The sequence below is a fragment of the Pseudomonas sp. AAC genome (assembly GCF_000725445.1).
GTDB classification, from domain to species: domain Bacteria; phylum Pseudomonadota; class Gammaproteobacteria; order Pseudomonadales; family Pseudomonadaceae; genus Pseudomonas; species Pseudomonas citronellolis.
This window is the reverse complement of record NZ_KL647098.1, coordinates 576,660-668,659: the sequence shown is the minus strand read 5'-3', so window position 1 is coordinate 668,659 and position 92,000 is coordinate 576,660. Positions and strand designations below refer to the sequence as shown.

Here is a 92,000-nt window from a genome sequence, read left to right as displayed (position 1 = left end):
GGGCGCCACCGGCCTGTTCGAAGCGCTCCGCTGAGTCTGGCGGCCGTCCCCACGCAGGAGGGCCGATAGCGAAGCCCCGGCAGCGATGCCGGGGCTTTTTTCATGCCCGGCGCCGCCGGCGAGATCGAAGGTGTAGCGATAGGCCCGTAGGATGGTGTTGAGCGAAGCGATACCCATCACCAAGGTCCGATGGGTATCGCAAGCTCAACCCATCCTACGAGAACAACCTGCCCCCGGAAGACCCCCAAAGAAAAACCCCGGCACCAGCCGTAATGCTGTTCACTTAAGAAAGGATGTCGTTTCTCTGCCTGGGGGAAACGGTATTTTTCATTTGGGGTTATGGCTTGGCTCGCGAAGCTTGCCCCACTCCGGCCTTAACCTCGTCATTGCCGCGAACAATACTAATAACCCAGTTGCCTCGGCTTGGGTGTTTCTGCGCCGCACCGAGTCTGCCCGACCGTCTTGTTTCGCCCCCTCGGGCGAGTCCCTTTTGTCAATCGCCACAAAAGGAACCAAAAAGGCTTGCCCCGCATACGGGCCCGATGGAGCCGGGCTACCCTCGCGAATTCCCCCGCCACGGAGGCTCGCCCCGAGGGGACGTCCCTGTAGCCCATCGGGGCTCTCGCGACATCCATGTCGCATGACCTCCTGAGCGCCGGTTTCGCTCGGCCTTCTGAAGGGGCGTTTCGGAGTGCGCGGAGGTTTCTCTGGAAGTCCCAAGAGCAAAAGCCAGAGCAGAGCCGCTTTTGCTTTTCGTAGGAGCGAGCTTGCTCGCGAACGAGAGTTTCCCGAGGACGCTGGTACGTTGGGTTGACTCCGCTCCCTCTCCCCAGCCCTCGGCTGCGCGCCCCGCCCTGAAGGGAGAGGGGGCTTGTCCGTGCCGAGAGAAGATTTGGCGTCAGTCGGAAACTTTGCGGTAGCCGGCTAACGCCGAAATACCCGAGCACACCGAACGGTCCCCTCTCCCTTCAGGGAGAGGGTTAGGGAGAGGGGACGGCGTCAACGCTTGCACCGTAGCCGCCGGGTAACTCCGTTCGCGAGCAAGAGCTAGGCGCCCCCCTCGCTCCTACGAAAACAACCTGCCCCCGGAAGACCCCCAAAGAAAAACCCCGGCACCTGGCCGGGGTTCATGACTCACCTAAAACCCAGACAACACCTACTGCGCCACCCGCGCATACAGCCCGGCGGCCTGCTGCATCCGGCTGATGTACTGCATCACCTCGCGTTCCGCATCGAAGCGGGTGAAGAACGGCCCTTCCAGCGTGCCTTCGCGGGTCGAGAAGAAATACTGGCCATTGACCGCGCTGATCCGGTCGCTCCGATAGTGGGTGCCCGGCTCGCCGTCAGTCACTCGTTTACCGAACATGAAGATACCTCCCACACCTTGCGGGTTAATGATTTCAGTGTAGTCAGGCCGGGCGGCGGCGGGGCGCAGGCGACGAATGGACGGCGGCGGGGGCCTTGGCGGCTATGCTCAATGGCCAGTGGCGCGAGGCCAGGTGACTGCATGTCTTTTTGGTTATAAGAAAATCAAAATATATTCTTTTTAATGCAATCCGGCCTTGTGCATAGTGAACCCCACACGAACCAGGAGCCCAACCCATGAGTCTGCGTCTCGGCGACATCGCCCCCGACTTCGAACAGGAATCCAGCGAAGGCCGCATCCGTTTCCACGAATGGCTCGGCGACAGCTGGGGCATTCTCTTCTCCCACCCGGCGGACTTCACCCCGGTGTGCACCACCGAGCTGGGCCTGACCGCCAAGCTCAAGGACGACTTCGCCCAGCGCGGCGTCAAGGTGATCGCGCTGTCGGTGGACCCGGTGGAGTCCCACGTGAAGTGGATCGACGACATCAACGAAACCCAGAACACCGTAGTCAACTTCCCGATCATCGCCGACGCCGACCGCAAGGTCTCCGAGCTGTACGACCTGATCCACCCGAACGCCAACGACACCCTGACCGTGCGTTCGCTGTTCGTCATCGACCCGAACAAGAAGGTGCGCCTGACCATCACCTACCCGGCCAGCACCGGGCGCAACTTCAACGAGATCCTGCGGGTGGTGGACTCGCTGCAACTGACCGACAACCACAAGGTCGCCACGCCCGGCAACTGGCAGGACGGCGACGAGGTGGTCATCGTGCCCTCGCTGAAAGACGAGGACGAGATTCGCCGGCGTTTCCCCAAAGGCTACCGCGCGGTCAAGCCGTACCTGCGCCTGACCCCGCAGCCCAACCGCTGATTTTCCCGCGGCTGCCCCGCGCAGCCGCGCCTGTTCCAAACCACGAGTAGGGTATTCGGCCGGTTCGTCCGGCCGCCTTTTTTTCCGTTCCCGCCCGGCCCCGCGCCGCGCTTTGTTTTCCCGCTCTGACTTGCCCGCCACACGGGGAGAAGACGTCAGCCACGCCGCCAAGGAGATCGACCATGGGTCCGTCCACCTGGCGCCGCAGCCTGACCGCCGCTCTCCTGGCGTGTCTGCCGTTCGGCGCCTTCACTGCCACCGCTTCCGCACAAACGCCAAGGGAAGTCCGCCTGGACTACGCCTACTACGCGCCCACCAGCCTGGTGCTCAGGCACTTCGGCTGGCTGGAAGACGCGCTCAAGCCCCAGGGCACCGAGGTGCGCTGGGTGTTCAGCCAGGGCAGCAACCGCTCGCTGGAATACCTCAACGCCGGCAGCACCGACTTCGCTTCCACCGCGGGGCTGGCCGCGGTGCTCAGCCGCGCCAACGGCAGCCCGCTGAAGACCGTGTACATCGCCTCGCGCCCGGAATGGACCGCGCTGGTGGTGCCCAAGGACTCGCCGCTGAAATCCCTGGCCGACCTCAAGGGCCACAAGGTGGCCGCCACCAAGGGCACCGACCCCTACCTGTTCCTGTTGCGCAGCCTGCAGAGCGTCGGCCTGGGCAAGGGCGACGTGGAGATCGTCCACCTGCAGCACCCCGACGGCCGCACCGCGCTGGAGCGCGGCCAGGTGGACGCCTGGGCCGGGCTCGACCCGCACATGGCGGCCAGCGAGCTGCAGGCCGGCTCGCGGCTGCTGTACCGCAACGTCGATTTCAACAGCTACGGCGTGCTCAGCGTCACCGAGCGTTTCGCCAACGAGCAGCCGCAATTGATCAGGCAGGTCATCGGCGCCTACGAGCGGGCCCGCCACTGGGCCATCGAGCATCCGGAGGAGACCGCCAGGCTGCTGGCCGAGGAGGCCAAGCTGCCGCTGGAAGTGGCCAGGCTGCAGCTCTCGCGCACCGACTTCAGCCAGCCGCTGCCCGGCGCCGAGCAGGTTGCCGCGCTCAAGGCCGCCGCGCCCATCCTGGTGGACGAGCAACTGGTGCGCCCCGGCACCGACGTGGCCAAGGTGGTGGACCAGTTGATCGACCCGCAACTGGCCGGCGAAGTCATCGGCAAGCAGCCCCTGGCCAGGGCGGAATGAACCATGGGCGTGCCGAGCCGGCCCCTCGACCTGGGCCGTAGCCGCCGCCTGGCCCTGTCGTTGCGGCCGCGCCCGCTGCGCTGGCGGGCCTGGGTGCTGCCGCTGCTGCTGGGCGCCGCGCTGGAGCTCGCGGTGCGCGCCGGCTGGCTGGCGGAGAACCAGATGCCGGCGCCCAGCAGCGTCGCGCTCACCCTCTGGCAACTGGGCCATGGCGAGCTGTGGCAGCACATCGGCGCCAGCCTGGCGCGGGTGGCCAGCGGCTTCGCCATCGGCTCCTTCGCCGCCTTGGTGATCGGCACCTGGGTGGGCCTCAGCCAGCGCGCCGAGGCCTACCTGGAGCCGAGCTTCCAGGCGCTGCGGGCCATCCCCAGCCTGGCCTGGGTGCCCTTGCTGCTGCTCTGGCTGGGCATCGACGAGACGCCCAAGGTGGTGCTCATTGCCCTCGGCGCCTTCTTCCCGGTGTACCTGGCGCTGGTCGCCGGCGTGCGCGGGGTGGACCGCAAGTGGGTGGAACTGGGTCGGTTGTACCACCTGTCGACCTTCACCCTGGCGCGGCGCATCCTCCTGCCGGCGGCGCTGCCGAGCCTGTTCACCGGGCTGCGCGGCGCCCTCAGCCTGAGCTGGATGTTCCTCGTCGCCGCCGAGCTGATCGCCGCCACCCGTGGCCTGGGCTACCTGCTCAGCGACGGCCGCGAGACCTCGCGGCCGGACATCGTCATCGCCGCCATCCTGGTCCTGGCCGTGCTCGGCAAGCTCAGCGACGGCCTTCTCAAGGCCGTGGAACGCCGCGCCCTGGCCTGGCGCGACAGCTTCGAAGGCCTGGAGGGCAAGGCATGAGCGCGCTGCTGGAACTCAACAACATCCGCAAGAGCTTCGACGGCCTGCGCGTGCTCGACGACGTCAGCCTGGCGCTGGCGCCGGGGGAGGTGGTCAGCCTGCTGGGCCCCAGCGGCTGCGGCAAGAGCACCCTGCTGCGCATCGCCGCCGGCCTGGACGCCGACTTCGCCGGGCAGCTGCAGCGCAACCCGCTGCTGGGCTTCGGCCCGGACGGCGAGAGCGGCCGCGGCGGCGGCATCGGCGTGGTGTTCCAGGAGCCGCGCCTGCTGCCCTGGCTGACGGTGGCGCAGAACGTCGGCTTCGCCGACGGCTGGCTGGCCGACGACCAGCGCATCGCCCGGCTGCTGCGCGACGTCGGCCTGGAAGGCAAGGGCGGCCTGCTGCCCAAGCAGCTCTCCGGCGGCATGGCCCAGCGCGCGGCCATCGCCCGCGGGCTCTACGGCCGCCCGCAGGTGCTGCTGCTGGACGAGCCCTTCAGCGCGGTGGACGCCTTCACCCGCCTGCGCCTGCAGGACCTGATCCAGCAACTGGCCCTGGAATACGACATCAGCATCCTGCTGGTCACCCACGACCTCGACGAGGCCTTCTACCTGGGCGACCGCGTGCTGCTCCTGGGCGGCGCCCCGAGCCGCCTGCGCCGCGAGTTCCCGGTGCCCCTGCAACGCCCCCGCGACCGCCGTGCGGTGGAGCTGGCGTACCTGCGGGGAGAGGCGCTGACGGAGTTGCAGCATTCCCATGTGATCTAGATGCCGCGCTGTTCGTAGGAGCGAACTTGCTCGCGAATTGGCGTTTGCTGGTGGCGTAGGTGCTGGGTTCAAGAGCGCCCTCTCCCCAGCCCTCGGCTGCGCGCCCCGCCCTGAAGGGAGAGGGGGCTTGTCCGTGCCAGCGGGAAGGTCAGATTCAGCCGGATAGCCGAGATTGCCGGCTGACTCAGGAATACCAAAGCACTCCGAACGGTCCCCTCTCCCTTCAGGGAGAGGGTTAGGGAGAGGGAGCGGAATCTCCCCAGAACACCGCTGCCACAAGTAACTCCCGTTCGCGAACAAGCTCGCTCCTACACTCTTTATTCAAGTTATAAGCAAATGAATAAATAACATTTATTGGAATATCAAAACCCCTGTTAAGGTCTATGCACGTTGGTTAGCGAGCCGGCTTCAAGTCGGCTCTTTCAGTTATAAGGAAGCGTGCAATGTATGTGGTGACCCTCGCCGGCAGTCCGAGCCAGCGCTCCCGTTCCGCGGTCCTGCTGGACGTTGCCCGCCGGTGGCTGCATGAGCGTGGGGTGGAGGTGCGTTCCTACCAGGTGCGCGACTTCGCCGCCGAGGACCTGCTGCATGCCCGCTTCGACAGCCCCCAGGTGCTGGAGCTGCTGGAGCAGGTGGCGCGGGCCGACGGCCTGGTGATCGCCACCCCGGTGTACAAGGCCTCCATCGCCGGCGCCCTCAAGGTGCTGCTGGACCTGCTGCCCGAGCGCGCCCTGAGCCATAAGGTGGTGCTGCCCCTGGCCACCGGCGGCAGCAGCGCCCACATGCTCGCCGTGGACTACGCGCTCAAGCCGGTGCTGGCGGCGCTGAAGGCCCAGGAGATGCTGCACGGGGTATTCGCCGAGGATTCGCAGATCGCCTACGCCACGGCCGATGCGCCGGCGCAGCTGGAGCCGGCCCTGGAGCGGCGCCTGCTGGAGTCCCTGGAACAGTTCCACGGCGCCCTGGCGCGGCGGCCCCGGCCGATCGACCCGAACCTGCTTAGCGAGCGGTTGCTCAAGGCGCGCTGGAGTATTTGAGAGAGGCGGCTGCAGGCTGCAAGCGGCAAGCTGCAAGAAAAAGCGTGGAGCGCTACCGAGCCTCGAATAGGCAGGTGCGTGACTGCCAGACGACAAGAAACCAGGTCCTCAGCATCCCGCCAACGGGAGCGCAGGTCCGGCGAGCACACAACGACAAAGGAGCATGCAATGCGCAACCTCACTTTGCGTGGTGGACTGGCGGCCCTGCTGATCGCGGCCCTGGCCCACGGCGCCCAAGCCGAAGAACGACCCGGTACCCTGCGTATCGGCTACCAGAAATACGGCACCCTGGTGCTGCTCAAGGCCCGCGGCACGCTGGAGAAGCGCCTGGCCGAGCAGGGCATCAAGGTGCAGTGGACGGAATTCCCCGGCGGCCCGCAGCTGCTGGAAGGGCTGAACGTCGGCAGCATCGACTTCGGCGTCACCGGCGAGACGCCGCCGGTGTTCGCCCAGGCCGCCGGCGCCGACCTGGTCTACGTCGCCAACGAGCCGCCGGCGCCCACCAGCGAGGCCATCCTGCTGCCCAAGGACTCGCCGATCAAATCCGTAGCCGAGCTCAAGGGCAGGAAGGTCGCCCTGAACAAGGGCTCCAACGTGCACTACCTGCTGGTGCGCGCCCTGGAGGAGAACGGCCTGAAGTACAGCGACATCCAGCCGGTGTACCTGCCGCCGGCCGACGCCCGCGCCGCCTTCGAGCGCGGCGCCGTCGACGCCTGGGTGATCTGGGACCCGTACCAGGCCGCCGCCGAGAAGCAGCTGCACGCCCGCACCCTGGTCGACGCCCGCGGCCTGGCCGACAACCACCAGTTCTACCTGGCCACTCGCACCTACGCCAAGGAGCACCCGCAGGTGCTGACCACCCTGGTGGAAGAAGTGCGCTCGGTGGGCGAGTGGTCGCAGAAGAACCCCGAGCAGGTCACCGAACAGGTGGCCCCGCTGCTCGGCCTGCCCGCCGACATCACCCTCACCGCGGTCAAGCGCCAGGGCTACGGCGCGCAGTTCATCACCCCCGAGGTGGTGGCCAAGCAGCAGAAGATCGCCGACGCCTTCACCCAGCTGAAGCTGATTCCCAAGGCGCTGAGCATCAAGGACGTGGTCTGGACGCCGCCGGCGGACAGCAAGGCCAAGGTGGCCCAGGCGCAGTAAGCGTTCATTGGGTTCCCGCGTTCGCGGGAACCCAGCGACTTCACCCGATTCCGACACCCCATCATCGCGCGGCTACGCCACGCCGGCGCGCTCAATCTGGAGTTATAGCGATGAGCCTCAACATCTTCTGGTTCCTTCCCACCCACGGCGACGGCCATTACCTTGGCACCGCCGAGGGCGCCCGCGCGGTCGACCACGGCTACCTGCAGCAGGTGGCCCAGGCCGCCGACCGCCTCGGCTTCGGCGGCGTGCTGATCCCCACCGGGCGCTCCTGCGAGGACTCCTGGCTGGTCGCCGCCTCGCTGATCCCGGTGACCCAGCGCCTGAAGTTCCTGGTGGCGCTGCGCCCGGGGATCATTTCGCCGACTGTGGCCGCGCGCCAGGCAGCGACCCTCGACCGCCTGTCCAACGGCCGCGCGCTGTTCAACCTGGTCACCGGCGGCGACCCGGACGAGCTGGCTGGCGACGGCCTGCACCTGAACCACGAGGAGCGCTACGAGGCCTCCGTCGAATTCACCCGTATCTGGCGCCGCGTGCTGGAAGGCGAGACCGTCGACTACGACGGCAAGCACATCCAGGTACAGGGCGCCAAGCTGCTCTACCCGCCGATCCAGCAGCCGCGCCCGCCGCTGTACTTCGGCGGCTCCTCGGAAGCCGCCCAGGACCTCGCCGCCGAGCAGGTCGAACTGTACCTGACCTGGGGCGAGCCGCCGGCCGCGGTGGCCGAGAAGATCGCCCAGGTCCGCGAGAAGGCCGCCAAACTGGGCCGCAGCGTGCGCTTCGGCATCCGCCTGCACGTGATCGTGCGGGAAACCAACGAGGAAGCCTGGAAGGCCGCCGACCGCCTGATCAGCCACCTCGACCAGGACACCATCGACCGCGCCCAGGCCTCGCTCGCCCGCTTCGACTCGGTGGGCCAGCAGCGCATGGCCGCCCTGCACGGCGGCAGCAAGGACAACCTGGAAGTCTCGCCCAACCTCTGGGCCGGCGTCGGCCTGGTGCGCGGCGGCGCCGGCACCGCGCTGGTCGGCGACGGCCCGACCGTGGCCGCGCGGGTGAAGGAATACGCCGAGCTGGGCATCGACACCTTCATCTTCTCCGGCTACCCGCACCTGGAAGAGTCCTACCGCGTCGCCGAACTGCTGTTCCCGCACCTGGACCTCGCCCGCCCGCAGCAGCCCGAAGCCCGCGGCTACGTCAGCCCCTTCGGCGAGATGGTGGCCAACGACATCCTGCCCAAGCAGCAGGCCGCGCAGAGCTGAAGTCGACCTCGTAGGAGCGAGCTTGCTCGCGCACCCCGCGAGCAACCCGGAGAAGCACAAGACATGAAGACAAATACTCTCAACCAAGTGGCCCAGCGCCTGGCGCCCTGGGCCTTGCCGGTGGCCCTGGTGCTGGTCTGGCAGGTGGCGGTGGAGGGCGGTTTCCTCTCCAGCCGCATCCTGCCGGCGCCCAGCGCGGTGGTCGAGGCCGGCTACCAGCTGGTGAAGAGCGGCGAGCTCTGGCAGCACCTGGCGATCAGCACCTGGCGCGCCGCCATCGGCTTCGTCATCGGCGGCTCCATCGGCCTGGCCCTGGGCCTGGTCACCGGCCTGTCGAAGTGGGGCGAGCGCTTCCTCGACAGCTCGGTGCAGATGATCCGCAACGTGCCGCACCTGGCGCTGATCCCGCTGGTGATCCTGTGGTTCGGCATCGACGAGTCGGCGAAGATCTTCCTGGTCGCCCTCGGCACCCTGTTCCCCATCTACCTGAACACCTACCACGGCATCCGCAACATCGATCCGGGGCTGCTGGAGATGGCGCGCAGCTACGGCCTGTCCGGCTTCGCCCTGTTCCGCCAGGTGATCCTGCCCGGCGCGCTGCCGTCGATCCTGGTGGGCGTGCGCTTCGCCCTGGGCTTCATGTGGCTGACGCTGATCGTCGCCGAGACCATCTCCGCCAGCTCCGGCATCGGCTACCTGGCGATGAACGCCCGGGAGTTCCTGCAGACCGACGTGGTGGTCCTGGCGATCCTGCTCTACGCCGTGCTCGGCAAGCTGGCCGACCTCGCCGCCCGCGGCCTGGAGCGCGTCTGGCTGCGCTGGCACCCGGCCTACCAGGCCAAGGGAGGTGCGGCATGAACGCCCTCAGCACTCCGCAGAACCTCAAGCAGGGCATCCCGCTCGCGCTGAACGGCGTGGCCAAGCGTTTCGGCGAGCGCGAGGTGCTCAAGGGCATCGACCTGCGCATCCCGGCCGGCCAGTTCGTCGCCATCGTCGGCCGCAGCGGCTGCGGCAAGAGCACCCTGCTGCGCCTGCTGGCCGGCCTCGACGCCCCCAGCGAAGGTGAGTTGCTGGCCGGCTCCGCGCCCCTGGAAGAGGCCCGCGAAGGCACCCGTCTGATGTTCCAGGACGCCCGCCTGCTGCCGTGGAAGCGGGTGATCGACAACGTCGGCCTGGGCCTGTCCGGCGACTGGCGCAAGCAGGCCCTGGAAGCCCTGGAGGCGGTGGGCCTGGCCGACCGCGCCCGGGAGTGGCCGGCCAGCCTGTCCGGCGGCCAGAAGCAGCGCGTGGCCCTGGCCCGCGCGCTGATCCACCGGCCGCGCCTGCTGCTGCTGGACGAGCCGCTGGGCGCGCTGGATGCGCTGACCCGCATCGAGATGCAGCGGCTGATCGAGAACCTCTGGCAGCGCCACGGCTTCACCGTGCTGCTGGTCACCCACGACGTCAGCGAGGCGGTGGCCGTCGCCGACCGGGTGATCCTCATCGAGGAAGGCGAGATCGGCCTGGACCTGAACGTCGACCTGGCCCGCCCGCGCTCCCGCGGCTCGGCGCGCCTGGCCGCGCTGGAAGCCGAGGTGCTCGACCGCGTGCTGGCGTTGCCGCCGCTGCCGCCCGAGCCGGAACCCGTATCCCCACTGCCCACGCAACTGCGCTGGGCGCTCTGATCCACCGTTCATCCGTGCACTACCGACATTCCCCATAGGAGAAACGCCATGACCATCAAAGCCATCAACGTCCGCAACCAGTTCAAGGGCACCGTGAAGGAAATCCTCGAAGGCCCGGTGCTCTCGGAAATCGACGTGCAGACCGCCGCCGGCATCGTCACCTCGGTGATCACCACCCGCTCCGTGAAGGAACTGGAACTGGCCGTGGGCAGCGAAGTGATCGCCTTCGTGAAATCCACCGAGGTGTCCATCGCCAAGCTGTGAGGCGGGGAGGGCGGCGTTTGCGCTGCCCTGGGTGCGAAAAAAAGGCGGACGCCCCTGTGGAGCGTCCGCCTTTTTCCTTGCCGGCGCGCTCTACATCAGCGCCTGGCGCCGCGCCGCCATGTGCGCGAGGTAGTCGATCAGCTGGTCCAGCTCGGTGTCGTCGAGGGTTTCCGGGGCGAAGCCGGGCATTTTCGCCTGGGGCCAGCGGCGCAGGCTCTGCGGGTCGCGGATGTAGGCGTGGAGGAAGTCCCTGGCGAAGTACTCGGTGGGGCTGTAGGGCTGGTTCAGGTCCGGGCCGAACTGGGCGTCGCCGGCGCCGTTCAGGCGGTGGCAGGCCAGGCAGTGCTTCTGGAACAGGGCGAAGCCGGCCTGCACGTCGGGGCTGGCGTCCTTGACCGGGACCAGGGCCGGGAAGCGGATTTCCACCGAATCCAGCACGCGCAGGCTGCTGACCTGGAAGGGCCATTGCTCCGGGCCGATGGCCGAGGCCTGCGGGTCGGTCCAGACCAGGTAGAAGGGCCCGGCCGAAGGCTTGTCCTGGCCCAGCGGCGGCCAGGGCTTCTTTTCGTCTTCGATGGCCAGCCAGGCCCGCGCGCCGTCCTTCTGCAGCAGCGGCGCGGCGGGCAGCTCGGCGGCGAAGCCGTCCAGCGCCACGGCCTGCACGTGGGCGCGGCCGTCCACGCCCTCCAGCAGCGCCGCCAGCGGCACCGCGCGGTAGTGCATGGTGCGCTTGTAGGCCACGTCGTCCTTGATCTCGATGTTGCGCGCCTGGGCGTTGCCCAGCAGCTCGGCGCTGCTCAGCGTGCGCGTGCCGGCGGGCAGCTCCAGGGTCAGTTCGGCGGCGAATACGGTGGGGCAAAGCAGGATCAGCAGCGACAGGATGAAGCGCATGGGCGGGCTCCAGCGATGGGCTGCGCAAACATAGCAGAGGATGCCGACGAACGGCACTGCCACCTGCGCTGCGAGGGCGCGGCCCCTCGGGCTACGCCGGCTTCGCAGCGGCAGGCGGACGGTTGGCTAGCCGACCAGGCGACTGAGGTTGGGGATGATGAGCACCACTGCGGTAACGAAGACGATCAGGCTGGCCTGCCGCCATTTCTTCGGTTGTTGATCCATCATGATGTTCCCGCCTTTCTTGTTGTTGGCCCGCTCCCGCGCGCTCATACGGCCCGGCGCCGGGTGGCTGCGACCTTGGCTTTGCATACCGGCCGCCCCGGCAAGACCCGGCAGCGACGTCCCATAGGTACTGCGAAATTTCAGTCTAAGCCCCGGCTGGCGCGGGCTTAGACGATCTGGCAGCAAATCCTATGGTTCCAGGCATATTCCATCTATATGACAACGCGGTGACGGCTCTGGCTCGCGGCCCGACCGCTCATCCGACCGCCCGTCGGGGCGCCGCCCAGAGCGGTGCGCCAGGCGACCGCCGGTCGGCGCGGCTGAGCGCGGGGGTCAATCCGCCTGAGCGATCCGGTCATTGCCGGCCGCCACCGCGCGGTTAAGGTAGGCCGACACGCTGCCTGCGTGACCTCCACGCCAAGAGAGCACTCCCAAGAGAGAACGCCATGACCGAAGCATTGATTTACGACGCGGTGCGCACGCCCCGCGGCAAGGGCAAGAAGGACGGCGCGCTGTACAGCGTCAAGCCGGTCGACCTGATGGCCGGCCTGCTGCGCGAAGTGCAGCGGCGCAACCAGCTGGACACCGCGCAGGTCGACGACATCGTCCTGGGCTGCGTGACGCCGGTGGGCGACCAGGGCGCCGACATCGCCAAGACCGCCGCCCTGGTCGCCGACTGGGACGAGCAGGTGGCGGGCGTGCAGATCAACCGCTTCTGCGCCTCGGGCCTGGAGGCGGTCAACCTGGGCGCCATGAAGGTGCGCTCGGGCTTCGAGGACCTGGTGCTGGTGGGCGGCGTGGAATCCATGTCGCGGGTGCCCATGGGCTCGGACGGCGGCGCCTGGGCGCTGGACCCGCAAACCAACCTGCACACCAGCTTCGTGCCCCAGGGCATCGGCGCCGACCTGATCGCCACCCTGGAAGGCTTCAGCCGCAGCGATGTCGACGCCTTCGCCCTGCGCTCCCAGCAGAAGGCCGCCAAGGCCCGCGCCGAGGGGCTGTTCGGCAAGTCCCTGGTGCCGGTCACCGACCAGAACGGCATCGTCATCCTCGACCACGACGAATTCATCCGCGCCGACTCCACCCTGGAAGGTCTCGGCGCGCTCAAGCCGAGCTTCGAGATGATGGGGCAGATGGGCTTCGACGCCACCGCCCTGCGCAAGTACAGCTACGTCGAGCGCATCGAGCACGTGCACACCCCGGGCAACAGCTCGGGCATCGTCGACGGCGCCGCCGCCATGCTCATCGGCTCCGAGGCCAAGGGCCGCGAGCTGGGCCTGAAGGCCCGCGCGCGCATCGTCGCCACCGCGGTCACCAGCACCGACCCGACCATCATGCTCACCGGCCCCGCGCCGGCCACCCGCAAGGCCCTGGCCAAGGCCGGCCTGCGCGTCGACGAGATCGACCTGTTCGAGGTCAACGAAGCCTTCGCCTCGGTGGTGATGAAGTTCATGAAGGACATGGGCGTGCCGGAGAGCAAGGTCAACGTCAACGGCGGCTCCATCGCCATGGGCCACCCCCTGGGCGCCACCGGCTGCATGATCCTCGGCACCCTGCTCGACGAACTGGAGCGGCGCAACCTGCGCTACGGCCTGGCCACCCTCTGCGTGGGCGGCGGCATGGGCATAGCCACCATCATCGAACGCGTTTAAGGATCGATCATGGGCTACTGCGCTCGGCCATGCTGCGTTGGAAATTCTCCGGGAATGCTCATTGGCTGCAGCCAACTCCGCTTGCCGAAGAATTTCCGCCTTGTCTGACCTTCGCTCGTGACGCCCCTGAAGCGATCCCCCACCCTGGGAAGAAGATAAAAATGACCGAAGCCATCCGCTACGAAAAGGGCCAGGACAACATAGTCGTCCTGACCATGGACATGCCCGGCCAGAGCGCCAACACCATGAATGGCGCCTACCGTGAGGCCATGGCCGCCACCGTCGCTCGCCTGGAGGCCGAGAAGGACTCCATCGCCGGCGTCATCCTGACTTCCGCGAAGAAGACCTTCTTCGCCGGCGGCGACCTCAACGAACTGATCAAGGTCACCAAGGCCGACGCCCCGGCCTTCTACGCCGGCATCCTGGTGCTCAAGGGCCAGCTGCGCCGCCTGGAGACTCTCGGCAAGCCGGTGGTGGCCGCCATCAACGGCGCGGCCCTGGGCGGCGGCTGGGAAATCTGCCTGGCCTGCCACCACCGCATCGCTCTCGATGAAAGCCACGTGCAGCTGGGCCTGCCGGAAGTCACCCTGGGCCTGCTGCCCGGCGGCGGCGGGGTAGTGCGCATGGTGCGCCTGCTCGGCCTGGAGAAGGCCCTGCCGTACCTGGCCGAAGGCAAGAAGGTGCGCCCGGAACAGGCGCTCAAGGCCGGGCTGATCCACCAGTTGGCCTCCAGCCGCGAAGACATGCTGGCCAAGGCCCGCGAATGGATCGCCGCCAACCCCAACGCCAAGCAGCCGTGGGACACGGCTGGCTACAAGATCCCCGGCGGCACCCCGTCCAGCCCGAACGTGGCGCAGATGCTGGCCATCGCCCCGAGCGTGCTGCGCGACAAGACCAAGGGCTGCTTCCCGGCGCCGGAGAAGATCATGTGCGCCGCGGTCGAAGGCGCCCAGGTGGACTTCGACACCGCGCAATTGATCGAGGCGCGCTACTTCACCGAGCTGACCACCGGCCAGGTGGCGAAGAACATGATCGGTACCTTCTGGTTCCAGCTCAACGAGATCAACGCCGGCAAGTCGCGCCCGCAAGGCTACCCGCAGCAGCAGACGAAGAAGGTCGGCGTGCTCGGCGCCGGCATGATGGGCGCGGGCATCGCCTACGTCTCGGCCGCCGCCGGCATCGAGGTGGTGCTCAAGGACGTCTCCATCGAAGCGGCGGAGAAGGGCAAGGCCTACTCCGCCGCGCTGCTGGAGAAGAAGGTCGGCAAGGGCCAGATGACCGCCGAGAAGCGTGATGCCTTCCTGGCTCGCATCAAGCCGAGCGCCAGCGAAGCCGACTTCGAGGGCTGCGACCTGATCATCGAGGCGGTGTTCGAGGACCGCGCGCTCAAGGGCAAGGTCACCGCCGCCGCCGAGGCCGCCGCGCTGCCTGATGCGGTGATCGCCTCCAACACCTCGACCCTGCCGATCACCGGCCTGGCCCAGGCCGTGGCGCAACCGCAGAAGTTCATCGGCCTGCACTTCTTCAGCCCGGTGGACAAGATGCCGCTGGTGGAAATCATCCGCGGCGAGAAGACCGACGACGCCACCCTGGCCCGCGCCTTCGACTACGTCCTGCAGATCAGGAAGACGCCGATCGTGGTCAACGACAGCCGCGGCTTCTTCACCTCGCGGGTGTTCGGCACCTTCACCAACGAAGGCCTGGCCATGCTCGGCGAGGGCGTGCCGGCGGCGATGATCGAGAACCAGGCGCGCCAGGCCGGCATGCCGGTGGGCCCGCTGGCGATCAGCGACGAGGTCTCGCTGAGCCTGATGAGCCACATCCGCGAGCAGACCCGCAAGGACCTGGAAGCCGAAGGCAAGGCCCTGCCGCAGCACCCGGCCTTCGCCGTGGTCGACCTGATGCTCAACGAGTACAAGCGCCCGGGCAAGGCGGCCGGCGGCGGCTTCTACGACTACCCCGCCAACGGCAGGAAGCACCTGTGGCCGGAGCTGAAGCAGCGCTTCGAGAAACCCGACGGGATGATCCCGGCCGAGGACGTGCGCGACCGCATCCTCTTCGTCCAGGCCATCGAGACGGTGCGCTGCGTGGAGGAGGGTGTGCTGCTGTCGACCGCCGACGCCAACATCGGCTCGATCTTCGGCATCGGCTTCGCCGCCTGGAGCGGCGGCGCGCTGCAGTTCATCAACCAGTACGGCCTGCAGGACTTCATCGCCCGCGCGCAATACCTGGCCGAGCAGTACGGAGAACGCTTCGAGCCGCCGGCGTTGTTGCTGGACAAGGCGTTGCGCAACGAGACCTTCTGAATGGGTTTGGTGTAGGAGCGAGGGGGACGCCTAGTTCTTGCTCGCGAACGGGAGTTACCTGTGGCAGCGGTGTTCTGGGGGAACTCCGCTCCCTCTCCCTAACCCTCTCCCTGAAGGGAGAGGGGACCGTTCGGTGTGTGCGGATGCTCTTGAGTTAGCCGGACACGCCGGCGGTTTCAGGTTGAGGCCATTCCTTCTCTTGGCACGGACAAGCCCCCTCTCCCTTCAGGGAGAGGGCTGGGGAGAGGGGACGGAGCAACCGGAGACACCATGGCCGCCGGCGAGCACCATTCGCGAGCAAGCTCGCTCCTACGAAAAGCAAAAGCCAAAGCAAGGACGCGCCCCCCGAAACCGCCCCCACCGCCAGTTTTTTCTTCCCCACGACCCCCGTAGGATGGCGTTGAGCGCAGCGAAACCCATCACCCCCCGGGACCCACCATGCCCAACACCCCCGCCCTGATCATCATCGACATGCAAAAAGGCATGGCCAGCACACCGGTCCCCCGCAACAACCCCCACGCCGAAGCCCGCATCGCCGAACTCCTGGCCGCCTGGCGCGCGGCCGGGGCGCCGCTGCTGCACGTCCGGCACATCTCGCGCACGCCGGGCTCGCCGTTCTGGCCGGGGCAGCCGGGGGTGGAGTTCCAGGACGCGCTGGCGCCGCTGGAGCACGAGCAGGTGCTGGAGAAGAACGTCCCCGACGCCTTCGCCAACAGCGGCCTGGAGCGCTGGCTGCGGGTGCGCGGCATCGACACCCTGGTGATTGCCGGCGTCAGCACCAACAACTCGGTGGAAAGCACCGCGCGCAGCGCCGGCAACCTGGGCTTTCGCACCTTCGTGGTGGCCGATGCCTGCTTCGCCTTCGAACAGCGCGACTACCACGGCACCCTGCGCAGCGCCGAAGAGGTCCATGCCATGGCCCTGGGCAACCTGCAGGGCGAGTACGCCTGGGTGCTGGAGACCGCGCAGGCGCTGGGGATGGCGCGGGACGGCTGAGCAGCCGGTCGCCATCGTTCCCGCCGGCATTGATGCGCGGCGGTTTTTCGGGTATTTCCCCTGAAATTCCGATGCAAGGAATGGCTTTGTCATCTTGTGTCGTGAAAAAACAGTGTGTAGTTTTCACGGGGCGTGCAGTTTGTTAAGAAAGCGCGCGTTCGTGCCCGCTCAACCTCAGGAACCCACCACTACATGACGCTGCAAATCTGCATTCTGGAAACCGATATCCTGCGTCCCGAGCTGATCGACCAGTACACCGGCTACGGCTGGATGTTCCAGCAGCTGTTCGCCAAGCAACCGGTGCCCGCCGAGTTCAAGGTGTACAACGTGGTGGAGGGCCATTACCCGCCCGACAGCGAGCACTACGACGCCTACCTGGTGACCGGCAGCAAGTACGACTCCTTCGGCGACGAACCCTGGATCCGCAAGCTCAAGGACTACCTGCTGAGCCGCTACGAGCGCGGCGACAAGCTGCTGGGCGTGTGTTTCGGCCACCAGCTGCTGGCCCTGCTGCTCGGTGGCAAGACCGAGCGCGCCGACCAGGGCTGGGGCGTGGGCATCCATGACTACCGCATCGAAGAGCAGCCGCAGTGGATGCAGCCGCAACTGGACGACCTGACCCTGCTGGTCAGCCACCAGGACCAGGTCACCCAGCTGCCCGAAGGCGCCCGGCGCATCGCCAGTAGCGACTTCTGCCCGAACGCCGCCTACGCCATCGGCGACCAGGTGCTGTGCTTCCAGGGCCACCCGGAGTTCGTCGCCGACTACTCCCAGGCGATCCTCGACCTGCGCCGGGAGATCTTCAGCGAACCGGTCTACCAGAAGGGCATCGACAGCCTCGACCGCGAGCACCAGGGCGCCACCGTGGCCGAATGGATGATGCGCTTCGTCCAACTGGGCCGGAAAAAGGACGAGCAGAACGCCGCCTGAGCCCGCTGCGCCCACCAACGCCGCTCCCCGGAGCGGCGTTTTCATTCACGCGCCGAGGCGAACCGCCTTTCGTAGGAGCGAGCTTGCTCGCGAACAGGTTCCGCAGCGGGGTTTGTTCGCGAGCAAGAACTAGGCGTCCCCCTCGATCCGACGAAGAGCATCCCGCGCAGGATGCCTCCGTAGGATGGGTTGAGCTTGCGATACCCATCACCATGGCCCGATGGGTATCGCTTCGCTCAACCCATCCTACGCAAGCGCTTTGGCGCGGTCGGCAGGTCAGAGCCAATCCGCCTGCTTGAAGCTGACGTACAGCCCGATGCAGCCGATCACCAGCAGGCCCATCACCAGGAAGTAGCCGTAGTGCCAGTGCAGCTCCGGGATGTACTCGAAGTTCATCCCGTAGATGCCGGCCACCGCCGTGGGCAAGCCGAGGATCGCCGCCCAGGCGGCGAACTTGCGCTGCACCACGCTCTGCCGCGAGGACTCCAGCAACAGGCCGACCTCGATGGTCTGGCTGGCGATGTCGCGCAGCGAGTTGAGGTCTTCCAGCAGGCGGTTGACGTGGATGGCCACGTCGCGGAAGTAGGGGCGCATCTGCTTGTCGATGAAGGGGAAGTCCAGGCGCTGCAGCTCCTGGCAGATCTCCACCATGGGCGCCGCGTAGTGGCGCAGCTTGAGCACCTCGCGGCGCAGGCCGTAGATGCGCTCGATCTCCTCCTGGCTCAGCGAGGTGCGCAGGGCGCGCTGTTCCAGCACCTCGATCTCGCCGCGGATCTCTTCCACCACCGGCTCGTAGTTGCCGACCACGAAGTCGAGCAGGGCGTAGAGCACGAAGTCGGTGCCGTGGGCCAGCAGCAGCGGGCGCGCCTCGCAGCGCTGGCGCACCTGCGAGTACGACTGCGAGAAGCCATGGCGGGCGCTGATGATGTAGCCGATGCCGGCGAACAGGTGGGTTTCCACGAACATCAGCCGGCTGTCCGCGCGCACCGGCGAGTAGATCACCATGAACAGCGCGTCGCCGAAGGTTTCCAGCTTCGGCCGGCTGTGCTTCTCCAGGGCGTCGGCGATCGCCAGCTCGTGCAGGTTGAACTGCTTCTGCAGGTTCATCAGCTCTTCCGGCGTGGGTTCCTGCAGGCCGGTCCAGACGAAGTGGTCGGGCTGGCAGGCCCAGCGATAGCCCGCCTCCAGCGGGATATCGGCGACCTTCTTGCCCTTGCAGTAGACGGCGGATGCGACGACTCGACCCATGGCGCGTTCTCCCGGCAGGCGGAGGCGGGCGGTACCGGCGGGCGCCGGCGGCGATCTGCAAAGTATGGGCAAGCTGGCGCAGGCCGCCAGCGCGGGTTCAGGAGTGCGGGCGCAGGCTCTGCTGCAGCACCGCCAGGGTGTTGGGCAGCACTTCGTTGAAACGCTGGAACAGCGCGCTCTTGTCCACGCCGTCCGGCTGGATGTTGCGGGTGAGCTGGAAGCCGCCGCTCAGGGCCAGCGCCACCAGGACCACGATGCTGTACAGGCCGATGCTGGCGAGGGCGCCGTTGCGCAGGGTGCGGGCGGTGGAGCGGTGCATGGCGAGGGCTGCCGGAAGTGGGAGTGGGGCCAGTTTCCCAGCAGTCTGGTCGATGGGATAACGAAGTTCGTTGCTTTCAACTATCGGTGGAATTGATGGTTTGCCGACCGCCGCGAGGGGGATGCGGCCTTGATGCGGGTCAAGGTTCGCGGTGCGGCCAGGCGTAACGTGGAAGTTGACGGGAGCGCAAGGCAAGGCTTCCGAGGTACTCCACCGAGCAAGGAAAGATTCATGATTCGAGAAGTTGAAGGCGACATTCTGCTGAGCAAGGCCCAGGTCATCGCCCATGGCATCGCGCCCCAGGACCCGTTCGACAGCGGCCTGGCCCTGGCCCTGCGCGAGCGCTGGCCGTCGCTGGTCCGCGACTACCGTCATGCGGCCCATGCCTCGGCGCCCGCGCCGGGCTCCATCTGGGCCTGGTCGGGGGTGGACGCCGACGGTTCGACCCGCGGCATCGTCAACCTGCTCACCCAGGACATGCAGGGCAGCGGGCGTAGCGCCAAGCCGGCCAAGGCCAGTCTGGAGAACGTCGGGCACTGCCTGCGGGAGCTGGCGAAGTACGTCGAGGGGGAGGGCGTCCGCAGCCTGGCGCTGCCGTGCCTGGCCACCGGTGTCGGCGGGCTGGACTGGAAGGATGTGCGACCGTTGCTGGACAGGTATCTCGGCCATCTGGACATCCCCGTAGTGGTCTATGCGGTCTATCGCAAGGGAGTCGCCGCCGACGAGAAGCTCGGCTGAGGCGTGGCCGGCGGCCTGGCGCGTCCCGGAGCCGGGGCGCGTGGGGCCGTCGGAATGCCGGCGAGCGCCGGTCAGCCCTGGTGGGCGGGGGTAGCGTCGTGCTGCTGGCTGGCGGTCCGCTCGGCCTGATGCTGCAGCGCGGCCTGGTTCAGGTTGACCATGCGGTTCTGCATCAGCGGCGATTCTTCGGCGAAGCCGGACTGGGCACCGAGCAGAGTGGCGCTGGCGAGGAGGGCAGTGGCGATCAGTTGGAGTTTCATGATGAACACCTCGTTGGTTGCTTTTCCTGTGGGTTCATCAATAGGTTAACGCGCAATAATTTTTGAAAAAGACTGAACGGGCTTAATCAGTTTTGCCTTTTTCGTAACTATTCGAGGCGCCCCGTAGGAGCAACTGTCTTGCGCCTAGGTGCTCTTCGTAGGATGGGTTGAGCTTGCGAAACCCATGCGGTTGCGCTGATGGGTATCGCTTCGCTCAACGCCATCCTACGAGAAGCCGTGCTTCCTGGAACCGTAGGGCCCTGCCCGCGAAATCGCGTGCAGGGCGCGCTCCTACAGGGGAATGGCATCGGCGCTCGGGCTTTCCCCTCACCCCAGCCCTCTCCCGGAGGGAGAGGGGGCTAGTCCGTGCCGAGAGAAGGCCTGGTTTCAGCCGGCAACCCCTGCGCTAGCCGGCTGACGCCGAAACACCAACGCACGCCGAACGGTCCCCTCTCCCTCTGGGAGAGGGTGAGGGGTCGCAGGCCTGCTCGCTCGATTCCGTGCCTCTATGCGCTTCGTGAGGCACGGCATTTCCCCCGCACCTGTAAGCGGGCCCTGCCCGCGAAATCGCGCGCAGGGCGCGCTCCTACAGGGGAATGGCATCGGCGCTCGGGCTTTCCCCTCACCCCAGCCCTCTCCCGGAGGGAGAGGGGGCTAGTCCGCGCCGAGAGAAGGCCTGGTTTCAGCCGGCAACCCCTGCGCTAGCCGGCTGACGCTGAAACACCAACGCACGCCGAACGGTCCCCTCTCCCTCCGGGAGAGGGTTAGGGTGAGGGGGCCGCAGGCCTGCTCGCTCGATTCCGTGCCCCTATGCGCTTCGTGAGGCACGGCATTTCCCCCGCACCTGTAGGAACAGTGGGGCGGCGTAGGAGCACCTCAGGCCAGGTGCTGCTTGTCCTTCTCGATGGCCTGGTCGAGGGTTTCCAGCAGTTGCCGGCGCACCTTCAGCTTGGTGTTGCGGTGCGCGGTCATGTTCAGTTTCTTCAACTGCTGGGCGGCGGCGCGGGCGGTGTCCAGCAGTTCCTCGGCGCTGACCACCTTGTCGAGGAAGCCGGCGGCCATGGCTTCTTGCGGGGCGAACATCTCGGCGTTGATCACCGAACGGTTGAAGGCCGACTTGCGCAGGCGGTCGCGGGCCAGTTCGATGCCCACGTGGTGCATGGTCATGCCGATGGCCACTTCGTTCAGGCCGATCTGGAAGGGGCCGTCGACGCCGATGCGGTAGTCCGCCGAGAGCAGCAGGAAGGCGCCCTTGGCCACCGCGTGGCCGGGGCAGGCGACGATGATCGGGTAGGGATGGGCCAGCATGCGCCGGGCCAGGGTCGAACCGGCGGCCACCAGGGCCACGGCGTTCTCCGGGCCGGAGGTCATCACCTTGAGGTCGTAGCCGCCGGAAAGGATGCCCGGCTGGCCGGTGAGGATCACCACCGCGCGGTCCTGCTCGGCACGGTCCAGCGCCTGGTTGAAGGCCTCGATCACGGCGGGGGAGATGGCATTCACCTTGCCGTTGGCTAGGGTCAGGGTGGCGACGCCGTCGTCGAGTTGATAGCTGATCAGTTCACTCATGGCAGGACATCCGGAAAAGGGGCGTGGCACAGAACATACTGGCGGCCACGGCGACCGTAAAGCGCTGTGTCCGACCGGCCGGTCACCGCGGTTTTGCGACGGACTTCACTCTCCGATGGGCGAGCCGGTGAATTTCGCGGGGTGTGCGTGGAGGCGCGCAGGCCGTGCTGTTAAGCTGCCAGCACCGCCGTCCGTATCAATCCGCTTACAGGGAAGTCCTTCCGAATGTCGAAACTGCTCAAGTGGGGCCTGCTCGGCATCGTGGCCGTCGCGCTCATCATCAAGGTGTCGCTGTGGCTGTCCGTGCGCAGCATCGTCGACGACGCCGTGGCGCGCCTGTCGCCGATGGTGGAGATCACCTACGGCGGGATTTCCTCTTCCTTCGACGGCCGCGTCGGCCTGAAGAACGTGGAGATCCGCGTGCCGGCCGCCCGCGACAGCCTGAAGGTGGCCCATGCCCAGCTCAGGTTCAACGGCCTGCGCGAGCTGCTGAGCTTCAAGGAGCGCCTGGCCGAGGGCAAGCTGCCCAAGCAGATGGCCATGGAACTCACCGGCGTCGAGCTGCAGGTGCACGGGCCGTTCATGCAGGCGCTGTACCAGCAGCCGGCGGAGAGCAGCGTGTTCACCGCCATGAGCGAGGTGGCCTGCGGCAACATCCGCAACATCGGCTCCGACGAGCTGCTGCAGATGGGCTACCGCACCCTGGAGTCGGACATCGAGTTCTCCTACCTGTTCGAGCCCGGCGCGCAGAAGCTGACCTTCAACCTGCGCTCGGACGCCCGCGGCATGCTCGACACCCGCGTCGGCATGTCCCTGAGCAACGTCTCCGAACGCCCCGGCGACATGCGCGTGAACCCGCCGCGGGTGTCCCAGGTGACCGTCGAGCTGGACGACAACCAGTACCAGCGCAAGGTCCAGGAATTCTGCGCCGCGCGCCTGGGCGTCAAGCGCGAGGAGTACCTCAAGCAGGCCCTGGCGCAGTTCGACAAGGCCATGCGCAGCCAGCGCGTGGCGCTGGACCAGCCGCTGCTCGACGCCTACGCTCGCTACCTGGCCGACCCGCAGTCGCTGCGCCTGGAACTCAACCCCAGCGAGGGCATGACCTGGAGCGGGTTGCAGTTCTTCGAGGCCAAGGACGTGGTCGGCATGCTGCGCCCGGTGGTGCTGGTGAACCAGCAGGCGGTGAACCCGATCGGCTTCGCCTGGGTCGACCCGCTGAAGCACAAGGTCACCGCCGATTCGGCCACGCATAAGATTTCAGCCGAAGAAACGGTTGAGTCGGAGAAGAGAACGCAGCAATATGGCTTCGTCAGTATCGACAGCCTTGCCCAGTACACCGGCAAGCGCCTGCAGTTCATCACCTTCGATGGTGCCTATTATCAGGGTGTACTGCACAAGGTGGAGAACGGACGAGTCTATATCACGGTCCTCATGGGGACGGGCTCGGCCGAGATGAACCTCCGCCTGAACAAGATCAATCAGGTGCGCGTCGAGTTGTGAGACGCGCAAGAGGAGAGTGCAAGTGAGTGAGTCGTTGTCCATCCATCATGATGAGTCCAGCCACCAGTTCGTCACGACGGTGGACGGTCATCGTGCCTACCTGGCCTACATGGATCTGGGCAAGCAGACGCTGGACATCTACCGCACCTTCGTGCCCGACAGCCTGCGCGGCCGCGGCATCGCCGCGGCGCTCACCGAGCACGCGCTGCAGTACGCCGAGCGCAAGGGCTACAGCGTGATTCCCTCGTGCTCCTACGTCGAGCGCTACCTGGAGCGCCATCCGCGCCACGCCGACCGCATGGCCTGAGTCGCCAGCACCCATGAAAACGCCGGGCATTGCCCGGCGTTTTTCGTTGCGTCCGATTCAGCCGCGCTGGCGCTTGGGCAGCACGTCCTTGAGCTTGGCGTGCATGCTGCGCACGGCCTTCTCGGTGGTTTCCCAGTCGATGCAGGCGTCGGTGACGGAGACGCCGTACTGCAGCTGGCAGAGGTCCTTCGGGATCGGCTGGCTGCCCCAGCCCAGGTGGCTTTCCACCATCAGGCCGACGATGGAGTTGTTGCCTTCGACGATCTGGTTGGCGACGTTGTCCATCACCAGCGGCTGCAGGGCCGGGTCCTTGTTTGAGTTGGCGTGGCTGCAGTCGACCATCACGTTCAGCGGCACCTTGGCCTTGTTCAGCTCCTGCTCGCACAGGGCCACGCTCACCGAGTCGTAGTTCGGCTTGCCGTTGCCGCCGCGCAGCACCACGTGGCCGTAGCGGTTGCCCTTGGTGGTGACGATGGAGACGCCGCCTTCCTGGTTGATGCCGAGGAAACGGTGCGGGCTGGAGACCGACTGCAGGGCGTTGATCGCCACGGTCAGGCTGCCGTCGGTGCCGTTCTTGAAGCCGACCGCGGAGGACAGGCCGGAAGCCATCTCGCGGTGGGTCTGGGATTCGGTGGTGCGCGCGCCGATGGCCGACCAGCTGATCAGGTCCTGCAGGTACTGCGGGGAGATCGGGTCGAGCGCCTCGGTGGCGGTGGGCAGGCCCATCTCGGCCAGGTCGCGCAGCAACTGGCGGCCGATGTGCAGGCCGTCCTGGATCTTGAAGGAGTCGTCCAGGTAGGGGTCGTTGATCAGGCCTTTCCAGCCCACGGTGGTGCGCGGTTTCTCGAAGTACACGCGCATTACCAGGAACAGGGTGTCGGCGACTTCGGCGGCCAGGACCTTGAGGCGCTCGGCGTATTCGTGGGCGGCCTTGACGTCGTGGATGGAGCAGGGGCCGATCACCACGAACAGGCGGTGGTCCTTGCCATCGAGGATGTCGCGGACGACCTGGCGGCCATGGGCGACGGTGTTCCGCGCGGCTTCGGTCAGGGGAATTTCGCGCTTGAGCTGCTCCGGCGTGATCAGGGTCTCGTTGGAGGCAACGTTAAGGTCGTCGATCTGTAAATCAGCCATCGTGGTACTCAGTCAGGTCACGGGTGCCGGCCGCCAGGAACCCCCATGCGATGGGGCGCAGGCATGAATCTCGCTAAGGGGAAGTCGAACCTTAACGCGTCGGACGCCGGCTCGACAATGGGCAGGCAGCGGGAAAATGCCCGGATGACGGGGTTCGGCGCCGTTTCAGATGGCGCAGAACAGGGGGAAGTCGGCGGCGTTGCAGGCGATCCACTCCAGGGCGGTGTCTTCCACCGGCTGCGCCTGCCCGCTTTCGCGCTCGCGCTGGCGGCGGAAGTGCTCGATCTGGCAGACCTGTTCGACCATTCGCGCGCGGAACAGGGTGTCCTCGTCGAGGAAGGCCACGCCCACCAGGTAGTCGTCGCTGAGCTTGCGGCTCCAGGCCACCACGCCGGGGTAGCGCGCGGCGTCGCCCAGCAGCGGGATGCGCAGCTCGACCGCGGTGCCGCGGCGGAAACCGCGCGGGGCGTTGCAGGCCACCCCGCCGAGGCTGATATTGTACAGGCGCTGGCGCGGCAGGAAGAGCTGCCTGCGGACCACCAGCTCCACCGGTAGATCACAGGGGTGACGCAGGAACTGTCGCATGACGGAAGGCTCCGACTGCAATCTTTTTGGCGTTGGCATTGGGCAAAGTATAGTGCCGTCGCTGGAACTCACCGACCTGGATGCCGATCACCGGTTGCTCGAGTTGCCAGGCGACTCGCTGCTGGTGTTCAGCGCCGAGGGCTGCGCTTCCTGCCGCTGGGCCCGCGCGCAGTTGCCGGGCATGGGGCTGCCGGTGCGGCGCCTGTGCTGGGTCGATGCCGGGCGCAATGGCGGCCTGGTCGAGCGTTATGAAGTCTTCCACCTGCCGGCGCTGTTCCTGGTGCGCGACGGCGCCTTCCATGGCCGCCTCGACGCGCCCCTGCGCGCCGGCCCACTGGCCCAGGCCCTGCGCGCCGCGGCCTTGCGCATTCCCGAGGAGTTGCCCTGAATGACTGTTTCCCCCGTCCGCATCGGCGTGATCGGCACTGGCGCCATCGGCGGTTTCTACGGCCTGATGCTGGCCCGCGCCGGCTTCGACGTGCATTTCCTGCTGCGCAGCGAATACGCCGCGGTGGCCGAGCACGGCCTGCGCCTGAACAGCCAGGTGCACGGCGCCCTGGGCCTGGCGCCGGTGCAGGCCTACCACGACGTCGCCGAGATGCCGCCGTGCGACTGGTTGCTGGTGGGCGCCAAGACCACCAGCAACGCCGAGCTGGCGCCGCTGATCGCCCGCGCCGCGGCGCCGGGCGCCAAGGTCCTGCTGCTGCAGAACGGCCTGGCGGTGGAGGAGGGCCTGCGCCCGCTGCTGCCGGACGCGCTGCACCTGCTCGGCGGGCTCTGCTACATCTGCGTGCACCGCTCCGCGCCGGGAGTGATCGAACACCAGGCCCTGGGCGCGGTGCACCTGGGCTACCACAGCGGGCCGGCCGCCGCTGCCGCCGGCCAGGCTATCGCCGAGGAGGGCGCGGCGCTGTTCCGCCAGGCCGGGCTGGATTCCGTGGCGATGCCGGCGCTGGAGCATGCGCGCTGGCAGAAGCTGGTATGGAACGTCCCTTACAACGGCCTGTCGGTGCTGCTGGACAGCGGCACCCGGGCGCTGATGGCCAATGCCGACAGCCGCGCGCTGATCGCCGCCATCATGGACGAGGTGATGGCCGGCGCCGCCGCCTGCGGCCATGAGTTGCCGGCCGGCTACCCGGCGGCGATGCTGAGCTCGACCGAACGCATGCCCGACTACCTGCCGAGCATGTACCACGACTTCGCCCAGCGCCGGCCGCTGGAGCTGCAGGCGATCTATGATGCGCCCCTGGCCGCGGCGGCCGCCGCCGGGGTGGCGATGCCACGCATCGAGGCGCTGCAACGGGCGCTACGCTTCATCGACGCGCGCAACCAGGCGCGCTGATCCATCACGGGGGAACGGGCAATGGGCAAGGGGCTGGGCGACAAGCTGGTGGTGGCGATCTCCTCGCGGGCGCTGTTCGACCTGGACGAGAGCCACCGCATCTACGAATCCGAAGGCGTGGAGGCCTACCGGCAGTACCAGATCGCCCACGAGGACGAGGTGCTGCAGCCCGGCGACGCCTTCGCCCTGGTGCAGAAGCTGCTGGGGCTCAACGAGATGCTCGGCCGGCAACTGGTGGAAGTGGTGCTGGTCTCGCGCAACAGCGCCGACACCGGCCTGCGGGTGTTCAACTCCATCCAGCAGCACGGCCTGGGCATCTCCCGCGCGGCCTTCGTCGGCGGGCGCAGCCCATACCCGTACCTGGCGGCGTTCGGCTGCCACCTGTTCCTCTCCACCCACGTCGAGGACGTGCGCAGCGCCCTGGAGAACGGCTTCGCCGCGGCCACCATCCTCTCCGCCGGGGCCCGTCGCGAGACCGCCGGCGAACTGCGCTTCGCCTTCGACGGCGACGCCGTGCTGTTCTCCGACGAGGCCGAGCGGGTGTTCCAGCAGGGCGGCCTGGAGGCCTTCCAGACGCGCGAGCAGGCGTCCGCCCGCGAGCCATTGGGCGGCGGCCCGTTCAAGCCCTTCCTGGCGGCGCTGAACCGCGTGCAGCAGGCCTTCCCCCAGGAGTCCTGCCCGATCCGCACGGCGCTGGTCACCGCGCGCTCGGCGCCGGCCCACGAGCGCGTCATCCGCACCCTGCGCGAATGGGACATCCGCCTGGACGAATCGCTGTTCCTCGGCGGCCTGGACAAGTCGGCGTTCCTCGAGGCCTTCAGCGCCGACGTGTTCTTCGACGACCAGCCCGGGCATTGCGAGCGGGCCCGGGAGGTGGTCGCCACCGGCCACGTGCCCCACGGCGTCAGCAACGAGCCGCAGACGGCCAGCTAGCGCGGCCTCGGCCGCTTGCTGCTACTCTGCTCAGAGGCCCGCCGCCGAGGCAGTAGGAGGCCGCATGATCCGATCGATTCTCTACGCTACCGACCTTGGTCTCTACGCCCCGTACGTCCTCCAGCACGCCATGTCCCTCGCCCGCGCCTACGACGCCGAGATCCACGTGGTGCACGCCGTGGAGCCGATGGGGCTGTTCGCCGACTCCGTGCTGCAGACCTACCTGGATGCCGACACCCTTGCCGAGCTGCGCAGCAGCGGCTTGAGCACCGTGATGGGCAACATCGAGCGGCGGGTGATGGAAGGCTTTCGCGACGAACTCGGCGAACTGCACGAGGAGTCGGACATGATCCGTTCGGTGCGCGTGCTGCAGGGCGACCCGCCGCAGGTGATCCTCGACGAGGCGCAGCGCCTGGCCGTGGACCTGATAGTCGCCGGCAGCCACAGCCATGGCGAGGGCATGAACACGCCTCTGGGGCGTACCGCCGCACGGGTGGTGCAGCTGGCGGAAGTGCCGGTCTACCTGGTGCCCATGCTGCAGCACCGCAGCTGAAGGCGGCTGCGCGACGAACGGATGCGGCGCTCTGCCGCGCACTTTTCCCGGTGTCCGTGGGGTGCCGGGATGTTGCCAGAGGGGACGTAGTAGGCAAGCTCGAAAAAAACGTCTAACTTTATTCCTCAAACCATTAATATGGTTATAAAAGCAGAGCCCGGGTCGCGGGCCGCGACATCCATTTCGAGGAATCTCCATGAAGCTTCAGCAACTGCGCTATATCTGGGAAGTCGCGCACCACGACCTCAACGTTTCCGCCACCGCGCAGAGCCTGTACACGTCGCAGCCGGGCATCAGCAAGCAGATCCGCCTGCTGGAAGACGAACTGGGCGTGGAAGTCTTCGCCCGCAGCGGCAAGCACCTGACCCGCGTCACCCCCGCCGGCGAGCGCATCATCAACACCGCCGGCGAGATCCTGCGCAAGGTCGAGAGCATCAAGCAGATCGCCCAGGAATTCTCCAACGAGAAGAAGGGCACCCTGTCCATCGCCACCACCCACACCCAGGCGCGCTACGCGCTGCCGAGCGTGATCAGCGGCTTCATCAAGCAGTACCCGGACGTCTCCCTGCACATGCACCAGGGCACGCCCATGCAGATCGCCGAGATGGCCGCCGACGGCACCGTCGACTTCGCCATCGCCACCGAGGCTCTGGAGCTGTTCGGCGACCTGATCATGATGCCCTGCTACCGCTGGAACCGCTGCGTGATCGTGCCCCAGGGCCACCCGCTGACCAAGGTGCCGAAGCTGACCCTGGAACTGCTCGCCGAGCAGCCGATCGTCACCTACGTGTTCGGCTTCACCGGCCGCTCCAAGCTGGACGAGGCCTTCAACCAGCGCGGCCTGGTGCCCAAGGTGGTGTTCACCGCCGCCGACGCCGACGTGATCAAGACCTACGTGCGCCTGGGCCTGGGCGTGGGCATCGTGGCGCACATGGCGGTGGACCCGAAGCTGGACAGCGACCTGGTGATGCTCGACGCCAGCCACCTGTTCGAGTCCAGCGTGACCAAGATCGGCTTCCGCCGCGGCACCTTCCTGCGCGGTTTCATGTGCGACTTCATCGAGAAGTTCGCTCCGCACCTGACCCGCGAGTTGCTGGCCAAGGCGGTGCAGTGCCACAACAAGGCTGAGCTGGATGAGCTGTTCGAAGGGATCGAGCTGCCGGTTTATTGAGGTTGGTGTGAAACGGGTGGGGATTGGCGGGGTTTAGGTGGGGTAGGTGTTGGGTTCAAGAGCGCCCTCTCCCCAACCCTCTCCCGCAAGCGGGAGAGGGGGCTATCCTGAGTGGCTTGTTGGTCCGGCGCCATCCTCCACCTTCATCATTCCCGCGAACGCGGGACGCGGCTCCATCGCGAACAGCGCTTGCGCTGGCCCGAAGGGGAATAACCCAGTTGCCTCGGCTTGGGTGTTTCTACGCCGCACCGAGTCTGCCCGACCTTCTTGTTTCGCCCCCTCGGGCGAGTCCCTTTTGTCAGTCGCCACAAAAGGAACCAAAAAGGCTTGCCCCGACATACGGGCCCGATGGAGCCGGGCTACCCTCGCGAATTCCCCCGCCACGGAGGCCCGCCCCGAGGGTACGTCCCTGTAGCCCATCGGGGCTCTCGCGACATCCATGTCGCATGACCTCCTGAGCGCCGGTTTCGCTCGGCCTTCTGAAGGGGCGTTTCGGAGTGCGCGGATGTTTCTCTGGAAGTCTCAAGAGCAGCCAGAGCGAATGCGTTTGGCTTTTCGTAGGAGCGAGCTTGCTCGCGAACCGCCCGTCACTGGGTTCCCTCGTCCGCAGGAATGACGAGGTTAAGGAAGGCGCGAGAGGCCAGGTTCACGACCGAAACCATGCCGCTCGCCAGGCGCATTCAGTGACGCAACCACCCCCGGCTGATTGCCGGCGCCAGAACGCGTCGGTATAGCGTCTCGGCCTGGGCGGTCAACGTGCCGCCGTGGCGCTGCCAGAGCAGCCAGACCAGGCTGTTGCTCACCGCCGCCACGGCCAGCGCGCCGAGCATGTCCAGCGGGGAGTGGATGCCCAGGTAGACCCTCGCGTAGCCCACCGCCAGGCCGACGGCGCCGATCAACGCACCCAGCAGCCAGGCATCGTCGAACAGCAGGCTGAGAGCGCAGCCGGCGAAGAGGGTCAGGTGGTCGCTGGGGAAGGAGGCGTTGGCGGCGTGGGCCAGCCAGGCGTGGCCCAGACCTATGGCGAAGGGGCGCGGGTGCGGCCAGAGCAGGCCGATCAGCAGGCTGAGCCCCAGCGCCAGCGAGGTCACGCCCAGGGCGCGCAGCAGGCGGCCGCGCAGGCCGTGGTCACCCCGGCACCACAGGTACAGCAATGCCAGCGGCAACAGGTAGAGCGGCACGGTGGCGATGAAGCGCGCGGTGTCGATCAGCCAGGCTGGCGTCTGCGCGGTGGCGTTGATGGCGAGGAACGCCTGGCGGTCGAGCGCCTCCAGCAGGCTGGGGCCGGGAGTAGGGAGCAAGGTGGGCATGGTCGATTCTTGTAAGAGGGCACGCAGGACTATAGGCGTCGTAGCCTGAAGACGGCATTAAGCTGGGACGGAAGGGCGGTCAGAGTCGGTCGAGGTCGCTGCGCAGGGCCAGCTCGGCCAGTGCCTCGGGCGAGTCCTGCGGCGCCGGGCCGCGGCCTTCGAGTATCTCGTGGAGGAAGCTCATGAACACGGTGAACACCTGCTCGCGGCCGTCGTCGTGGCGCACCACGAAGAAGGGCGCGCTGTCCACGCCGTACTGGGCGGCGACCATCCAGCCGGCGCTGCCCGGGTTGCGTTCGTCGGCCACCAGCACGCGGTCGATGCGCGGCAGGTAGCCGCCTTTCTCCAGGCGCTGCTGCACGTCCTTGCACTTGCCGCAGTCCTCGCCGTCGGCCAGGACCTTCTTGACCATGGTGATGCGCATGGGGCTTTCCTCTCGCGGTAGGGGCAGGGCCTACCTTAAGCGCTGCGGCGCCGGCGGAAAACCCGCCGGCGACGAGCTCAACCCTTGCTGATCAGGTTGCCGGCGTGCAGGCCGCATTCCTTCTGGGTGGCTTCCTCCCACCACCAGCGGCCTTCGCGCTCGTGCTGGTTGGGCAGCACCGGGCGGGTGCAGGGCTCGCAGCCGATGCTGATGAAGCCGCGCTCGTGCAGGCTGTTGTAGGGAATCTCCAGCATGCGGATGTAGGCCCAGACTTCCTCGCTGCTCATGCTGGCCAGCGGGTTGAACTTGTACAGCGGCTTTTCCGCCGTGGAGAAGGCGCCGTCCAGTTCGACCACCGCCACCTGGCTGCGGGTGCCGGGGCTCTGGTCCTTGCGCTGGCCGGTGGCCCAGGCGCTGACGGTGGCGAGCTTGCGCTTGAGCGGCTCGATCTTGCGGATGCCGCAGCACTCGCCGTGGCCGTCCTTGTAGAAGCTGAACAGGCCCTTTTCCTTGACGAAGGGTTCCAGCAGGCGCGGATCGGGAGTCATGACCTCGATGGCGATGCCGTAGTGCTCGCGCACCTGCTCGATGAAGCGGTAGGTCTCCGGGTGCAGGCGGCCGGTGTCCAGGCTGAACACCTTGACGTTCTTGTTGATCTTCCAGGCCATGTCCAGCAGCACCACGTCCTCGGCGCCGCTGAAGGAGATCCACAGGTCGTCGCCGAAGTGCTCGAAGGCGAACTTGAGGATGTCCTGGGGGGACTTGCTGGCATAGGTCGCGGCGATTTCGGCGACGTCGAACGGATGGCTCATCAGGCGGTTTTCCACTTGTACTTGCGCGGTGCGCTATAAGGCTGCCGATCTTAACAAAGGCAGGGATATGCCCCTAAATAACCATCAGGAAGGTCGACTGTGTGCTTTGAGTATAAGTGCCGCGTTGCGCCGGCCCGGGCGAGCCGCTAGAGTGCCGCCTTCTGTCCAAACCTGCGGGGAATCGTTCGTGGAAATCGCCTGTCTCGACCTGGAAGGGGTACTGGTCCCGGAAATCTGGATCGCCTTCGCTGAAAAAACCGGTATCGAAGCGCTCAAGGCGACTACCCGCGATATCCCCGACTACGACGTGCTGATGCAGCAGCGCCTGCGCATCCTCGACGAGCACGGCCTGAAGCTGGCCGACATCCAGGAAGTGATCGCCACCCTGAAGCCGCTGGAAGGCGCGGTGGAGTTCGTCGACTGGCTGCGCGAGCGCTTCCAGGTGGTGATCCTCTCCGACACCTTCTACGAGTTCTCCCAGCCGCTGATGCGCCAGCTGGGCTTCCCGACCCTGCTGTGCCACAAGCTGGTCACCGACGAGACCGACCGCGTGGTTGGCTACCAGCTACGCCAGAAGGACCCCAAGCGCCAGTCGGTGATCGCCCTGAAGAGCCTGTACTATCGCGTGATCGCCGCCGGCGACTCGTACAACGACACCACCATGCTCAGCGAAGCCCACGCTGGCATCCTGTTCCATGCGCCGGAGAACGTGATCCGCGAGTTCCCGCAGTTCCCGGCGGTGCACACCTACGAGGACCTGAAGCAGGAGTTCCTCAAGGCGTCGAACCGCCAGCTCAGCCTGTAATGCCGGCGGGCCGGTGATGGCCCGGGGTTCGAGAAAGAACGCCGTTTCCCGTCATGGGCAACGGCGTTTTTTGTGGGTTCCAGGAAAACACGGGCGGGCTTGTCGACCTGCGCCGAGGCGCTCTTCGTAGGATGGGTTGAGCTTGCGAAACCCATGCGGCCGCGATGATGGGTATCGCTTCGCTCAACGCCATCCTACGGGTGTGGACCGGGGCATTGGTGTTTCCGGCCAACGGCGCATAACCGCGAACGGTTATGCGCCCTACGCCCCTGCGCCGAGGCGCTCTTCGTAGGATGGGTTGAGCTTGCGAAACCCATGCGGGCGGGGTGATGGGTATCGCTTCGCTCAACGCCATCCTACGGGTGTGGACCGGGGCATTGGTGTTTCCGGCCAACGGCGGACAACCGCGAACGGTTATGCGCCCTACGTCCCTGCGCCGAGGCGCTCTTCGTAGGATGGGTTGAGCTTGCGAACCCCATGCGGGCGGGGTGATGGGGATCGCTTCGCTCAACGCCATCCTACGGGTGTGGTGCGGGGCATTGGTGTTTCCGGCCAACGGCGCATAACCGCGAACGGGTATGCGCCCTACGCCCCTGCGCCGAGGCGCTCTTCGTAGGATGGGGTGAGCTTGCGAAACCCATGCGGCCGTGGTGATGGGTATCGCTTCGCTCAACGCCATCCTACGGGTGTATGGGAGCCCGCCGATCACACCCGGAATTGCCCCATCAGTCCCTGCTGGTGATTCGCCAGGTCGTTCAGCGACTGGCTGATCTGCGCCGACTCCTGGGCCTGGCCGGACAGCGATTCGGTGACGTCGCGGATGCCCGCCACATTGCGGTTGATCTCCTCGGCCACCGCGCTCTGTTCCTCGGCGGCGCTGGCGATCTGCAGGTTCATGTCGTTGATCACCCCCACCGCCTCGCCGATACGCTGCAGCGCGGCGACCGCCTGCTCGACCTGGCTGACGCTGCCCTGGGCCTGCTGGTGGCTGCTGTGCATGGCGGTGACCACTTCGCGGGTGCCGTTCTGCAGGCCTTCGATCACCTGGCGGATTTCCTCCACCGAGTCCTGGGTGCGCTTGGCCAGGTTGCGCACTTCGTCGGCCACCACCGCGAAGCCGCGTCCGGCCTCGCCGGCGCGGGCCGCTTCGATGGCGGCGTTGAGCGCCAGCAGGTTGGTCTGCTCGGCGATGGCGCGGATCACCTCCAGCACCGAGCCGATCTGCTCGCTGCTGGCGGCCAGGCCCTCGACCTGGGTCATGGCCTGGCTCATGTCGCGGGCCAGTTCGTCGATGGCGCGGGTGGTCTGGTCGATCACCGCCAGGCCGTCGCGGGTGGCGCCGTCGGCACCGCGGGCGGCGTCGGCGGCCATGGCCGCGCTGTTGGCCACGTCGTGGGCGGTGGCGCTCATTTCCTGGGAGGCGGTGGCCACCTGCTCGATCTCGCGGAACTGCTGCTGCATGCCGGCGCTGGTCTGGGTCGACAGCGCGGCGGACTGGTCGGCGGTGGCGCGGGCGTCCTGCACCGAGGCCTTCACGTCGCGGATGATCGGCTGCAGCTTGTCGAGGAAGCGGTTGAACCAGCCAGCCAGCTCGCCCAGTTCGTCCTGGCCCTGGTATTTCAGGCGCTGGGTCAGGTCGCCCTCGCCGCTGGCGATGTCGCGCAGCATGCCGGCCACGCCGAGGATCGGGCGCGTCACGCCGCGCGCGGTCAGCCATACCAGCAGCAGGCCGAGCAGGGCGGCGAGCAGGCCCAGGCCGAGTTCGACGACGGTACCCTGGGTGCGTTGCTGGTCCAGTTCCTGCTGCAGCTTCACCGCCGGGCCCTGCAGGGCCTGCAGCGGCACGTCGATGAGCACGCCCCAGGCGTCGGCCTCGGGGATCGGGCGCAGCGGTTGCAGGGCGCGCAGTTCGCTGTCGTGTTCGAGGACCTTGTGCTGGTCGGCGCCGAGCAGTTGCAGCAGCTGCCCGCCCTGAGCGGGGTAGACCTCCTGCAGCTTCTTGCCGAGCTTGCCGGCGTCGGCGCTGTAGCCGGCGAGCAGGCCGGCGGGGCTGACGATGGCGACGCGGCTCTGGCCTTCGTAGAGTTCCTGGCTGCCTTCATGGGCGATTTCCTGCAGGCGGTCGAGGGCGATGTCCACGCCCAGCACGCCGACCAGCTTGCCGTCCACCCGCAGGGGCAGGGCGATGCTGGTCATGAGGATCTTGCGGTTGCCCACTTCGTCGACGTAGGGCTCCAGCACGCAGGTCTTGCCGGCGGCCTTCGGGCAGGTGTACCAGGCGTTGTAGGCCGCGCCGCTGGGGCCGGGGCTGGTGTCGTCGAGCATCTTCTCGTCCATCGGCTCGGCTTCCAGCTTGCCGGGGGTGGCCTGCGCCCAGTATTGCGAGAAACGCCCCTTTTCGTTGCTGCCGATCTCGGTGCGGCCTTCGGCCTGCGCGTCGTGGCCGTCGAGGGCGTCGGGCTCGAAGGCGAGGTACAGGCCGAGCAGTTCGGGGTTGGCCGCCACCGCGTCGCGCATCTGCCGGTTCAGCTCCTCACGCAGGGCCAGGGTGTCCAGGCCGCGCTGGGCGGCGAGCTGGCGCATGGCCAGGGCCTGGCGGGCGAAGCTCTGTGCGTAGCGGTAGGCGTCGCTGAAGTAGCGCTGGATGCGCATCGCCTGGATTTCCCCACGGGCGCGCAGGCGGGCTTCGGCGGCATCGTCCAGCATGTGCGTGCTGGATTCCTTCACCAGCGCGGTGCTGTGCTGCATGCGGAAGATCGAGAGGCCGGCGAGCAGCGAGACCACGCCGAGCAGGCACAGGCCGGCGAGCAGGGTGATCTTCCACTGGATGGAGAGGCGACGGAAGGGCATGGGGGTGTCCTCTGCGGGAACCTTGGGGATGTTCGGAAATATCGGCGGCTGTGCGATTTTCTTTACAGACATTGCTACCGTCCGTCGGCTGGGCTTCTGGGGCGCCAGTCTCGCGCCGGGTTGCACTTCGCCACCCATCTGCTGACTAATGTGCAGGCCACTCTCGGCAGATGGGATTGCACATGCTCGATTCGAAACTGGAAAACCGGACGTTCCTGATACTGCTGGCGGTGGTCAGCATCGCCTTCGCCTGGCTGCTGCTGCCGTTCTACGGCGCGGTGTTCTGGGGCACCATCCTGGCCATCATCTTCACCCCGGTGCACCGCCGGCTGCAGGCGCGCCTGGGCGGGCGCAGGAACCTGGCGGCGCTGATCACATTGAGCGCCTGTATCCTCATCGTGATCCTGCCGGTGATCTTCATCACCGGCTCGCTGGTGCAGGAAGGCGCCAACCTCTACCAGAGCCTGAAGTCCGGCCAACTGAACCTCGCCGGCCTGGTACAGCAGGCCTTCGCCGCCTTGCCGCCGTGGGCCCACCAGTGGCTGGAGCGTTTCGACCTGGGCGACCTGTCGAGCCTGCAGGAGAAGCTTTCCAGCGGCGCCATGCAGGCCAGCCAGTTCGTCGCCACCAAGGCCTTCAGCATCGGCCAGAACACCTTCGACTTCGTCATCAGCTTCGGCGTGATGCTCTACCTGCTGTTCTTCCTGCTGCGCGACGGCCGCACCCTGGGCCGGCGGATCAAGCAGGCGGTGCCGCTGGACCACGAGCACAAGCAGCACCTGTTCACCAAGTTCACCACCGTGGTGCGCGCCACGGTGAAGGGCAACATCGCCGTGGCCGCCACCCAGGGCGCGCTGGGCGGGCTGATCTTCTGGTTCCTGGGCATCCAGGGCTCGCTGCTGTGGGGCACGCTGATGGCCTTCCTGTCGCTGCTGCCGGCGATAGGCGCGGGGCTGGTGTGGGTGCCGGTGGCGGCCTGGTTCCTGCTCACCGGGGCGATCTGGCAGGGCGTGGTGCTGATCCTCTTCTGCGTGCTGGTGATCGGCCTGGTGGACAACATCCTGCGCCCGATCCTGGTGGGCAAGGACACCAAGATGCCCGACTACGTGGTGCTGATCTCCACCCTGGGCGGCATGTCGCTGTTCGGTCTCAACGGCTTCGTCATCGGCCCGCTGATCGCCGCGCTGTTCATCGCCAGCTGGGACCTGTTCACCGGCCGCGAGGAAACCGAGGATTTGGCGGGGTAGGGGAGGGCCTGGGGATAGCGTAGGCGCAACTGTTTGCGCCGAGGCGTTTTTCGTAGGATGGGTTGAGCTTGCGAAACCCATGCGGTTGCGCTGATGGGTATCGCTTCGCTCAACACCATCCTACGAAAAGCCATGCTTGCTCCTACGGTTCCAGGAAGCACGGCGTTTCGCAGGCAATAAAAAACCCCGCCGAGCAGGCTGTGTGAAAACCCGAGCGGCTCTTCGAAGAGTGCGTTCCTACGTGAAATCTGAAAAGGCTTGGCTATTCAGCCAACCCAGAATCCGCGTAGAAACGCGAAATCCAGGTTGTTTTTTAACCAGCTGGACCGATCCGGAGGTTTTCACACAGCCTGCGAGGCGGGGTTTTTCTTTGCTGCCTGCGATCAGCCGGCGACGGCTACCGCCAGGCCGGAATGCTGGAGGATGTCCAGCAGCGGCTGCGGGTAGACGCCGAGGAAGAAGGCCAGCAGGGCGATGGCCACCAGCATGATGCCGCCGGCGCGCTGGGCCCAGTCCAGGGGCGCGTCGTGGCGCTTCATGTTCGGCTCGACCAGGAACAGGGTGACCATGACGCGCAGGTAGTAGTACAGGCCGATGGCGCTGCCCAGCACCAGGGCGCCGACCAGCCACCACAGGTGCGACTCGACGCCGCTGGCGATGACGTAGAACTTGCCGATGAAGCCGGCGGTCAGCGGGATGCCGGCCAGGGACAGCATCATCACGGTCATCACCGCGGTCAGCACCGGACGGCGCCAGAACAGGCCGCGGTACTCGAACAGCGCGTCGGCGTCGCGGCCGCTGTAGGGGGTGGACATCAGGGTGACCACGCCGAAGGCGCCCAGGGTGGTGACCACGTAGGTGGTCAGGTAGACGCCGACGGTCTCCACGGCCAGGCCGTTGCTGGCCACCACGGCGATCAGCAGGTAGCCCAGGTGGGCGATGGAGGAGTAGCCGAGCAGGCGCTTGAGGTTGCTCTGGGTCAGCGCCAGCAGGTTGCCGACCAGGATCGAGATGACCGCGATGACCGCCAGGGCGACGTGCAGCACGCCGCTGTGCAGGGCCGCCGGGGCGATCTGGAACAGGCGCAGCAGCACGGCGAACACGGCGACCTTGGCGGCGGTGGCGAGGAACGCCGCCACCGGGGCCGGGGCGCCTTCGTAGACGTCCGGGGTCCACAGGTGGAAGGGCGCCAGCGACAGCTTGAAGCCCAGGCCCACCAGCATCATGCCCACGCCGATGGTCAGCAGCGGGCTGTGCACGGTGCCTTCGGCCAGGGCGCTGCCCAGGCCGGCGAAGTCCAGGGTGCCGGCTTCGGCGTAGAGCATGGCCATGCCGAACAGCAGGAAGGCCGAGCCCGCCGCGGACAGCACGGTGTACTTGATGCCGGCTTCCAGGCTGCGCTTGTTGAAGAAGGCGTAGGCCACCATGCCGTAGACCGGCACCGAGAGCAGTTCCAGGCCGATGAACAGGCCGGCCAGGTTCTGCGCCGCCACCAGCACCAGGCCGCCGGCGGTGGCCAGCAGCAGGAGCAGGTAGAGCTCCTCGCGGTTGCCCGGGTAGCTCTCCATGTAGGCATGGGCGAGGGTCGAGCAGGCGAGGGCGGCGATCAGGATCAGCGCCGAGTAGAACAGCGCGAAGTTGTCGATCAGCAGCAGCGGGGTGACGGCGATGGGGGTCGCCTTGATCGCCCAGAGGATCGACAGCAGCGCCAGGTTGAGGCCGATCATCGAGAGGGTGGCGATCAGCCGGTGGTTGCGTTTCCAGGCGACCGCCAGCATCACCACCACCAGAGTGGCGCTGGTGATGAGCAGCGGCAGGAGCGCGATGAAGTGTTGGATCGTGAAGGTCATTTCGCGACTACCGTGCGGCAAGGGTGGAAAGGGCGGAATCGAACCACTGCTGGACACCGTGCATGGTGGCGGCGGAGGTATCGAGAACCGGCTGCGGGTAGATGCCGAGGATGATCAGCAGGACCGCCAGGCCCAGGACCATGCTCAGCTCGCGGGCGTTCAGGCCGGCGATCGGCGTATCCGCCTTCGCCGGGCCGAAGTAGGCGCGGTGGATCATGATCAGCGAGTAGATCGAGGCGAACACCAGGCCGAAGGTGGCGATGACGATGACCACCGGCACGGTCTTGAAGGCGCCCAGCAGGATCAGGAACTCGCCGACGAAGTTGCCGGTGCCCGGCAGGCCCAGGGACGCGGTCGCGAAGAACAGGGCCACGGCCGGCAGGTACGGGATGCGCGACCACAGGCCGCCCATCTTGCGCATGTCGCGGGTGTGCAGGCGCTCGTAGAGCTGGCCGCAGAGGATGAAGAGCGCGGCGGCGGACAGGCCGTGGGCGATCATCTGGATCACCACGCCCTGTAGCGCCTGGGGGCTGCCGGAGTAGATGCCGATCATCACGAAGCCCATGTGCGACACGCTGGAGAAGGCCACCAGGCGCTTGATGTCGGTCTGCGCGAAGGACAGCAGGGCGCCGTAGAAGATGCCGATCAGGCCCAGGGTCATGGCGATGGGCGCGAACTCCGCCGAGGCGTTGGGGAACAGCGGCAGGGCGAAGCGGATCAGGCCGTAGGCGGCGGTCTTCAGCAGGATGCCGGCCAGGTCCACGGAACCGGCGGTCGGCGCCTGGGCGTGGGCGTCCGGCAGCCAGGAGTGCACCGGCACCACCGGCATCTTCACCGCGAAGGCGACGAAGAAGCCGAGCATCAGCAGCCACTCGACGTGCTCGCTCATCTGCGTCTTCAGCAGGTCGGCGTAGTTGAAGGTCAGCACGCCGGTGCTGTTGTAGTGCACGAACACCAGGCCGAGGATCGCCACCAGCATCACCAGGCCGCTGGCCTGGGTGAAGATGAAGAACTTGGTGGCGGCGTAGATGCGCGTCTTCTTGCCGTCGTCCGAGCTATGGCCCCAGAGCGCGATGAGGAAGTACATCGGCACCAGCATCATTTCCCAGAAGAAGAAGAACAGGAACAGGTCGACGGCGAGGAACACGCCGATCACGCCACCGAGAATCCACAGCAGGTTCAGGTGGAAGAAGCCGATGCGGCGCTGGATCTCGTTCCACGAGCAGAGCACGGACAGCACGCCGAGCAGGCCGGTGAGGGCGACCATCAGCAGCGACAGGCCGTCGATGGCCAGGTGCACGCTGATGCCGAAACGCTCGATCCATTGCAGCTTGAATTCGGCGGTCCACTGCGGCTCGCCACCCGGCGCGGGCGCCAGGTGGAAGTCGCCGGTGTGCCACAGCCACAGGCTCAGGGCCAGGGTCAGGGTCATGGAACCCAGCGCGACCCAGCGGGGCAGGGTCTTGCTGGTGTACTCGGCGATCCAGCAGAGGAAGCCGCCGATGAAGGGGATCAGGATTAGCCAGGGCAGAATCATGACGGGCTCGATCTCTTTCGTGAATGCGTTAGGCCAGTAGCAGCGCGAGTAGCAGCACCGCGCCGCCGACCAGGGAAGCGGCGTACCAGCGCAGGCGGCCGTTCTCGGTCAGGCTCAGAAGGGTGTGCCCACCGCGGGCGGACAGCGGCACCAGGACCAGGGTCTGGTCGATGGGGTCGCGGCCGAGCAGGCGGCAGAGCAGCAGATAGGGTTTCACGAACAGCTTGTCGTACAGCCAGTCGAAGCCCCAGGCGTGGTACCACCAGGTGCCGAAGAAGCGGCCCGGCGCGCTCTTGGCCAGGGCGCTGACGAAGCGGCGCTTGCCGAGGAACAGCAGGCCGGCCAGCAGGATGCCGGCCAGGGCGATGGCGCCCGAGGCGATTTCCAGGCTGTGCTGTGCTTCGCCGCCGGCATGGCCGACGCTTTCCGGCAGCACGCCGTGCAGCGGCGGGGTGATCAGCGCGCCGATGAAGGTCGACAGCACGATCAGCACCGACAGCGGCAGCCAGTGGCTGATGCCGTGGCCGGCGTGGGCCTCGGTCTTCTGCTCGCCGTGGAAGGCGATGAAGATCAGGCGGAAGGTGTAGATCGAGGTCAGGAAGGCACCCGCCAGGCCGGCGATCAGCAGCTTCTGGTGACCGCTGGCGAAGGCTTCCCAGAGGATCTCGTCCTTGGAGTAGAAGCCGGCGGTGACCAGCGGCAGGGCGGCCAGGGCCGAACCACCGACGATGAAGCTGGCGTAGGCCAGCGGCAGCTTCTTCCACAGGCCGCCCATCTTGAAGATGTTCTGCTCGTGGTGGCAGGCGACGATCACCGCGCCGGAGGCGAGGAACAGCAGGGCCTTGAAGAAGGCGTGGGTCATCAGGTGGAAGATCGCCGCGTCCCAGGCGCCGACGCCCAGGGCCAGGAACATGTAGCCGATCTGGCTCATGGTCGAGTAGGCGAGGATGCGCTTGATGTCGGTCTGCACCAGGGCGGCGAAGCCGGCCAGGACCAGGGTGACCGCGCCGACCACGCCGACCAGTTCCAGCACGTTCGGCGCCAGGGTGAAGATGCCGTGGCAGCGGGCGATCAGGTAGACGCCCGCGGTGACCATGGTCGCCGCGTGGATCAGCGCCGAAACCGGGGTCGGGCCGGCCATCGCATCCGCCAGCCAGGTCTGCAGCGGCAGCTGGGCCGACTTGCCGACCGCGCCGCCGAGCAGCGCCAGGGCCGCCAGGCTCACCCACATATCGCCTTGGGCGAAGTGCTGCGGCGCCAGCACCAGCAGTTCCTGGATGTTCAGGGTGCCCAGCTGCTGGAACAGGATGAACAGGCCGAAGGCCATGAACACGTCGCCCACGCGGGTGACGATGAAGGCCTTGAGCGCCGCGTTGCCGTTCGGTACGTGGCTGTAGTAGAAGCCGATCAGCAGGTAGGAGCACAGGCCCACGCCTTCCCAGCCGAAGTACAGGAACAGCAGGTTGTCGCCCAGCACCAGGAACAGCATGCTGGCGATGAACAGGTTGGTGTAGGCGAAGAAGCGCGAGTAGCCGGCTTCACCGCGCATGTACCAACTGGCGAACAGGTGGATCAGGAAGCCGACGCCGGTGACCACGCCGAGCATGGTGACCGACAGGCCGTCCAGGTACAGGGCGAAGTTCGGCGCGAAGCCGTCGACGTTCATCCACTGCCACAGCACCAGGGTGTAGGCGCCGCCTTCCGGCGGGGCGCTGTGGAAGCTCCAGATCGCCCAGAAGGCGGACAGCGCGGCCAGGCCGACCGAGCCGACGCCGACCAGCGCGGAGAGATTTTCCGACCACTTGCCGCGGGAGAAAGACAGCAGCAGGAAGCCGACCAGGGGGAACAGGAAGGTGAGGGGCAGCAGGTTCATCCGCGCATCTCGCTGGCAGCGTCGACATCGAGGGTATGGAAGCGGCGATACAGTTGCAGCAGGATCGCCAGACCGATGCTCGCCTCGGCCGCGGCCAGGCTGAGCACCAGGATGAACATCACCTGGCCGTCGGGCTGCGCCCAGCGGCTGCCGGCGACCACGAAGGCCAGCGCGGCGGCGTTCATCATCACTTCCAGGCTCATGAGTACGAACAGGATGTTGCGCCGGACCATCAGGCCGGCCAGCCCGAGGCAGAACAGCACGCCGGAGAGTGCCAGCCCGTGTTCCAGGGGGATTGCATTCATGGTGTTATTCCTTCGCGTCGTGGCGGCCGAGGTGGTAGGCGGCGACCAGTGCCGCCAGCAGCAGCATCGAGGCCAGTTCGACGACCAGCAGGTAGGGGCCGAACAGGGCGATGCCCACGGCCTTGGCGTCCACGGTGGTGTGGCCGATGCCGGCGCCGCTGGGGTTACGCGACAGCACCAGCAGCAGTTCGACGAGCAGGACGGCGGAAAGCACGCCCGGGCCGATCCAGACCCCGGGCCTGAGCCACTTGCGCTCCTGCTCGGCGATCGCCGGGCCCAGGTTGAGCATCATCACCACGAAGACGAACAGCACCATGATCGCGCCGGCGTAGACGATGATCTCCAGGGCGCCGGCGAACGGGGCGCCGAGGCTGAAGAAGGTCATCGACACGGCGAGCAGCGAAACGATGAGGTAGAGCAGGGCATGCACCGGGTTGCTGTTGGTGATGACCCGCAGGGTTGCCAGCACGGCGACGCCGGCGGCGAAGTAGAAAGCGAATTCCACGCGACGTCTCCTTACGGCAGCAGGCTCTTGACGTTGATCGGTTCGGCCTCGTTCTGCGCGCTGCCCTTGGGCTTGCCGGCGATGGCCATGCCGGCGACGCGGTAGAAGTTGTAGTCCGGGTTCTTGCCGGGGCCGGAGATCAGCAGGTCTTCCTTCTCGTACACCAGGTCCTGGCGCTTGAACTCGCCCATCTCGAAATCCGGGGTCAGCTGGATCGCGGTGGTCGGGCAGGCTTCCTCGCACAGGCCGCAGAAGATGCAGCGGGAGAAGTTGATGCGGAAGAACTCGGGGTACCAGCGGCCGTCGTCGGTCTCGGCCTTCTGCAGCGAGATGCAGCCGACCGGGCAGGCCACGGCGCACAGGTTGCAGGCCACGCAGCGTTCCTCGCCGTCGGGGTCGCGGGTGAGGACGATGCGGCCGCGGTAGCGCGGCGGCAGGTAGACCTGCTCTTCCGGGTACTGCAGGGTGTCGCGCTTGCGGAAGGCATGGCCGAAGATCATCACCAGGCTGCGCAGCTGGGTGTAGGTGCCATGCACGATGTGCAGGATTTCTTTGATCATGGTGGTTCTCCTTACTGGGCCGCGGCCAGCACACAGGCGCCGGTCACCAGCAGGTTGATCAGGGTCAGCGGAAGGCAGAACTTCCAGCTGAAGGCCATCACCTGGTCATAGCGCGGACGCGGCAGCGAGGCGCGGATCAGGATGAACAGCATGATGAAGAAGCTGGTCTTCAGGGCGAACCAGATGAACGGGATCTGCGGCAGCAGGCCGAACGGGCCGTGCCAGCCACCGAAGAACAGCGTCACCAGCAGCGCCGAGATCAGCACGATGCCGATGTATTCGCCGACGAAGAACATGCCCCATTTCATCCCGGCGTACTCGATGTGGTAGCCGTCGGCCAGTTCCTGCTCCGCTTCCGGCTGGTCGAACGGGTGACGGTGGGTCACGGCGACGCCGGCGATGATGAAGGTGCAGAAGCCGAAGAACTGCGGAATGATGAACCACAGGTGCTGGGCCTGGTAGTCGACGATGTCGCGCATGTTGAACGAGCCGACCTGGGCCACGATGCCCATCAGCGACAGGGCCAGGAACACCTCGTAGGAGATGGTCTGGGCCGAGGCGCGCAGGCTGCCGAGCAGGGCGAACTTGTTGTTGCTCGACCAGCCGGCGAAGAGCACCGCGTACACGGTCAGGCCGGCCATGGCGAAGAAGAACAGGATGCCGATGTTCAGGTCCGCCACGCCCCAGCTGGGGCTGATCGGGATGATGACGAAGGCGATCAGCAGCGCGCCCATGGCGATGACCGGGGCGAGGGTGAAGATCATCTTGTCGGCGAACGGCGGCGTCCAGTCTTCCTTGAAGAACATCTTGATCATGTCCGCGCCGAGCTGGAAGGCGCCGAACGGGCCGACCCGGTTGGGACCGTAGCGGTCCTGCCAGAGGCCCAGCAGGCGACGCTCGACCCAGCTCAGCAGCGCGCCGCAGACGACCACGGCGAGCAGGATGACGATGGCCTTGATGACCTCGACGATGATGTCGACGATGGCGGGTGTCAGCCAGCTCATGCTCATCAAACTCATTGGGCAGCCTCCTGCAGACCTTCAGCGACACCGCCGAACACACCGGCGGGGATGCCGGCCAGGCCGGCCGGCAGGGCGACCAGGCCCGCGCCCAGCTCTTCGCTGATGCGCAGCGGCAGGCGCAGCTCGTGGCCCTTGACGCTCAGGCGCAGCAGCTTGCCTTCGGCCAGGCCCAGGCGCTCGGCTTCCTCGCGGCCCAGGGCCACGTAGGTTTCCGGGATGCGCTCCTGCACCGGCTTGGCGCGGGCGCTGTTCTCCTCGCTGCCGAACAGGTGGTAGAAGGGCACCACCTTGAACTGGCTGGCCGGGGTGTGGAACGGCGCCGGTACGTCGCTGAACCACAGGGCCTCGCCCTTGGCCTCGATCAGGCGCACGCCCGGGTCGCCGGCGCGCAGGTGGCCGCCGACCTCGTCCTGGAACTTGTTCCAGGCCTGCGGCGAGTTCCAGCCCGGGGACCAGGCGAAGGGAATCTGCTGACGCGGCTCGGTGCTGCCGGAATAGCCTTCCATGGAGAAGGCGAAGGCGCTGTCGATGTCCTGCGGGGCGCGAGGCTCGCTGACGTTGATGTTGGCGCGCATGGCGGTGCGGCCGGAGTAGCGGTGCGGTTCGCGCGCCAGCTTCAGGCCCTTGATGCGGAACGCGGCGTTCGGCGCGGCGTCGCGGATGCCGGCCAGTTGCGGCTTGGCGGCGACCACGGCGTCGATCACGTGGTCCAGCTGCGTCCAGTCGACGCGCTTGCCCTCGAGGGTGCTGTGCAGGGCGTGCAGCCAGCGCCAGCCTTCGCGGACCAGGTTGTCGGCGTTGTAGTAGGTCGGGTCGAAGACCTGGAAGAAGCGCTGGGCGCGGCCTTCCTGGCTGACCAGGGTGCCGTCGCCTTCGGCGAAGCTGGCGGCCGGCAGGACGATGTGCGCCTTGGCGCTGGTCGCGGTGCTCTGGTGGTCGGCGACGATCACCAGCTTGGCGGCGGCCAGGGCGGCGTCGACCTGGACGGCTTCGGCGCGGCGGTACAGGTCGTTCTCCAGCACCACCACGGCGTCGGCGGCGCCGGAGGTCAGCTGCTCCAGCGCGGCTTCGACGGACTCGCCGCCGAACAGGACCAGGCCCAAGCTGTTGGCCTCGGGAACCACCAGGCTCAGCGAGCCGTTCTTCTCGCGCTGCTTCAGCGCGCTGGCGATGTTCGCCGCGGCTTCGATCAGGGCGTTGCTGCGCAGCGAAACGCCGGAAACCACCAGCGGGCGCTTGGCGGCCACCAGGGCGTCGGCGATGCGCTGGGCCAGGGCTTGCGCTTCCGGTTCCAGACCGGCCACGGCCGGGGCGCTCGGGTCGATCGCGTGGGCCACGGCGAAGCCCAGGCGGGCCAGGTCCTCGGGGGCGGCGTGCACGCACTCGGCGGCGACGTCGTCCAGGCGCGTCTCGGCCAGGCTGGCGATGAACAGCGGGTTCTTCTCGTGCTGGGCGATGGTCTTCACCGCGGCGTCGAGCCACGGCTGGATCTTCATCGCGGCGGCCATGTCCTCGCCCTTGCCCTTCACCGACTGGCGCAGGGCCAGGGCGATGCGGGCGGCGGTCTGGGTCAGGTCTTCGCCGAGCACGAAGACCGCGTCATGGTCTTCCATGTCGCGGAGGGTGGGGGAGGGCAGCGGGCCTTCCTGCATCACCTTGAGCACCAGGCGCAGGCGCTGCAGCTCGTCGGCGGCGATGCCGCTGTAGAAGTTGCCGGCGCCGACCAGCTCGGACAGCGCGTAGTTGCTTTCCAGGCTGGCGCGCGGCGAACCGATGCCGATCACCTTGCGGCCCTTGAGCAGGGCGGCGGCCTGGTCGAGGGCGCCATCCAGGCTCAGCTTCTGCTTGCTGAGCATCAGCATCGGCTGGCGCGGACGGTCCTCGCGGTTGACGTAGCCGTAGCCGAAGCGGCCGCGGTCGCAGAGGAAGTAGTGGTTCACCGAGCCGTTGTAGCGGTTCTCGATGCGGCGGATCTCGCCGTAGCGCTCGCCGGGGCTGATGTTGCAGCCGCTGGAGCAGCCATGGCAGATGCTCGGGGCGAACTGCATGTCCCACTTGCGGTTGTAGCGCTCGGAGTGGGTCTTGTCGGTGAATACGCCGGTCGGGCAGACCTCGGTCAGGTTGCCGGAGAACTCGCTCTCCAGCACGCCGTCCTCGATGCGGCCGAAGTACACGTTGTCGTGCGCGCCGTAGACGCCCAGGTCGGTGCCGCCGGCGTAGTCCTTGTAGTAGCGCACGCAGCGGTAGCAGGCGATGCAGCGGTTCATCTCGTGGGCGATGAACGGGCCGAGCTCCTGGTTCTGGTGGGTGCGCTTGGTGAAGCGGTACCGGCGCTTGTTGTGGCCGGTCATCACCGTCATGTCCTGCAGGTGGCAGTGGCCGCCTTCCTCACACACCGGGCAGTCGTGCGGGTGGTTGGTCATCAGCCATTCGACGACGCTTTCGCGGAAGGCCTTGGCCTCTTCGTCCTCGATGGAGATCCAGGTGTTGTCGGTGGCGGGGGTCATGCAGGACATGACGAGGCGACCACGCTTGTCGTTCTCGTCGGTGTACTGCTTGACCGCGCACTGCCGGCAGGCGCCGACGCTACCGAGCGCCGGGTGCCAGCAGAAGTAGGGGATGTCGAGTCCGAGGGACAGGCAGGCCTGCAACAGGTTGTCCGCCCCATCGACTTCTAACGTCTTGCCGTCTACGTGGATAGTGGCCATGGTTCAAGTTCTTCGTTGGCCCGTTGTCAGCGGGCTTGGCTAAGGGAAATCACGGCTCCGTCGGGCCGGCGGCATGCCGCGGCGCTACGACGGAACATCGCCGGGCCCGCGGGCCCGGCATCCAAAGCTTTACGCGCCGACGCGTTGCGGTTGCGGCGCGGCCTGAGCCTGGCGGGAGACGCCCGCTTCGAACTCCGGACGGAAATATTTCAAGGCACTGCCCAGCGGTTCGACGGCGCCCGGTGCGTGGGCGCAGAAGGTCTTGCCTGGGCCGAGGAAGTTGACCAACTGCTCGAGGGTCTCGAGGTCGCCGGGCTGGCCTTCGCCACGCTCCAGCGCGCGCAGGAGCTTCACGCTCCACGGCAGGCCGTCGCGGCACGGAGTGCACCAGCCGCACGACTCGCGGGCGAAGAACTCTTCCATGTTGCGCAGCAGCGAGACCATGTTGATGCTGTCGTCCACCGCCATGGCCAGGCCGGTGCCCATGCGGGTGCCGACCTTGGCGATGCCGCCGGCGTAGAACAGGGCGTCCATGTGCTCGGGGAGCAGGAAGCCGGTGCCGGCGCCGCCGGGCTGCCAGGCCTTGAGCTTGTAGCCCTCGCGCATGCCGCCGGCGTAGTCCTCGAAGACCTCGCGCACCGGGATGCCGAACGGCAGTTCCCAGATGCCGGGGTTCTGCACCTTGCCGGAGAAGCCCATGAGCTTGGTGCCCATGTCTTCGCTGCCCGGGCGCGCCAGGCCCTTGTACCAGTCGACGCCGTTCTCGACGATCGCCGGCACGTTGCACAGGGTCTCGACGTTGTTGACGCAGGTCGGCTTGCCCCAGACGCCGACGGCAGCGGGGAAGGGCGGCTTGGAGCGCGGGTTGGCGCGGCGGCCTTCCAGCGAGTTGATCAGCGCGGTTTCTTCGCCGCAGATGTAGCGGCCGGCGCCGGTGTGGACGAACAGTTCGAAGTCGAAGCCGCTGCCGAGGATGTTCTTGCCCAGCAGGCCGGCGGCCTTGGCTTCGTCGATGGCGCGGTTGAGGTTGCGCGCCGCGTCGACGTATTCGCCGCGCAGGAAGATGTAGCCGCGATAGGCCTTCAGAGCCCGCGCGGAGATCAGCATGCTTTCCACCAGCAGGTGCGGCAGCTGCTCCATGAGCATGCGGTCCTTCCAGGTGTTGGGCTCCATCTCGTCCGCGTTGCACAGCAGGTAGCGGATGTCGAGAGATTCGTCCTTGGGCATCAGGCCCCACTTCACGCCGGTGGGGAAGCCCGCACCGCCGCGGCCCTTGAGGCCGGAGTCCTTGACGGTCTGAACGATGTCGTCGGCAGCCATTTCGGCCAGCGCCTTGCGCGCGGCGGCGTAGCCGTTCTTCGCCTGGTATTCCTCCAGCCACACCGGGGCGCCGTCGTCGCGCAGGCGCCAGGTCAGCGGGTGGGTTTCCGCGGCGCGCGCGGTGCGGTTGGGGGTGCCGTAGGAGGTGAGGAGCGTCATGCGTAGGCCTCCAGCAGTTTGGCGACCGCCGACGGCTCGAGATTGCCGTGGGTATCGTCGTCGATCATCAGCGCCGGGGCCTTGTCGCAGTTGCCCAGGCAGCACACCGGCAGCAGGGTGAAGCGGCCGTCGGCGGTGGTCTGGCCGAGGCCGATGCCGAGCTGCTTCTGGATCTCGCCGACCACCGACTCGTGGCCGCCGATGTAGCAGACCATGCTGTCGCACACGCGGATGATGTGGCGGCCGACCGGTTGGCGGAAGATCTGGCTATAGAAGGTGGCCACGCCCTCGACGTCGCTGTCGGGGATGCCGAGGATCTCGGCGATCGCGCCGATGGCGCCGTCCGGCACCCAGCCGCGCTCCTTCTGGACGATCTTCAGGGCCTCGATGGACGCCGCGCGGGAGTCCTCGTAGTGATGCAGCTCGTGCTCGATGGCCGAGCGCTCGGTTTCGCTCAGGGCGAAACGGTCAGTCTGGATGATGGTGCTCATGATCAGCGGTCCACGTCAGCCATAACGAAGTCGATGCTGCCCAGATAGGCGATCAGGTCGGCGATCATGCTGCCGTTGATGACCGACGGAATCTGTTGCAGGTGCGCGAAGCTGGGCGTGCGGATGCGCGTCCGGTAGCTCATGGTGCTGCCATCGCTCGTCAGGTAGTAGCTGTTGATACCCTTGGTCGCCTCGACCATCTGGAAGGCTTCGTTGGCCGGCATGACCGGGCCCCAGGAAACCTGCAGGAAGTGGGTGATCAGCGTCTCGATGTGCTGCAGCGTGCGCTCTTTGGGCGGCGGCGTGGTCAGCGGATGGTCGGCCTTGTACGGGCCTTCGGGCATGTTCTTCAGGCACTGCTCGATGATGCGCAGGCTCTGGCGCATCTCGCCCATCTTCACCATGCAGCGGTCGTAGGCGTCGCCGTTGTGGGCCAGCGGCACTTCGAACTCGAAGTTCTCGTAGCCGGAGTAGGGGCGGGCCTTGCGCAGGTCGAAGTCGCAACCGGTGGCGCGCAGGCCGGCGCCGGTGGTGCCCCACTCGAGGGCTTCCTTGGTGTTGTACTGCGCCACGCCGATGGTCCGGCCGCGCAGGATGCTGTTCTGCAGCGCCGCCTTTTCATACTCGTCCAGGCGCTTGGGCATCCAGTCGAGGAATTCGCGGACCAGCTTGTCCCAGCCGCGCGGCAGGTCGTGGGCGACGCCGCCGATGCGGTACCAGGCCGGGTGCAGGCGGAAGCCGGTGATGGCCTCGACCACCTTGTAGGCGCGCTGGCGGTCGGTGAAGGTGAAGAACACCGGGGTCATGGCGCCCACGTCCTGGATGTAGGTGCCCAGGTACAGCAGGTGGTTCAGGATGCGGAAGAACTCCGACATCATGATGCGGATGACGTCGACGCGCTGCGGCACCTTGATGCCGGCGAGCTTCTCCACCGAGAGCACGTACGGCAGGTTGTTCATCACCCCGCCGAGGTAGTCGATGCGGTCGGTGTAGGGGATGAAGCTGTGCCAGGACTGGCGCTCGGCCATCTTCTCGGCGCCGCGGTGGTGGTAGCCGATCTCCGGCACGCAGTCGAGAATCTCTTCGCCGTCGAGCTGCAGGATGATGCGGAAGGCACCGTGGGCGGAGGGGTGGTTCGGGCCGAGGTTGAGGAACATGAAGTCCTCGTTCTCGCCGTGGCGCTTCATGCCCCAGTCCTCGGGCTTGAAGCGCAGGGCTTCCTGTTCCAGCTCCTGCTTGGCCACGGAGAGCGAGTAGGGATCGAACTCGGTGGCGCGCGCCGGGTAGTCCTTGCGCAGCGGGTGGCCCTGCCAGGTCGGCGGCATCAGCATGCGGGCCAGGTGCGGGTGGCCGTTGAAGTGGATGCCGTACATGTCCCAGACCTCACGCTCGTACCAGTTGGCGTTGGGCCAGATACGGGTGGCGGTGGGCAGGTTGAGGTCGTTCTCGGAGAGGGCCACCTTGATCATCACGTCGCTGTTACGCTCGAGCGACATCAGGTGGTAGAACACGCTGAAGTCGGCGCCCGGCAGGCCGCGCCTGTGGGTGCGCAGGCGCTCGTCGACCCCGTGGAGGTCGTAGAGCATCACGTAGGGCTTGGGTACGTTGCGCAGGAAGGTGAGGACGTCGATCAGCTTCTCGCGGCTCACCCAGAGGACCGGCATGCCGGTGCGGGTGGCCTGGACGGTGAAGGTCTCGGCGCCAAAGCGGGAATTCAGTTCGACGACTATGTCTTGGTCGTCCGCCTTATAGGGCGGGATGTACAGAGCGGAGTCTGCGGTCATGGTCTCGGTCGCTATCGGTCAACGGTGGAGTGAAGTAAGGGCCTCTCGTGGAGGTCGGCTTCACACTTCGTCGGGGCTGCGCAGGTTGGTGACCGCAATGCGCTGTTCGCGCTTGAGGTCCTTCTGGGCAGGCATTTCGGCACGGTAGATGCCTTGATCGCCAACCACCCAGGACAACGGGCGACGCTCCTGGCCGATGGATTCCTGCAGCAGCATCAGGCCTTGCAGGAACGCCTCGGGGCGGGGCGGGCAGCCGGGGATGTAGACGTCCACGGGGAGGAACTTGTCGACCCCCTGGACCACCGAGTAGATGTCGTACATGCCGCCGGAATTGGCGCACGAGCCCATGGAGATCACCCACTTGGGTTCCAGCATCTGCTCGTACAGGCGCTGGATGACCGGGGCCATCTTGATGAAGCAGGTGCCGGCGATGACCATGAAGTCCGCCTGGCGCGGCGAGGCACGAATCACTTCGGCGCCGAAGCGGGCGATGTCGTGCGGCGCGGTGAACGCCGTGGTCATCTCCACGTAGCAGCAGGACAGGCCGAAGTTATAGGGCCACAGCGAGTTCTTGCGACCCCAGTTGACGGCGCCGTTGAGAACATCCTCGAGCTTGCCCATGAAGATGTTCTTGCTGACCTGCCCCTCTACTAGAGGGTCGTCTACCGTTTCGCGCTGGCCGATCGGGTACTGATCGTTGGCCGCATCGGGGTCGATCCGGGTAAGTTTGTATTGCATCGCCAAAGCCTCATTGTTTTAGCTTCGCCTGCCGCTCGCGACGTGCCGCCGGCGCCCAATCGAGCGCGCCGACCCGCCAGAGGTAGACAAGACCTGCCAACAGAATTGCAATGAAAATGGTAGCCTCGACCAGACCGGCCCAACCGCTTTCACGGACGGACACGGACCAGGCGAAGAGGAAGAGGGCTTCGACGTCGAAGATCACGAAGAGCATCGCGACCAGATAGAATTTTGCCGACAGGCGCAGGCGTGCGCTGCCGGTGGGAACGATGCCGGATTCGAAGGGCTCGTTCTTGCTGCGACCAAATGCCTTGCTGCCCAGCAGCGAGGAAACCCCTAGCATGAAGGCCAGCAGGCCGACCACGCCTAGAAGGAAGGCGGCGAGTCCCCAGTGTTGAGCTGCAAGTTCAGCTGGGTTGGGCATGCCGATACTCCTTCCTACAAAAATTAGCGGTGGTCTTGGATTCCGGGCCTTTGCCCGGCTGCATGAACCTCGGGCTCAAGATAGCGAGCTAAGGGTTCGAGTGATCTTTCCAATTTTATGCCCAAAGCCTCGGGCAAGTAAATTTTTCTAACACAAACAGATGCTTCCAAATCGGGCAAAAGGCTTTTGCATTTTTGTCCGGGCCCCGGCTGCAGGCCGCTCCGCGCCTGGGCTGGCACGGTTCAGGCTTTGGTCGAATGGCACTTTTGCAGATAAGAAGAAAGTATTTCTGTCGTTCCTTAAATGATAAATATTATCATTCGCGGTGTCGTTTATCCGTAACTTTACTACATATAGGCGTCGTACTTTTTATTGTCGGCGGTTTTAAGGGTTTATGGGCGTCAATTGCTGTCGGGAATTTCCCAATGGTCTGTTTAGGGGGAGGCTGCTGCGTAGGGGCAATCGTCGGCATGGGCCGGCCTGCCGGCCGGATCGCGGATGAATCCGCTCCTACAGGTGGGTGTCAGCCCGGAGCGCAGTGCCTCCCGGCAAACTGTAAGCGGGCCCTGCCCGCGATTCGCGCGCAGGGCGCGCTCCTACATGGAATGACGCGGGTGGGGCAGCGTAGGAGCGGATCTTATCCGCGAATCGCGCCGATATGTCCGGCTATCGCGGACAAGGTCCGCTCAGGGGACAGGGGCGTCGTAGGATGGTGTTGAGCGAAGCGATACCCATCGCCGTGGCCGCATGGGTTTCGCAGGCTCGACCCGTCCTACGAAGAGCATCTCGGCGTAGCCGGCAAGCCAGTTGTTCGCTCCGCGCACTTGCAGAGGAGCGCCTTCTCCCCGGCCCTATCCCGCAAGCGGGAGAGGGGGCCGTTCGGAGTGGGCGGATGGTTCGGCGTCAGCCGGCGAGTGCGTAGGGCGCATAACCCTTCGCGGTTATCCGCCGCATCTCGGCGGCGGACATGAAAAAACGCCGCTTCCCTGGGGAAGCGGCGTTTTCCTGAAGCTACACCTTTGCGGCTGGGCCGCTTCCCGGCCCCGAGGGGCCGGGCGAACCGGTTCTTAGTGGAACTGGTTCATGGTGTTGTCTTTGCCCGAGGCCTTCAGCGCGGCTTCGCCGGCGAAGTACTCTTTGTGGTTGTCGCCGATGTCGGAGCCAGCCATGTTCTGGTGCTTGACGCAGGCGATGCCCTGGCGGATTTCCTGACGCTGCACGCCCTTCACGTAGGCCAGCATGCCCTGGTCGGCGAAGTAGCCCTTGGCCAGGTTGTCGGTGGACAGGGCCGCGGTGTGGTAGGTCGGCAGGGTGATCAGGTGGTGGAAGATGCCGGCGTGGGCCGAACCGTCGCGCTGGAAGGTGCGGATCTTCTCGTCGGCGATCTGGGCCAGTTCGGTCTCGTCGTACTCGACGCTCATCAGCTTGGCGCGGTCGTAGGCGGAAACGTCCTTGCCTTCGGCGACGAACGCATCGAACACCTGCTGGCGGAAGTTCAGGGTCCAGTTGAAGGACGGGCTGTTGTTGTACACCAGCTTGGCGTTCGGGATGACTTCGCGGATGCGGTCAACCATGCCCTTGATCTGGCCAACGTGCGGCTTCTCGGTTTCGATCCACAGCAGGTCGGCGCCGTTCTGCAGCGAGGTGATGCAGTCCAGGACGCAGCGGTCTTCGCCGGTGCCCTTGCGGAACTGGAACAGGTTGGAGGGCAGGCGCTTGGGACGCAGCAGCTTGCCGCCGCGGTTGATCACCACGTCGCCGTTCTGCAGTTCGGCCGGGCTGATCTCGTCGCAGTCCAGGAAGGAGTTGTACTGGTCGCCCAGGTCGCCCGGTTGCTTGGTCACGGCGATCTGCTTGGTCAGGCCGGCGCCCAGGGAGTCGGTACGGGCGACGATCACGCCGTCGTCAACGCCCAGTTCGAGGAAGGCGTAGCGAACGGCGGCGATCTTGGCGAGGAAGTCTTCGTGCGGGACGGTCACTTTACCGTCCTGGTGGCCGCACTGCTTCTCGTCGGAAACCTGGTTCTCGATCTGGATGCAGCAGGCACCGGCTTCGATCATCTTCTTGGCCAGCAGGTAGGTGGCTTCCGGGTTGCCGAAGCCGGCGTCGATGTCGGCGATGATCGGCACCACGTGGGTTTCGTAGTTGTCGATCTGGTTCTGGATCTCTTCCTGCTTGGCCTTGTCGCCGGCTTCGCGGGCGGCGTCCAGGGCGGTGAACAGCAGGTCCAGTTCGCGGGCGTCAGCCTGGCGCAGGAAGGTGTACAGCTCTTCGATCAGGCTGGAGACCGCGGTCTTCTCGTGCATGGACTGGTCGGGCAGCGGGCCGAACTCGGAGCGCAGCGCGGCAACCATCCAGCCGGACAGGTAGAGGTAGCGCTTGTTGGTGGTCTTCAGGTGCTTCTTGATGGAGATCAGCTTCTGCTGACCGATGAAGCCGTGCCAGCAGCCCAGGGACTGGGTGTAGAGGGAGGAGTCGGCGTCGTATTCGGCCATGTCCTTGCGCATGATGGCCGCGGTGTACTTGGCGATATCCAGGCCAGTCTTGAAGCGGTTCTGAGCGCGCATACGGGCGACGGACTCGGGGTTGATAGCGCTCCAGCTGCTGCCGAACTTCTCTTTCAGGGCGGCAACGGCCTTGATGTCGTTCTGATATGCGGACATGGTCAACAATCCTTCAAAAAATGTGTTGGTTGAGCACCGACTTCCCACGCAGGGCTCGTGGGATCGCTCGCCGCGGATGGCGAAATGACGACTGGAAGGATTGACGCAGAGGGGGAGGGGTGGCGCGGGCGAACAGGTAGATGATCGCAGCGATGGCATCCGGGATCGCTTGCCGGCTCGTGGCTGCCGTTGGGCGAGGGCGAATGGCTGCATTCGACCATCTTGCTGATACGTTGGTTGCTTCCCCGTCCCTCAGGACAACTTCTTGCCAGTCGCAACCTCGTCATTTCGCCTTGTGGGCTGTAACAACACGGACCGGCACAGCGAGTGGGCTGCGGGCTCGATCCGGAGGCCCGGTTCAGGGCCCCTGGTTAGCGGGAGCGAGGCCATCATGCCTTTCGAACAAACGTTCGTCAAACGTTTTGTAGTGTTTTTTTTGGACTACTACACGAAGGTCTAAGGAGGACTCTCCGGTCACCTTCGGAAGGCTCAGTCGAGCACTTCGACCTTCACCCGCAGGCTGCTGTCGCTGCGCCCCTGGGTGCTGTAATTGCGCGTCAGGCCGCCCTGGCTGCCCTGGCTGTTTTCGCTGACGCCGCCCACCTCGATCCACTCGCCGAGGCGGCCGCTCAGGCGGGTGCTGGCGCCGGCCGTGTCCATGGCGCCGGGGGCGCTGTTGTTGAAGCGGTCGTTGCGGGTGTCCAGGTCGATGTGGACGATGTTGCCGCTCAAGGTGGCGGTCACGTACATGCCGCGGTTGGCGTCGCGGTACTCGGTCTGGCTGTAGACCTGGCCGTAGGGGCCGACGCCGACGTTGTACACCGGTTGGCTCTGGCCGACCTGGATCAGCGCCGGCGAGCCCTCGATGGTCTGGATCTGCTGCACGCCGCCGCTGCGGCTGGCGGTGGAGCTGTCGATGATGCGCACCTGGTCGCGGCCGTGGACCTCGCCGCGGCCGCTGTGGATCTCGACGTTGCCGACGCTGGCCGAGCCGTTCACCGAATAGCCGCTGCGGCTGCGCTGGCTGGAGTCGCTGGTGTCGACGCTGATCAGCAGGCGGTGCGGGCGGGTGTCCAGTTGCTCCAGTACCTGCTGCAGTTCGCGGATCTTCGCCGGCTCGGCGTTGACCACCAACTGGTTGCCGTAGGCGGTCACCCGGCCTTCGTTGCCGAGGACCTGCTGTGCCACCGGGAGGATTTCGTCGGCGGTGCGGTAGCTCAGCGGCAGGATCTCGGTGCGCGGCGCGGCCTGGGCGGCCAGGCTGATGGCGCAGGCGAGGAGCAGGGCGGTTCGGCGATGGCTCACAGCAGGAAGCTCCGCAGGTTCGGGTCGGCGAGGCTGGTGTCCCAGGCCTGGTCGAACTGCGCCTGCAACTGGCGCACCCGGCCGGGGTCGTTGTAGTGGGCGTGGCCGGCGGGCAGCGCCGGTTCGGTTCGCAGCAGCAGGCCGAGCTGGTCGGCGAGCAGGAAGGCCTGTTCCGGGCTCGGGTAGTCCGGGTTGAGCAGGCGGATGTGCAGGTTGCTCGACAGGCGCCGGCTGAGGTTGAGCAGGCGGTGGCCTTCCCTGACCGGGCGGGTGCTGTCGCGCAGGAGGATGCGCAGGCGGTTCTGCGGATGGCGCAGCAGCAGGCGGGTGCAGGCTTCCTGGATGCTGCTGTGGCTGTACAGCCAGGCTTCCAGGTCAGGGCTGTACAGGCACAGGCTGCGGCTGGCCTGCTGCATCAGCGCCAGGGCGTGGGAGCGGGCGGCCTCCGGTTCGCCGAAGCGTTGCAGGCCGCTGGCCTCGCCGAGGCGGAAGGGCGCCGGTTCCCAGGGTTGGGAGGCCGGCAGGTCGGGCGCCGGGTTGTGCACGCTGAAACGCCCCGGGGACTGGAAGTCGATGGCCGGGAGTTGGCCTTCGTGGTCCGGGGCGTCTTTCATCGCGGCTTCCTCAGGCGCTTTCGCGCACCATGTCGACGTGGGGCAGGCCGGCTTCGAGGAATTCGCCGCTGGCCACCTTGAAGCCTAGCCGCTCGTAGAAGGGGATGGCATAGACCTGGGCGGTGAGCAACTGGCGCTTGAGCTGGCGGCGCTCGGCTTCCTCGATGGCGGCGCGCATCAACTGGTCGCCGACCTTCAGCCCGCGCCAGTCCTTGAGTACCGAGACGCGGCCGATGTGGCCGTCGGGCAGCAGGCGCGCCGTGCCGATTGCGTAATCCCCCTCGAAGGCGAGGAAGTGCACGGCTTCCGCGTCCTCGGCATCCCACTCCAGTTCCGGCGGCACCGATTGCTCGGCGATGAAGACCGCCTCGCGGATGCGTCGCAGGTCGGCATTGTCCTTCTGCCAATCGGCCAGGCGAACCCTGATCTTGTTACTCATCGGCAAACTCCAAACTGCCCTGTTTGACCAATTCTGCCAACAGCTTACGCCCATCCTCGTCGCCCAGCCATTGGCCGAGGTTGTCGCTGTGCAGGGCGTCCGCCGAGCACACCAGCTTGAGCAGCGGCTCCATGGCCTTGGGCAGCACCACGCTCTGGCCGCTGGAGAACAGCAGCAGGCCGACGTCCACTTCGCTCCAGGCCAGGCGCGCGCTGGGGTTGCGTACCAGTACGGCGCCGTCTTCCAGGGCCTGCCGCAGGTCCGTGTCGTCGATCTCCTCGCCGGCCACCAGTTCCGGGTAGCGCGGCTCGGTCATGAACTGGCCGAACCAGGTGAGCAGCAGGCGCTCGTCGCTCATGTGCTCCTGCAGCAGGTTCTTCAGGCGGTCGAGGGCGTCGCGCTGGATCTTGTGCTGGTCCTCGCCGCTCTGCACGGCGGCCATGCCGGCGTCGCTGTAGCGTTCCTCGTCGGAGAGGAACTGGGCGAGGAAGTCGGTGAAGTGGGTCAGCACCTCGGCGGCGCTGGGGGCGCGGAAGCCCACCGAGTAGGTCATGCACTCGTCCTCGGCGATGCCGTAGTGGGCCACGCGCGGCGGCAGGTAGAGCATGTCGCCGGGTTCCAGCACCCACTCGTCGCTCTGCTGGAAGTCGGCGAGGATGCGCAGGTCGGCGTGCTGCAGCATCGGGCTGTCGGCGTCGCACAGCTGGCCGACCTTCCAGCGACGGCGGCCGTGGCCCTGCAGCAGGAACACGTCGTAGTTATCGAAGTGCGGCCCTACGCCGCCGCCGGGAGCTGCGTAGCTGATCATCACGTCGTCTATGCGCCAGCTGGGCAGGAACTTGAAGTGCTCCAGCAGTTCGGCGACTTCCGGCACGAACTGGTCGACGGCCTGCACCAGCAGGGTCCAGTCGCGCTCGGGCAGTTCCTTGTAGGTGTCCTCGCTGAAGGGGCCGCGGCGCATTTCCCAGGGGGTGTTGCCGTGTTCGAGGACGATGCGCGACTCGACGCTGTCTTCCAGGGACAGGCCGGCCAGCTCGTCGGCCTCCAGCGGGCTTTCGAAACCGGGGATGGCCTGGCGCACCAGCAGGGGTTTCTTCTGCCAGTAGTCGCGGAGGAATTCATCGGCGCTGATGCCGCCCAGGAGCTGAAGAGGAATAGCAGGATTCATATGTAAGTCCTTGAAACAAAAACGCCCGGCACAGCCGGGCGTGCAAATGTTCAGCGCATGTCAGATGCGCTTGGCCTGGGCGGCGGCGTTGCCGATGTAGTTCGCCGGGGTCAGCTTCTTCAGCTCGGCCTTGGCTTCGGCGGGCATGTCGAGGCCGTCGATGAACACCTGCAGGGCCTTGGCGCTGATGCCTTTGCCGCGGGTCAGCTCCTTGAGCTTCTCGTAGGGGTTCTCGATGCCGTAGCGGCGCATCACGGTCTGCACCGGTTCGGCCAGGACTTCCCAGCAGGCGTCCAGGTCTTCGGCGATGCGCGCGGCGTTCAGCTCCAGCTTGCCGATGCCCTTGAGGCTGGCCTCGTAGGCGATGACGCTGTGGGCGAAACCGACGCCCAGGTTGCGCAGCACGGTGGAGTCGGTCAGGTCGCGCTGCCAGCGGGAGATCGGCAGCTTGCTGGCCAGGTGCTGGAAGATCGCGTTGGCGATGCCCAGGTTGCCTTCGGAGTTCTCGAAGTCGATCGGGTTGACCTTGTGCGGCATGGTCGAGGAGCCGATCTCGCCGGCCACGGTCTTCTGCTTGAAGTAGCCCAGGGAGATGTAGCCCCAGACGTCGCGGTCGAAGTCGATGAGAATGGTGTTGAAGCGGGCGATGGCGTCGAACAGCTCGGCGATGTAGTCGTGCGGCTCGATCTGGGTGGTGTAGGGGTTCCAGGCCAGGCCCAGGTCATGGACGATGAACTCGCGGGCGTTGGCTTCCCAGTCCACCTGCGGGTAGGCCGACAGGTGGGCGTTGTAGTTGCCCACGGCGCCGTTGATCTTGCCCAGCAGCTCGACCGCCGCGACCTGCTTGATCTGCCGCTCCAGGCGGTAGACCACGTTGGCCAGTTCCTTGCCCAGGGTGGTCGGCGAGGCCGGCTGGCCGTGGGTGCGCGAGAGCATGGGCACGTCGGCGAACTGGACCGCCAGCTCGCGGATCGCCTCGGCGATCTGGCGCATCAGCGGCAGCAGCACCTGGTCGCGGCCTTCGCGCAGCATCAGGGCGTGGGACAGGTTGTTGATGTCCTCGCTGGTGCAGGCGAAGTGGATGAACTCGCTGACCTTGGCCAGCTCCGGCAGCTTGGCCGCCTGTTCCTTGAGCAGGTACTCCACGGCTTTCACGTCGTGGTTGGTGGTGCGCTCGATTTCCTTGATGCGCTGCGCATGCTCCAGCTGGAAGTCCTCGGCCAGCTTGTCGAGCAGGGCGTTGGCTTCGCCGGAGAAGGGCGCCACCTCGGGGATGCCGGCGTGCGCCGCGAGGCGCTGCAGCCAGCGGACCTCAACCAGGACGCGGAAACGGATCAGGCCGTATTCGCTGAAGATCGGACGCAGGGCGCTGGTCTTGCTGCCGTAACGGCCGTCGACGGGGGAAACCGCGGTGAGGGAGGAAAGCTGCATGGGGCGTTCTCGTGGCTGTCGGTCAACGAAAAGGGCGCACATCATACACGAACGAACGCGCTTTCGCCCGTACTCGCTGCCGCACGAAGACGCCCGGGCGGGCGCCTCGGCGGATCAGTCGGTGCCGCGCAGGATCGGGCGCAGCTCGCCCAGCAGCTTGCGCCGGCCGAACACCATTTGCCAGCGGTTGCCGCCCAGCTGCCGCCACAGGCGCGCCGAGCGGATGCCGGCCAGCAGCAGGGCGCGGATGCGCGCGGCGTTGGCGTTGATCTGCAGGTAGCGCATGTCGCCATGCACCTGGATGCGCTGGCGGAAGGTGCTCAGGGTGTCCTGGTAGAGGCCGGCGCAGGAGGCGATGACGTTCTCGTGGACCAGGCCGAAATGCTGCACCTGCTGCTGCACCTGGTCCAGGCGCGAGCCGATCAGGTCGAGCATGTCGTCGCGCTTGGCCAGTTGGCGCTCCAGGCCGATCAGCGACAGCGCGTAGCGCAGCGGTTCGCGCTGCAGGCTGTTGGGATCGCGCTCCAGGGCGCTGGCCAGGGCGCGCAGGCCCTCGCGCAGGTTGTGGATGTCGCCGCCGAACACCTCCAGGGTGGTCTTCGGCTCGCGCACCAGCAGGCTGCCGAGCATGCAGCCCAGCGGGGCTTCGGGAATCTGCCCGGTGCGGGCCAGGCGGTCCACCAGGGCGGCGGCTTCGAAGACGCCGGCGAGGGCGATCAGTTGGTCGCGCAACTCGCTCATGCACGCTCCTTCGCGTAGGCCGGTTCGGCCGATTCGATCACACCACCGCCCAGGCATACTTCGCCGTCGTAGAACACCACGGACTGGCCCGGGGTGACGGCGCGCTGCGGCTGGTCGAACACCGCGCGGTAGCCGTCGGCGGTACGTTCCAGCACGCAGTCCTGGTCGGCCTGGCGGTAGCGCACCTTGGCGCGCAGGGCGCGCGGCTCGGGCAGCTCCAGCGGGTTCACCCAGAAGATGCTGGAGGCGTGCAGGGCGCGGGAGAACAGCCAGGGGTGGTCGTTGCCCTGGCCAACGATCAGCACGTTGCGCGCCAGGTCCTTCTCCAGCACGTACCAGGGGCTGTCGTCGGCGTTCTTCATGCCGCCGATGCCCAGGCCCTGGCGCTGGCCGATGGTGTGGTACATGAGCCCGGCGTGGCGGCCGATGACGGTGCCGTCGGTGGTCTCGATATCGCCCGGCTGGGCCGGCAGGTACTGCTTGAGGAAGTCGCTGAAGCGCCGCTCGCCGATGAAGCAGATGCCGGTGGAATCCTTCTTCTTCGCCGTGGCCAGGCCGTATTTCTCGGCGATGGCGCGCACTTCCGGCTTCTCCAGCTCGCCGACCGGAAACAGCGTCCTGGCGATCTGCTCGCCGCCCACGGCGTGGAGGAAGTAACTCTGGTCCTTGTTCGGGTCCAGGCCCTTGAGCAGTTCGGTGCGGCCGTCGATGTCACGGCGGCGCACGTAGTGGCCGGTGGCGATCAGGTCGGCGCCCAGGGCCAGGGCGTAGTCGAGGAAGGCTTTGAACTTGATCTCGCGGTTGCACAGGATGTCCGGGTTCGGCGTGCGCCCGGCCTGGTATTCGGCGAGGAAGTACTCGAAGACGTTGTCCCAGTACTCGGCGGCGAAGTTGGCGGTGTGCAGCTTGATGCCGATACGGTCGCAGACGGCCTGGGCATCGGCCAGGTCGGTCATGGCGGTGCAGTATTCGGTGCCGTCGTCCTCTTCCCAGTTCTTCATGAACAGGCCTTCCACCTCGTAGCCCTGCTCCTTGAGCAGGAGGGCGGAAACCGAGGAGTCCACGCCGCCGGACATGCCGACGATGACGCGGCCCTTGCCGGGCTGGACGGGGGAGGTGGTGCTGGAATCGGACATGGCGGGCTATCGCAGGCGTCGGTGCAAAAGCGGGATTCTATCAGGCCGGGTTCGGCGCGGGCAGTTCGGCGTCGCGGATCAGCGCCAGGGGGAAGCGTCCGCCGGCCAGGTAGTCGTCGATGCAGCGCGCTACCAGATGGCTGCGCCAGCTGTCCTTGCGGGCTTGCAGCTCGTCGCGGGTCAGCCAGCGCGGGCCGATGATGCCGTCGTCCAGCGGCAGTTCCGGGCGATGCCGCAGCGGGCGGGCGGCGAAGCACACGCGCTGGTAGGTGACGCCGTTGCTGGGGGCGGTATAGAGGTAGATGCCGGTGACCGCGGTCAGCTCGACTTCCCAGCCGGTTTCCTCGAGGGTCTCGCGCACGGCGGCCTGCAGCAGGCTCTCGTCGGCCTCCAGGTGGCCGGCGGGCTGGTTCAGCACGGTCTTGCCGTGGGAGGTTTCCTCCACCAGCAGGAAGCGGCCCTGGTCTTCGACGATGGTTGCGACTGTGATGTGCGGTTGCCAGCGCATGGATGGTCCTCCGGGGGAAATGGGCATGATAACGCTGGAGGGTGGGGTGGTGTTGGGGGTGTTTTTTGGAGCGAGCTTGCTCGCGAGCGGTGCTATCCGGCGACTCCGTTGCCAAACCCACCCCTGATCCCCTCTCCCTAACCCTCTCCCTGAAGGGAGAGGGGACCGTTCGGCGCGCTCGGTTGTTTTCGAGTCAGCCGGCAACGCCGAAGTTGCCGACTGAAACCAGGTCCTCTCTCGGCACGGGCAGGCTCCCTCTCCCTTCAGGGAGAGGGCTGGGGAGAGGGTTGCGGGGGCAATCCAACACACCGTGTCCGCCGGGAAGCACTGTTCGCGAGCAAGCTCGCTCCTACGAAAAGCCCGGCGCAGCCCCGGAAAAGCAAAAACCCCGGCGCCGGGCCGGGGTTTTCGTCGGTCACGCTAGCCTTCGATTCAGTTCAGCGAGTCGATGGCGGCGTTGAAGGTGGCGCTGGGGCGCATCACCTGGCTGGTTTTCTCCGGGTTGGAGCGGTAGTAGCCACCGATGTCCACGGCCTTGCCTTGGGCGCCGTTCAGTTCGGCGACGATGGTCGCTTCCTGCTCGGTCAGGGTCTTTGCCAGCGGGGTGAAGTGGGCTTTCAGCTCGGCGTCTTCGTTCTGCGCGGCCAGGGCCTGGGCCCAGTACAGCGCCAGGTAGAAGTGACTGCCGCGGTTGTCGATCTCGCCGACCTTGCGCGCCGGGGACTTGTTGTTGTCCAGCAGCTTGCCGGTGGCTTCGTCGAGGGTCTTGCCCAGGACCTTGGCCTTGGCGTTGCCGGTCTTGATGCCTTCTTCTTCCAGGGACACGGCCAGGGCCAGGAACTCGCCCAGGGAATCCCAGCGCAGGTAGTTCTCTTCAACCAGCTGCTGCACGTGCTTGGGCGCCGAGCCGCCGGCGCCGGTCTCGTACATGCCGCCGCCAGCCATCAGCGGAACGATGGACAGCATCTTGGCCGAGGTGCCCAGTTCCATGATCGGGAACAGGTCGGTCAGGTAGTCGCGCAGGACGTTGCCGGTCACCGAGATGGTGTCCTGGCCGCGGATCATGCGCTCCATGCTGGTGCGGATGGCTTCGTTGTAGCCCTTGATGCTGATGTCCAGGCCGGTCAGGTCGTGGTCCTTCAGGTACAGCTCGACCTTCTTGCGCAGCTCGTTGTCGTGGGCGCGCTCCGGGTCCAGCCAGAAGATGGCCGGGGTGTTGGACTGGCGGGCGCGGGTGACGGCCAGCTTGACCCAGTCGCGGATCGGGGCGTCCTTGGTCTGGCAGGCGCGCCAGATGTCGCCGGCTTCGACTTCGTGCTGCATCAGCACCTTGCCGTCTTCGTCGACCACGCGCATGGTGCCGTCGGCTTCCATCTCGAAGGTCTTGTCGTGGGAGCCGTATTCCTCGGCCTTCTGCGCCATCAGGCCGACGTTCGGCACGCTGCCCATGGTGGTCGGGTCGAAGGCGCCGTTGGTCTTGCAGAAGTTGATCATCTCCTGGTAGATGCGGGCATAGGTGCTCTCCGGCATCACCGCCTTGGTGTCCTTCTGCTTGCCGTCCTTGCCCCACATCTGGCCCGAGTTGCGGATCATCGCCGGCATCGAGGCGTCGACGATCACGTCGCTGGGGATGTGCAGGTTGGTGATGCCCTTGACCGAGTCGACCATCGCCATTTCCGGACGGTGGCTGTACACCTCGTGGATGTCGTGGAGAATCTCTTCCTGCTGCGAGGCCGGCAGCGACTTGATCTTGTCGTAGACGCTGGAGATGCCGTTGTTCGGGTTCACGCCCAGCTCGTCGAACAGTTGGCCCCACTTGTCGAACACGTCCTTGTAGTAGACGGTGACGGCGTGGCCGAAGACGATCGGGTGGGAGATCTTCATCATGGTCGCCTTGACGTGCAGGGACCACATGACGCCGGTTTCCTTGCAGTCCTGCAGGGTCTTCTCGAAGAAGGCGCGCAGCTTGTTGCAGCTCATGAACATGCTGTCGAGGACTTCGCCTTCCTGCATCTTCAGGGTTTTCTTCAGCTCGACCTTGCCGTCCTTGCCGACGAACTCGATGCGAACTTCACCGGCCTTGGGAATGGTGACCGACTGCTCGCTGGAGAAGAAGTCGCCGCCACGCATGTAGTCGGCGTGGGAGCGCGAGGCCATGCTCCACTTGCCCATGTTGTGCGGGTGCTTGCGGGCATAGGCCTTGACCGCGGCGGGGGCGCGGCGGTCGGAGTTGCCTTCGCGCAGGACCGGGTTCACGGCGCTGCCCAGGACCTTGGCGTAGCGGGCGCGGGTGTCTTTCTCTTCGTCGGTCTGCGGGTCTTCCGGGAAGTCCGGGATGGCGTAGCCCAGGGCCTGCAGCTCGGCGATGGCGCCCTTGAGCTGGGGCACCGACGCGCTGATGTTCGGCAGCTTGATGATGTTGGCGTCGGGGGCGGTGGCCAGCTTGGCCAGGTAGGCCAGGTCGTCTTCGATGGCCTTGTCGCCGAGCTTGTCGGTGAAGGCGGCGAGGATGCGTCCTGCAAGAGAGATGTCGCGGGTTTCGACGTCAATGTCGGCGGAGGCGGCGAACGCCTTGACGATCGGGAGGAGCGAGTAGGTGGCGAGGGCGGGTGCTTCGTCGGTGAAGGTGTAGGTGATCTTCGAGCGGTTGGACATCTACTATGACTCTCTTCTTTGCTGGGCGCGCACAGAGTCTCGATACGCCTTGGTGGGCGCTTTCGTCCGACACGGCAAGGTGCCGGCATTCGAGAATTGCCGCGGGGATATAGGGGCGCCAGTAGAGCGTTGTACGACCGCGTCAGGGTGGCGACGTGGCCGTTGCGAGGGGAGGGGGTCTGGTCCCAGACGGCTCGGACCTCGATGACTGTGAAGTCACGGCGCGCAGTATACCACTCTCGCGGCGGGGTGACGCACCCGCGGCTTTTAGACTAAGGCATAAGATTGTGGTTAGGGGCCGGCAACTGGGCTACCCTCAGGAACCCGGGCCTGTTCCCGTCACGCCGCGACGAAGCGGGGCTGGTCCCTGAGGTTCAACCACAGCACGGAGTTCAGCATGGGATACCAGAAGATCCAGGTGCCGGCCGCAGGTGAGCGCATCACCGTCAATGCCGACAATTCCCTGAAGGTACCGAACAACCCGATCATTCCCTACATCGAAGGCGACGGCATCGGCGTGGACATCAGTCCGGTCATGATCGACGTCGTCGATGCGGCAGTGGAAAAGGCCTACAGCGGACAGCGCAAGATCGCCTGGATGGAGGTCTATGCCGGCGAGAAGGCCACCCAGGTCTACGACCAGGACACCTGGCTGCCCGAAGAGACCCTGGAAGCCGTGCGCGACTACGTGGTGTCCATCAAGGGCCCGCTGACCACCCCCGTCGGCGGCGGCATCCGCTCCCTCAACGTGGCCCTGCGCCAGCAGCTCGACCTCTACGTCTGCCTGCGCCCGGTGCGCTGGTTCGAGGGCGTGCCCAGCCCGGTGAAGAAGCCCGGCGACGTGGACATGGTGATCTTCCGCGAGAACTCCGAGGACATCTACGCCGGCGTCGAGTGGAAGGCCGGTTCGCCCGAGGCCGAGAAGGTCATCAAGTTCCTCACCGAGGAGATGGGCGTCAAGAAGATTCGCTTCACCGAGAACTGCGGTATCGGCATCAAGCCGGTCTCCCGCGACGGCACCCGGCGCCTGGTGCGCAAGGCCCTGCAGTACGCCGTGGACAACGACCGCAGCTCGGTCACCCTGGTGCACAAGGGCAACATCATGAAATTCACCGAGGGCGCCTTCAAGGACTGGGGCTACGAGCTGGCCCGCGAGGAGTTCGGCGCCGAGCTGCTGGACGGCGGCCCCTGGATGCAGTTCAAGAACCCGGTGACCGGCAAGAACATCGTGGTCAAGGACGTGATCGCCGACGCCATGCTGCAGCAGATCCTGCTGCGCCCGGCCGAGTACGACGTGATCGCCACCCTGAACCTGAACGGCGACTACCTCTCCGACGCCCTGGCGGCGGAAGTGGGCGGCATCGGCATCGCCCCTGGGGCCAACCTGTCGGATTCGGTGGCCATGTTCGAGGCGACCCACGGCACCGCGCCCAAGTACGCCGGGCAGGACAAGGTCAACCCCGGCTCGCTGATCCTCTCCGCCGAGATGATGCTGCGCCACATGGGCTGGACCGAGGCGGCCGACCTGATCATCAAGGGGATGAACGGCGCCATCGCGGCCAAGACCGTGACCTACGACTTCGAGCGGCTGATGGACGGCGCCAAGCTGGTGTCCTGCTCGGAGTTCGGCGAGGCCATGATCGCCAGGATGTAACGGGCGTGAGACAACGAAAAAAGGCCGGTTCTCACCGGCCTTTCTTCATCGCTTCGCCGGAAATGGCGGGGCAGGGGGAATCAGGCTTCTGCGGTGACGCTCTGCACCTCGCTGCTGGGGCTGGCCTGGGCGGTGCTGGCCGGCGCGCCGGCGCCGATCGGCTGGATGTTCACCGCATGCAGACCCTTCGGACCTTGCAGGATCTCGAAGCTGACCGGCTGGCCGGCCTTGAGCGTCTTGTAGCCATCCATCTGGATTGCCGAGTAATGAGCGAACAGGTCCTCATCTCGGCCGTCGGCCAGGATGAATCCATAGCCCTTGGCGTTGTTGAACCACTTGACCTTACCGCTGAGCATGCTGATATCCCTCTGCAAAGGACTCCATCGCTGGAGTATCATCCACTACGATTCCGCTCCAGCCCCAGAGGTTCCAGGGCCGCAGAACGCCTGATACCCGCTGTGGGGTATCCTTTGTTTGTAACACCGTTTCGGGGTTAGTCAAGGCGCTCTCGTCCGTGCCTGAGATTCCGGTCAAACTCCACTCAGGCCTTTAATTCCCACGTTGCGAACCCATTTATTCCAGCATGCATGCAAGTAGCCAGATTCGACTAACATTCAATCAGGACCGTCCCGATCCCCTCGAGGAAGAGGGGGCCGGGCTCGCGGTCGAGGAATCCAAGCCGGCCCTGAAACCTCCGCCGATGTACAGGGTCATCATGTTCAACGATGACTACACGCCGATGGATTTCGTGGTAGAGGTACTGGAGCTGTACTTCAACATGAACCGGGAGCAGGCGACCAAGGTCATGTTGACGGTACATACTCAAGGTAAGGCGGTCTGCGGCACGTTCACCCGTGACATCGCCGAGACCAAGGCCATGCAGGTCAATCAATATGCGAGGGAGAGCCAGCATCCACTGTTGTGTGAGATTGAGAAAGAAAGCTGATGCGGATGTTTGGAGCGAGGTGAAGCCATGTTGAATCGAGAGCTCGAAGTCACCCTCAATCTCGCCTTCAAGGAAGCGCGGGCAAAACGGCATGAGTTCATGACCGTCGAGCACCTGCTGCTGGCGCTCCTGGACAACGAGGCGGCGGCCACAGTGCTGCGTGCCTGCGGGGCGAACCTGGACAAGCTGCGTCGTGATCTGCAGGAATTCATCGATTCCACCACGCCGCTGATCCCGCAGCACGACGAGGACCGCGAGACCCAGCCGACCCTGGGCTTCCAGCGCGTGCTGCAGCGCGCCGTGTTCCACGTGCAGAGCTCGGGCAAGCGCGAAGTGACCGGTGCCAACGTGCTGGTGGCGATCTTCAGCGAGCAGGAGAGCCAGGCGGTGTTCCTGCTCAAGCAGCAGAGCGTGGCCCGTATAGATGTGGTGAACTACATCGCCCACGGCATCTCCAAGGTGCCGGGCCATGCCGAGCACCCGGAAAGCGACCAGGAAATGCAGGACGAGGAGGGCGGCGAGTCCTCCACCTCCAGCCACCCGCTGGACGCCTACGCCAGCAACCTCAACGACCTGGCGCGCCAGGGCCGCATCGACCCGCTGGTCGGGCGCGAGGCCGAGGTGGAGCGCGTGGCGCAGATCCTCGCCCGGCGGCGCAAGAACAACCCGCTGCTGGTGGGCGAGGCCGGCGTCGGCAAGACCGCCATCGCCGAAGGCCTGGCCAAGCGCATCGTCGACGGCCAGGTGCCGGACCTGCTGGCCGACAGCGTGGTCTACTCCCTGGACCTGGGCGCGCTGCTGGCCGGCACCAAGTACCGCGGCGACTTCGAGAAGCGCTTCAAGGCGCTGCTCAACGAGCTGCGCAAGCGCCCGCACGCGGTGCTGTTCATCGACGAAATCCACACCATCATCGGCGCCGGCGCGGCGTCCGGCGGGGTGATGGATGCGTCCAACCTGCTCAAGCCGCTGCTGTCCTCCGGGGAAATCCGCTGCATCGGCTCGACCACCTTCCAGGAATTCCGCGGCATCTTCGAGAAGGATCGCGCCCTGGCGCGGCGCTTCCAGAAGGTCGACGTCACCGAGCCGTCGGTGGAAGACACCGTGGGCATCCTCAAGGGCCTGAAGCCGCGCTTCGAGCAGCACCACCACATCGAGTACAGCGACGAGGCCCTGCGCGCCGCCGCCGAACTGGCCGCGCGCTACATCAACGACCGGCACATGCCGGACAAGGCCATCGACGTCATCGACGAAGCCGGCGCCTACCAGCGCCTGCAGCCGGAAGAGAAGCGCGTGAAGCGCATCGAGGTGGCCCAGGTCGAGGACATAGTGGCGAAGATCGCGCGGATTCCGCCGAAGCACGTCACCAGCTCGGACAAGGAGCTGCTGCGCAACCTCGAGCGCGACCTCAAGCTGACGGTGTTCGGCCAGGATGCGGCCATCGAGTCGCTGTCCACCGCCATCAAGCTGTCCCGCGCGGGCCTGAAGTCGCCGGACAAGCCGGTCGGCTCCTTCCTCTTCGCCGGCCCCACCGGGGTGGGCAAGACCGAGGTCGCCCGCCAGTTGGCCAAGGCGATGGGCGTGGAGCTGGTGCGCTTCGACATGTCCGAGTACATGGAGCGGCATACCGTGTCGCGGCTGATCGGCGCCCCTCCGGGCTACGTCGGCTTCGACCAGGGCGGCCTGCTCACCGAGGCCATCACCAAGACGCCGCACTGCGTGCTGCTGCTGGACGAGATCGAGAAGGCCCACCCGGAAGTCTTCAACCTGCTGTTGCAGGTGATGGACCACGGCACCCTGACCGACAACAACGGGCGCAAGGCGGACTTCCGCAACGTCATCGTCATCATGACCACCAACGCCGGCGCGGAAACCGCGGCGCGGGCCTCCATCGGCTTCAGCCAGCAGGACCACGCCAGCGATGCCATGGAAGTGATCAAGAAGAGCTTCACGCCGGAGTTCCGCAACCGCCTGGACACCATCATCCAGTTCGGCCGGCTCAGCCACGAGACGATCAAGAGCGTGGTCGACAAGTTCCTCACCGAGCTGCAGGCGCAGCTGGAGGACAAGCGCGTCCAGCTGGAGGTCAGCGATGTGGCGCGCAACTGGCTGGCGGAGAAGGGCTACGACCCGCAGATGGGCGCGCGCCCGATGGCGCGGCTGATTCAGGACAAGATCAAGCGGCCCCTGGCCGAGCAGATCCTGTTCGGCGAACTGGCCGAGCACGGCGGCGTGGCGCACATCGACCTGAAGGACGGCGAACTGGTCTTCGAGTACGAGGTGGTCACCGCGGAGCCGGCCTGACGGTCGGCCTTGCGGCCCAAATGCAAACGCCCGGCAATGCCGGGCGTTTTGCTATTCGTCCGGGCCGAGGCCCGGATTCACCTTGCGCTCAACGGGCGCGGTAGGTGATGCGACCCTTGCTCAGGTCGTAGGGCGTCAGTTCGACGCGAACCTTGTCGCCGGTGAGGATGCGGATGTAATTCTTGCGCATCTTACCGGAGATGTGCGCGGTAACGACGTGCCCGTTCTCCAACTCCACGCGGAACATGGTGTTGGGCAGGGTGTCGACGACAGTGCCTTCCATTTCGAAGCTGTCTTCTTTCGACATGCAGTAGAGCCCTCGGTGTCTATGAATGGCCTGGGTGGCCTGAAAAAAGGCGAGTATTGTGCCTGAAATCCGCGTCATACGCCAGAAGTGGCGTGCCGGCTTCAGCTGAGGGCTACCCAGCGCTGGTTGACGAAGAGTTCGATCGGCCGGTACTGGGTCTTGTAGTTCATCTTCCGGCAGTTCTTGATCCAGTAGCCCAGGTACACCGCGTACAGGCCCAGGCGTTCGGTCTCGGCGATCTGCCAGAGGATGGCGTAGCGTCCCAGGCTGCGGCGTTCCTCGTCGGGGTCGTAGAAGGTGTAGACCGCCGACAGGCCGTTGGGCAGCACGTCGGTGACCGCCACGGCGAGCAGGCGGCCCTGCAGGCGGAACTCGTAGAAGCAGCTGAACGGCAGGTCGCGCACCAGGAAGGTGCTGAACTGGTCGCGGCTGGGCGGGTACATGTCGCCGTCGGCGTGGCGCTGCTCGATGTAGCGCATGTACAGCGCGTAGTACTCCTCGGTGAAGGCCGGGCGGCGCTTGAGCACCTTGAGGTCGGCGTTGCGCTTGATGATGCGCTTCTGCTGGCGGTTGGGCTGGAAGCCCGCGGCGGGGATGCGCGCCGGGATGCAGGCGGTGCAGTGCTGGCAGTGCGGGCGATAGAGGTGCTCGCCGCTGCGGCGGAAACCGACTTCCGACAACGAAGCGTACAGCTGCGCGTCCATGGGCTGGCTGGGATCGAGGAACAGGGTGGTGGCCTGCTCCTCGGGCAGATAGCTGCATGGATGCGGCTGCGTCGCGTAGAACTTCAGTCGGGCCAGTTCGGTCATGGTCAACCCCCGCGATAACCCTCTGGCAAGTTTATGCCAGTCCGCGCGAGTCCGCTTGCGAACGCCAGTCGCAGAGCGGCGTTTCGTCGAGATGACGGCGCAGGTGGCTGGCGAAATCGGCACGGCTGATGGCGCGGGCGCCGAAGCTGTGCAGGTGCTGGGTGGGCATCTGGCAGTCGATCAATACGAACCCGGCGGCGCGCAGATGTTGCACCAGGGTGACGAATGCCACCTTGGAGGCGTTGTCGGCGCGGCTGAACATGGACTCGCCGAAGAACAGCCGACCCATGGCCAGGCCGTAGAGGCCGCCGACCAGTTCGTCGCCGTCCCAGCTTTCCACCGAGTGGGCGATGCCCATGCGGTGCAGCTGGCGGTAGGCGTCCTGCATCGGCTGGGTGATCCAGGTGCCGTCTGCGTAGTCGCGCGGCGCAGCGCAGGCGGCGATGACCTGGTCGAAGGCGGTATCGAAGGTCACCCGGTAGCGGCCCTGGCGCAGGCACTTGGCCAGGCTGCGGGAAACGTGCAGTTCGTCGGGGAAGAGCACGGTGCGCGGGTCCGGCGACCACCAGAGGATCGGCTGGTCGTCCTGGTACCAGGGGAAGCAGCCGTGGCGGTAGGCGGCCACCAGGCGGCGCGGGTCGAGGTCGCCGCCGGCCGCGAGCAGGCCGTTGGGCTCGTGCAGGGCCTGTTCGAGGGGCGGGAAGTCGAAATTGCTGCGGGAAAGCCAACTGAGCATGGCGGGGTAGGGGAGGGCGGGGCCCTCCCCGGGCCTGTCAGTGGCTGTCGTCGAGGTATTTCTCGGCGTCCAGCGCGGCCATGCAGCCGGCGCCGGCCGAGGTGATAGCCTGGCGGTAGACGTGGTCGGCCACGTCGCCAGCGGCGAACACGCCGGGGATGCTGGTGGCGGTGGCATTGCCTTCGCCGCCACCCTTGACCACCAGGTAGCCGTCACGCATTTCCAGCTGGCCGGTGAACAGTTCGGTATTGGGCTTGTGGCCGATGGCGATGAACACGCCAGCCAGGTCCAGCTGGCGGGTCTCTCCGCTGTTCACGTCCTTCAGGCGCACGCCGATTACGCCCATGTCGTCGCCCAGGACCTCGTCCAGGGTGGTGTTCCAGTGCAGGCGCACGTTGCCGTTTTTGGCCTTCTCGAACAGCTTGTCCTGGAGAATCTTCTCCGAGCGCAGCTTGTCGCGGCGGTGGATCAGGTGCACTTCCTTGGCGATGTTGGCCAGGTACAGCGCTTCCTCGACCGCGGTGTTGCCGCCGCCGACCACGCAGACCACCTGGTTGCGGTAGAAGAAACCGTCGCAGGTGGCGCAGGCGGAAACGCCCTTGCCCATGAAGGCCTCTTCCGAGCTCATGCCCAGGTATTGCGCGGAGGCACCGGTGGCGATGATCAGCGCGTCGCAGCTGTAGGTGCCGCTGTCACCCTTGAGGATGAACGGCTTGCTCTGCAACTCGGCGGTGTGGATGTGGTCGTAGACGATCTCGGTATCGAAACGCTTGGCGTGCTGCTCCATGCGCTCCATCAGGGCGGGACCGGTCAGGCCCTCGACGTCGCCCGGCCAGTTGTCGACCTCGGTGGTGGTGGTGAGCTGGCCGCCGGGCTGGATGCCGGTGATGACAACAGGCTTGAGGTTGGCCCGCGCGGCGTACACGGCAGCGGTGTAACCCGCCGGGCCGGAGCCCAGGACGATCAGGCGCGAATGCTTGACTTCACTCATAAAAAGACTCCATAAGCCTTTGTCACGTAAGAGAATGCATGCTCCAATTGAGCAGCCGTGAAACCTTGGTGGGCTATGCTACACCGAACCTGGAAAAGGCGGCAAAAGGCGCCGCGGCGGGCCCTGTGGCATCGAGCGGCCAAAGCCGTACAATAGGCCCGTTTTGTCGCCAGATGACTCTCGGACGCGCCCAGTGCGCAGGAATAGACGCGTTTTGAAGGACTCGACCACCGCTAGCCACGCCGCAGCCTGGCGTCAGCAATTGCACATTCGCCTGAAGGAAGGGGCCCTGATCGCGCTCGGCGCGCTCTGCCTTTACCTGTGGATGGCGCTGCTCACCTACGATTCGTCCGATCCGGGCTGGAGCCATTCCAGCCACGTCGAGCAGGTGCAGAATGCCGCTGGTCGCCTGGGGGCCCTGAGCGCCGACATCCTCTTCGTCGCGCTGGGGTACTTCGCCTACCTGTTCCCGTTGCTGCTGGGGGTCAAGACCTGGCAGATCTTCCGCAAGCGCCACATGGCCTGGGAGTTCAGCGGCTGGCTGTTCTCCTGGCGGCTGATCGGCCTGGTGTTCCTGATCCTCTCCGGCTCGGCGCTGGCCTACATCCATTTCCACATCGGCGGCGGCCACCTGCCGGCCTCCGCCGGCGGCGCCGTGGGCGAAAGCCTCGGCCAGCTGGCGCTGAACGCCCTCAACGTGCAGGGCAGCACCCTGCTGTTCATCGCCCTGTTCCTGTTCGGCCTGACGGTGTTCGCCGACCTGTCCTGGTTCCAGGTGATGGACGTCACCGGGAAGATCACCCTCGACCTCTTCGAACTGATCCAGAACGCCTTCAACCGCTGGTTGAGCGCGCGCAGCGAGCGCAAGCAACTGGTCGCCCAGCTGCGCGAGGTGGACGAGCGCGTCGCCGAGGTGGCCGCGCCCGTGGTGCCGGACCGCCGCGAGCAGGCCAAGGTCAAGGAGCGCCTGATCGAGCGCGAGGAAGCCCTGGTCAAGAGCGTGCAGGAGCGCGAGAAGCGCACGGCGCCGAAGATCGACGCGCCGCCGCCGCCCAAACCGGTCGAGCCCAGCAAGCGCGTGCTCAAGGAAAAACAGGCGCCGCTATTCGTCGATACCGCTGTCGAGGGCACTCTGCCGCCGCTGTCGATCCTCGACCCGGCCGGCGAGAAGAAGCGCAGCTACTCCCCGGAATCCCTGGAGGCCATGTCGCGCCTGCTGGAGATCAAGCTCAAGGAATTCGGCGTCGAGGTGGTGGTCGAGTCGGTCCATCCGGGCCCGGTGATCACCCGCTTCGAGATCCAGCCGGCGGCCGGCGTCAAGGTCAGCCGCATCTCCAACCTGGCCAAGGACCTGGCGCGCTCGCTGGCGGTGATCAGCGTGCGGGTGGTCGAGGTGATCCCCGGCAAGACCACCGTGGGCATCGAGATCCCCAACGAAGACCGGCAGATGGTGCGCTTCTCCGAAGTGCTGATGTCGCCGGAATACGACGAGCACAAGTCCACCGTGCCGCTGGCCCTGGGCCATGACATCGGCGGCAATCCGGTCATCACCGACCTGGCGCGCATGCCGCACCTGCTGGTGGCCGGTACCACCGGCTCGGGTAAGTCGGTGGGGGTGAACGCCATGCTCCTGTCGATCCTGTTCAAGTCCACGCCCCAGGACGCGCGGCTGATCATGATCGACCCGAAGATGCTCGAACTGTCGATCTACGAAGGCATCCCGCACCTGCTCTGCCCGGTGGTCACCGACATGAAGGAGGCGGCCAACGCCCTGCGCTGGAGCGTCGCCGAGATGGAGCGGCGCTACAAGCTGATGGCCGCCATGGGCGTGCGCAACCTGGCCGGCTTCAACCGCAAGGTGAAGGATGCCGAGGAAGCCGGCACGCCGCTGACCGACCCGCTGTACCGCCGCGAGAGCATGGAAGACGAGGCGCCGCTGCTGCAGACGCTGCCGACCATCGTCGTGGTGGTCGACGAATTCGCCGACATGATGATGATCGTCGGCAAGAAGGTCGAGGAACTGATCGCCCGTATCGCGCAGAAGGCGCGGGCCGCGGGCATCCACCTGATTCTCGCCACCCAGCGCCCGTCGGTGGACGTGATCACCGGCCTGATCAAGGCCAACATCCCCACGCGTATCGCCTTCCAGGTGTCGAGCAAGATCGACTCGCGGACCATCCTCGACCAGGGCGGCGCCGAACAGCTGCTCGGCCACGGCGACATGCTCTACCTGCCGCCGGGCACCGGCCTGCCGATCCGCGTGCATGGCGCTTTCGTCTCCGACGAGGAAGTGCACCGCGTGGTCGAGGCCTGGAAGCTGCGCGGCGCGCCCGACTACATCGAGGACATCCTCGCCGGCGCCGATGAAGGCGGTGGCGGCGGCTTCGACGGTGGCGGCGGCGGTGGTGGCGAAGGCGGCGAGGGCAGCGAGGACGACCCGCTGTACGACGAGGCCGTGCGCTTCGTCACCGAGAGCCGCCGCGCCTCCATCTCCGCGGTGCAGCGCAAGCTGAAGATCGGCTACAACCGCGCCGCGCGCATGATCGAGGCGATGGAAATGGCCGGTGTGGTCACCCCGATGAATACCAACGGCTCGCGCGAAGTGGTCGCGCCGGCTCCCATCCGCGACTGATCGAGGATTTCCATGCGACTGATCCGCATGCTCGTGCTTGCTGCGCTGGCCGTTGCCGGCGTCCAGGCCCACGCCGACGACGCCGCCACCCAGCGCCTGAGCGCCATGCTGAGCAAGGCCCAGACCCTGAGCGCGCGCTTCTCCCAGTTGACCCTGGACGGCAGTGGCACCCGCCTGCAGGAGACCGCCGGCAACCTGGCGCTCAAGCGCCCGGGGCTGTTCCGCTGGCACACCGACGCGCCCCAGGAGCAACTGCTGATCTCCAACGGCGAGAAGATCTGGCTGTACGACCCGGACCTGCAGCAGGTGACCATCCAGAAGCTCGACCAGCGCCTGACCCAGACCCCGGCGCTGCTGCTCTCCGGCGACATCTCGAAGATCCACGAGAGCTTCGACATCACCAGCAAGGACGGCGGCAACGTGGTCGATTTCATCCTCAAGCCGAAGGACAAGGACACCCTGTTCGACAACCTGCGGATTTCCTTCCGCAACGGGGTGGTCAACGACATGCAACTGATCGACAGCGTCGGCCAGCGCACCAACATCCTGTTCTTCGACGTGAAGATGAACCAGCCGGTGGACGCCAAGCAGTTCGTGTTCGAGGCGCCCAAGGGCGTCGACGTCATCCAGGAGTGAAGGGCCGCCGCCTGGCGCGGCGCCCATGAGGTAGCAGCGTGGACCTGTTCCGTTCCGAACCCGTAGCCCAGCCCCTGGCCGCGCGCCTGCGCGCCACCAGCCTGGACGAATACGTCGGCCAGGAGCACCTGCTCGCCCGCGGCAAGCCGCTGCGCGAGGCCCTGGAGCAGGGCGCGCTGCACTCGATGATCTTCTGGGGCCCGCCGGGCGTGGGCAAGACCACCCTGGCCAAGCTGCTGGCGCAGGTTTCCGACGCCCACTTCGAGACCATCTCCGCGGTGCTCTCGGGGGTGAAGGAAATCCGCCAGTCGGTGGAGATGGCCAAGCAGCAGGCCGCGCAGTACGGCCGCCGCACCATCCTCTTCGTCGACGAGGTGCACCGCTTCAACAAGAGCCAGCAGGACGCCTTCCTGCCCTACGTCGAAGACGGCACCCTGATCTTCATCGGCGCCACCACCGAGAACCCCTCGTTCGAGCTGAACAACGCGCTGCTCTCGCGGGCCCGCGTCTACGTGCTGAAAAGCCTGGACGAAGCCGCCCTGCGCAAGCTGGTGCAGCGCGCCCTGAGCGAGGACAAGGGCCTGGGCAAGCGCCACCTGAGCCTGCCGGAGGAGAGCTTCGCCATCCTCATGGCCGCCGCCGACGGCGACGGCCGGCGCCTGCTCAACCTGCTGGAGAACGCCTCCGACCTGGCCGAGGACGGCGGCGAGATCAGCGCCGAACTGCTGCAGAACCTGCTGGGCGACAGCCGCCGGCGCTTCGACAAGGGCGGCGAGGCCTTCTACGACCAGATCAGCGCGCTGCACAAGTCGGTGCGCGGCTCCAGCCCCGATGGCGCGCTCTACTGGTACGCACGCATGCTCGACGGCGGCTGCGACCCGCTCTACATCGCCCGCCGCGTGGTGCGCATGGCCAGCGAGGACATCGGCAACGCCGACCCCCGCGCGCTGACCCTGTGCCTGCACGCCTGGGACGTGCAGGAGCGCCTGGGCAGCCCCGAAGGCGAGCTGGCCATCGCCCAGGCCATCGTCTACCTGGCCTGCGCGCCGAAGAGCAACGCCGTCTACAACGCCTACAACACGGCGCGCCGCGACGTGGCCGAGAACGGCTCGCTGGAAGTGCCGCTGCACCTGCGCAACGCGCCGACCAAACTGATGAAGAACCTCGGCTACGGCGAGGAGTATCGTTATGCCCATGACGAGCCCGACGCCTATGCCGCCGGGGAAGACTACTTCCCCGAACAGCTCGAACCGCGCCAGTATTACCAGCCCGTGCCCCGCGGCCTGGAACTGAAGATCGGCGAGAAGCTCAAGCACCTGGCGGCCCTGGACCGGGCCAGCCCGAGAAAACGCAGAAAATCCTGAGCGGCGCCCGCACGTCGCCGACACTAGACACGAGAACAGACCATGCTCGATTCCAAACTGGTACGCACCCAGCCGCAGGAAGTGGCCGACCGCCTCGCCGCCCGCGGCTTCACCCTGGACGTGGCGCGCATCGAAGCGCTGGAGAACCAGCGCAAGGCCGTGCAGACCCGCACCGAAACCCTGCAGGCCGAGCGCAACGCGCGCTCCAAGGCGATCGGCCAGGCCATGAAGCGTGGCGAGGACGTCGAGCCGCTCAAGGCCGAGGTCAACCGCATGGCCGACGAACTGGAAGCCGGCAAGCGCGAGCTGGATGGCATTCAGGCCGAGCTGGACGCCCTGCTGCTGACCATCCCCAACCTGCCCCATGAGTCGGTGCCGGTTGGCGCGGACGAAGAAGACAACCTGGAAGTGCGCCGCTGGGGCACCCCGCGCAGCTTCGACTTCCCCATCCAGGACCACGTCGCCCTCGGCGAGCGGCACGGCTGGCTGGACTTCGAGACCGCCGCGCGGCTGTCCGGCGCCCGCTTCGCCCTGATGCGCGGCCCGATCGCCCGACTGCACCGCGCCCTGGCGCAGTTCATGATCGACCTGCACACCCGCGAGCACGGCTACGAGGAAGCCTACACCCCGTACCTGGTGCAGGCGCCGGCGCTGCAGGGCACCGGCCAGCTGCCGAAGTTCGAGGAAGACCTGTTCAAGATCGGCCGCGACGGCGAAGCCGACCTGTACCTGATCCCCACCGCCGAAGTCTCGCTGACCAACATCGTTGCCGGGCAGATCCTCGACGCCAAGGAGCTGCCGCTGAAGTTCGTCGCCCACACCCCGTGCTTCCGCAGCGAAGCCGGCGCCTCGGGCCGCGACACCCGCGGGATGATCCGCCAGCACCAGTTCGACAAGGTCGAGATGGTGCAGATCGTCGAGCCGACGAAGTCCTGGGAAGCCCTGGAAAGCCTGGTCGGCAATGCCGAGAAGGTGCTGCAGGCCCTGGAACTGCCGTACCGAGTGCTGGCCCTGTGCACCGGCGACATGGGCTTCAGCGCGGCCAAGACCTACGACCTGGAAGTCTGGGTGCCGAGCCAGGACAAGTACCGCGAGATTTCCTCCTGCTCCAACTGCGGCGACTTCCAGGCCCGCCGCATGCAGGCGCGCTTCCGCAACCCGGAAACCGGCAAGCCGGAACTGCTGCACACCCTCAACGGCTCCGGCCTGGCGGTGGGCCGCACTCTGGTCGCCGTGCTGGAGAACTACCAGCAGGCCGACGGCAGCATCCGCGTGCCCGAGGTGCTCAAGCCCTACATGGGCGGCATCGAGGTGATCGGCTGAGATGGATGCGCTGCCGCTGTTCCACGTCCTGCGCGGGCGTCGCGCACTCCTGGTCGGCGGCGGTGAAGTCGCCCTGCGCAAGGCGCGCCTGCTCGACAGTGCCGGCGCCGTGCTGCGGGTGGTCGCGCCGCAGGTCCACAGCGAACTGCGCGAACTGGTGGAGCAGGGCGGTGGCGAACTGCTGGAACGCCGCTACGCCGAGGCTGATCTCGGCGACTGCGTGCTGGTCATCGCCGCTACCGACGACGAGCCGCTGAACGCCCAGGTGTCCCGCGATGCCCACGCCCGCGGCGTGCCGGTCAACGTGGTGGACGCGCCGGCGCTGTGCAGCGTGATCTTCCCCGCCATCGTCGACCGCTCGCCGCTGCTGCTGGCGGTCTCCAGCGGCGGCGACGCGCCGGTGCTGGCGCGCCTGCTGCGGGCCAGGCTGGAAACCTGGATTCCCGCCACCTACGGCCAACTGGCCGGGCTGGCCAGCCGCTTCCGCGAAGCGGTCAAGCAGCGCCTGCCGGACCTGCAGCAGCGCCGCCAGTTCTGGGAGGAAGTGTTCCAGGGCCCGGTGGCCGAACGCATGCTCGCCGGCCAGCCGGCGGAAGCCGAGCGCCTGTTGGCCGACAAGCTGGAAAACGGCCAGGCCGAGGCCCGCGGCGAGGTCTACCTGGTCGGCGCCGGCCCGGGCGACCCGGACCTGCTGACCTTCCGCGCCCTGCGCCTGATGCAGCAGGCCGACGTGGTGCTCTACGACCGCCTGGTAGCCCCGGCCATCCTCGAACTGTGCCGCCGCGACGCCGACCGCCTGTACGTCGGCAAGCGCCGCGCCGACCATGCCGTGCCGCAGGACGAGATCAACCGCAAACTGGTCGAGCTGGCCAAACAGGGCAAGCGCGTGCTGCGCCTGAAGGGCGGCGATCCGTTCATCTTCGGCCGTGGCGGCGAAGAGATCGACGAACTGGCGGCCAACGGCATTCCCTTCCAGGTGGTGCCGGGCATCACCGCGGCCAGCGGCTGCGCAGCCTACGCTGGCATTCCGCTGACCCACCGCGACTACGCGCAGTCGGTGCGCTTCGTCACCGGCCACCTGAAGGATGGCAGCACCGACCTGCCATGGAACGACCTGGTGGCGCCGGGCCAGACCCTGGTGTTCTACATGGGCCTGGTGGGCCTGCCGGTGATCTGCGAGGAGCTGGTGCGCCACGGCCGCGCCGCCGATACACCCGCCGCGCTGATCCAGCAGGGCACCACCGAACATCAGCGGGTGTTCACCGGCACCCTGGCCAACCTGCCGAAACTGGTCGCCGAGCATGAAGTGCACGCGCCGACGCTGGTGATCGTCGGCGAGGTGGTCACCCTGCGCGACAAGCTCGCCTGGTTCGAAGGTCAGCAATGAAGGCTTGGCATGCGGCGATGGCCTGGGGCGCGGTCTGCGTCCTGGCTGCCGCCGCCTTGCCGGCCGGCGCCGCCAGCTTTGACTGCAAGAAGGCTCGTCACGCCGACGAAAAAGCCATATGCGCCGATCGCCAGCTGTCCGAACTGGACGTGCAGATGGCCACCACCTACCGCCTGCTCAGCGGCCTGTTCGCCATGGGCATGCGCGGCAACATGGGCGACGCCCAACTCGCCTGGCTGGACCAGCGCCGCGCCTGCGGCCGCGACAAGGCCTGCCTGAAGCAGCGCTACCAGGAACGCCTGGACGCCCTGCAGAAGATCTACGACGGCATCGACAAGCCGCTCTGAGCCTCCGGTTATAGCCCTACATTTCCGTGCTCGCGGGAAGGGCAGGGATAGAGAGGGCTTTCAGGATGACTCCGAACTCACTGTCCACTCAGGACAGCCCCCTCTCCCTTCAGGGAGAGGGTTGGGGAGAGGGTGCTCTAAACCCAGCACCTACTTCCCCGGCAAACCCCTTCGCGAGCAAGGACTAGGCGTCCCCCTCGATCCTACGAATAACCCGGGTCTCAGCCCTTGCGCGCAATCCCCTTGCCCGGCAGATGTTCGCGCCCGTGCGGCCCGCTGAAATCCTGCTGCGGCCCCAGCGGCACTATGCCGGTTGGGTTGATGGTGCGGTGGCTGCCGTAATAGTGATTCTTGATGTGCTGGAAGTTCACCGTGCCAGCCACCCCCGGCAACTGGTACAGCTCGCGCAGCCAGCCGGACAGGTTCGGGTAGTCGGCCAGGCGCCGCAGGTTGCACTTGAAGTGCCCGTGGTACACGGCATCGAAGCGGATCAGCGTGGTGAACAGGCGGATATCGGCTTCGCTCAGGTATTCGCCGGTCAGGTAGCGCCGTTCGCCCAGGCGCTTCTCCAGGCAGTCCAGTTCCTCGAACAGCGTGACGAACGCCTCTTCGTAGGCTTCCTGGCTGGTGGCGAAGCCGGCGCGGTATACGCCGTTGTTCACCGCCGGGTAGATGCGTTCGTTCAGCGCGTCGATCTCGCCCTGCAACGAGGTGGGGTAGAGGTCCAGATCGTTGCCGGTCAGGCCGTCGAAGGCCGAGTTGAACATGCGGATGATTTCCGCCGACTCGTTGCTGACGATGCGCTTGCGCTGCTTGTCCCACAGCACCGGCACGGTGACGCGGCCGGTGTAGTGCGGATCGTCGCGGGTGTAGCGCTGGTGCAGGAACTGCAACCCATCCAGGGCATCGCCGGTGGAGCCCAGGCTGCGGTCGAAGGTCCAGCCGTTCTCCCGCATCAGCCAACTGACCACCGAAACGTCGATCAGCCCGGCCAGGCCCTTGAGCTGGCGGTAGATCAGCGTGCGGTGTGCCCAGGGGCAGGCGAGGGAGACGTACAGGTGGTAGCGCCCGGCCTCGGCGCGGAAGCCGCCTTCGCCGCTGGGGCCGGGCTGGCCGTCGGCGGTGACCCAGTTGCGGCGTTGCGCGTTCTCGCGCTGGAAACGGCCATCCTTGCTGGTGTCGTACCACTGGTCTTGCCAGCGGCCATCGATGAGCTGTCCCATGACTGGCTCCTCAGGAAAGGGTATGGGGATCAGTCTACGCCCTTGCTATCGATGGATCGCTGCAAAAACAGGGTAGAAGCTATCTACCCGATCGATCTGTCCCGAGCGGCCCAGCGTTGCCGGGCCTCGGCGAAGGCCGCCTCGCGGTCGCGGCCCAGCCCGCGCAGGCCCAGGGCGATGGTGGCGATCACTGCCAGTTCGCCGTAGGCGTCTTCCCGCTCGCCGCGCCAGAACTCGGCCAGTACCTGCGGCTCCAGGCGCTCCGGCTTGACGTGGCGCAGCGCCGAGAGGGCCGGCCATTCCTCGTCCCAGCTGGCGCCCGACTCGGTGCCATAGAGGTGCGCCGGGCTGTCCGGGTTGATCTCGATCTCGCCGCCTTCGCCCTTGATCACGATGGCGCGGTCGCCGAGCAGGCGGCTGCCTTCGCGGTGGGTTTCCTGGTAGCCGGGGTGGAAGATGCTCTGCAGGATGCAGTGCGCGCCCAGCGGGTTGAGCAGGCGCACCAGGGAATGAATGGGCGAGCGCAGGCCGAGGGTGTTGCGCAGGTCGATCATCCGCTGCAGCGCCGGCATCCAGTCCACCAGCGGGGCGAAGGCCAGGCCGCCCCGGTCGAGCGCTTCGCCCACGGCGTTCCAGTCGCGGCACAGCGGAATGTCCAGCGTCTGCAGCAACTGCTCGGTGTACAGGCGCCCGGCGGTGTGCGCGCCGCCGCCGTGCAGGAGGATGCGCGTGCCGCTGCCGGCCAGGCACTTGGCGGCGAGCAGGTACCAGGGCAGGTGGCGCTTCTTGCCGGCATAGCTGGGCCAGTCGAGGTCGACGGCGATCCGCGGCGCGTCCAGGCGCGCGCGCACGGCCTCGGTGAAGCCGGCCAGCTCATCGGCGCTTTCCTCCTTGTGCCGCAGCAGCATCAGGAAGGCACCCAGCTGCGCTTCTTCGACCTGGCCGTCGAGGATCATGCCCAGGGCCTCGCGGGCTTCCTCGCGGGTCAGGCTGCGCGCGCCGCGCTTGCCCTTACCGAGGATGCGCACGAACTGCGCGAAAGGGTGTTCGGCGGGTGTCTGCAGGACGAGAGGCGTGGCGGTCATAGGCAATTGGTCGGCTTCGGCAGGCCGGCGAGCTTGGCGGCAAGCTTGGCCGGGGTGCCTTTGAACAGGAGGTTGAGGTGCAGGCTGCTACCCTTTTCCGCGCCCAGGCGCTGGGCCACGTACTTGATCAGCGGGCGGTTGGCCGGCGACAGCTGGAACTGCGCATAGAACTCGCGCAGCAGGTGGAGGATTTCCCAGTGTTCCGGCGTGAGGTGCAGGCCTTCCTGGCGGGCCAGGGCTTCGGCGGCGGCTACCGACCAGTCGTCCAGGTATTGCAGGTAGCCGTCCTTGTCCAGGGCGATGGCGCGCCCTTCCACCATGAGGGTAGTCATAGCCAGGCGTTGACCTTGTCGTAGCGGGTGCAGAGTTCGACGAAGGCGGGGTAGTCCACGGCCTTCAGGTTGGCCGGCAGGTGTTCCTGCAGGCCGCGCGCCTGCAAGTCCTCGGCGAGGGCGTAGCAGGCGTTGGGCAGACACTCCAGGCGTTGGCGCGGGGCGCTGCCGGCGGCGAGGGCGTAGACGGCATCGCCGCTGAGCAGCAGGCCGTCGTCGTGGCACAGCAGTTGCAGGCAGCTGTCGAAGCGGCCGTCGCCGAACGGGGAATGGGAAAGCAGATGCAGCGTGCTCATCAGAGGGTGATCACCTGGTCGTATTGCTGGGTCAGCTGGCGCAATGCGAGGTCGTCCAGCACCTCCACCGGCAGGCTCAGACTGGCATCGGCCAGGCCGCGCTCGGCGAGGCTGCGCTCGGCGGCGTAGAGCCTTTCGACGCCGAACAGCGGCAGTGCCTGCAGGTTGGCCTGCAAATCCTTCTGTTCGAGGTTGGCGGGAGCCTGGCCCGGAGCCAACTGGAACACCCCGTCATCGAGGAAAAGGAAGGCGATGGGCAGGTCGAAGGCGCCGCCGGCCAGGGCGATGTCCAGCGCCTCGCGGGCGCCGGGGCCGCTCCAGGGGGCCTGGCGGCTGACGATCAGCAGGGACTTGGCCATCAGTCGCCTCCGAAGCAGACCAGGCGGTCCGCCATCTGCGTCGCTTCATGCAACTGGCCGAGGCCGGACAGCTCCCAGGGCGCCTGCAGGTTGGCCGCCGGGCGCTGGTAGCGGGCGGCTTCCTCGGCGTTGAGCACGCCGCGGCGCAGGGCGGCGGCGATGCACACCACGGCATCGAGGCGGTGCTCGCCGACGAAACGCGTCCAGGCCGCTGCCACATCCAGTTCGTCCTGGCCGCTCACCGGGTTGCTCGAAGCGCTGTGCACGCCGTCCTGGTAGAAGAACAGGCGGACGATCTCGTGGCCGCCGGCGAGCGCCGCCTCGGCGAAGCGCAGGGCGCGTCGGGCGGCGGGCGAGTGGGGCGGGGCGAAGAGGGCGATGGCGAATTTCATGGCATGGGCCGGTCGGCGGATTACAGCGCGATGATAAGGCCAGCGCGGGGATTTTGCTGCGCCGGAAAAGGAAAAAGCCCGCCAAGGCGGGCTTTTCCGGTGTTGCCGGGAAGCGTCAGTCGTCGCTGCCCATGATGCCGAAGATCTGCAGCAGGCTGAGGAACATGTTGTAGATCGACACGTACAGGCTGATGGTGGCCATGATGTAGTTGCGCTCGCCACCGTGGATGATGGCGCTGGTCTGGAACAGGATGGCCGCCGAGGAGAACAGCACGAAGCCGGCGCTGATCGCCAGTTGCAGGCCGCTGATCTGGAAGAACAGCGAGACCAGCATGGCGCCCAGCAGGACGAAGAAGCCGGCGGTGATGAAGCCGGACAGGAAGCTCATGTCCTTGCGGGTGGTCAGCACGTAGGCGGACAGGCCGAAGAACACCAGGGCGGTCATGAAGAACGCCGAGGAAATGATGCTGGCGCCGTTGGCCATGCCCAGGTACAGGTTCAGGATCGGGCCGAGGGTGTAGCCCATGAAGCCGGTGAGGGCGAAGGTGGTGACCAGCCCCCAGCCGCTGTCGCGCAGCTTGAGGGTGGCGAAGAACAGGCCGTAGAAGCCGACCAGGGTCAGCAGCAGGCCCGGGTGGGGCAGGTGCAGTTGTTGCGAGACGTAGGCGACCAGGCCGCTGAAGGCCAGGGTCATGGCCAGCAGGCCGTAGGTGTTGCGCAGGACTCCGCTGACTTCCCGTTGTTCCGCCGCGGCGGGGTTGAGATATTGCCGTTCTTGCATGGCTAGACACTCCTGTAAGCGGAATGGGATTCCGTGACCATAGTTGCAGTGATGATATCAAAGCCGCCTGTCAGACGTAGGATCAGAGTTTGACAGTGTGTTGCGATCCGGTACTATGCGCCCCCGAAAGGAAGTGTGGCCGAGTGGTTTAAGGCAGCGGTCTTGAAAACCGCCGGGTGTAACAGCCCCCAGAGTTCGAATCTCTGCGCTTCCGCCATCTTGCCCAAGCTGAAAGCCCCGCACTGCGGGGCTTTTGCGTTTCTGGCCGGTTCCGAATGCAGGGGATTATGCTGCCGGATCATTTCCGCATGCTTAACGCCACTTCCGTATCGCAGCGCCACTTGGTTTGTTCGATCACCACACTGGGTGCCCGCGTGGAGGATTGGGCTGACATCCCACATGACGCCTAAGCCTTGTTTCCTACAGTGTCTGGAGAAAGTCCAGTAAGGCCTGCAACTCCTGCGCACTCAGCCGCAATGGTTCGAGCAGCGGCGAAGTCTTCGGAAACAGCGGGTCATCTTTCTGCTGCGCCGTCGGCAGCGGGTGGAACATCCCGGCGTTGTACATGTTGAGGATGCCGCGCAGGTCCCCGAACAGGCCGTTGTGCATCCAGGGCCCGGTGCGCGCGACCTGGCGCAGCGAGGGCGTGCGGAAGGCGCCGACGTCCTCGGCGCGGCCGGTCACCCTGTAACGGCCGAGATCCTCGTAGCGGCGGCCGTAATAGGTCAGGCCGAGGTTGTGGAAGCGGTCGTCGCTCAAGGCTTCGCCCTGGTGGCAGTTCAGGCAGCGGGCCTTGCCGCGGAACAGGTGTAGGCCGTGCAGCTGGGTATCGCTCAGGGCCTTGCCGTCGCCCAGCAGGAAGCGGTCGAGGGCGTTGCGCCGGGGCGCGAGGCTGCGCTGGTAGGTGGCCAGTGCCCGGCCCAGTTGAGCCGCGTCGATCGGCGTGCTGCCGAAGGCCTCGGCGAAGGCCCGTGGATAGTCGCGGTGCGTGCGCAGGCGCTGGAGCAGCGGGTCGAGGGCGAAGGCCATCTCGGTGGGATCGACGATGGGCATCAGCGCCTGCTGCTCCAGGCTGCCGGCGCGGCCGTCCCAGAACAGGTTGGTGAAGTGGCTGGCCATGGCTACGCTGGGGGCGTTGCGGGTTCCGGCCTGGCGGTCGTGGCCGAAGGACACGCGGCGGCCGTCGGCGAAGGCCAGGTCCGGCTCGTGGCAGGAGGCGCAGGCGATCTGTCCGGAGCGCGACAGCAGCGGCTCGAAGAACAGCTGCCGGCCCAGTTCGACCTGGCGCTCGTCCAGCGCCGGGGGCGCGGACAGCGGCGCCAGTTCGCGCCAGGCCAGCCCCGGGCTGATGTCCGGGGCCGGCCAATTCGCCGAAGGCTGGCTGTAGACCTGGCGCAGGCAGGCGTAGTCCACCGGCTGCGCGTCCAGGCGCGTTGCGCAGTCGTCGGCCCGGGCCAGCCCGGCCAGCAGCAGCCCGGCGGCCAGCAGCGTCCTAGAAGCGATAACCCACCTCCACCCAGAACTGCCGGCCGACCTCGTAGGTGGGGACGCCGCTGCTGTTCACGCTGCTGACGGAAACCCTGTCGAGCACGTTGAACACGTCGAGGTTGACGAACAGCGCCTGGTCCTTGGCGGTGGGCTGCTCCCAGGCCAGGCGCAGGTCCCAGGTGAGGGCGGCGGACTGGTCTTCTTCCTCCCACACTTCCACCGGCGTGCCCTGGTAGTCCACCTCCTTGCCGGTATCGAGAATCTGCCGGTAGCCGGCGCGGTAGCGCAGGAAGTTGCTCCAGGTGAGGTTGGCCCGGGGGATTTCGGTGATGGTGGTCAGGCGCGCGGTCCAGGGCCGGTTGAAGTTGTCCGCCGGGCGTTCGGAGTAGCGCATGAACTTGCCGTCGTACTGGATGATCGGGTCGGCGAGGTCGGTTTCGCTGACGGCGGTGGCGTAGTCGACGTTGGAGCTGGTCACGTCGGTCCAGTCCAGGGCCAGTTGCAGCAGGCTGCTGGTGCCGGCGAGCTCGAAGCGGCGCTGCGGGGTGACGGTCAGGCTGAGGATGTCGCTCTCGCTGCTGCCGCCGTTGGTGTAGGTGTAGTAGCTGGTGCTCAGGTCGTCGCTGGCCGGCTGCCCGAGGTAGCGGCCCTGGGTGCGGATGATCTGGTCGTGGCCGTCGCGGTGCACGTACTTCAGCGCGAACTCGGTGCTCCAGAGCATCTGGCTGATGCCCAGGGTCCACTCGTCGTCGTAGGGGATGTCCAGTTGGTTGAAGCGCGTGTTGTTCAGGGTGCGCACCGGCGAGCCCCAGTCGGCGCCGCCGCTGGCCCGAGTCAGCTTGTACTGCAGGGCGCTGCGGCCGTCGTACAGGCGATAGGCGAACATGTTGCGCCCGTAGTAGCGGTTGGCGCCGCCGGTGAAGCGCGTGCGGCCATCGCCGAACAGGTCGTATTCGGCGGCGAAGCGCGGGGCCAGGGTCTTCTTGTCCATGTAGTCGTCGCCATCCAGGCGCAGGCCGGGGCGCAGGGTGAGGCGGCCGATGGCGATCTCGTCCTGGGCGTAGAGCGCCCAGGCAGTGGTGTCGAACTCGATCTTGCCGGCCTCGTAGACGTTCAGCTGAGTGAAGGCCTGGCCCTTGCCGGCGAAGTAGGGCGTCGGGCTCAGCGAGCACCAGTCGCTTTCGCTGCAGGTGCTGGTGGCCTTGAGCAGCGAGCCGTACCGGAACTCCTCCAGGCGGTCGTAGTAGGCGTTCTGCCGGGTCAGCTCCAGGCCGGTCTGCACCTTGTGCTGGCTGCCCAGCACCTGCCAGGGATGCCAGTCGGCGTTGAGCTTGTAGCTCCAGGTGGTCTGGCGCTGCTCGATGTCGCCGTAGTTGCCCTCGGAGCTGAGCACCGTGGCGCTGCTGGCGCCGGGGGCGCCCCAGTTCTTCTCCGGCGACCAGCGCCAGCCCTTGAAGTAGTCCTTCTCGCTGTCGCGGGAGTTGTCCATGCGCGACCAGGCGATGGTCTGGGTGACCTCGGCCAGGGAGGCGTCCCAGATCGCCCGCAGGTTGGCCTGGTAGCCGCCGGACTTGATGTCCAGCATGGAGTCGCGTCCGTTGACGATGAAGTAGCGGTTGTCCTGCGGGGCATAGGTCAGCGCCCCCTCGAAGCTCAGGTCCTCGCGGGCTTGCCAGACGCCCTTGAGGTAGTAGTTGTCGATGCGCCGGGTCTGGTCCTTGTCCATGCCCTCGGCCGGGGCATCGTAGGTGTTCGCGTTGTAGCCCTTCAGTGGAATGGTGGAACGCTTGGAGGAATAGTTGAGCAGCAGCCCGAAGTCGTCGGTCACGTGGCCTTCGAGGGTGCTGCGCAGCACCAGCTTGTCGAACTCTGGCTGGTTGGCGTAGCTGGTGGAGTCCTCGAAGTTCTGCTGGTCGCGTTCGTCGATGTGGTAGCGCGTCCACTGCGAACGGCTCACCTGCGCAGAAACCTTGCCGTGCAGCTCGCGGCTCGGCTGCCGCGTGTTGGCCTCGATCACCCCGCCATTGAAGCCGCCATAGGAGGCCGGGACGTTGCTGTCGAGCACCTTGACCTCGTCCAGCAGGTCGGTGTCCAGGGCCAGGCCCTGGCTGCGCCCGGGCACGTCGGTCATGGAGACGGCGCTGCTGGCGTCCGCTGCCGGGTCGAGGTCGTTGTTCATACCCACGCCGTCGACCAGGAACAGGTTCTGCCAGTACTTGGCGCCGTTGATGCTGACGTTGGCCGGGTCGATCTCCCCGGGCGTCTTGCTGCTGAGCTGGGCGTCGTCGAACTGTACGTTGGGGTTCATCTTCAGCAGGCTGGTGATGTCGCCGTTGCCGGCCGGCATGCGCTCGATGATCTCGCGGTCGAAGTCCATCTCGCCCTGGAAGTTCCGGATCCGCGGGGCACGCACCCACATGTCGCCGGCGGAGACGGCGTTGCTCAGGTCGACGCGGAATAGCGAGACCAGGTTGGGCTCGCCGTAGCGCCAGTGCAGGCCGCTGCCCTGCAGCAATCGGTCGAGCGCGTCCCAGGCGCTCATCCGCCCGGCAACCGCCGGGCTGCGCAGGCCTTCCAGCAGCTCGCTGTCGGCGCTGACCTGCAGGCCGCTCTGCTGGCCGAAGATGAGCAGGGCGGAAGCCAGGGATTGTGCGGGAATCTCGAAGTGCCGCTTGTGCTCCAGCGGCGCCTCGTCGTCCTGGGGCGGGGTAGCGGCCCAGGCGGGCAGGGGAGCGAGCGGGGTGAGGCAGAGCAGGCCGATGCCGCCGAGTCGGCGCAGGGGCAGGTAGAAACGGCCGCAGCCGCGGGCTACGGACTTCCCGTTGAGATTCATGGAGCGCTGTCTCCGAAAGGCGCGCGAGGCGCCAGTTGCAGTTGATAACGACTCTCAGTCGTGTTCAGCGCTCAATGACGTAACCTACGGCGATTTTTTCAATCGCCGCATGAAATTTCTTATCTCCTAGGATTTACCGACAGCCACAACGGGCCCCAGCCACCGACTTCGCCACCGAATGGCCGGACCATGGCCTGCAGCGCGCGGCGTGGGTCGCGCAGGTCGTAGATACCGGTGACGCGCTTGCCGGCGAAGGCCTTTTCGTCCACCAGCAGCACCCCCGGGTAATTGCGCCGCAGTTGCGCCAGCAGGTCGGGCAGGGGCGTGTCGTTGGCCAGCAACTGGCCTTGGCGCCAGGCGCCGATCTGTTCGGCGGGAACCTTTTCCTGGCGCGCCTGCCCACCCGGAAGTTCGACCCGCAGCCGGCCACCGGGGCCCAGCTGGCGCGGCGGCAGGTCCAGCGGCGGCTGGACGCGTACCGAGCCGCGCGCCACCGCCACTTCCCAGGCTTTGCCCTCGGCGCGGACGTCGAAGGCGGTGCCGGTCACCGTCACCTCGCCATCGCCGGCCTCGACGCTGAAGGGCCGCGCGGCGTCGTGGGCGACGTCGAAGAAGGCCTCTCCCTGCACCAGGCGGACCTGCCGTCGGTCGCTGCTGAACGCCAGTTCCAGGTGGCTGCCGGCGGCCAGGGAGACCTGGCTGCCGTCGGGCAGGCGCAGCTCGCGGTTGGCGCGGGCGCTGAAGCGGTCGGGATCGTCCGGCTGCAGGGCCCAGGCAAGCACGCCCAGCAGCAGCGAGGCGGCCAGCGCCAGTGGCCAGCGCCTACGCTGTCGAGGCCGTGGAGCCGCAGGCGCGGCCTCGGGCGCTGGCCTCGGCGTCTGCGCGCTTCCGGCAGCCATGCCGCTGAGCTGCCAGGCCCGCCCGACCTGGCGCAGCGCCTGGGCGTGGCGCGGGTCGGCCTCGGCCCAGGCGCGGCAGGCCCGGCGCAGTTCCATCGAATCCGGCGCGTCGCGCAGGCGCATCAGCCAGTCCATGGCCTGCTGCCAGACCGGATCGTCGTCCAGGGGTGTGTCTCGCTCGTCGGTCTCGCTCACGCGGTCCTGCTCATCCATGGGGGCGGAGGGGGACATTGTCGGGCGCTTGCGCCCGCGGCGCCAGGCTTCATTGTCCATCGTCGGTCAGGCTCCGCGCGCAGTGGCCAAGGGCCTGGCGCACCAGGTTGTGGACCATCCCCACGGAAAGCTCCAGCTGGTCGGCGATGGCCTGCAGGGTCAGCCCCTCCAGGCGGTACAGCTCGAAGACGCGCCGCGTGCGCTCGGGCAGTTCGTCGAGCGCGCGGTGCACGCGCTGCAGCTCCTCGCGCTGCAGGGCGATCTGCTCCGGCGAGGGACGCGGGTCGCTGAGGAAGTCGAAGAAGTCGTCGTCCGCCGCCTGCCGTTCCCCATGCAGCGGACGACGCACGAAGTCCAGCGCTAGGTTGCGCACGATGCGGTACAGGTAGGCGCTGGGCTGATGCAGCTGGGCGACGCTCAGTTCGGCGCTGGCGAAGCGCAGCCAGGCTTCCTGGACGACGTCTTCGGCGTGTGCCCTGCAACCGACAATGGGCGTGGCGTAGGTGACCAGCGCGGTACGGTGGGTAAGGAACAACTGCAGCTTGTGTTGGCCTGGGTCTGTCACGGTGCCGGGGAGTCTGAGGTCGCGGGGGAGGAGGCTTAATCGAATATGGGAATCATTATCATCTCAGTAAACGGCGGCAAGCGCCAGATAGGCCGGGGCGCGATCGACAGGCCGGCACCTGGCCTCGGCTAAAGATTCTCGGGAACGAGCAGCCCCTTTCTGCGGTAGTGCTCGATGTCGATGCCGAAGGCGCCGCTGGGGTGGACCAGGTAGAGGTAATAGGGTTTTCCCTGGTCGTCCTTCGGGTTCGTGGCCAGGTCGATGACCCGTTCCCGGCAGGGTTGCTTGTCGGCGTCCAGCACTCTCAGCAGCTTGGGTTTGAGCTTGTTGCCGGGCGGGCAGCCGATGATGATGCCGACTTCGCCATTGCTCAGCTCGGCGATCTCGCCCGGCGGGTAGATGCCGATGAGCTTGACGAAGTGCGCGACCATCTCCTCGTCGAAGTGCGTGCCGGCTGCATCGAATATTATCCGCAGCGCTTCCAGGCTGGAGCGTCCCTTGCTGTAGACTCTGTCGCTGGTGATGGCGTCATAGGCGTCGACTATCGCCACCAGCTTCGCCACTTGTGGGATCTTGTCGTGCCGCAGGCCCCGGGGATAGCCGCTGCCGTCCAGGCGCTCATGGTGGCAGTAGGCGGCATCGACGGCCGCCGGCGGGACGTCGCTGGTGCTCATGAGCAGCTTGCGGCCGCTGTCGGCATGGGTCTGCATGATCAGGTATTCGTCCGCCGACAGCCGGCCGTTCTTGGTGAGTATCGGTAGTGGAACCTTGATCTTCCCGAGGTCGTGGAGCATGCCGTACATGCCGATATCGACCAGCTCCCGTGGCAGCATGTCGAGCCGGCGGCCCAGGGAAATCGCATAGATGGCCGTCCTCAGCGAGTGCTCGGCGGTGTAGTCGTCCTTGTTCCTGATCTGGGTGAGCCAGAGCATTGCCGCGGGGTTGCGCAGGATGCTCTCGACGCACCCTTCGATGGTGCGCTTGACCCCGGGGATGTCCAGCGCCTGGCCGAGACGCACCGCGTCCAGCAGGCCCCGGGCAACCTCCAGCGCTTCGCCCCAGGTCTGCTGCGCCTGCTCTATCTCCTGCCGGAAATCCACCTTGCCAATGAGTGGCACAAGCTCCGCGCGGGTGTCCCCGGGGATGCCGTCGGGCAGGGACCGGGCCTCGACCCAGGCATGCTTGGCTACCTGCCTGATCCGTTCCAGTTCCTTGAGAGTCCTGATCTGGAAGCCACGGAACAGAAACGGGGTGTTCTCCCAGGACTCGTCGAGCTCCAGCACATACATTCCGACGGTCAGTTCACAAACATCGATCCTTACCCTGTCTTTGCCACGCAATCGTTGTTTTTTCTGTGCAGTTTTCTTTACGAATAATGTCAATATGACATCATTTTTATCGGTTTCATTGATCTGCATCAGTGGAATGGTTTTCTTGTTTTCTGTTTATGCGGGGCGCTTCAAGGATTTTTTCTGATTCTTGCGACAAGGGCGGAGCCCGGCACTATTTCGGCGCCGGGCTCCGCTCGTACGTCACTCCGTCTGCGGATCGAACTGCTTGTCGCGGATCAGCAGGGCGGGAATGATGCCGCAGACGAAGTAGGCGGCGCCCATCACCAGGAAGCCCGCGCCGATGGACACCTGGGTGGCCAGGAAGCCGATGGCCGCCGGGGCG

Annotated in this window: 86 protein-coding genes, 1 tRNA gene and 1 pseudogene (1 of these 88 only partly in view); 34 read left to right on the top strand and 54 right to left on the bottom strand. The window is 66.6% G+C overall.

All coding sequences use genetic code 11. The features are described 5' to 3' along the window. Window positions 1-1,156: 1,156 nt before the first annotated feature. Entirely contained in the window at window positions 1,157-1,366 is a 210-nt protein-coding gene (locus tag FG99_RS20575) for a DUF6316 family protein (protein ID WP_009618794.1), read from the bottom strand. A gap of 236 nt (window positions 1,367-1,602) precedes the next feature. Here FG99_RS20575 and FG99_RS20570 point away from each other — a divergent pair, with 236 nt between their 5' ends. From FG99_RS20570 to FG99_RS20525, 10 genes are all read left to right on the top strand, one after another. Next, window positions 1,603-2,241: a peroxiredoxin gene (locus FG99_RS20570; RefSeq protein WP_043272102.1), complete on the top strand. Its 639-nt coding sequence runs from the start codon at window positions 1,603-1,605 to the stop codon at window positions 2,239-2,241. 182 nt (window positions 2,242-2,423) lie between these two features. Beyond that, window positions 2,424-3,431: an aliphatic sulfonate ABC transporter substrate-binding protein gene (locus FG99_RS20565; protein WP_141766165.1), complete on the top strand. Its 1,008-nt coding sequence runs from the start codon at window positions 2,424-2,426 to the stop codon at window positions 3,429-3,431. 3 nt (window positions 3,432-3,434) lie between these two features. Further along, complete coding sequence (locus FG99_RS20560) at window positions 3,435-4,268, top strand: ABC transporter permease (protein WP_081884681.1); 834 nt, start codon at window positions 3,435-3,437, stop codon at window positions 4,266-4,268. Beyond that, complete coding sequence (locus FG99_RS20555; RefSeq protein ID WP_009618802.1) at window positions 4,265-5,014, top strand: ABC transporter ATP-binding protein; 750 nt, start codon at window positions 4,265-4,267, stop codon at window positions 5,012-5,014. Before FG99_RS20560 ends, FG99_RS20555 begins: the two co-directional genes overlap by 4 nt. A 443-nt stretch (window positions 5,015-5,457) precedes the next feature. After that, complete coding sequence (ssuE, locus tag FG99_RS20550) at window positions 5,458-6,051, top strand: NADPH-dependent FMN reductase (protein WP_009618803.1); 594 nt, start codon at window positions 5,458-5,460, stop codon at window positions 6,049-6,051. Window positions 6,052-6,219: 168 nt separating this feature from the next. Next, on the top strand, window positions 6,220-7,197 hold the full coding sequence (locus FG99_RS20545) for a sulfonate ABC transporter substrate-binding protein (protein WP_043272101.1): 978 nt from the start codon (window positions 6,220-6,222) through the stop codon (window positions 7,195-7,197). Window positions 7,198-7,307: 110 nt separating this feature from the next. Continuing rightward, the gene (ssuD, locus tag FG99_RS20540) at window positions 7,308-8,459 is read left to right on the top strand and encodes an FMNH2-dependent alkanesulfonate monooxygenase (RefSeq protein WP_043272100.1); all 1,152 of its coding nucleotides are present in this window, start codon (window positions 7,308-7,310) and stop codon (window positions 8,457-8,459) included. 63 nt (window positions 8,460-8,522) lie between these two features. Beyond that, entirely contained in the window at window positions 8,523-9,317 is a 795-nt protein-coding gene (gene ssuC, locus FG99_RS20535) for an aliphatic sulfonate ABC transporter permease SsuC (protein WP_043272099.1), read from the top strand. Next, entirely contained in the window at window positions 9,314-10,123 is an 810-nt protein-coding gene (gene ssuB, locus FG99_RS20530; RefSeq protein WP_043272098.1) for an aliphatic sulfonates ABC transporter ATP-binding protein, read from the top strand. Before ssuC ends, ssuB begins: the two co-directional genes overlap by 4 nt. Before the next feature lie 48 nt (window positions 10,124-10,171). Beyond that, window positions 10,172-10,387 (top strand): TOBE domain-containing protein, encoded by a 216-nt coding sequence (locus FG99_RS20525; protein WP_009618813.1) that lies wholly within the window; start codon window positions 10,172-10,174, stop codon window positions 10,385-10,387. A gap of 90 nt (window positions 10,388-10,477) precedes the next feature. Here FG99_RS20525 and FG99_RS20520 read toward each other — a convergent pair whose 3' ends face one another. Beyond that, a complete protein-coding gene (locus FG99_RS20520; RefSeq protein WP_043272097.1) occupies window positions 10,478-11,278 on the bottom strand; it encodes a c-type cytochrome in 801 nt (266 codons plus the stop codon). Window positions 11,279-11,949: 671 nt separating this feature from the next. Between FG99_RS20520 and FG99_RS20515 the strand changes: the two genes are divergently transcribed. The 4 genes from FG99_RS20515 (at window position 11,950) to FG99_RS20500 (ending at window position 17,387) form a co-directional block, all read left to right on the top strand. Next, on the top strand, window positions 11,950-13,155 hold the full coding sequence (locus FG99_RS20515) for an acetyl-CoA C-acetyltransferase (protein ID WP_043272096.1): 1,206 nt from the start codon (window positions 11,950-11,952) through the stop codon (window positions 13,153-13,155). 161 nt (window positions 13,156-13,316) lie between these two features. Then, complete coding sequence (locus FG99_RS20510) at window positions 13,317-15,461, top strand: 3-hydroxyacyl-CoA dehydrogenase NAD-binding domain-containing protein (RefSeq protein WP_043272095.1); 2,145 nt, start codon at window positions 13,317-13,319, stop codon at window positions 15,459-15,461. A 438-nt stretch (window positions 15,462-15,899) separates the two neighbouring features. Continuing rightward, window positions 15,900-16,457 carry a cysteine hydrolase family protein gene (locus FG99_RS20505; RefSeq protein WP_043272094.1) on the top strand — a complete coding sequence of 186 codons (558 nt, stop codon included), beginning with the start codon at window positions 15,900-15,902 and terminating at the stop codon, window positions 16,455-16,457. Window positions 16,458-16,649: 192 nt separating this feature from the next. Next, window positions 16,650-17,387 carry an amidotransferase gene (locus tag FG99_RS20500; protein ID WP_043272093.1) on the top strand — a complete coding sequence of 246 codons (738 nt, stop codon included), beginning with the start codon at window positions 16,650-16,652 and terminating at the stop codon, window positions 17,385-17,387. A 276-nt stretch (window positions 17,388-17,663) separates the two neighbouring features. On the opposite strand, the gene FG99_RS20495 is transcribed toward FG99_RS20500, so the two are convergent. Both FG99_RS20495 and FG99_RS20490 read right to left on the bottom strand, forming a co-directional pair. Continuing rightward, the gene (locus FG99_RS20495; RefSeq protein ID WP_009618833.1) at window positions 17,664-18,635 is read right to left on the bottom strand and encodes a magnesium and cobalt transport protein CorA; all 972 of its coding nucleotides are present in this window, start codon (window positions 18,633-18,635) and stop codon (window positions 17,664-17,666) included. Between the two features lie 97 nt (window positions 18,636-18,732). Next, entirely contained in the window at window positions 18,733-18,954 is a 222-nt protein-coding gene (locus FG99_RS20490; RefSeq protein ID WP_043272092.1) for a hypothetical protein, read from the bottom strand. 231 nt (window positions 18,955-19,185) lie between these two features. On the opposite strand from FG99_RS20490, the gene FG99_RS20485 reads away from it, so the two are divergent. Continuing rightward, the gene (locus tag FG99_RS20485; protein ID WP_009618837.1) at window positions 19,186-19,692 is read left to right on the top strand and encodes a macro domain-containing protein; all 507 of its coding nucleotides are present in this window, start codon (window positions 19,186-19,188) and stop codon (window positions 19,690-19,692) included. Between the two features lie 71 nt (window positions 19,693-19,763). On the opposite strand, the gene FG99_RS20480 is transcribed toward FG99_RS20485, so the two are convergent. Together FG99_RS20480 and FG99_RS20475 are read right to left on the bottom strand one after the other, a co-directional pair. Further along, window positions 19,764-19,952, bottom strand: coding sequence for a hypothetical protein (locus FG99_RS20480; RefSeq protein WP_009618839.1), 189 nt, complete (start codon window positions 19,950-19,952; stop codon window positions 19,764-19,766). Between the two features lie 876 nt (window positions 19,953-20,828). Continuing rightward, the gene (locus FG99_RS20475) at window positions 20,829-21,518 is read right to left on the bottom strand and encodes a crotonase/enoyl-CoA hydratase family protein (RefSeq protein ID WP_043272090.1); all 690 of its coding nucleotides are present in this window, start codon (window positions 21,516-21,518) and stop codon (window positions 20,829-20,831) included. Between the two features lie 225 nt (window positions 21,519-21,743). On the opposite strand from FG99_RS20475, the gene FG99_RS20470 reads away from it, so the two are divergent. Next, window positions 21,744-23,018, top strand: a complete 1,275-nt coding sequence (locus tag FG99_RS20470) for a hypothetical protein (RefSeq protein WP_009623399.1) — start codon at window positions 21,744-21,746, stop codon at window positions 23,016-23,018. A gap of 22 nt (window positions 23,019-23,040) precedes the next feature. Next, window positions 23,041-23,325, top strand: a complete 285-nt coding sequence (locus FG99_RS20465) for a GNAT family N-acetyltransferase (RefSeq protein WP_009623398.1) — start codon at window positions 23,041-23,043, stop codon at window positions 23,323-23,325. Between the two features lie 57 nt (window positions 23,326-23,382). Here the strand turns inward: FG99_RS20465 and FG99_RS20460 are convergent, their stop codons facing one another. Beyond that, complete coding sequence (locus FG99_RS20460) at window positions 23,383-24,459, bottom strand: 3-deoxy-7-phosphoheptulonate synthase (protein WP_043272089.1); 1,077 nt, start codon at window positions 24,457-24,459, stop codon at window positions 23,383-23,385. Window positions 24,460-24,624: 165 nt separating this feature from the next. After that, window positions 24,625-25,044 (bottom strand): PilZ domain-containing protein, encoded by a 420-nt coding sequence (locus FG99_RS20455; RefSeq protein WP_024128653.1) that lies wholly within the window; start codon window positions 25,042-25,044, stop codon window positions 24,625-24,627. Between FG99_RS20455 and FG99_RS20450 the strand changes: the two genes are divergently transcribed. From FG99_RS20450 to cysB, 5 genes are all read left to right on the top strand, one after another. After that, window positions 25,043-25,432 carry a YbbN family protein gene (locus FG99_RS20450; RefSeq protein ID WP_009623296.1) on the top strand — a complete coding sequence of 130 codons (390 nt, stop codon included), beginning with the start codon at window positions 25,043-25,045 and terminating at the stop codon, window positions 25,430-25,432. The genes FG99_RS20455 and FG99_RS20450 overlap by 2 nt on opposite strands. Further along, window positions 25,433-26,386 carry a putative 2-dehydropantoate 2-reductase gene (locus tag FG99_RS20445; protein ID WP_043272088.1) on the top strand — a complete coding sequence of 318 codons (954 nt, stop codon included), beginning with the start codon at window positions 25,433-25,435 and terminating at the stop codon, window positions 26,384-26,386. 21 nt (window positions 26,387-26,407) lie between these two features. Continuing rightward, window positions 26,408-27,319: a 5'-nucleotidase gene (locus tag FG99_RS20440; RefSeq protein ID WP_043272087.1), complete on the top strand. Its 912-nt coding sequence runs from the start codon at window positions 26,408-26,410 to the stop codon at window positions 27,317-27,319. A gap of 64 nt (window positions 27,320-27,383) precedes the next feature. Beyond that, on the top strand, window positions 27,384-27,872 hold the full coding sequence (locus FG99_RS20435) for a universal stress protein (RefSeq protein ID WP_009623290.1): 489 nt from the start codon (window positions 27,384-27,386) through the stop codon (window positions 27,870-27,872). Between the two features lie 196 nt (window positions 27,873-28,068). Next, a complete protein-coding gene (gene cysB / locus FG99_RS20430; protein WP_009623289.1) occupies window positions 28,069-29,043 on the top strand; it encodes an HTH-type transcriptional regulator CysB in 975 nt (324 codons plus the stop codon). A 680-nt stretch (window positions 29,044-29,723) separates the two neighbouring features. On the opposite strand, the gene FG99_RS20420 is transcribed toward cysB, so the two are convergent. The 3 genes from FG99_RS20420 to FG99_RS20410 form a co-directional block, all read right to left on the bottom strand. Beyond that, window positions 29,724-30,353 carry a phosphatase PAP2 family protein gene (locus tag FG99_RS20420; RefSeq protein WP_043272085.1) on the bottom strand — a complete coding sequence of 210 codons (630 nt, stop codon included), beginning with the start codon at window positions 30,351-30,353 and terminating at the stop codon, window positions 29,724-29,726. 79 nt (window positions 30,354-30,432) lie between these two features. Then, window positions 30,433-30,777, bottom strand: a complete 345-nt coding sequence (locus FG99_RS20415) for a hypothetical protein (RefSeq protein WP_009623287.1) — start codon at window positions 30,775-30,777, stop codon at window positions 30,433-30,435. Between the two features lie 77 nt (window positions 30,778-30,854). Continuing rightward, window positions 30,855-31,589 carry a phosphoadenylyl-sulfate reductase gene (locus FG99_RS20410; protein WP_009623286.1) on the bottom strand — a complete coding sequence of 245 codons (735 nt, stop codon included), beginning with the start codon at window positions 31,587-31,589 and terminating at the stop codon, window positions 30,855-30,857. A 187-nt stretch (window positions 31,590-31,776) separates the two neighbouring features. Here FG99_RS20410 and thrH point away from each other — a divergent pair, with 187 nt between their 5' ends. Next, entirely contained in the window at window positions 31,777-32,394 is a 618-nt protein-coding gene (thrH, locus tag FG99_RS20405) for a bifunctional phosphoserine phosphatase/homoserine phosphotransferase ThrH (RefSeq protein ID WP_009623284.1), read from the top strand. Between the two features lie 705 nt (window positions 32,395-33,099). Here the strand turns inward: thrH and FG99_RS33320 are convergent. Both FG99_RS33320 and FG99_RS33315 read right to left on the bottom strand, forming a co-directional pair. After that, window positions 33,100-33,855: a methyl-accepting chemotaxis protein gene (locus FG99_RS33320; RefSeq protein ID WP_371263880.1), complete on the bottom strand. Its 756-nt coding sequence runs from the start codon at window positions 33,853-33,855 to the stop codon at window positions 33,100-33,102. Between the two features lie 102 nt (window positions 33,856-33,957). Beyond that, window positions 33,958-34,911: pseudogene (locus FG99_RS33315) on the bottom strand (HAMP domain-containing protein); the annotation flags it as partial. A gap of 515 nt (window positions 34,912-35,426) precedes the next feature. On the opposite strand from FG99_RS33315, the gene FG99_RS20395 reads away from it, so the two are divergent. Further along, window positions 35,427-36,491: an AI-2E family transporter gene (locus tag FG99_RS20395; protein WP_043272083.1), complete on the top strand. Its 1,065-nt coding sequence runs from the start codon at window positions 35,427-35,429 to the stop codon at window positions 36,489-36,491. 383 nt (window positions 36,492-36,874) lie between these two features. Here FG99_RS20395 and nuoN read toward each other — a convergent pair whose 3' ends face one another. From nuoN to FG99_RS20280, 23 genes are all read right to left on the bottom strand, one after another. Continuing rightward, a complete protein-coding gene (gene nuoN, locus FG99_RS20390) occupies window positions 36,875-38,341 on the bottom strand; it encodes an NADH-quinone oxidoreductase subunit NuoN (RefSeq protein ID WP_043272082.1) in 1,467 nt (488 codons plus the stop codon). Between the two features lie 7 nt (window positions 38,342-38,348). Continuing rightward, window positions 38,349-39,878 (bottom strand): NADH-quinone oxidoreductase subunit M, encoded by a 1,530-nt coding sequence (gene nuoM, locus FG99_RS20385; protein WP_009623276.1) that lies wholly within the window; start codon window positions 39,876-39,878, stop codon window positions 38,349-38,351. 28 nt (window positions 39,879-39,906) lie between these two features. Continuing rightward, a complete protein-coding gene (nuoL, locus tag FG99_RS20380) occupies window positions 39,907-41,751 on the bottom strand; it encodes an NADH-quinone oxidoreductase subunit L (RefSeq protein WP_043272081.1) in 1,845 nt (614 codons plus the stop codon). After that, window positions 41,748-42,056 carry an NADH-quinone oxidoreductase subunit NuoK gene (nuoK, locus tag FG99_RS20375; RefSeq protein WP_009623272.1) on the bottom strand — a complete coding sequence of 103 codons (309 nt, stop codon included), beginning with the start codon at window positions 42,054-42,056 and terminating at the stop codon, window positions 41,748-41,750. Before nuoK ends, nuoL begins: the two co-directional genes overlap by 4 nt. A 4-nt stretch (window positions 42,057-42,060) precedes the next feature. After that, on the bottom strand, window positions 42,061-42,561 hold the full coding sequence (nuoJ, locus tag FG99_RS20370) for an NADH-quinone oxidoreductase subunit J (RefSeq protein WP_043272080.1): 501 nt from the start codon (window positions 42,559-42,561) through the stop codon (window positions 42,061-42,063). Window positions 42,562-42,572: 11 nt separating this feature from the next. Further along, window positions 42,573-43,121 (bottom strand): NADH-quinone oxidoreductase subunit NuoI, encoded by a 549-nt coding sequence (gene nuoI, locus FG99_RS20365; RefSeq protein WP_009623268.1) that lies wholly within the window; start codon window positions 43,119-43,121, stop codon window positions 42,573-42,575. Between the two features lie 11 nt (window positions 43,122-43,132). Next, complete coding sequence (gene nuoH, locus FG99_RS20360) at window positions 43,133-44,125, bottom strand: NADH-quinone oxidoreductase subunit NuoH (protein ID WP_024128655.1); 993 nt, start codon at window positions 44,123-44,125, stop codon at window positions 43,133-43,135. 11 nt (window positions 44,126-44,136) lie between these two features. Next, entirely contained in the window at window positions 44,137-46,851 is a 2,715-nt protein-coding gene (gene nuoG, locus FG99_RS20355) for an NADH-quinone oxidoreductase subunit NuoG (RefSeq protein WP_043272079.1), read from the bottom strand. Window positions 46,852-46,980: 129 nt separating this feature from the next. Next, complete coding sequence (gene nuoF, locus FG99_RS20350; RefSeq protein WP_043272078.1) at window positions 46,981-48,330, bottom strand: NADH-quinone oxidoreductase subunit NuoF; 1,350 nt, start codon at window positions 48,328-48,330, stop codon at window positions 46,981-46,983. After that, on the bottom strand, window positions 48,327-48,821 hold the full coding sequence (gene nuoE, locus FG99_RS20345; protein ID WP_009623260.1) for an NADH-quinone oxidoreductase subunit NuoE: 495 nt from the start codon (window positions 48,819-48,821) through the stop codon (window positions 48,327-48,329). The genes nuoF and nuoE overlap by 4 nt, the downstream gene beginning before the upstream one ends. Before the next feature lie 2 nt (window positions 48,822-48,823). Continuing rightward, window positions 48,824-50,605 (bottom strand): NADH-quinone oxidoreductase subunit C/D, encoded by a 1,782-nt coding sequence (nuoC, locus tag FG99_RS20340; RefSeq protein ID WP_043272077.1) that lies wholly within the window; start codon window positions 50,603-50,605, stop codon window positions 48,824-48,826. 60 nt (window positions 50,606-50,665) lie between these two features. After that, window positions 50,666-51,343, bottom strand: a complete 678-nt coding sequence (locus FG99_RS20335; RefSeq protein WP_009623256.1) for a NuoB/complex I 20 kDa subunit family protein — start codon at window positions 51,341-51,343, stop codon at window positions 50,666-50,668. 10 nt (window positions 51,344-51,353) lie between these two features. Then, entirely contained in the window at window positions 51,354-51,767 is a 414-nt protein-coding gene (locus tag FG99_RS20330; RefSeq protein ID WP_009623254.1) for an NADH-quinone oxidoreductase subunit A, read from the bottom strand. 1,067 nt (window positions 51,768-52,834) lie between these two features. Further along, on the bottom strand, window positions 52,835-54,430 hold the full coding sequence (locus FG99_RS20325) for an isocitrate lyase (RefSeq protein WP_009623252.1): 1,596 nt from the start codon (window positions 54,428-54,430) through the stop codon (window positions 52,835-52,837). 489 nt (window positions 54,431-54,919) lie between these two features. Continuing rightward, window positions 54,920-55,735: a secretin N-terminal domain-containing protein gene (locus FG99_RS20320; protein WP_043272076.1), complete on the bottom strand. Its 816-nt coding sequence runs from the start codon at window positions 55,733-55,735 to the stop codon at window positions 54,920-54,922. Then, window positions 55,732-56,349, bottom strand: coding sequence for a DUF7931 domain-containing protein (locus FG99_RS20315; protein ID WP_043272075.1), 618 nt, complete (start codon window positions 56,347-56,349; stop codon window positions 55,732-55,734). Before FG99_RS20315 ends, FG99_RS20320 begins: the two co-directional genes overlap by 4 nt. A 10-nt stretch (window positions 56,350-56,359) precedes the next feature. Then, entirely contained in the window at window positions 56,360-56,788 is a 429-nt protein-coding gene (locus tag FG99_RS20310; protein ID WP_009623246.1) for a GNAT family N-acetyltransferase, read from the bottom strand. After that, window positions 56,781-57,956, bottom strand: coding sequence for a ribosomal protein uL16 3-hydroxylase (locus tag FG99_RS20305; protein WP_043272074.1), 1,176 nt, complete (start codon window positions 57,954-57,956; stop codon window positions 56,781-56,783). Before FG99_RS20305 ends, FG99_RS20310 begins: the two co-directional genes overlap by 8 nt. A gap of 60 nt (window positions 57,957-58,016) precedes the next feature. Next, window positions 58,017-59,387, bottom strand: coding sequence for an adenylosuccinate lyase (purB, locus tag FG99_RS20300; RefSeq protein ID WP_009623243.1), 1,371 nt, complete (start codon window positions 59,385-59,387; stop codon window positions 58,017-58,019). Between the two features lie 114 nt (window positions 59,388-59,501). Next, window positions 59,502-60,128 carry a high frequency lysogenization protein HflD gene (gene hflD, locus FG99_RS20295; protein WP_043272073.1) on the bottom strand — a complete coding sequence of 209 codons (627 nt, stop codon included), beginning with the start codon at window positions 60,126-60,128 and terminating at the stop codon, window positions 59,502-59,504. Continuing rightward, window positions 60,125-61,264: a tRNA 2-thiouridine(34) synthase MnmA gene (gene mnmA, locus FG99_RS20290; RefSeq protein ID WP_043272072.1), complete on the bottom strand. Its 1,140-nt coding sequence runs from the start codon at window positions 61,262-61,264 to the stop codon at window positions 60,125-60,127. The genes hflD and mnmA overlap by 4 nt, the downstream gene beginning before the upstream one ends. Before the next feature lie 40 nt (window positions 61,265-61,304). Beyond that, window positions 61,305-61,772, bottom strand: coding sequence for an NUDIX hydrolase (locus FG99_RS20285; RefSeq protein WP_043272071.1), 468 nt, complete (start codon window positions 61,770-61,772; stop codon window positions 61,305-61,307). 432 nt (window positions 61,773-62,204) lie between these two features. Beyond that, entirely contained in the window at window positions 62,205-64,427 is a 2,223-nt protein-coding gene (locus FG99_RS20280; protein ID WP_043272070.1) for an NADP-dependent isocitrate dehydrogenase, read from the bottom strand. A 397-nt stretch (window positions 64,428-64,824) separates the two neighbouring features. Between FG99_RS20280 and icd the strand changes: the two genes are divergently transcribed. Then, complete coding sequence (gene icd / locus FG99_RS20275; protein ID WP_009623236.1) at window positions 64,825-66,081, top strand: NADP-dependent isocitrate dehydrogenase; 1,257 nt, start codon at window positions 64,825-64,827, stop codon at window positions 66,079-66,081. An 80-nt stretch (window positions 66,082-66,161) separates the two neighbouring features. Here the strand turns inward: icd and cspD are convergent, their stop codons facing one another. After that, complete coding sequence (cspD, locus tag FG99_RS20270; RefSeq protein WP_009623235.1) at window positions 66,162-66,437, bottom strand: cold shock domain-containing protein CspD; 276 nt, start codon at window positions 66,435-66,437, stop codon at window positions 66,162-66,164. 227 nt (window positions 66,438-66,664) lie between these two features. On the opposite strand from cspD, the gene clpS reads away from it, so the two are divergent. Together clpS and clpA are read left to right on the top strand one after the other, a co-directional pair. Further along, window positions 66,665-67,027, top strand: a complete 363-nt coding sequence (gene clpS / locus FG99_RS20265; RefSeq protein ID WP_024128657.1) for an ATP-dependent Clp protease adapter ClpS — start codon at window positions 66,665-66,667, stop codon at window positions 67,025-67,027. A 27-nt stretch (window positions 67,028-67,054) separates the two neighbouring features. Then, complete coding sequence (clpA, locus tag FG99_RS20260; RefSeq protein ID WP_043272069.1) at window positions 67,055-69,328, top strand: ATP-dependent Clp protease ATP-binding subunit ClpA; 2,274 nt, start codon at window positions 67,055-67,057, stop codon at window positions 69,326-69,328. A gap of 88 nt (window positions 69,329-69,416) precedes the next feature. Here the strand turns inward: clpA and infA are convergent, their stop codons facing one another. The 4 genes from infA to trxB all read right to left on the bottom strand — a co-directional run bounded on the left by infA (window position 69,417) and on the right by trxB (window position 72,171). Further along, a complete protein-coding gene (infA, locus tag FG99_RS20255) occupies window positions 69,417-69,635 on the bottom strand; it encodes a translation initiation factor IF-1 (protein ID WP_002553999.1) in 219 nt (72 codons plus the stop codon). A gap of 101 nt (window positions 69,636-69,736) precedes the next feature. Beyond that, window positions 69,737-70,444, bottom strand: coding sequence for an arginyltransferase (locus FG99_RS20250; RefSeq protein ID WP_043272068.1), 708 nt, complete (start codon window positions 70,442-70,444; stop codon window positions 69,737-69,739). A 31-nt stretch (window positions 70,445-70,475) separates the two neighbouring features. After that, complete coding sequence (aat, locus tag FG99_RS20245) at window positions 70,476-71,180, bottom strand: leucyl/phenylalanyl-tRNA--protein transferase (RefSeq protein WP_043272067.1); 705 nt, start codon at window positions 71,178-71,180, stop codon at window positions 70,476-70,478. A 37-nt stretch (window positions 71,181-71,217) separates the two neighbouring features. Continuing rightward, complete coding sequence (trxB, locus tag FG99_RS20240; protein WP_043272066.1) at window positions 71,218-72,171, bottom strand: thioredoxin-disulfide reductase; 954 nt, start codon at window positions 72,169-72,171, stop codon at window positions 71,218-71,220. Window positions 72,172-72,364: 193 nt separating this feature from the next. Between trxB and ftsK the strand changes: the two genes are divergently transcribed. The 6 genes from ftsK to FG99_RS20210 are packed head-to-tail and all read left to right on the top strand — an operon-like array spanning window position 72,365 to window position 79,860. Then, entirely contained in the window at window positions 72,365-74,803 is a 2,439-nt protein-coding gene (ftsK, locus tag FG99_RS20235) for a DNA translocase FtsK (protein WP_009623226.1), read from the top strand. A 12-nt stretch (window positions 74,804-74,815) separates the two neighbouring features. Further along, entirely contained in the window at window positions 74,816-75,439 is a 624-nt protein-coding gene (lolA, locus tag FG99_RS20230; RefSeq protein ID WP_009623215.1) for an outer membrane lipoprotein periplasmic chaperone LolA, read from the top strand. 38 nt (window positions 75,440-75,477) lie between these two features. Further along, window positions 75,478-76,803 (top strand): replication-associated recombination protein A, encoded by a 1,326-nt coding sequence (locus tag FG99_RS20225; protein WP_009623214.1) that lies wholly within the window; start codon window positions 75,478-75,480, stop codon window positions 76,801-76,803. Window positions 76,804-76,845: 42 nt separating this feature from the next. Further along, window positions 76,846-78,126, top strand: a complete 1,281-nt coding sequence (gene serS, locus FG99_RS20220) for a serine--tRNA ligase (RefSeq protein WP_043272065.1) — start codon at window positions 76,846-76,848, stop codon at window positions 78,124-78,126. Window position 78,127: 1 nt separating this feature from the next. Then, entirely contained in the window at window positions 78,128-79,513 is a 1,386-nt protein-coding gene (gene cysG, locus FG99_RS20215; RefSeq protein WP_043272064.1) for a siroheme synthase CysG, read from the top strand. A gap of 17 nt (window positions 79,514-79,530) precedes the next feature. Beyond that, entirely contained in the window at window positions 79,531-79,860 is a 330-nt protein-coding gene (locus FG99_RS20210) for a lysozyme inhibitor LprI family protein (protein ID WP_043272063.1), read from the top strand. A 221-nt stretch (window positions 79,861-80,081) separates the two neighbouring features. On the opposite strand, the gene FG99_RS20205 is transcribed toward FG99_RS20210, so the two are convergent. The 7 genes from FG99_RS20205 to FG99_RS20175 all read right to left on the bottom strand — a co-directional run bounded on the left by FG99_RS20205 (window position 80,082) and on the right by FG99_RS20175 (window position 84,328). After that, on the bottom strand, window positions 80,082-81,083 hold the full coding sequence (locus FG99_RS20205) for a glutathione S-transferase family protein (RefSeq protein ID WP_043272062.1): 1,002 nt from the start codon (window positions 81,081-81,083) through the stop codon (window positions 80,082-80,084). Window positions 81,084-81,166: 83 nt separating this feature from the next. Next, window positions 81,167-82,168: a glycosyl transferase family protein gene (locus FG99_RS20200; protein WP_043272061.1), complete on the bottom strand. Its 1,002-nt coding sequence runs from the start codon at window positions 82,166-82,168 to the stop codon at window positions 81,167-81,169. Next, window positions 82,165-82,500 (bottom strand): TusE/DsrC/DsvC family sulfur relay protein, encoded by a 336-nt coding sequence (locus FG99_RS20195; protein WP_043272060.1) that lies wholly within the window; start codon window positions 82,498-82,500, stop codon window positions 82,165-82,167. Before FG99_RS20195 ends, FG99_RS20200 begins: the two co-directional genes overlap by 4 nt. Further along, entirely contained in the window at window positions 82,497-82,796 is a 300-nt protein-coding gene (gene tusB, locus FG99_RS20190; protein ID WP_043272059.1) for a sulfurtransferase complex subunit TusB, read from the bottom strand. The genes FG99_RS20195 and tusB overlap by 4 nt, the downstream gene beginning before the upstream one ends. Next, entirely contained in the window at window positions 82,796-83,155 is a 360-nt protein-coding gene (tusC, locus tag FG99_RS20185) for a sulfurtransferase complex subunit TusC (RefSeq protein WP_043272058.1), read from the bottom strand. Before tusC ends, tusB begins: the two co-directional genes overlap by 1 nt. Then, window positions 83,155-83,547: a sulfurtransferase complex subunit TusD gene (tusD, locus tag FG99_RS20180; RefSeq protein ID WP_043272057.1), complete on the bottom strand. Its 393-nt coding sequence runs from the start codon at window positions 83,545-83,547 to the stop codon at window positions 83,155-83,157. Before tusD ends, tusC begins: the two co-directional genes overlap by 1 nt. A 115-nt stretch (window positions 83,548-83,662) precedes the next feature. Then, window positions 83,663-84,328: a Bax inhibitor-1/YccA family protein gene (locus FG99_RS20175; protein ID WP_009623200.1), complete on the bottom strand. Its 666-nt coding sequence runs from the start codon at window positions 84,326-84,328 to the stop codon at window positions 83,663-83,665. A 129-nt stretch (window positions 84,329-84,457) separates the two neighbouring features. Here FG99_RS20175 and FG99_RS20170 point away from each other — a divergent pair. After that, window positions 84,458-84,545: transfer RNA gene (locus tag FG99_RS20170), tRNA-Ser, on the top strand. Window positions 84,546-84,748: 203 nt separating this feature from the next. Here the strand turns inward: FG99_RS20170 and FG99_RS20165 are convergent. The 6 genes from FG99_RS20165 to FG99_RS20140 form a co-directional block, all read right to left on the bottom strand. Continuing rightward, window positions 84,749-85,741, bottom strand: coding sequence for a cytochrome-c peroxidase (locus FG99_RS20165; protein ID WP_081884680.1), 993 nt, complete (start codon window positions 85,739-85,741; stop codon window positions 84,749-84,751). Between the two features lie 79 nt (window positions 85,742-85,820). Further along, window positions 85,821-88,649, bottom strand: coding sequence for a secretin and TonB N-terminal domain-containing protein (locus tag FG99_RS20160; protein WP_009623194.1), 2,829 nt, complete (start codon window positions 88,647-88,649; stop codon window positions 85,821-85,823). 119 nt (window positions 88,650-88,768) lie between these two features. After that, complete coding sequence (locus FG99_RS20155) at window positions 88,769-89,779, bottom strand: FecR family protein (RefSeq protein ID WP_161796267.1); 1,011 nt, start codon at window positions 89,777-89,779, stop codon at window positions 88,769-88,771. 31 nt (window positions 89,780-89,810) lie between these two features. Then, window positions 89,811-90,296, bottom strand: coding sequence for a sigma-70 family RNA polymerase sigma factor (locus tag FG99_RS20150; protein ID WP_236695232.1), 486 nt, complete (start codon window positions 90,294-90,296; stop codon window positions 89,811-89,813). 158 nt (window positions 90,297-90,454) lie between these two features. After that, on the bottom strand, window positions 90,455-91,744 hold the full coding sequence (locus tag FG99_RS20145) for an HD-GYP domain-containing protein (protein WP_009623191.1): 1,290 nt from the start codon (window positions 91,742-91,744) through the stop codon (window positions 90,455-90,457). A 114-nt stretch (window positions 91,745-91,858) separates the two neighbouring features. After that, a protein-coding gene (locus FG99_RS20140; RefSeq protein ID WP_009623190.1) for an MFS transporter crosses the window boundary here: on the bottom strand, window positions 91,859-92,000 show its 3' end. It continues 1,130 nt past the right edge of the window; 142 of the gene's 1,272 nt are visible here — the last part of the coding sequence; its start codon lies beyond the right edge, outside the window; the stop codon is at window positions 91,859-91,861.

Bases quoted from the DNA above. Each gene is read 5' to 3' on its own strand.
- FG99_RS20575 (WP_009618794.1), bottom strand. From the start codon at position 1,366: ATGTTCGGTAAACGAGTGACTGACGGCGAGCCGGGCACCCACTATCGG.
- FG99_RS20570 (WP_043272102.1), top strand. From the start codon at position 1,603: ATGAGTCTGCGTCTCGGCGACATCGCCCCCGACTTCGAACAGGAATCC.
- FG99_RS20565 (WP_141766165.1), top strand. From the start codon at position 2,424: ATGGGTCCGTCCACCTGGCGCCGCAGCCTGACCGCCGCTCTCCTGGCG.
- FG99_RS20560 (WP_081884681.1), top strand. From the start codon at position 3,435: ATGGGCGTGCCGAGCCGGCCCCTCGACCTGGGCCGTAGCCGCCGCCTG.
- FG99_RS20555 (WP_009618802.1), top strand. From the start codon at position 4,265: ATGAGCGCGCTGCTGGAACTCAACAACATCCGCAAGAGCTTCGACGGC.
- ssuE (WP_009618803.1), top strand. From the start codon at position 5,458: ATGTATGTGGTGACCCTCGCCGGCAGTCCGAGCCAGCGCTCCCGTTCC.
- FG99_RS20545 (WP_043272101.1), top strand. From the start codon at position 6,220: ATGCGCAACCTCACTTTGCGTGGTGGACTGGCGGCCCTGCTGATCGCG.
- ssuD (WP_043272100.1), top strand. From the start codon at position 7,308: ATGAGCCTCAACATCTTCTGGTTCCTTCCCACCCACGGCGACGGCCAT.
- ssuC (WP_043272099.1), top strand. From the start codon at position 8,523: ATGAAGACAAATACTCTCAACCAAGTGGCCCAGCGCCTGGCGCCCTGG.
- ssuB (WP_043272098.1), top strand. From the start codon at position 9,314: ATGAACGCCCTCAGCACTCCGCAGAACCTCAAGCAGGGCATCCCGCTC.
- FG99_RS20525 (WP_009618813.1), top strand. From the start codon at position 10,172: ATGACCATCAAAGCCATCAACGTCCGCAACCAGTTCAAGGGCACCGTG.
- FG99_RS20520 (WP_043272097.1), bottom strand. From the start codon at position 11,278: ATGCGCTTCATCCTGTCGCTGCTGATCCTGCTTTGCCCCACCGTATTC.
- FG99_RS20515 (WP_043272096.1), top strand. From the start codon at position 11,950: ATGACCGAAGCATTGATTTACGACGCGGTGCGCACGCCCCGCGGCAAG.
- FG99_RS20510 (WP_043272095.1), top strand. From the start codon at position 13,317: ATGACCGAAGCCATCCGCTACGAAAAGGGCCAGGACAACATAGTCGTC.
- FG99_RS20505 (WP_043272094.1), top strand. From the start codon at position 15,900: ATGCCCAACACCCCCGCCCTGATCATCATCGACATGCAAAAAGGCATG.
- FG99_RS20500 (WP_043272093.1), top strand. From the start codon at position 16,650: ATGACGCTGCAAATCTGCATTCTGGAAACCGATATCCTGCGTCCCGAG.
- FG99_RS20495 (WP_009618833.1), bottom strand. From the start codon at position 18,635: ATGGGTCGAGTCGTCGCATCCGCCGTCTACTGCAAGGGCAAGAAGGTC.
- FG99_RS20490 (WP_043272092.1), bottom strand. From the start codon at position 18,954: ATGCACCGCTCCACCGCCCGCACCCTGCGCAACGGCGCCCTCGCCAGC.
- FG99_RS20485 (WP_009618837.1), top strand. From the start codon at position 19,186: ATGATTCGAGAAGTTGAAGGCGACATTCTGCTGAGCAAGGCCCAGGTC.
- FG99_RS20480 (WP_009618839.1), bottom strand. From the start codon at position 19,952: ATGAAACTCCAACTGATCGCCACTGCCCTCCTCGCCAGCGCCACTCTG.
- FG99_RS20475 (WP_043272090.1), bottom strand. From the start codon at position 21,518: ATGAGTGAACTGATCAGCTATCAACTCGACGACGGCGTCGCCACCCTG.
- FG99_RS20470 (WP_009623399.1), top strand. From the start codon at position 21,744: ATGTCGAAACTGCTCAAGTGGGGCCTGCTCGGCATCGTGGCCGTCGCG.
- FG99_RS20460 (WP_043272089.1), bottom strand. From the start codon at position 24,459: ATGGCTGATTTACAGATCGACGACCTTAACGTTGCCTCCAACGAGACC.
- FG99_RS20450 (WP_009623296.1), top strand. From the start codon at position 25,043: ATGACGGAAGGCTCCGACTGCAATCTTTTTGGCGTTGGCATTGGGCAA.
- FG99_RS20455 (WP_024128653.1), bottom strand. From the start codon at position 25,044: ATGCGACAGTTCCTGCGTCACCCCTGTGATCTACCGGTGGAGCTGGTG.
- FG99_RS20445 (WP_043272088.1), top strand. From the start codon at position 25,433: ATGACTGTTTCCCCCGTCCGCATCGGCGTGATCGGCACTGGCGCCATC.
- FG99_RS20440 (WP_043272087.1), top strand. From the start codon at position 26,408: ATGGGCAAGGGGCTGGGCGACAAGCTGGTGGTGGCGATCTCCTCGCGG.
- FG99_RS20435 (WP_009623290.1), top strand. From the start codon at position 27,384: ATGATCCGATCGATTCTCTACGCTACCGACCTTGGTCTCTACGCCCCG.
- cysB (WP_009623289.1), top strand. From the start codon at position 28,069: ATGAAGCTTCAGCAACTGCGCTATATCTGGGAAGTCGCGCACCACGAC.
- FG99_RS20420 (WP_043272085.1), bottom strand. From the start codon at position 30,353: ATGCCCACCTTGCTCCCTACTCCCGGCCCCAGCCTGCTGGAGGCGCTC.
- FG99_RS20415 (WP_009623287.1), bottom strand. From the start codon at position 30,777: ATGCGCATCACCATGGTCAAGAAGGTCCTGGCCGACGGCGAGGACTGC.
- FG99_RS20410 (WP_009623286.1), bottom strand. From the start codon at position 31,589: ATGAGCCATCCGTTCGACGTCGCCGAAATCGCCGCGACCTATGCCAGC.
- FG99_RS33320 (WP_371263880.1), bottom strand. From the start codon at position 33,855: ATGCAGCAGCAGTTCCGCGAGATCGAGCAGGTGGCCACCGCCTCCCAG.
- FG99_RS20395 (WP_043272083.1), top strand. From the start codon at position 35,427: ATGCTCGATTCGAAACTGGAAAACCGGACGTTCCTGATACTGCTGGCG.
- nuoN (WP_043272082.1), bottom strand. From the start codon at position 38,341: ATGACCTTCACGATCCAACACTTCATCGCGCTCCTGCCGCTGCTCATC.
- nuoM (WP_009623276.1), bottom strand. From the start codon at position 39,878: ATGATTCTGCCCTGGCTAATCCTGATCCCCTTCATCGGCGGCTTCCTC.
- nuoL (WP_043272081.1), bottom strand. From the start codon at position 41,751: ATGAACCTGCTGCCCCTCACCTTCCTGTTCCCCCTGGTCGGCTTCCTG.
- nuoK (WP_009623272.1), bottom strand. From the start codon at position 42,056: ATGAATGCAATCCCCCTGGAACACGGGCTGGCACTCTCCGGCGTGCTG.
- nuoI (WP_009623268.1), bottom strand. From the start codon at position 43,121: ATGATCAAAGAAATCCTGCACATCGTGCATGGCACCTACACCCAGCTG.
- nuoH (WP_024128655.1), bottom strand. From the start codon at position 44,125: ATGAGCTGGCTGACACCCGCCATCGTCGACATCATCGTCGAGGTCATC.
- nuoG (WP_043272079.1), bottom strand. From the start codon at position 46,851: ATGGCCACTATCCACGTAGACGGCAAGACGTTAGAAGTCGATGGGGCG.
- nuoF (WP_043272078.1), bottom strand. From the start codon at position 48,330: ATGACGCTCCTCACCTCCTACGGCACCCCCAACCGCACCGCGCGCGCC.
- nuoE (WP_009623260.1), bottom strand. From the start codon at position 48,821: ATGAGCACCATCATCCAGACTGACCGTTTCGCCCTGAGCGAAACCGAG.
- nuoC (WP_043272077.1), bottom strand. From the start codon at position 50,605: ATGACCGCAGACTCCGCTCTGTACATCCCGCCCTATAAGGCGGACGAC.
- FG99_RS20335 (WP_009623256.1), bottom strand. From the start codon at position 51,343: ATGCAATACAAACTTACCCGGATCGACCCCGATGCGGCCAACGATCAG.
- FG99_RS20330 (WP_009623254.1), bottom strand. From the start codon at position 51,767: ATGCCCAACCCAGCTGAACTTGCAGCTCAACACTGGGGACTCGCCGCC.
- FG99_RS20325 (WP_009623252.1), bottom strand. From the start codon at position 54,430: ATGTCCGCATATCAGAACGACATCAAGGCCGTTGCCGCCCTGAAAGAG.
- FG99_RS20315 (WP_043272075.1), bottom strand. From the start codon at position 56,349: ATGAAAGACGCCCCGGACCACGAAGGCCAACTCCCGGCCATCGACTTC.
- FG99_RS20310 (WP_009623246.1), bottom strand. From the start codon at position 56,788: ATGAGTAACAAGATCAGGGTTCGCCTGGCCGATTGGCAGAAGGACAAT.
- FG99_RS20305 (WP_043272074.1), bottom strand. From the start codon at position 57,956: ATGAATCCTGCTATTCCTCTTCAGCTCCTGGGCGGCATCAGCGCCGAT.
- purB (WP_009623243.1), bottom strand. From the start codon at position 59,387: ATGCAGCTTTCCTCCCTCACCGCGGTTTCCCCCGTCGACGGCCGTTAC.
- hflD (WP_043272073.1), bottom strand. From the start codon at position 60,128: ATGAGCGAGTTGCGCGACCAACTGATCGCCCTCGCCGGCGTCTTCGAA.
- mnmA (WP_043272072.1), bottom strand. From the start codon at position 61,264: ATGTCCGATTCCAGCACCACCTCCCCCGTCCAGCCCGGCAAGGGCCGC.
- FG99_RS20285 (WP_043272071.1), bottom strand. From the start codon at position 61,772: ATGCGCTGGCAACCGCACATCACAGTCGCAACCATCGTCGAAGACCAG.
- FG99_RS20280 (WP_043272070.1), bottom strand. From the start codon at position 64,427: ATGTCCAACCGCTCGAAGATCACCTACACCTTCACCGACGAAGCACCC.
- icd (WP_009623236.1), top strand. From the start codon at position 64,825: ATGGGATACCAGAAGATCCAGGTGCCGGCCGCAGGTGAGCGCATCACC.
- cspD (WP_009623235.1), bottom strand. From the start codon at position 66,437: ATGCTCAGCGGTAAGGTCAAGTGGTTCAACAACGCCAAGGGCTATGGA.
- clpS (WP_024128657.1), top strand. From the start codon at position 66,665: ATGCATGCAAGTAGCCAGATTCGACTAACATTCAATCAGGACCGTCCC.
- clpA (WP_043272069.1), top strand. From the start codon at position 67,055: ATGTTGAATCGAGAGCTCGAAGTCACCCTCAATCTCGCCTTCAAGGAA.
- infA (WP_002553999.1), bottom strand. From the start codon at position 69,635: ATGTCGAAAGAAGACAGCTTCGAAATGGAAGGCACTGTCGTCGACACC.
- FG99_RS20250 (WP_043272068.1), bottom strand. From the start codon at position 70,444: ATGACCGAACTGGCCCGACTGAAGTTCTACGCGACGCAGCCGCATCCA.
- aat (WP_043272067.1), bottom strand. From the start codon at position 71,180: ATGCTCAGTTGGCTTTCCCGCAGCAATTTCGACTTCCCGCCCCTCGAA.
- trxB (WP_043272066.1), bottom strand. From the start codon at position 72,171: ATGAGTGAAGTCAAGCATTCGCGCCTGATCGTCCTGGGCTCCGGCCCG.
- lolA (WP_009623215.1), top strand. From the start codon at position 74,816: ATGCGACTGATCCGCATGCTCGTGCTTGCTGCGCTGGCCGTTGCCGGC.
- serS (WP_043272065.1), top strand. From the start codon at position 76,846: ATGCTCGATTCCAAACTGGTACGCACCCAGCCGCAGGAAGTGGCCGAC.
- cysG (WP_043272064.1), top strand. From the start codon at position 78,128: ATGGATGCGCTGCCGCTGTTCCACGTCCTGCGCGGGCGTCGCGCACTC.
- FG99_RS20210 (WP_043272063.1), top strand. From the start codon at position 79,531: ATGGCCTGGGGCGCGGTCTGCGTCCTGGCTGCCGCCGCCTTGCCGGCC.
- FG99_RS20205 (WP_043272062.1), bottom strand. From the start codon at position 81,083: ATGGGACAGCTCATCGATGGCCGCTGGCAAGACCAGTGGTACGACACC.
- FG99_RS20200 (WP_043272061.1), bottom strand. From the start codon at position 82,168: ATGACCGCCACGCCTCTCGTCCTGCAGACACCCGCCGAACACCCTTTC.
- FG99_RS20195 (WP_043272060.1), bottom strand. From the start codon at position 82,500: ATGACTACCCTCATGGTGGAAGGGCGCGCCATCGCCCTGGACAAGGAC.
- tusB (WP_043272059.1), bottom strand. From the start codon at position 82,796: ATGAGCACGCTGCATCTGCTTTCCCATTCCCCGTTCGGCGACGGCCGC.
- tusC (WP_043272058.1), bottom strand. From the start codon at position 83,155: ATGGCCAAGTCCCTGCTGATCGTCAGCCGCCAGGCCCCCTGGAGCGGC.
- tusD (WP_043272057.1), bottom strand. From the start codon at position 83,547: ATGAAATTCGCCATCGCCCTCTTCGCCCCGCCCCACTCGCCCGCCGCC.
- FG99_RS20175 (WP_009623200.1), bottom strand. From the start codon at position 84,328: ATGCAAGAACGGCAATATCTCAACCCCGCCGCGGCGGAACAACGGGAA.
- FG99_RS20160 (WP_009623194.1), bottom strand. From the start codon at position 88,649: ATGAATCTCAACGGGAAGTCCGTAGCCCGCGGCTGCGGCCGTTTCTAC.
- FG99_RS20155 (WP_161796267.1), bottom strand. From the start codon at position 89,779: ATGTCCCCCTCCGCCCCCATGGATGAGCAGGACCGCGTGAGCGAGACC.
- FG99_RS20145 (WP_009623191.1), bottom strand. From the start codon at position 91,744: ATGCAGATCAATGAAACCGATAAAAATGATGTCATATTGACATTATTC.